We start from the raw sequence: 113,347 nt of genomic DNA on the forward strand, positions 1-113,347 counted from the left end.
GCTGGCGACGCCGTGCGGGAGGTGCCTTGCGGCATCATGCGCCGCGTCCGCAGCTCTTCGTGGAGATGCCGGGTTTCCGGCTCGGGCTGCAGCTTGAGTTCGCGCTGCAGCGTATCGCGGCAATGCTCAAATTGCCTGAGCGCGAGATTGATCCGGCCCTGCGCCGCATAGGCTCGCATCAGGACGCGGTGGATATCCTCCCTCAGCGGCTCCATGGTCAGCAGCCGTGTTGCCGCGCGCACGCATGAGGCAGGATCTTTCGTCGCGGAATAGTGCGCGACGAGTTTGTCCAGCGCCGCGACGGCCATAGCCCGCAGGCGCTCTCGTTCGATCCGCAGCCAGTCCTCGAATGGCTCCGCCTTCAGACCGAAGCCGTCGAGCAGGTCGCCGCGATAGACGAGGAGCGCCTGTTCGAGATCCTCAGGCGTCGAACTGGCGGCCAGCGCCTCGAACCGCGCAACGTCGAAATCAAGGCCATCGAGATGGAGGGCGACGCTGTCACCGTCCGTCATGAAGCGCCCGCCGGACGCGTGCATGGCCTTCCTGACGGAAGACACTGCCTGGCGAAGGCTCATCCGGGCCTGGGTCTCGCTGTTGACGCCCCAGAGCAGCGTTGCGAGCTTCTCGCGCGACTGCGAATGGCCGGACTGCAGCGCGAGGTAAGCCACCATGGCGCGCGCCTTGCGGCTGAAGACCGGGACCGCGGCCCCGACACCGGCAAAGTCGAAACCACCCAGCAGATGAAGGTGAGGCCCCGTCATTGGATTCCGCCCCCAGCCATTGCTTGGCGGCAATTCTTTCGTGTAGCTGCCTCTAATTCAACCGCGATCTACCCTGAGCGCTGTTTTTCACGATTCCATCACGCTGGCTTCACCGCGTTCGTCACGGCTGCGAACGACAGTTGATCGATACGATCAGTCAAGGAGCGATGCCATGCTGCCCCCGAACACAGTCGAATGGCCCATCTGGCATGACGACCCCCGGCGGAACTGGCATGGGCGTGACGAGCCCATGCCGCAGCGCCATGACATCGAACTTGCGCGCTATGTTGAAAGACAACGGGCCTGCCGGGAGCCCGCCGGGATCGATCTCACAGAAACGGCAAGCCGCCTGCGGGCGCTTGCAGCGCGGATCGGAAGCGTCCTTTTCCCGCGCCGCGAACGCAGCGCTTCGTCGGCTGCATCGCCACCAGGCGCGAGCATGGATCCAGACAGGACCGGCGCGACTGCTCGCTCAGGCTGATCAAGCTGCTGATGGACCGGCTGAGGTTCAGCGAGCCCCACCTTCCCCCATAAGGGAGAAGGCGACGCCTCAGTAGTTTGGGCCATCAAATGAAATGGCCAGTACCTGCTAGTTGGGATCGCCGGACCTCGAGCCCCCGTGCGACCCGCCGCCGGAGTTGTCGGAGCGACCATGATCGGCCTTCCGGGCTTGAGCAGAACCGGCCTTGCGGACCTGACCGGGAGGGCCGCTATGGATGTGGTTCTTGTCCCCCCAGCCATTGCCGGGACGTGATCCACCCGATTTGGCGATCGCCGCGGAGCTCAGGCTTGTGCCGAGCAGAAGCGTTACGGACGGCGGTGTCACTGCCGCGAAGCGCCCGGCCTTCTTGAGAAAATCGCGCCGCGCCTGAGCTTCTGAAACCAGACTCTCGGGCTCCGAACGTTTTGGGCTTTCCGTTGCCATGTTAAAACCCTCACTTTCAAGACATTTACTTTAGTGTTTCTGTCTAAGGGCACCAGTTCTCCAAAAGGCTTAGATTTCGCGACAATTAAAGGGGATGCAGGCGCTGAGGCCGGGTGCCGAAGCGTTGCCCATCCTGCCCCTCACAAGCAGGGCGCGTTCATGGCGCAATGGCCGATGTTTGCTTGGCGGCATGGGCCTTGGGCGGGAACGGATTTCTAAGTCTTTGATGCTATTCACGCCCCGGTCCATCCAGGGGCTCAAAACACAGTGACCCAGCGAACATTCATCATCTCGCTCATCCTGCTGGCCGCGGCTGTCGCTCTGTCGGCGACAGCGTTTCCAGGAGGAATGCTCGGTTTCCTGTTCGCAATCGGTGCTACCTTCTTTGTGGCAATACCAGGAGCTGCTATCGGTGACGCGCTCAAACAGGCCGGCGTCCCGGTAACGGGCATGCAGCTCATTTGGGCTCTGGCCGGCCTCTACGCACTGTTCGCCCTTGTTGCAGCCATGCAGGCTTGGCGACGGCTCCGGCGTGGCGAAATGAACGAGGCACGAACGGCGGGCCTGCGGCTGACGCTCCTGCTGGCGCTGCCATTGATGGCCTGGCTTTCGACAAATGCAATGGTGCGCGCCTGGCCATGAGGGCTTGCTCAGGCTTCCGCCGTTTGCCAGTCGTGCTCGGTCACTGCCTTGGCGAAGGCCGAGATGGCGGGTGAGGGCGCCCGGTCGGCCACCGAAACCAGCGAAACTTCGCGGATAATCTCGGGGTCGACGACGGGCCGGTGGCAGACGCCGGGATGATTGGCCGAGTACTCGGCGATGAAGCAGACACCCATGCCGGCGGCGATCATTGCCAGGATCCAGTCCTCGCGCTCCGAGCGGAAGGCGCTGCGGATGTCGAAGCCGATGTTGCGGCAGAGCTCGTCTATGTGATTGCCGTATTCGCAGTTGATGCGCTCGAGATAGGCCTCGCCTTGGACGTCGGTCAGATGGAGCGTGTTGCGCGTCTCAAAGGGATGGCCGGTCGAGAAGGCGAGGCCGAAGCGCTCGCGATAGACAGGCTCGGCCCTCAGCCGGTGGTCGAAAGGTTCGGGCCTGGCCAGCAGCGCCATGTCGAGCGTGCCCTCGGTCAACAGGTCGGTGAGGTGGTTGGCCGCGCCCTCGATCACCGTCACCTCGACGCCTGGATAGCGCTCGCGAAAGGCATTGAGGAAACTGATGAAACGCAACGGGCCGATGGTGCACATGACGCCCAGCGTCAACGAGGCGCTTTCAAGCGAGAGGAAGCTTCTGGCTGTCTTTTTCGCCGTCTCCGAGCGTTGCAATATCTCATCCAGATGGGTCCGCATCAGCAGGCCGAAATCGGTGAGCCGGACGCGGGTCTTCTCCCGATGGAAAAGATAGCCGCCGAGTTCGGCTTCGAGCTTCTGGATCGCTCGCGTCAGAGCCGGCTGGCCAACATGGACGAGTTCGGCCGCGCGATGAAAGTTAAGCGTCTGGCAGGCAGCCAGGAAATAGCGGATTTCGTGCATCTCCATGATGGGCTCCGCCGATGTCCCGTCTGCATCATCCCGATGATAATTCGGCATTATCGGCCGCCCTTGCGCACAAGTAAACTTCACCTTCCGGCCATGGCGGCATGGCCGCCGGCGGGGTCGATCCGCGGGGATCGGCATGACCGCAAATGATCGAAGAGATCGAACGCAACGGGAGATTCCGATGTCGGACGCTGATCAGGACAGACTCAACGCATTTCTTGGCAAGATGGTCGGCGATCTCGGTGCTATCGCAACCGGCGCGGGCGTGCTCCTGGGCGACAGGCTCGGCCTGTTCAAGGCCTTGCGCGAAGGCGGCAAGATGACGGCGGCCGAGCTTGCCAAGGCCACCGGCACCCAGGAACGCCTTGTCCGGGAATGGCTGTCCGGCCAGGCGGCGGCGGGCTATGTCGACTACGACGAGGCCACCGACCGTTTCCATCTCAATGCCGAGCAGGAGTTGGTCTTCGCCGACGAGGACAGCCCGGCCTTCATGGCCGGCGCATTCGAGGTTCTGTCGACGCTGTGGCTCGACGAGGAGAAGGTCAGGAAGGCGTTCCAGACCGGCAAGGGCGTCGCCTGGCATGAGCACAGCGCGTGCCTGTTTCGCGGCACCGAGCGCTTCTTCCGCCCTGGCTACAACGCCAATCTGATCGATGCCTGGCTGCCGGCCCTCGACGGCGTCGTCGAGAAGCTCGAACACGGCGCCGAAGTCGCGGATGTCGGCTGCGGCCATGGCGCGTCGACCGTGCTGATGGCGCGCGCCTTCCCGAAGTCGCGCTTCGTCGGCTTCGACTATCACGCGCCTTCGATCGAACGCGCCCGCAAGGCCGCCGAGGAAGCCGGGGTCAGCGCCAACACACGCTTCGAGGTCGCAGCCGCCAAGACCTATCCGGGCACCTACGATCTCGTCGCCTTCTTCGACTGCCTGCACGACATGGGCGATCCGGCGGGCGCGGCCACCCATGTCCACGGTTCGCTCAAGCCGGACGGTACCTGGATGATCGTCGAGCCTTTCGCGCATGATCATTTGGCCGCCAACCTCAATCCCGTCGGGCGCGTCTACTATGCCGCTTCCACCTTCGTGTGCACGCCGGCCTCGCAGTCGCAGGAGGTCGGGCTCGGGCTCGGCGCCCAGGCCGGCGAGGCGCGATTGCGCAAGGTCGTGACCGGCGGTGGATTCAAGCGCTTCCGCCGCGCCGCCGAGACGCCGTTCAACATGGTTCTGGAGGCACGTCCATAGATTGCTGGAAAAGTGCGTAGCGTTTTCCGTCCGGAACTGCGTAAAAACAAATATTTAGAGCGAGTCAGCCACCCTACCAGAAGCAGAACCGCTATAGAGTATTCTGCTGCCGAATGCTATTTTATGGTGTCCGCATAAATGCGGAAAAACAGATGGTTAGAGCAGCGTTCGGTTCCATGGGACCGGAGCGCATGACTTGAGCCGATGGGAGGAAATTATGACCGCCTACAACGTCGTCCGTTTTCGCACCAAGCCAGGCAAGGAAAAGGCTTTCATCGAAGCGCATGAGAAAACCGCGCTCAACGCCGCGGGCTTTCGCAAGGGCGCCCTGATCAAGACCGGCGAGGGCACGTTCTGCTTTGTTGGCGAGTGGGACGACATGGACAGCCTCGCCGCCGCGCGGTCATCGATGATCGGCCTTCTCGACACATTCCGCGATACGCTGGAAGACCTCGGCGGCAATCTCGGCGTGACGGACCCGGTCTCGGGGACGGTTGTCGCGGAAGTGCACTGAGGGAGCAACAGCCAATCCCCTTCGTGGGGGAGATTGGCTGTTTCACCCGCCTTGGAAAACCCTTCTCCGCTGGTTACCCTCCGCTGGCATGACAGCGGGGTCGAAAGAAATTCCAAAACCCACCTTCCTCGAGATCGCCCGCCGCGCCGGCGTCGGCACTGCAACCGTCGAGCGCGTGCTGAATGGCAGGGGCGGGGTCAGGCCTGCTACCGTCGAGAAAGTCGTCGCCGCCGCGCGCTCGCTCGACTATCCACGCCGGTTGCCCGAGGCGCATCGCGGCGTTATCCGCATCGAGGTCATCCTGGTGCGCCCGGACGCAACCTTCTTTGCGCGTCTGTCCCGCGCCTTCGAGCGCATTGCCGCGACGCTCGACCGCACGATCGCCGTCCACCGCACCTTTCTCGACGAGGCAGACCCGGCGGCCATCGCCAGGCGCATTCTCGATCCCGACATGCGCCGCGCCGGTCTTATCCTCGCGGTTCCCGACCATCCGCTGGTCGGTGCCGCCTTGCGGAAACTCGAAGGCGAGAAAATCCCGACGGTGCAGATCGTCACCCAGATCACCGGCACCAGCGGCGCCTATGTCGGCATCGACAATTATGCGGCGGGCCGCATGGCGGGCCTGTTGATGGCGCGCATGCAGCGGCGGTCGGGCAAGGTGGTGGCGATCTGCCACAGCCAGATCTACCGCGTCCACCAGGATCGCGTGCGCGGCTTCTTTGATTATCTGATCGAGGTCGGCGGCGGCGATTTCGAACCGGTCGCGGCACTGTTCGGGTATGACGACGGCGACCGCAACGCCGAACAGTTGCACGAAGCGCTGAAGCGCTGGCCGGACCTTGCCGGCCTCTACAATGCCGGCGGCGCCAATTCGGCGCTGAACGATGTGCTGCGCCGCCACACCAGAGGGCGCGAAGTGTTCTTCGTCGGCCATGAACTCACCGAGCGCAGCGCCACGGCACTGCGCCAGGGCACCATGGATGTCGTGCTCGACCAGGCGCCCGAGGCGCAGGCCAGGCGCGCCATCGACCTCGTGCTGGCGCGGCTCAACCTGCACGACCTGCCGGTCGAAAACCCGCCGATCCGTTTCGTCACCTTCACCGCCGAGAACCTTTGATCTGATTTGATCAAGGAACAAGCGGCGCCCAGCCGGGCCCGATGTTATCCCCTCTCGTCAACGGGAGGATAACCAAGTGACGAGACGGCTGACGGTCAGCGATCTGCAAAGCCAGAAGGGCAGCCGCAAATGGCTGCAGCTTCATGTCGACACGCCAGCAGAGGCTAGCGCTGCCGTCGCCTGCGACATCAACATTCTTTCCTGCGAGCCCGACCACAATCTCGAATTGATCCGCCAGGCGGCACCCTTCGCCTTCCTTTCCGTCGGCATGCCGCATGGCGCGGTCGCCTCGCCCGATGAGGCGGTGCGGCTGGGCTTTGCCATGCTGAAGCGCGGCGCCGACGCCGTCTATTGCTCGCATTCGCCGCGCTTCATCGAGGCCATGTCGGCCGAAGGCATTCCGGTCACCGGCCATGTCGGCCTGGTGCCGAACCGCGCCACCTGGACCAATTTCCGCGCCGTGGGCAGGACCGCCGAAGAGGCCTTCAAGGTGCTGCGGGCCGCCAAGGATCTGGAGAATGCGGGTGCGGCCTGCATCGAGGTCGAGGTGGTGCCTGTCAGGCTGGCCGATCACGTCACCCGCGCCACGCCGCTGATCACCATGGGCATGGGCTGCGGCTCGGTTTGCGACACGCAGTATCTGTTTTCCAGCGACGTGCTGGGCACACACACCGGCCACTATCCGCGCCATGCCATGCGCTACGCCGACTTCGTCACGCTGGAGGCGGAGCTGCAGGAAAAGCGCATCGCCGCCTTCCGCGCCTTCGGCCGCGACGTGGCGGCGGGCAGCTACCCCGAAGCGAAGCATCAGGTCGACATGGACGATGCCGCCTATGACCGTTTTTTGACCCTTTCCCAATCCCTGTGAGACTAGAAATGGACGACCTGAAATACGGCACGCGCAACAAGCGAGGCGACTGGGCTCCGAACGAGCCGGCCGGGACCGCGCCGCTGTTCACCTTCCCGCCGCGCCCGCTGGCGCTGCTGAAATGGCTGCCGCACTATTTCCTGCCCTACAATCTGCTGTTCGCGCTCTCGGCGGTGGCGTGGTGGCACTACGTGCTGCCTGACGTCGAGGTGATGAAGACGCTGTCCGTCGGCTGGATCGTAAAACTGTTCCTCGTCAACTGCGCCGCGCTGCTTCTGTTCTTCGGCGCCTTCGAGCTCCGACTCTACATCTTGAGAACCCAGGGCAATCGCTTCAAATATAACGGCAAATGGCCGTCGGAGCAGAAGAGCAAGGCGTTCTTCTTCGAGAACCAGAACTTCGACAATATGCTGCGCACCTTCGGCACCGGTATGCCGATCTGGACGGCGATCGAGGTTGGGATCCTCTACGCCTATGCCAATGGCTACGTGCCATGGCTGACCTTCGCCGAGCACCCCGTCTATCTGTTCTTCCTGGTGCTTATCGCCCCGGTCATCCACGAGACCCATTTCTTCCTGCTGCACCGGGCGATCCACTGGCCGCCGCTCTACAAATTGGTACATTCGGTGCACCACAATTCAGTCAACCCGTCACCCTGGTCGTCGCTGTCGATGCATCCGGTGGAACAGCTCGGCTATCTCGGCGTCGCCTTCTGGCACCTGATCATCCCGTCGAACCCGCTGCTGGCACTCTACCAGCTTCACTATGCCGGCTTCGGCGCCATTCCCGGCCATGTCGGCTTCGACAAGGTCGAGCTCGGCGAGGATACGGCGGTCGATAGCCACGCCTACATTCACTACCTCCACCACAAATATTTCGAGGTGAACTACGGCGACGGCCTCATCCCGTTCGACAAGTGGTTCGGCACTTTCCACGACGGCAGCAAGGACGGCGAGGCCCGCATGCAGGCCCGCTACGAGAAGAAGAAGGCGCGTGCCAACGCCGCAGTGAAATGACGCCCGAACAGACAGCCAGGTGAATGGTTTCGATCGTTCACTCCAGCCATCCCGAAAGGGCCGGATACCAAAAAGCGGGGTGAACCGGCACCCATCCAAAGGGAGGAAACCCGTGAAGAAACTTCTCATCTCGACGGCGCTCGCCGCCTTGATGTCGATGCCGGCAAGCGCCTTCGCCGCCAAGCTCGGCGTCAGCATCGTCAACTTCGACAACAACTTCCAGACGCTTCTGATGCACGGCATGCAGGACCGCGCCAAGGAAAAGGGCGCCGGCATCCAGGTCGAAGACGCCCAGAACGACGTCGCCAAGCAGCTCGACCAGGTCAAGAACTTCATCGCCAGCGGCGTCGACGCCATCATTGTCACGCTGGTCGACACCAACGCCTCCAAGACGATCAGCGAGGAAGCCGCCAAGGCCGGCATCCCGCTGGTCTTCGTCAACCTCGAACCCACGGATATGGCCAATCTGCCGGAGAAGCAGGTTTATGTCGGCTCCAACGAGGTCGAGTCGGGCACGCTGGAGGCCTTCGAGGTTTGCAAGATGCTGCGCGCCAGGGGCAAGTCCGCCGGCGCCAACGCCTACATCGTCATGGGCAGCCTGGTGCACCAGGCGGCACTGCAGCGCACCAAGGACGTCGAGCAGATCTTCGCCACCGACATGTGCAACTTCATCAAGATCGTCGACAAGCAGTCGTCCGAATGGTCGCGCGACAATGCGCAGAACCTGATGACCAACTGGCTGACCGCCGGCGGCGCGCCGGACGCCGTCATCGCCAACAATGACGAATCCGCCATCGGCGCCATCCTGGCGCTGAAGGCCAATGGCGTCGACATGAAGAACGTCGTCGTCGGCGGCATCGACGCCACCCAAGACGGCCTGCAGGCGATGAAGGCCGGCGATCTTTCAGTGACGGTGTTCCAGAACGCCAAGGGGCAAGGCGGCGGCGGTGTCGACGCGGCTCTTGCGCTGGCCAAGGGCGAGAAGGTCGACCGCGTGGTCTACGTGCCGTTCGAACTGGTGACGCCGGCCAACGCGGCTGAGTACCTCAACAAGAACTAAGCATGATCCCAAAAAGTGGGAACCGGTTTTCGGAAAGATCATGCGCAAGCAACAACAGTCCCAAGACTGAGGCCTCCGGGCGGCTGTCATGGCCGTCCCGGACGGTCCGATCGGAATTGACAGGGGAGAAAAATGTCCAGCTGGATCAGGGCCTGCGGCCTCGACGACATCGAACAGGAAGGCGCCCGCCGCTTCGACCATGAAGGCCGAACCTACGCCGTGTTTCGCTCTCCTGATGATGAAGTGTTCTGCACCGACGGCCTGTGCACGCACGAAGCCGTCCACATCGCCGACGGGCTGGTCACGGATTATGAGATCGAATGCCCGAAACACTCCGGCGCCTTCGACTACCGCACCGGCGAAGCCAAGCGCCTGCCGCCCTGCATCAACCTCAGGACCTACCCGGCCAAGGTCGAAGCGGGGGAGGTGATGGTGGCGGTGGGGTAAGGCTTGAAGCTGCCGATCGCCCCGTTGCGGTCCGTTGCGGGGGAGATGTCCGGCAGGGCAGAGGGGGGTGCCGTTCCTCCGTGGTTCGCCCGATCTCACCCCTGGATGCCTGGGCTCAGGGGAGGCGATCCTTCGCACCCTTCTCTGTCCTGCCGGGTATCTCCGACAACCGCCAGGGAGCGCCCGGAGTCCTCACCGGATTTGCCGGTTCGGCCTTCGATTTCTTCCGACCACCATCCGCGAACAAAGGGATCAAAGGCCTGAGGTCATTTCGCGGCCCGGCCGGGCTTGCCGGCCGGACATCACCCTCAGCCAGGGCGCCAGATGGAAGGCGCTCATCAGCAGATACATCGCCGCCATGCTGGTTAGCGGCGAAGAATTGTCGCCCATGCAGAGCATGGCCGCATCGCCACCTTGAATACAGGCGAGCAGCGCCATCAGGGCGAAGGTCGGAGCGGCGGCGAGGCACAGCCAGTCGGCGATGCCAAGGGGTGTCGCGCCAGGGGTAGCCGCATTCGCGTTCTCACCGGGGATCGCGCCGCCGGCGCCTGTATGGGTCTTGCTCATGGTTTCTTATCCCTTGATGGGGCCATTGGCGCGAGCCAAGGAGGAGAGCTCCGGCGCCGCTCGTGAACGGTGCCGGGCGCCCAAACCGACCGACTAGTCCTGCTTGTCCCGGAACGCCGCCTCGCCGGCAGCAGACACTTCGGCCCATTTCTTGTCGGGCGCGGCGTCGTAATTGTCGTGCCAGTTCCACCAGCTGTAGAGCGGGGTCTGCGGATAACCTTCGGGCGAGTCCTCCCAGATCTCCTGGCGGCCGAGCGGGGTCGCGTCGAGATAGCTCCAGACGGTGCCCATCGCCTCGTCGCCGCGGCTGTTGATGAAATAGGTGCGGAACACCCTATCGCCGTCGCGGATGAACACGTTGTGGCCATGCCATTCGTCGACGCCGAAGTCTTTGTCGAAGCTGTCGGTGATGGTGTACCAAGGCATCTCCCAGCCCATCCGCTTCTTCAGCCGCACGATGTCGGCTTGCGGCGCGCGCGAGGCGTAGGCAAGCGTGGTGTTGCGAGCGTTGAGATGGGCGAGATGGCCGACCTGATCGGCACCCAGCGAACAGCCGCGGCAGGCATGATCGGGCCAGCCATGGACACCGGGTTCAAAGAAAGCGCGGTAAACGATCAGCTGGCGGCGGCCTTCGAACAGGTCGAGCAGGCTCACTCTGCCATTGGGCCCTTCGAACACATACGCCTTGTCGACGTCCATCCACGGCATCCGCCGGCGCTCGGCGGCCAGCGCATCCTTGGCGCGAAGCGTGGCTTTCTCCTTCACCAGCAACTCCTCGCGCGCGGCCTCCCACGCCTGCTGCGAAACGACAGGTGGGGTCTTCATTGCGATTTGCTTGGTCATGATCTTCTCCTTTGCAGTCTGTCTTCGCCGTTGCGAAATGTTGTTGGTTGCTGATGCTGAGATAGAGTAGGGCCCCTGCACCGGAAGGTGGGAGTTACAATCGTGACGGGATTTGAATGGACTCGCTGATCACGGCGGCAGGGCTGGCGCTAGCGGCCGGTGATCCGCTCGGCGCGCTTGACCGCGTCGCCTTGCGCGAGGACGCACCGGCTCTGGCGCTGCGCGGTATCGCCATGGCGCAGCTCGGCGACCTCGACCGCGCCAAGGCGCTGCTGCGGCGAGCCGCGCGTGGCTTCAGCCCGAAAGAGGCGGTGGCGCGCGCCAGATGCGTCGTCGCCGAGGCCGAGATCGCGCTGGTCTCGCGTGACCTCGGCTGGTCGGCCAAGGCGCTCGACGTGGCGCGGGCAACGCTGGAGAAGCATGGCGACCGGCTGAACGCCGCCCATGCCGGGCATCTCAAGGTGCGGCGCCTGCTGCTGATCGGCCGCCTCGACGAGGCTGAGGGCGTGCTGGCCGGGCTCGATCCGGCGCCGCTTCCGCCGGCCTCAAGAGCCGCGCACGAACTGGCGGTCGCCGGCATCGCGATGCGGCGCCTCAGGACGAAAGCCGCGCGCACGGCACTGGAATGGGCACGCCACGCCGCCCACCGGGCCGGCATTGCGGGCCTTATGGCGGAGGTCGACAGCGCCTTCCTGGCGCTGGACACACCGGCAGCGCGGCTGATCGCCAACGGCGAAGAGCGCCCGCTGCTGCTCGAGGAGGTCGAGGCGCTGCAGGCGTCGCCGGCGATGGTCGTCGATACTTTTCGCTATGTCGTGCGCAGCGGCGAAACGGCGATCTCGCTGGCCACGCGGCCGGTGCTGTTTGCGCTGGCGCGTACGCTTGCCGAGGCGTGGCCCGGCGATGTGTCCAGAGAAGAACTCGTCGCGCGGGCCTTCGGCGGCAAGCATGCAGATGAATCGCATCGCGCGCGGTTGCGGGTCGAGATCGGGCGACTTCGCGCCGAACTCGGCACGCTGGCCGAGATCGGTGCGACCAAGCGAGGTTTTGCGCTGGCGCCGCGCCAGGTACGCGTGGCGGTGGTGCTGGCGCGGCCGATCGAGGAGCGGCACGCGGCGGTGCTGGCGTTGCTTGCCGATGGGGAGGCCTGGTCGAGTTCGGCGCTGGCGCTGGCGCTGGCAACCGGCCAGCGCAGCGTGCAACGGGCACTCGAGCAGTTGGCCGTGTCCGGCAAGGTGCAGTCGTTCGGACACGGGCGGGCGCGCCGCTGGATGACCCCGCCGGTGGCGGGATTCACGACCACCTTGTTACTCCCGGCGCCGTGGCTGAACGGCTAGAAGGCACAAGTTCGATCAACTTGGCGAGGTAGAGACATGAAACATTCGGCGGCCGAAATCCTGCGCGAATACGGACCCTTTCCGGGGGTGGATAGTGTTGCCGGGGTGAGCTTTGACGGGGAAAGGGTCTGGTTCGCCTCGGGCGACAAGCTGAACGCCTTCGACCCTGAGACTGGGAAGGCGCTGCGTTCGATCGATGTCGCCGCGCATGCCGGCACGGCCTATGACGGCCAACATCTGTTCCAGATCGCCAAGGATCGCATCCAGAAGATCGACCCCGACACCGGCAAGGTGCTGGCCACCATTCCCGCTCCCGGAGGCGGCAGCGACTCCGGCCTGACCTGGGCAGAGGGGACGCTCTGGGTGGGCCAGTACCGGGAGCGCAAGATCCACCAGATCGATCCGGAGACCGGCGCAATCCTGCGCACCATCGAATCCAACCGTTTCGTCACCGGGGTGACCTGGGTCGACGGCGAGCTGTGGCACGCCACCTGGGAAGGCGATGAGAGCGACCTGCGCCGCGTCGACCCGCAAACCGGCAAGGTTCTGGAGAAGCTGGACATGCCAGCCGGTATGGGCGTCTCGGGACTGGAATCCGATGGCGGCGACCGCCTCTTCTGCGGCAGCGGCCGCGACGGAGTGGTGCGGGCGGTGCGCCGGCCGAGGCGAGGGCCGAAGGGTCAAACGTGAAGCGGTTGCCCTGACAGTCGCCTAAAGCGCGTCGCGCCTGAACGGCCTCATGCGACGCGCTTTAGGTTGTTGTTTTTATGCATGTCGTTGTCCCAAAACCGCTGCACACTTTTGGGCGACATGCATTAGCGCTCCCGCTCATATGCCGGAGCCGTCGAGCAGCGTCACATCTTCGCCCTCCCAGGGCGCCGGCATCGAGGCTCGGCCGGCATTGGCCCTTGGCAGAGGCATCCAGCATTTCAATTCCGGATCGGCATATGCGACCACGCGTCCCGGCGAGGAGTCGGAGGCGCGCCAACCTTCGGCGCCGAACTGGTCGGCGCGCGACCAATAGGCCATGTCGACCTCCGCCGGTCCCTGTTCGGACGGACGCACCGTGACCAGGATGCGGCTGCCGTCCCGTGGCGCGCTCGACATGTGACGCCACTGATCGGGTTCGTCCATTGCATTTCCTCCCTGCATTCTGCGCCGGCTGGCTGGACCCGATAGTCGCTTCGTGCCCGGGAGCGGTCAACCCGAACTTTGCGCTACGAGCCAATCCAGGAAGAGCAGGGCGATCTGCCGGCTCCATCGCCCCATATGGAGGTCGTAGCTGTCTCCCGCCTGCCAGGCGTCGTGACGCGTTGCCTGAGCCATCGCAATCTCCTAGCGAGATCGTTTTCAGACCATGGACTGTAGGATACGCCCGCCCTGACAGGACCAGTGGGACGCGCGAACGGTCACTTTGCACAAGACAGCTATATCGTTCAAAGCTAATGTTCTGAGGCTGCAATCCGGACGACGATCGATGAGCGAAGAATTGCTGGCCAGCGCGACCTATCTCGGGCCGGTTCATCTGCGCGTCATCGATATCGCGGCGGCCTTGCCGGTCTGGGTCGACGCGGTCGGCCTCGCGGTGCTTGGCGATGATGGCGCAACAGTCGGACTCGGCGTCGATGGCAAGGCGCTGATCGTGCTTCATGCCGGGGCGGATGCCGTCCTGCCGCCGAAGTCGCGCGATCTCTTCCATGTCGCCATCCATGTGACGACGCGCAAGGAATTGGCACGCGTTGCTGCCCGGCTCAAGGCGTCGGGACTGAGACACAGCGCCCAGGACCACCTGATCTCCGAATCCCTCTATGTCTCCGACCCATCCGGCAACGGCATCGAGATCTGTTTCGACACGCCCGAGCGTTATGCGTCGAGACAGGAGACCGCGGACGGCCGCGTCACCCTGATCGCCAGAGACGGCAGCGCCCATTCCGGTCTCGAGCCGCTGAATGTCGCGGGCTTGCTGCGCGAGCTCGGCAATTCCGGCCATGTCGAACCCATGCTGGCGGCGGACGCCTTCATCGGCCATATTCATATGCGCGCCCGCTCGCCGGAAGCGCTGATGGCATTCTATCTCGGCGTGCTCGGCTTCAGGCCGCACATCCAGTCCCGCTCGTTCGGCCTGTTCGATTGCGGCACCGACCGGCGCCCGCACATGGTCGCCTTCAATATCTGGGCTCGCGACGAATTGCGCGAGCCGCCGCCCGGTGCCGCCGGTCTCGATCATTTCACCGTGGTGGTTCCATCGGCTGAGGATCTCGCTGCGGTCGCGCGGCAGCTCGGCAACGCGAACCTGCCTTCGACGCAAACGGATGGGGCACTGCACCTCGCTGATCCCGAGGGCAACCGCCTGCGGATCGTGGTGGCAGGAAACTGATCTGCACGATCAGGGGAGGGGTGGATTGGCGATCAAAGTAGTGGGAACCGGCTTCGGCCGCACCGGCACGGATTCGATGCGCGAGGCGCTGGCGATCCTGGGTTTCGGCCCCTGCCACCATATGTCCGCGGTCAACACCAACGAGGAGCAGAAGCGGCTATGGCGCGCCGTGGCCAAGGGTGCCGCGCCCGACTGGAACACGCTGTTCTCCGGCTATGTCTCCTGCATGGACTGGCCGTCGGCCTATTACTGGCGGGAGTTGATCGATTTCTACCCCGACGCCCGCGTCATCCTCACCTGGCGCTCGCCGGAAAGCTGGTGGGAGAGTTTCGAAAAGACGATCGTTGCCGGCATCGCCACCAGCCAGGAGCCGGATTCGCTGGGCGTCGCCCTGATCGCCAAGCAGGTCTTCGCCGGCCGGCCGCAGGATCGCACGGCCGCGATCGCCGCCTATGAGGCCAATGTCGAGGCTGTCATTGCCACAGTGCCGGCCGAGCGCCTGCTGGTCCACAGGCTGGGCGACGGCTGGGAGCCGCTCTGCGCCCATCTTGGCGTTGCCGTGCCGGACGAGCCCTATCCCAACCGCAACAACACGAAGGACTTCCGCTCGACATGGCTGTCGCTGAAATAGGGATCGCACTTTTCAAAGCGATGGCCGATTGCCGCGCTCAGACAAGCTCTAATGCCCGCTTCCCGCGACCTTTTGCCGACGAGATCTGACCGCCTCCATCAGTTCGCGCTCGCTGGTGTGAGCATTTCGAAAAATGGCCACAACCATCACCGCCAGGATTTCGGTTTCCGGGTCCAAAGGGTCGAGATGCTCATCCGCACAGATCTGATCGAATACGCGTTCGCAAATAGCCAGATCGTGAGGGCTGAGGCAGGTGCGATTGAAACGCCGACGCAGCATCCGTGCGAACCTTTCAGGCCCGCTACCCGTGCTTGCGGCGGGCCTTTTTTGCTGATGAATCGCTGAAGCGATGGAGTGCTCAAGTGACAATATCGCCTGCAGTGTACTGGAATAAGTTTACTTGTTTGCTGATGATTGCTCTGTTATCAGTCCCAAAATCAGCGCACACTCACGAGCTTTATACTGTCCGGCAATCATAAGCTGGTAATAGTCTTGGCGTTTGTGTTCCGGAACATGAAAGCCGCGTCGAAATTCCGCCGCCTCTTTCGGCGTTCGAGTGCAGCCGAGTTTACTGGCGGTGACTTTCAAACTCGCCAGTGAGCATCCGATCTTTGCCGCAATATCTTTCAACGGTTCGTTGTTACCGTATCCATCAAGAATTATCCTGCGACGAGCTTCGCTGTTGAGCTTTGCGGTCACTTCGGTGGTCTCCTCAACTAATATTTCACGATGCTCGAATCTATACGCATCAGGTTGAAGAGTGTCGTTAGCTTCGCATCCAGAAACTTATCTCGGAATGCATTTCTTGCCGTAATCCAGCGTGATCGCCGTTTCAGTCGACTCGAGCCCACCAGTCTTGCCAGATGCCTGAGTTACACCACATGATTGAGAGGGGCATGGGCATAGCCGATTCGGATATGGCACCACGCGATGGACGCTAAAAGGCGAGACAAGACCTCTGCGAAGCAGGCACCGGAGCGTGATCGACGTCGCTGGGCACGCGAAGCTCAACCTCACAACGAGGCTGCTCCGTTACTCGCGCCGGCGCTCGAACCTCTTTCCTTTTCAACGCTCGAACTGGCGCCAGAGGATCAATTCGCCGCTTGGCAAGCGCATATGGCGCCGCTTGTCGAGGTCAGGTTGCCGGATGACAGATCGCTGGACGATGGCTTTCCCGCCAACCACACGGCTTGGAACCTCGGTGGCATGCTGATCGTCCAGCAGCACGCTCCGGCACATAGTTACATCCGTTCTGCCGCCAAGCTTCGGTCCAGCTCGATCGATCACTGGTATATCGTCTTGCCACGTATTGGCCGGTCGTGGACGGAGGTCGATCGCCGTGTTGCGGAAGGCCAGCCGGGCAAATTGGAGATCAGGTCGCTTGGCTATCCGTTTCGCGGGAGGACAACGGACTCCGAAAGTCTCTTTCTCTATCTTCCGCGTGATTTGTTCTCTGATGCGGCGGCAACTCTCGACGCAAAGAACAATTCAATTCTGGCTGGCAACTTTGCCAACCTCTTGGTTGACTACGTCAACAGCATTGAAGCCAGGCTGCGCAGTCTCACGGCTGAAGATCTGCCTCGCATCGTACACGCAACACGCAGCATGATCATTGCCTGCCTCACGCCTCCGGCGGAACATGTTGCGGCCGCCGAACAATTGACGAGTGTCGCGCTGATGGAGCGAGCGCGTCGATACGTCCAGAACAATCTGGATGCGGCTCATTTGACGCCGGATACAATGTGCCGGGCGCTCGGCGTATCACGCTCTCGTCTCTACCAGTTGTTCGAACCGAGCGGAGGTGTTCTCCATTACATACAAAGTCGCCGCCTTCTGGCAGCCCATATTGCGCTTAGCGATCCGGCGGACAGCCGGCGCATCGTTGAAATTGCTGAAGCCTTCGGGTTTAGTTCTGCGGCGAATTTCAGCCGGGCATTCAGCAAGGAATTCGGTTACAGCCCCCGCGAAGGCCGGACCGCTGTGGTATTGCCGCGCCCCGCCAACTCTGTTTCGCTTGCTGGACACGAGAAGGCCCCTTCCTTTGAAGGTTGGCTCAAGGCGCTCGGAACCTGAATAGGGGATCGGCGATCCTGGGACGGGCGGGGCTCAAGACAGGCTCGCCGGGGCGGGGAAGGCCACGCCGACTCACAGACCACAATACTTCGTGTCGCGTCCACCGCGCCGTCAATCATATGGCTAATCCCCGCCAATTCCCGATTTATTAACGAATTGCGACTGTTCATCGTTATTGATAATTTTCCGCCAATTGCAGCGGAGCCTACATTGCAACTACGCCGCATGCGGCGCTTGTTAACACTGCGAGTTGAAAGTTTGCCAAGTTTGATAGTCATGCTATTTCTAGACTGGGGGACGCGGATTTGCACCGTTTACGGAGGTGGCTCTTGCATCCAGAGGCATCAGGCGTCGGCACGGAGAGTGAGGGGCCTTCCTCGAGCGATGTTCCACGTGCCGGCGAAGCGCTTCTCGCTGCCCTTTTGGCGAACACGACCGAACTTTTGTCGTTCTATGACCGCGACTTCAACCTGACGCACTACGCAACCAGGCTCAAAGGTGTTTACGGAGGCGCGGTGGCGCCGGGCGCCGCTGTTTGGGAGATCTATCCGAGCTTCCTCGATGCGAGGCATCGCGACGAATTTCTTCGTGTGCTCCACGGCGGCTCTCCGGCCAGCATCGATTTGCCGCGATCGTCGGGCCAAGCGCCACGGTCCGCTTTCGTCTTCGCTACTGCAAATGGTGTGGGAATCATCGAATCAAGGGAGCACGGCGGGCGGAGCGCGGCGGAGGAACAGGAGCATGTAATTCTGCTCCACCAGGCGACGCACGACGTGCTGACCGGCCTGCAGAATCGGCGGAGATTCGGCGAGCGGCTGCAGCAGGCACTGGAGGCCGTCGGCGGACCAAAACCGAAAGCCGCGCTGCTGCAAATCGACCTCGACGATTTCAAAGCGGTCAACGACACGCTCGGCCATGGAGCAGGCGATACCCTTCTTCAGCTCGCGGCAGGTCGAATCCGCGACGCGCTGCAGGACGGCGAATCCGCGTACCGGTATGCCGGCGATGAGTTCGCTGTCATCCAATTGGGAAAGGATCAGCCGGCGGAAGCCGAGCGCCTCGCCGGATCGCTGGTCGACGCGTTCAAGGAGCCTTTCGTCATCAACGGCATTGCCGTCTTCGTCGGCTCGAGTATCGGAATCGCTTTCGGGCCGGAGCACGGGACCGATGGCGAGCAGCTGATGAAGGCTGCCGACATTGCACTTTACGCAGCCAAGACGGATGGGCGCGGTTGCGCTCGAACGTTCAACCGTTCGATGCTGCTCTTGCTTGAGCAACGCGAGAATCTGAGGCGCAGCCTTCGAACCGCTCTGGAGCGGGGCGAGCTTTATCTGGAGTATCAGCCGCTCATTCGGCCTCCCTCGTCGGTGATCGGTTTCGAAGCGCTACTGCGGTGGCGGCATCCCGAGATCGGAATCATCCCGCCCAGCGTGTTCATACCGATCGCCGAAGCCGACGGTCTGATGGACGAGATTGGACGATGGGTGCTCGAGCAAGCCTGTCGCCAGGCATTGACGTGGCCCTCCTCGCTGACGGTCGCGGTGAACCTGTCGCCGGCTCAGTTCCTTAGCGGTTCGCTGACGGACACGGTCGCTCAGGTCATCGACGAAGTTGGAATCCGGGCAGACCGACTTGAACTCGAGATAACCGAGACGGTCCTTCTTGAGAAGACGATCGACAATATCGACACGTTAAATACCCTGAACGTCTTGGGGATACGAATATCGCTCGACGATTTTGGAACATACTATTCATCGTTGAGCTACCTTAAGAACTTTCCTTTCGACACGCTGAAGATAGATCGATACTTCATCGCGGACCTGGAGACCGATCTCAAAAGCCAGACCATCGTGCGATCGATCGTGAATCTGGCGCACGGCTTGGGAATAAGCGTTACCGCCGAGGGGGTCGAGACGTCGGCACAGGCACGGTGGCTGATCAAGGAGAATTGCGATTGCCTGCAAGGGAATTTCCTGGGACGCCCGCTCGGAGCCGAGGCAACCAGCGATTTCATCGGGCGGTCCCCGCTGAGGGTGGTACGAGCGATGGAGGAATCAAATCGGGCGGTCTAGCGCCTTGCACCCTTTGTTAACGGTGAAGTGGAGATTTGTAGAAACGATCGAGGCAGATAACGCGCATTCTTCGAGTCGATGCGAGACTGACTCATAACGGGCCGCGGTGAAATTATCCGCCTCGGAGGTCGTCGCCCCACCAGGGCACAGTACTGATGGAACAAGGGAGGATGCCGATGGAACCTGTTCATCATGACCTGGCTGGCGGGCCGGCTTTTGAGCCCATGATCCAGATTGACATGGAAATCAAAGCTTTTGTCTCCGTTTGGAGACACTGCGATTATGTCTCGACATACATGGCCCGGATGATCAGTCAAAACAGGTCGGACTCGGTCCGGCATTCAAATCTCTTTTCCTCTGCCTTCAACGAATTGCTGGAAGTCGTCTTTCGTACGCGCCATGCCGACGGCGAACTGGCATGCAGGGTATCCCGCCATGGCGCGACGGACAGGATCGAGCTGATACTTCCTTGTGTGCCGGAGGAGCGCCGGTTCTACGAGGAAGCCGTATCGCAAGTCGCTGGAATAGAGGCCAGGGAGCGATACCTCAATTCGGTGTCTGGCGATCTCGCGCCCAGCCGGGAGGTCGTACTCCTGGAACTGGCTGTCGACTACAACGCGACACTCAGGCTGGAGGAAGCCGACGGTGATGCAATCAAGCTTGTCGTGGATCTTCCGCTTGAGGGCCTGCGAAATTGAGCCCTTACAACCTTCTCCCGCGTTTCAAGGCGCAATACGACGCCAACAACCAGGAGTTCTCCATATCGGGGGTGGTCCGGCCTCAGGCCATCGACGAGCTTGGGCCCAGCATAGCATTGCTCCGCGATGCGATCGGCCGGGTGCGCGGCGTTCTCTACGTCAACGTCAGACGCCTGACGCAGATGAACAACGCTGCATTTCACGCCTTTTCAAGGATCATCATTGACGCTTGCCGCGCTCGGCCGGATCTCAAATTCGTCGTCATCACGTCAAGTGTCGTCGGATGGACGTCGCGAAAATTCGGTCGCTTGAGCGGAATCGAACCGAACATCACGGTCGAAGAGTATGACAGCGAATTCTATCCGGGGCAGGGCTTCCTTGAAGAAGGCGGGTTCGTTCCAATCCTGCGCACACAGACAAAGATGACCTGGCGCCACGAGCGCGCGATCTTGCCGCGACACGGCATGAAGCCCGGGATTGTCATGGCCGACATCTGTTGCGGGATCGGTGATTTCGCCGTGCTCGTGCAGAAGGAGTTCCAGCCGTCGCGGATCGTCGCCCTCGACCACTCCATATCAAGCCTGGATTATGCTCGACGCGTGATGCGGGAGTTCGATATCCGGGGCATCGAATATACCTATGGCGATGCGTCGGAGATGCTGCTCGACGAAGCGCAGTTCGACCTGGTGACCTGCCGCCACTCCCTTCAAATCTTCAATCGACCTGAACTCATCCTCAAGGAGCTCTACCGCATATGCAAGCCAGGCGGGCGGGTCTACATCACCAACGAGAAAAATTCGCATTGCCTCGGCGAGCCGCGCGCCGAAAGCATTCGTTGGACCTACAACGAGGTGGCGAAGCTATTCGGGCATTTCGAGATGGACGTCGAGCTTGGGCCCAAGAGCCGGCGATACCTGATCGAAGCCGGATTCGAAGACATCCGTGTGGAGACCTTCATGGTCACTAACCTGGACGGCGATCCGCAGGATTTTGCCGATGTCATTGCGGCCTGGGCAGATGTCTATGCGGGCGAGATGGCGAGCAAACGCGGCGACTGTCCGGAGTTCGTCGCACGGTTCCGGCAGGGCTTCCAGGACCACATTTTCGCTGCGCTCCATCCCAAGGGTTATGCGGGTTGGCCGATCTGGGTCGCATCGGGGCGACGGCCGCAATGAAAACCGACAGCGAGCCCACACCGCGCTTCGGCCTGCGCTCCTTTCGAGCGAAGTTCGTATTGGTCGTTGGCGGCGCCGTACTGTTCGACCTCCTGCTGAGCGGTGGTCTGGCGCTTTGGAACGTTCAAGAGCTGTCGCGCGATGCAACGTCGGAAGTCGGCGAGGGCCTGACAACCGCAAACCAGGAATACATTCGTTCCTATGCCGATTCGACAGCATTGAGCGTCGACCTGCTGCTCGATCGGGTTCATGGGGACGTCAAGGCGCTGGCCGGCGTGCTGCAGGCCCAGATCGACGATCCGGTGAGGCAGCAACAGGTCGGAGCGACCCTTTCGCATGACGCGCCCGGCTCCGTGAAGGTCGTCTACGACACGCAGGGCGATTGGGCGCAGAATCTGCCGGGCGCGCCTTCCGTGGTTAGCGTCTGGGGCTACCTGCTGGGCGCCGACCACAGTCCGTTGCCGGGCGTTCAGCAGGAGATAGAAGACAGTACCGTGATCGATCTCGTCGCGCCGACTCTCATGGCCAGCGGGTCGTCCAAACTGCAGATGTACTACATTGGTCCCAAAGAACGGCCGATCTTCAGGACGGTACCGTATACGGACCAGGCACAGACCTTCGACCGGCTCTATCCAGGCCACAACAAGGCGGAATTCTGGGAGTTTTTCTTTCCGGGAATCTATGGGTCATGGCAGCAATGGGCCAAGGATCCAGCCTCACGTCCGGTTCCTGACGACATTACCCAGACGGCGCCTTACACCGATGCAATCACGGGAAAGCTGATCGTCAGCTTTTTCCACCCGCTGTGGACGCGCGATCGCACCGGTATCGCCGGTACGGCCGGAGCAGACATCACTCTCGATCAACTCGCGGAAGTCGTCGAACGTGTGAAGATCGCTGAAACCGGGTTCGGCTTCCTTACGATGTCGACTGGCAACGTGGTGGCGATCAATCCGTCGGGCCAGGCGATCATCGGCCTGACTTCATCGAGCGATGCGGGCACGCAGGGCGTTACCGGCCTGGAGAGGTCTCTGCGGGGAAGTACACAGCCGGCTATCGCGTCGCTGCCTCTCGACCAGAACAATGACGGCGTCATTCAGCATATCATGCTCGACAACAAGGGCGAACGCGTCCCCTACATTGTCGTCCTCAAGAGATTGAAGCCGACCAATTTGTGGAGTTCGGGACCGATCAAGTCCGAAACGATGTCGGTCGGCATCGTCGTTCCCGAACGCGAGATCTATGCATCCCTGTTCGCCGCTCAGGAGAGTATTTCTCGCGCAACCAATCGTATCCTGCTGTTCCAGATCGCCGCGATCGTCGTTTCGCTCCTGATTGTCTTCGCGGCCGTGCTCGGAATTTCGAAGCGGATCACCGCGGGCCTCAGGGCGCTTGCCAGCGCCGCCCAGCGGCTCCAGTCCAAAGACTATTCAGTGCGCGTGAGCATTCCAACGCGCGACGAGGTTGGAGCGGCAGGGATCGCCTTCAACCGCATGGCCGAGGAGATCAGCTTTCACACGGAAAACCTCGAGCAACTCGTCGACGAACGAACCAGGGAGCTTGGCGACGCAAATCAGGAGATTTCCGCGCTCAACGAAAAGCTGCGGGACGAGAACGTCCGCCTCGGCGCCGAACTCGCGGTTGCCAGGCAGATCCAGATGATGGTCCTGCCGAAACCGTTCGAACTCGAAGCGATCCCGGGACTGGAGATCGCGGCCTATATGCGGCCGGCCGACGAGGTCGGCGGGGACTACTACGACGTCCTGCAGAACGGATCGCGGGTCAAGATCGGCATCGGCGACGTGACCGGTCATGGGCTCGAGAGCGGCGTGCTGATGCTGATGGTCCAATCCGTTGCACGCGCGCTGCAGGAGACCAACGAAGCGGATCCGCACCAGTTTCTGAATCGGCTGAACAAAGCGATCTACAAGAACATCGAGCGGACGAACACCAACAAGCATCTCTCGCTGGCCTTTCTTGACTTTGAGGATGAGCGGGTAACGCTATCCGGCCAGCATGAGGACGTTCTCGTCGTGCGCGCGGATGGGGAAGTCGAACGCATCGATACGCTTGATCTTGGTCTGCCGGTTGGTCTGGAGCATGACATCTCGCAGTTCATTGACACGCGTGACATCCCGTTCGGGAGCGGCGACGTGATCGTGCTGCACACCGACGGTGTGACCGAGGCGGAAGACCAGGACAGAAGACTGTTCGGGTTCGAGCGCCTTTCCCAGAGCGTGCAGAAACGTCACGGCAGGAGCGCCGAGGACATCAAGACCGGGATCATCGAGGATCTGATGGCCCATATCGGAATCCAGAAGATCCACGACGACATCACCCTCGTGATCATAAGGCACACTTAGGAAATGACAGCGCTGTTCGGAACCCCTGACGTTGCAATCGGGATGAAGGAGAGTGTCAGTCGCGTGCGGCTGTTCGACGGGCCTCTCGACTTGAGTTGGCGTCATTGCGCCACGACCTCGGACTTCCTTGCCGATCTTTTCGCGTTGCGCTTTCAGTCGTCCCGCAATGACTACATGGAAGTGCGGCACAGCATCGGATACCTGGTCAACGAGCTCATTGAAAATGCCGTCAAGTTTCGCGCACCGGGCGAAATCGTGATCGAGGCGTCGATGGATTCGGAGTGCTTCAAGCTCAAGGTGTCGAATGACGTCGATGGCGAAAACGCGTCCGAGTTCCAAAGTCTCCTGGCGGACATCACGGTTGGCGACCCCAAAGACCTGCTGATACAGCGAATTGAAGCGAATGCCGCGAACCCCGACATGACAGGCTCCGGACTCGGATTGCTGACGTTGATGAGCGACTATGGCGCACGGCTGGCCTGGATATTCAGCCCCGCCGACGAAAGCGATCGGATTTGCCTGGAGACATATGCCTCCATTCCGATCTCGCAAACGCACAACTAGATGAAGCGAAGCCAGGCTATGGAAATCAAGACCGACGACTACCGCGTGTGGATTGAAGGAAGCGATATATTTTTCGACGGTGCAATGCGGCTTGCCAGTTCCGAGGCTGGTGCGCCTATCACGGCCTTGGCGACCAGTGTTCTTGCCTCAAACCCCGCTTCCATTACGCTCAATTTGAAGGACCTTCACTTTCTCAACTCTTCCGGCATCAACCTGCTGGCGAAATTTACCATCGAGGTGCGCAAGCATCCCGATGTTCGACTCATCGTGCGTGGAACGCCAGACATACCCTGGCAATCGAAATCATTGCCGAATCTGAAGAAGCTGCATCCCGCCGTGGTGCTTTTGATGGACTGACCAGGTCGCCCGAAATTTGCATGGGACTGCGTGGGCTTGCCGGCAACCCGAGATAGCATAGGTCAACCGGGGACGATGCGGGGGCCTGTACCGACAGTGAGAACGGTGCAGGATCGCCGCCTGCAGCGAGATATGTACGCCCGGACAAGTATTTGGATGCGAAGCTAACGACAATCCGGCCTCGAGCGTAGATGTTCGTAGTGGCTTGGCGGGGGCTCGGCACAGGCGGCAGGCGTCCAAGTTGGGGGGATGTCGGGCCGCCTGTGCCGATCATGCCGCCGCCACGCGGTCAAAGGTGGTCGTCTTGAGTAAGCGTCCCAAAGTCAGCAGCGGCCGGCTGCAGTTCATTCCGCCGCAGATCCCGATTCCGGTCGAGCACCCGCCCGAAGATGAGGGATGGGTTCACGAGATCAAGTTCGACGGCTACCGGACACAGATCATCATCGATAAAGGCGGCGTGCGTCTCTACAGCAAGAACGGCCACGACTGGACCACAAAATACTGGCCCATCGCGCTGGCAGCCGAGCTGCCATGCCGGGCTGCCATTCTCGACGGCGAGGTCATTGTAGCCGGCGAGCAGGGCGCTCCCGATTGTCCCGCGCTGGAAGCCGCGATCTGGAACGAGCCGAGCCGGTTGGTGTTCGTCGCATTCGACATCCTCCACCTCGACGGTCGCAATCTTGCCTCCTTGCCCCTGCTGCAGCGCAAGCAGGCGCTGTGGCAGCTGGTTGAGCCCGGCCTCGGCAAGATCCAGTACAGCGCGCATTTCGAAGGCAGTGCGCTAGCGATCTTCCGCGCCGTCGATGAGATGGGGCTCGAGGGCATCATCTCCAAGCGCGCCGACAGCCGCTACAGGAGCGGATCGTCGAACACATGGCTGAAGGCCAAATATTCTGCGCCCATTGCCGTGCCAGACCAGCCCTGATCCCAACCGCAACAGCGCCAGGGACTTCCGCTCGACAATGTCGCTGAAATAGGAACCGAACGTTTAGGAACGATGGCGGAATTGCCATGCTCACACATGCACGGTGCCATGCGACAGCTCGCCTTCCTCACTGCTGACGAGGAAGGCCGCGGCGATCAGCGCGGCATAGCAGAACCCCACGATGCACGCGACGACGATGCCGGGCACGGGACCGAGCGATGCTACCCGCATCGCGTCGAGGAACGAGGCGCCGAAGCCTATCGGTGACCCTTCGCGCTGCAGGCTGGGCGTCGTGATCTTCAGCACCCAGGCCAGCATAAGGATCGTGTACATGAAGAGGTAGTTGCGGCGCAGCCGCCGCACCAGGGCCGCACGCTGCGAGATCAGGAATCGGGGCGAGCGCAAGCCTTCACCGACAATGGCCAGCCAGTTGGAGGCGTAGTCCGGCTGCGGCGAGAAGATTTGCGCGAAGTAATAGCGTTCGAACTGGCGCACCCGAGCCCGGTAGACGTCGAAGAAGCGGTAGCGCCGCGCCTCGATCCACAACAGCAGCGTGATCAAAAGCATGGCGAACAGCAGCACCCCGTGATGGGCGCTGGGCGTCGACAGCGACACCGACAGCATGGCGGCGACGACCGTGATCGCCCAGTTGCTGGTCCGGTCGAGCCGGTCGCGCCAGCCGGCCATGCGGCCGATCTCGGCGCGATGGAAATGCGACATCGTCGTTGCCAGTTCCGATGAGGTGAGCTTCATCGCGAACGCATCCGACGCCCGCGGCGCTGCTGCCGCCTCGGTGGATTTCACGGTCTGGGCCTGGGACATCCCCTGCCATGCGCCTCCCGAACGCAGTGACCGGCCGAAACAAACCGGCCACACCCCAAAAACACAACGCGCCGCCGGCTGAAACGTTCCAGCGCGGGTCAGAAAGTCTTGGCGTGGAAAAGATGGGGCGACCGACGAGCGGGGGGCGGGGGGTGGGTTTCGCCGGTCACCCAGGAGAGGGGGCCATGAATAAAGAAAGCGTAGGCCCTGACCCCACTATGCCATTGGCATGGCTGCGAGAATAGCCCTTCTCTGTCAGTCAGTTCCGCCTACGATTTTCAGGTGCGGTTTGTTGGCCGACTGTAACCTACTCTGCCGCCACTGCTGTGGTCAGAAGCGAGGCTTCGGGCAGGGGAGAGGCGGGTTCGCGCCGTCCTTCGAGGTCGTCCAGCAGCGCCATCCACAGCGAGATGCACAGCCCGAGCATCACGACGAGGAAGGGTGCTGCGGCGATGATCGACGCAGTCTGCAGGCCCTCCAGGCCTCCCATCACCAGCAACACGCAGGCCGACGCTCCCGCAAGGACGCCCCAGAGGACGACGACGATGCGCGCGGGCTCGAGCGTGCCGCGAGACGACAGCATGCCCATCACGATCGAGGCGGCATCCGCTCCCGAGATGAAGAAGATGGCGACCAGGAAGATCGCGACGAACGAGGTGAGCGCAGTTGCTGGATATTGTTCGAGCAAAGCAAACAGCGAGATGGCAGCACCCTGATTGTTGACCGCCTCGACAAGACCGCCAACTCCCATCAGTTCGGAGTGCAGCGCGGTGCCGCCCATGATGGTGAACCAGAGGAAGGTCACGCCGCTCGGAATGAGCAGAACGCCGGTGATAAACTCGCGGATCGTCCGCCCCTTGGAGATGCGCGCAATGAAGACGCCGACGAATGGGGCCCACGAAACCCACCACGCCCAGTAGAAGATCGTCCAGCTGCCCAGCCATTTGCCGTCGCTGAAGGCAGCGGTGCGGAACGACATGGTGACGAGATCGGCCAGGTAGTCGCCAAGCGCTTCGGTGAAGGTGTTGAGGATAAAGATGGTCGGACCGACGACGGCCAGGAACAGCAGCAATGCGGCGGCGACCACCATGTTCATGTTGCTCAGGAACTGAACTCCCTTGCCCACCCCGGACACCGCCGAAAGGATGAACAGCACCGACAGCACCGCGATGATCGTAAGGGCAATGGCTGTTCCTTCGCCGGTTCCCCAGAGGAAATTCAGCCCGCTGTTGATCTGCTGTGCGCCAAGGCCGAGCGATGTCGCCGTGCCGAATAGTGTGGCGATGACGGCGAGAATATCGATCGTCTTGCCGATCGGCCCGTTGACCGCGTTGCCGAGCAAGGGTGTGAATGCGCTCGAGATCAGGATTGGCAAGCCCTTGCGGTGGGTGAAGTAGGCGATCGCCAGACCGACAATGGCGTAGATCGCCCAAGGGTGCAGCGCCCAATGAAAATAGGAATATTTCATCGCGACCAGCGCAGCTTCCTTGGTTTGCGCGGCCGCCAGCCCGTGAGGCGGTGCGCCAAAATGGAAGACTGGCTCGGCAACGCCCCAGAACATCAGGCCGATGCCCATGCCGACGCTGAACATCATGCATACCCACGAAACCGTCCGGAATTCGGGAAGTTCGCCATCGGCCCCAAGCCTGATCTTGCCGAAACGGCTGACCGCCAGGAATCCGGCAAAGACCAGGAATAACGCGGTCGAGACAACAAAGCCCCATCCGAATCCATTGATGATCGCCGAAAGAATAGCTTGGGTGACTGAGGCGAGACTATCCGGTGCCACCGCTCCCCATGAGATGAACGCGGCCGTTATCCCTATGGCCGGCCAGAATACCGCCGGGTCTACGCCTCGTAGTCTGCTTGTAGTTGGCATGCTTGACCTCCCAGATCTATTTCGTGAAGACTTCCCCTTGGACGACAAAGACCGACCTCGCGAGGCCAAGGTCCCGCACGGCGCACTTGGAGCTTCTGCAATTGGCGTCGTTTTGGAAGTGTCGGATTTGGCGCTCTCCCACCACACCCGTGAGGGTAGAAAGGACAAGCAGGGAGGATAGGAGAAGCCGGCAGGTGAGTGGGGAGCCCGGTAGATCCCGGGTAGGGCTAAGCCTACCCGGGCAAGGCAAGCCTCGCCAATCAGAAGCGGGTGCATGCCGCGGAGCGGCTAAACGTCCTTTGCAAAGCCTGTGTCGAGCTAGCCGGATTTGGTCGCTTTGCTTGCGCGGTGCGACGTTCATGGACGCGCAAACTGCCTGGCTGACTGGCCATGAAAGCCACAAAACTGGCGACGTCTATGCCGTGGCGGGGTGTTTCCTGTCCAGTCGTTCCTGCTGCGGCGTATGTGCGTAGAGCTCGCGGTAGCATTTTGAAAAATGCGACGCCGAAACGAAGCCGCACGTGGCGGCCACTTCGACTATGGGCATGGAAGACTGGATCAGCAGGTTCCGCGCGCGCTCGAGGCGGATGTCCAAATAATAGCGGGCGGGGGAGCGACCCATCTCGACGTGGAACAGACGCTCGATCTGCCGTCGCGACAGTCCGACCTGGTCGGCAATATCACCAATCGATATCGGTTCGGACGGATTGGCGTCCATAAGTTCTATGATTGTCAGCACCTTGGAGTTCTGAATGCCGAGCCGTGCTCGCAGAGGAAGCCGCTGGCGATCGCTCGGGCTGCGTACTCGATCGGTCAGCACCTGCTCACATACGTGCCTGACCAGAGAATCGTCGAAATCATCGCCGATCAGCTTCAACATCATGTCGAGAGCAGCCGTGCCGCCAGCACATGTATAGATATTCTGGTCGACCTCAAAAAGGTCGGCAAAAACGTTGGCCTCCGGAAATGCCTCGGCGAAGCCCGGCAGGTTTTCCCAATGGATGGCGCAGCGTTTGCCCGAGAGCAATCCGGCAGCCGCCAGCACATGCGCACCGGTGCAGAGGCCGCCGATCGCAACGCCGCGATTATGTTCTTCGCGCAACCAGGCAAAGGCCGACTTGTTCGAATAGCGTTCGATGTTGATGCCGGTGCAGACGATGACCATCGATAGCCTGTCGGGGCCAGCCATCTTACGCCGCTCGTCCTCCAACGACGTGTTTACCGCACACAACACGCCGTTCGAAGCGGACACGGGCTGCCCGTCGATACTGGCCAGCCGCCATTTGTAGGCTTCGTAGCCGAGCATCCGGTTGGCGATGCGGATCGGCTCCAGCGCGGTCGCAAAGGCGACCATGGTGAAATCGGGCACCAGGAAGAAGACGAGCGAGCGCTTGATCGGATGTTCAGCTGTGTTCACTGTGGCTAGTGTCCGTATCGCGAACAGGATGTTGCGAATGCGCTATCGACGCCAGTATTTTCTTTGTCCGTCCTGAGGATACGAATGGATTGCGGTACGTGACGGTCGAATTGCGCACATTCATGTTCGAGAGCCGTCGCGATGCCACCATCACGCCATCCTCCGCTACTGCCCAGCCCCGGGTTCGCAAGATTGATATTCCAAGCCTGTCGTGCTGGCCTTGGCGGCGTGGCTGATCTGGCTGTTCTGGCTCTAGACCGAGCAGGCGCGGTCGTTGCGCGTCCTTCAGCCCTTGATGTCCGCGCTCGCTTTCGCGGCCGACACCAGCTGGATCGACGGCCGCTCGCCGGGGGTGCTGGTCTTGGCGACGACGACCCGGTCGCGTCCTTCGCCCTTGGCATCGTAGAGCGCGTGATCGGCGGCATTGGTGATCTCGGCCCAGCCCGCGCCATGCTCGGGGTAGGCGGCGACGCCGAACGAGACCGTCACGGTGCCCAGTGTGCGGCCGCGATGCGTCAGATGCAGCTGCCTGATGGCCTGGCGCAGCGCTTCCGCCCGCGCCGCACCTTCCTCGAGCGAGCATCCCGGCATGACGATGGCGAATTCCTCGCCGCCATAGCGTGACACGACATCGCTGTCCCTGGCGTGCTCGATCAATGTGGCGGCGACCTGCTTCAGCACGAGGTCGCCGGCTTCGTGGCCGAACGTGTCGTTGAACTGCTTGAAATGATCGACGTCGAGCATGAGGATCGTCAGCGGCTGGGCCGAGCGCTCCATCCGGCGCAGTTCGCGGCTGCTGGTTTCCTCGAGATAGCGCCGGTTGAACAGGCCGGTGTTCGGATCGCGGATCGATTGCTGCCTGAGCGTCTCGCGCAGGCGCAGATTGGCCAGCGCCAATGCCAGTGTGTCGACGACACCGCGCAGGATCTGCTGCCGTTCAGCCAGCCATTGCGGCTTGTCGGCCGCGTTCGGCTCGCATAGATGCAGGATGCCAAGCGTCTCGCCTTGCGCCGCCAGCGGCATGCAGACATAGCCCTTCTTGCCGTTCTCGGTGATATGGGCGCAGCGCGGCGTAAGCATGCCCGGACCGGCGACATGCTCCTGGCCGCGCCGCAGCGCCCAGCAATCCTCGGGCGCAAATTGCGTGACGCTCGACCGGACGTCGCCCCAATGCGCCATCTCCTCGACCAGGTTGCGCGAGGCGCTGGTCAAATGCACGGTTCCGCTCAAGCCGCCCAGGAACTCTGTCATGGCGGTGCCGACCACTGAGAAGGCTTCGGGGAAGGTCACGCAGGCCTGAAGAAGTTCGCCAAGCTTCACCAGGCGTGTCGTGGTTTCCGACTTCTCGTGCAGCTCACGGTTGAGGATTGCCAGCTGATCGGCACGCTCGTTGACGACCCCTTCGGCGCGGCGCAGCTCGCTGATGTCGTTGAGCGTCAGGACCAGACCGCCGTCGGATCGGCTGAGCGGACTGCAACTGGCGATGACCGGCAGATGCGAGCCGTCGGATTTGGTCAGGCGCACTTCACCCTGGTGCTGGCGCCCTGTGGCCAAAGCCATTTCGACGGGAGAAGCGCCGGTCGCGAACGCACCGCCTCTCTGGTCGCGCACCGTCAGCACCGCATCCCATTGCTGCCCGACGATCTTGTCGGCGCGCCGCCCGATCATCATTGCGGCCGCCGGATTGGCGCTGGCGATGCGGCCGTCGCCGTCCAGCACCGCAATGCCTTCAGCCGCCGTCTCGACGATATCCTCGACATGCGCCCGCGCCGATGCAAGCTGGTCCGCCATCGTGTTGAACCCGTCGGCCAGCTGGCCGAATTCGTCCTTGCGGGCATGGTTGATGCGCGTCATGGCATTGCCTTTCGCCAGCGCTTCCATGCCGCGCATCATATCGTTGAGGCCGGCACCGAAACGGCTGAGCAGCAGCCATGCAAACCCCACCGCGACCAGCACGGCCGCCGCCGCGCTGAGGCCAACCAGCCAGAGCAGGCCGTTGGTGCGTTGCTCCGCGGCATGCAGAACAGGATCATATTCCAGCAGCACGGCGCCGATGATCGTATCGGCGGGATATTCGATCGGCACGGCGAGTATGGCGTTCACTTCCTCCGGGTCGACAAATCTGCGCGCAACGCCGTCCTCCAGCGTCTGGCCGATTTCGTTGTTGGGGTCGTGCTCGAATTTGTCGCCGACATGGTGCTCTTCGTCGGCGGCATGGGCGACGACGACCTTGTTGCGGTCGAGGACCAGGAAATCCCGATGCATGCGGCGGTGCTGGTGCTGCATGAATTGCTTGAGCGCCTCAGGCCGCTCGAACAGCGAAGGCGTCCCGTCGGATGATTTGAAGACAATCGTGTCGGCCAGTTCCTGCGCGACATTGGTCGCTTCGGTCAGTCCCAGATATTTGGTCGCCGCGATCTGCGTGAAGATGGCGACGCCGCCAACCAGCCCGATCAAGGCCGCCGCGCTAACCATGCTGAGGATGATCTGGCTTCTAATGCGCATGGCACGAATCCGCCGGGAATGCCGGCATCCTATGCGCTGGATCGATCCTGTATTTCATTATGGTCTTTTATTACCAAATGCTTATTAACGTACTAACGGCGATCAGCCCCGAAGCCTGTCCCGTAGCGCTTTCATGAGCGATCAAAGACGGGTGATTGCCGACCCGCCGTCTGACAACAAAGGCCGCTCCCGTCCGAAGCGGCCTCGCTGTTCTGCCATGTCGTTTGCGGCCGTGTGGACGGCCTTTTGGGAGTGCCCGACCGTGTCGTCGGCCCGGGTTTCGTGGGGCTACCGCAGTCTTGCCAACCGTGGAAAATCCACCACCTCCGCCGCCGGCCGTGTATACTGGGCCGCGACGATCGCCTCGATCAACAGGTCGAGCGCCGCAAGTGTCTCCTGGCTCGTTTCGTCGTCGCCGCGCAGATAGTGGCAGGCCCGCTCCAGATGCAGGCGAGCGGCGGCAAAGTCGCTTTTCATTAGCTTCTCCTTATTGCCCGCCGTCTAACGAAGATGCGTGACTCGCTTTACCCGAAAGCAAACATCCACAGCCGCATTTGAATCGAATTGTCCTGACGTCGCCGGACGCACTGCACGGGGAGCAACCTGTGCAACCGATGTCGCCTGCAGCCGTTGTTTTCGACAGAATGAGGGGTGCATGATTCTTTCGTTCCTGCACAAATGGCGCTGGCCAGTCGGGGTCGCGGCGGCGGCCCTGTTCCTGGCCCCGGCTGCGGCCTGGCCGGCGGAAAGGACCGGCATGTCGAGCGAAGGCATTTTTGTCCTCGAAATCATCCTTCTGCTGGTCGTCGGGCGCGGCCTCGGCGAGTTGCTCGAACGCATCGGCCAGCCTGCCGTCATGGGCCAGCTCATCGGCGGTATCCTGCTCGGGCCTTCGCTGCTCGGCTGGCTTTGGCCCGAGGCAGAGCGTCTGGTTTTCTCCGGTGACGCTTCGCAAAAGAGCATGATCAACGCCATCGCCCAGCTCGGCGTGCTCATGCTGCTCCTGCTCACCGGCATGGAGACCGACCTCCGGTTGGTGCGCAGGGTCGGTCGCGCCTGCTTTTCCATCTCCGCCGCCGGCTTGGCGATCCCCTTCGTGCTTGGTTTCGCGGCCGCGCAGGCCATGCCGGCCTCGCTGCTCGCCGCGGGCAGCGAGCGCGTCGTCGCCGGCCTGTTCCTCGGCACCGCGCTGTCGATTTCTTCGGTCAAGATCGTCGCCATGGTGGTGCGCGAGATGAACTTCATGCGCCGCGACCTCGGCCAGATCATCGTCTCTTCGGCGATCATCGAGGACACGATCGGTTGGGTCATCATCGCCATCACCATCGGCATCGCGACCAAGGGGAGCATCGAGATCGGCAATCTCGTCTTCACGCTGGCCGGTGTCGCCGCCTTCATGCTGTTTTCCTTCACGCTCGGCCGCCGCATCGTCTTCGATGCCATCCGCTGGACCAACGACAGCTTCAGCAGCGAATTCGCCGTCGTCACTGTCATCCTCGTCATCATGGGCGCGATGGCTTTGATCACCGACCTGATCGGCGTCCACACCGTGCTCGGCGCCTTCGTCGCCGGCATCCTTGTCGGTGAATCGCCGATCCTGTCGCGCCACATCGAAGGCCAGTTGCGCGGTGTCATCACGGCGCTTTTCATGCCGGTCTTCTTCGGCGTCGCCGGCCTCTCGGCGGACCTCACCGTGCTGGTCGACCCGCAGCTGGCGCTGCTCACCGTCGCGCTTGTCGCGATTGCCAGCCTCGGCAAGTTCGGCGGCGCCTTCATCGGCGCGGAGTTGGCCGGCATGTCGTTTCGCGAGGCGGTCGCGGTGGGCTGCGGCATGAATGCGCGCGGCTCGACCGAGGTCATCGTCGCCTCGATCGGCCTGTCGGTCGGCGTGCTCTCGCACAACCTCTTCACCATGATCGTCACCATGGCCGTCATCACCACGCTGGCGATGCCGCCCACGCTGCGCTGGGCACTTGGCCGGCTGTCGATCGGCGAGGCCGAGAAGAAAAGGCTGGAGCGCGAGGAGATCGACCAGCGCGGCTTCGTCGCCAATCTGGAGCGGCTGCTGGTGGTGGCCGACGAGGGCGCCGTCGGCCGCTTCGCCGCCTACATGGCGGGCGTGATCGGTGCCGGCAAGCCGATGACGGTGCTGCATGCCGGCGGTGAAACCGACGTCGAGCCGGGAGCGGAATCGAAGCTGGAGGAGATCGAGAAGGGCGCCGAGGACAACCGCGCGGCTGCGAAGATAGCCGACGAGCAGCCCGCCGCGAGGGCTCCTGTCACCCGCCGGCACGGCAGGCACGTATCGGCCGAGACCGTGGCGAAGGAGGCGCGCAAGGGTTACGGCATGCTGATTGTCGGGCTCGGTCGCGCGCTTACCGCCAAGGGCGGCTTCACCCGCCGCCTCGACGAGATCGCCGGCGCTTTCGACGGTCCGCTCTGCCTGGTGCTGAAACCCGCTACCGCCGGCCGGCAGATGCCGAGGCTCGGCCCCTTGTCGGGCCGGATCCTGGTGCCGGTCAACGGCACGTCGGTCGCCCGCCGGGGCGCCGAGCTGGCGCTTGCCATTGCCAGCGTCACCGGCGCGCCGGTCAAGATGCTCTATGTTGCGCGGGTCGGCCGCGACGAGCCGCGCGACACCGTCTCGCATCGCCGCAGGGAGGCGGTGCTGAAGGACATTGTCGCGCTTGCCGACCGCTACGGCGTCGAAGTCGAGACCGCCATCCGCAGCAGGGCCGCCGCCGCCGATGCCATTGCCCGCCAGGCTGGCAGGGGGGTGGCGTTGATCGTCATGGGCGTGGCGCGGCGCCCGGGCGAGGAACTGATGTTCGGCGAGACGACGAGCGACGTGCTGCAGCGCTGCCGCTGCCCGGTGATGCTCATTTCCGACGACCGGCTGCCTCGCGACGACGCCCGTGTGGCATCGCGCTCCGGCACCGGTTGACAGGTCAGGGCGGCGAGAGGTGTGGCCCTGCCGCGCTCACTTGCCTTCGAAGAAATTGCTGATCGCGGCTTCCAGTCTTTCGATGAAGCGAGGGTTGTGGCAGCTTCCCGCCCAGATCATGGCGTTGAGCCGCATATCCCGGTTGAGGAAGTTCACCTTCCTGGTCTCCAGCAGATATTCGGCGATGTCGAAATGCCGTCCCTTGATGGCCTCGATCAGCGCATTGTTGCGCCCGGTCTTGTCCATCAAATTGACGTCGGCGCCATGCTCCACCAGCAGCTTCACGACATCCAGATGCCCGTTCTTGGCGGCTTCGATCAGCGCGGTGCGGCCGTAATAGTCAGCACGGGCATTGATGTCGATTGCGCGGTGTTTAACGAGGGCCGAGATGGAAGCGTAATGGCCCTTGGCCGCCGCCAGGCTCAATGGCGTGCTCTTCCATTTGTTTCTGGAGTTCACGTCGATTTCGGGGTGCTCGATCAACGCTTCGACCGTCGCCGTGTGGGCATTGAGGGCCGAAAGATGCAGCGCCGACCAGCCGCCTTCGTCCGCCTGATTGATATCCGCACCGGCCGCCAGCTCCGATTGCACGGCCTCCGCATCGCCTTTCTCGGCGGCGACCAGCAGGCTCGACCACCCCCTGGCGTCTTCGGCTTCCAAGCTTTTGGTCAATGCGGTGGCTCCCGATGCGCATGGCCAGAATACCACACATCGTGCCGGTTTTGGTGGTGTTCGGCAACGGGATCGGCGACAAATCCTGGAGCAACGGCCGCTCCAGCGAGCGGCCATTGCTTTGGCACGCCTATGCCGGCTGCAGTTCTGCCCTGCGCGGCAAAGGAGGGAAGGCGATGGCAATTCCCGCCGCACCCAGCCCGACAAGCGCCGAGCCGATGAACAGCCAAGAGTAGCTGGCATAGGCATCGAACACCATGCCGCCGGCGAGCGGTCCGAAGGCCATGCCGAGGCTGGAGAGCATGGTGGCTGCGCCGAGCACCGTGCCGATGATGCGTCCGCCGAAATATTCGCGCGCCAGCACCGCATAGAGCGGCATCACGCCGCCATAGGTGGCGCCGAAGATGACGGCCAGCACATAGAATTGTTCGAGCTGCCGGACGGCGAGATAGCCAGCGATCACCACGGCCTGGATCGCCAGTCCGGCGACCAGCACCGGCTTGACGCCGAGACGGTCGGCAAGCACGCCGTAGAGCAGCCGGCCGCCCAGGCCGGCAAGACCCTCGACGCTGTAGATGGTGACCGCCGCCATCGGGGCTACGCCGCAGAGCATCGCATAGCTCACCATGTGGAAGATCGGGCCGGAGTGTGCCGCGCAGCAGGCAAAGAAGGTGAGGCCGAGCACGATGAACTGCGGCGAGCGCAGCGCCTGGCCGACCGACATGCCGGGGTCGTCGGCGGCGGGACCGGCAGCGGCGCCGTCGGCGGCAGTAACGGGGACAGGCGGCTGGCGCACCAGGAAGGCGACCGGCAACAAGAGCACCCAGGCCATCACGCCGATGTCGAACATGGCGGTGCGCCAGTCATAGGCCGTGATCAGCCAGCGCGCGAAGGGCGAGATCGTCATCGGCGCCACACCCATGCCGGCCGAGACCAGCGACACCGCAAGGCTGCGGTTGGTGTCGAACCAGGTCGTGGTCAGCGCGATCATCGGCGCGAAGAAGGCGCTGGCCGCGAGCCCGACCAGCACGCCATAGGTTAGCTGGAACGCCAGCAGCGAGCCGGAGCGGCTGGCCAGCACCATCGCCAGCCCGAGCAGCAGCGTGCCGGCGAAGACGACGGGGCGGGCGCCAACGCGGTCGTAGATGGCGCCCCAGGCAAAGCCGCCGAGGCCCATCACCAAAAAATTCAGCGTCATCGCGCTCGATATGCCGGCGCGCGACCAATTGGTGTCGAGCGCCATCGGCTCCAGGAAGATCGCCAGCGAAAACATCACGCCGATGGCGACGCAGCTCATCAGCGCGCCAGCCGCGACGATGACCCAACGATAGGAAGGCTTCATGATTTGCTCCCGAAATCAGTTCGATGCGGCGCGACTTCCTTCGTGCGTTGTCGAGCCGCTTGCGTCCGAAGGACGTCGGCGCTGGCGCCGATCCTACAATCCGGTTGCATTTTTTATCCAGTTTGTGCCGCAGCGAAATGCGACAGGTCCTGCGAATTGACCGGACGCCATCCTAACCTAGATTGAAGTCATTGCTATCAGAGAGGAGTGAGGCAATGGAGCTTCATCGCGGCCGTCTCGTCGACCACATCCAGCTCGTCGTGCGTGATTTGAAGGCGAGTCGACGTTTCTATGGTGCGGTGTTCGAGGTGCTGGGCATCCCCATCGGCGGCGAGGCCGAGGATTACTTCTGGGCAGACGAATTGTTCGTCTCCAGCGCCGACAGCCGCGCCGCTCAGGGCGTACTGACCGGCCGCCACCATCTCGCCTTCCAGGCCAAGGACCACGCCATGGTCGATGCCTGGTACAAGGCCGGACTTGCGGCCGGGGGCCGCGACAATGGCAGGGCGGGCGAACGGCCCTACCACCCCGGCTACTACGCCGCCTTCCTGCTCGACCCGGACGGTAACAACATCGAGGCGGTGTTCCACGGTGAGGCGAAGCGCAGCGCCGCCTCGGTGGAGATCAATTTCTAGGCCGTGCCATCGGCGATCTTGGCACAAGGCGGTCATTGTCGCCGCGTCCGCGCGACATGTTTGCAGGACTACTCCTTTACCGCGCCGGTCATCGAGGAAACGTAGTGCTCGACGAAGAAGGAATAGAGCACCACGACCGGCAGCGAGCCGATCAGCGCTCCCGCCATAAGCGCCCCCCATTCGTAGACGTCCGAGCGGACCAGTTCGGTCAGCACCCCGACCGGCACGGTCTTGTTTTCCGACGACTGGATGAACGTCAGCGCATAGATGAACTCGTTCCAGGACAGGGTGAACGCGAATATGCCGGCGGAAATCAGGCCCGGCACCGAGAGCGGCAGCACGATCTTGGCGAGGATCTGCCACCGGCTCGCTCCGTCGATCAGCGCGCATTCTTCCAGCTCGAACGGGATGGAGCGGAAGTAGCCCATCAACAGCCACGTGCAGAACGGAACGAGGAAGGTCGGGTAGGTGAGGATGAGCGCAAACGGCGTGTCGTAGAGCCCAAGGTTGAACACCATCACCGACAGCGGAATGAACAGGATCGACGGCGGCACCAGATAGGCGAGGAACACCGCCAGGCCGACCTGCCGCGCCCCGGAGAAGCGCAGCCTTTCGATCGCGTAGGCTGCAAACACCGATGCCAGCAGCGACAGGAAGGTGGCGGCCGTCGAGATGATGATCGTGTTGAGCAGCCAGCCCGGATAGGACGTCTCGAAGAGCAGGTAGCGGATGTGCTCCAATGTCGGATGCACGACCCAGAAGGGGTTGAAATTCTGATAGTCGGTCATCTCCAGATTGGGCTTAACCGCGGTGATCGTCATCCAGTAGAACGGGAACAGGAGCACGATGACGAACACCAGCAACGGCAGATAGACCGTCACGACGCGGCGCGGCAGGCTCTGCAGGTAGCCCATGCCGCCTTCGTCGATTTCCGGGCGCCTGGTTCTCTTTGTCGCGGCCATGTCAGTCTCCACCGCCCTGCTGCCATTTGCGGCGTTGCAGACCGAAATAACTGAACAGGATCGCCGCCAGCAGGAACGGGATCATGGCGACCGCGATTGCCGCGCCTTCGCCAAGCTGGCCGCCGGAAATGCCGCGCTGGAAGGACAGCGTCGCCATCAGGTGGGTGGCGTTCACCGGCCCGCCGCGGGTCAGCACATAGATCAGCTGGAAATCGGTGAAGGTGAACAGCACCGAAAACGTCATGGTGATGGCGATGATCGGCGTCAGCAGCGGCAGCGTCACATAGCGGAACAATTGCCAGCGGCTGGCGCCGTCGAGCGTGGCGGCCTCGTAGAGGGACTGAGGTATGGTCTGCAGGCCGGCGAGCAGCGTGATGGCGACGAAAGGAATGCCACGCCAGACATTGGCTGCGATCACCGAGGCGCGCGCGTTTGTTGGATCGCCGAGGAAATTGATGCGGTGGTCGATCAGGCCCATCTGCTGCAGCGCCCATGAAAGGATGGAGAACTGCGAATCGTAGATCCACCAGAAGGCGATGGCCGACAGCACCGTCGGCACCACCCACGGCAGCAGGACAATCGCGCGGAAGAACGACTTGAACGGCAGGTTCTGGTTGAGGATGAGCGCCAGCCAGAGGCCGAGCACGAATTTCAACAGCGAGGCGCTGATCGTGTAGAGCAGCGTGTTGAAGACGGAGAGCCAGAAGACGCCGTCGCTCCACAGATACTCGTAGTTCTCGACGCCGATGAAGATGCCGGGGCGGCCGATACGGGCGTCGGTGAAGCCGAGCCAGACGCCGAGCCCGAGCGGATAGGTCAGGAAAACCAAAAGCAGCGCCGCCGCCGGCAGCATGAAGCCGAAGCCAAGCGTGTTGTGGCTTTCGGAGAGGCGCGAAAGGATCGACGGACGCGGCTGGACGGCGACGGACGGCACGGCCATGGGAACAGCTCCTCAGGAGGTGGTCGGCCCGGGCGGCCGCCAAGCGATTTCAGGCACCGGACCGGGCAGCGATCGTGCTGCCCGGTGCGGTTGTGCGCTCAAACGCGGTAGTAGCGGTTGGCGCGCTTTTCCGCCTCCTCCATCGCCTCCTGCGGCGTCGCCTGGCCGGTCACGGCCTTGGCGAACATGTCCACCAGCACATAGTCGGCCATGGTCGACGCCGAGGCATAGCCGAGCGGCCCGGCATAGCCGTTGGGGCGCAGCGTCGCCGAGGCCTTGGCGTAGGCGGCATTGTTCGGATCGGCCGTCCATACCGGATTGTTGTCGAAAGCCTTGAGCGTCTGGCAGCAATAGCCCGCCGACGAGGTGATCCAGTCCGTCATTTGCGGATCCTCGAACATGAACTGCAGGTAGGCCTTGGCTGCGTTGGGGTAGGGCGTGTAGTCGAAGATGACGGCGGTGGTCACCTGGAACAGTTCGACCGCCTTTCCGACCGGGCCGATCGGCAGGTTGGTGGTGCGGATGTCCTTGGCGATTTCAGCCAGTTTCGGATCATTGTCCTTGTTGATCTTGGCGGTGTTGTAGGCGGAAATGCCATTGGCGATGACGCCGAGTTCGCCGGCCAGGAAGGCACGGTTGTTGTTGACGTCGAGCCAGCTTTCGGTGCCGGGAATGAAGGTCTTGTAGAGCGCCTGCGCGTACTCGATCGCCTTCAGCGTCTCTGGGCTGTTGATGGTCACCTTGCCGCTCTCGTCGACCATCTGGCCGCCATGGCTCCACAGCAGCCAATGCGCGTAGTTGTTGCCGTCGCCGACGCCATGGCCATGGGTGAAGCCGGCTGGATGGCCCTTTGCCTGCAGCGCCTTGCAAAGCTCGAGGAAGCTCGCCGTGTCCTTCGGAAACTCCGAAAACCCGGCTTCCTTGACCCAGCTTTCCCGATAGACGATGGCGTTGCCGATGGTGGCCAGCGGCAGGCCGAGGAATTTGCCTTCCCGCGTCGCATACTGCTTCGGTCCGTCGTACCAGCCGCCGTATTTTGTGCCCAGGTATTCACCCAGTTCCGTCACGTCGTGCAGCTTGTCGGGATACTGGTGCGGGTCGTCGAACCAGACGAACATCAGGTCCGGGCCGGAGCCGACATTGGCAGCCACCGCCGCCTTGGGGCGAATATCCTCCCAGCTTTCCTTGTCGACGCGAACCTCGACGCCCGTCGCCTCGGTGAACCGCTTGGTGTTTTTCAGCCATTGGTCCTCGTCGCCCTGGACGAAGGGCGACCAGCGCAGCAGCCTGAGCTTGGCGCCGTCCTCGGGCTTGTACTTCAACCCCTCCTGGGCGAAGGCGGGCGAACCGACGAACCGGCTTCCCAAGGCGCCCGCCGCCACACCGGCGGTCGTGCGGATCACGTCACGTCTGGTGAATTTCATGGTCGTTTCCTCCTCTGATTTTCCTCGCTGTATAAGTCCTACCGCCCGGCGCGGGTGTCCAGTCGCTGGCCGGTTTCGCCGTGAAACAGGTGGATGAGGCCAGGCTCGGCGGTTAGCCGCACGGTCTCGCCCGGCGTGAAGGAATGGCGCTCCCGGAAATTCGCGACGATGTCCTCGCCGCCGGGGGTGCGGCCGATGAGCTGCACCTCCGACCCGGTCGGCTCGACGACCACGACAGTGACCGGAATGCCCTGGTCGGACAGCCTGAGATGCTCGGGCCGTATCCCCAGCACCACCGGCTCGCCACTGCCGGTGGAAGGCAGCCTTGCCAACGGCACCGAAATCCCGCCGGCGCCTCGAAAGGACGGCGTGCCGTCGATTGCGATTTCGCCCTTGAGCATGTTCATGGCGGGCGAGCCGATGAAACTGGCGACGAACAGATTGTTCGGCCGGTCGTAGAGTTCCAGCGGCGGCCCGATCTGCTCGACGATGCCGTCATGCATGACCACGATCTTGTCGGCCATGGTCATGGCCTCGATCTGGTCGTGGGTGACATAGACCGTCGTGGTCTTGAGGCGCTGGTGCAGTTCCTTGATCTCGGCGCGCATCTGCACTCTCAGCTTGGCGTCGAGATTCGAGAGCGGCTCGTCGAACAGGAAAACCGCCGGATCGCGCACGATCGCCCGGCCCATGGCGACACGCTGGCGCTGGCCGCCGGAGAGCTGGCGCGGATAGCGTGCCAGCAACGGCACCAGTCCCAGGATTTCAGCCGCGCGCTTAACGCCGGCGTCGCTCTCCGCTTTTGCGACACCCTTGAGCATCAGCGAGAACGCCATGTTCTCGGCGACCGTCATATGCGGATAAAGCGCGTAGTTCTGGAACACCATCGCAACGTCGCGTTCCTTGGGCGCGACGTTGTTGACGACACGCTCGCCGATCGAGATCTGGCCGCGCGATATCTTCTCCAGGCCGGCAATCATCCTGAGAAGGGTCGATTTTCCGCAACCCGACGGCCCGACCAGAGTGACGAACTCGCCATCGTCTATATCGACGCTGACGCCGTGCAGGATTTCGACAGTTCCGAATGATTTATAGACTTCGCCGATCGCGACAGACGCCATTCATTGCTCCTCCCAAACGGTTTCCCGACGCCCCTGAGGAAACCGTCCCAGTCCCGCCCGCGACAGCCTCCAGTCCCCTCTGGTCACGCGACAGACTCAGCGACGGTAGCGCTACCAAACCGGCCTGTAAACCCGCGCGGCGCCAAGTGCTTAACTTCGTCGTCCGTGTGGTGAATCCGTGTGCGGGCCGATGCTAGTCGCCGTTCACAAACCCCAGCACCAGCTGTTGCAAATTCCCACCCGGCCCAAACTCAACGCGGTCGAAGTCGCGGCTGGCCTGGCGCTGCGCCTGCGAAAGTTCGGAAAGCCTGGTCGTCAGTTCGGTCCTGATCTTCTTGCAGCCGGGATCGTTGGCGACGGTGAAGCCGACGCTCAGCGCCTCGATCTTTTGCACCATGTCGATGATCTGCCCGCCATGCACCTTTTCATGGGCCGCGAGGCCGGCGGCGAAGGCATCCCAGCGTTTCTGCAACTCCGTTGGCAGCGGCCCGGCGGGCTTGGGCAGCGTGTAGGTGATGATCAGCTTCGGCCGCGCCGTTTTGAGCACGCAGGCACCGCCTTCGGGCCGGTAGTCCCTGGTCCAGGTCAGCTTGAAATTGGTATGCGCGATGACGCGGACCTTTTTGCCGACGACGTCCTTGCCGATGAGCGGTCCGCGCTCGCCGATCGAGGCATAGAGTTCGGGCGCGGTCTGGCCGGAGATGGCGTAGCTGTCGATTTTCTCGACCGGTTTCCAGTCGGGGGGCTGTGCCGGCCCGGACGGAAGAACGGTCGCAAGCACCTGTGCCGGTATGGACGGCAGAATGGTCGCAAGCAAAAGCAAGAGGATGGCTGGTTTCATGCGCCCTCGCGGACTGGGAATGGAGCCCGAGTCAGCGGGCGATTGCCGGCCATCATGCCGGCATATCGATCGCTCTACAAACCTCTAGACGACTAGCTGGTTGCTAGTCGCTCGCCAGCTTTGCCAACGAGGGGCAGTGCGGACGGGCGCCGACCGGGACGATCTCATAGCCGGCGGCGATCAATTGGAGTTTCATCTCGTCGAAATGCCGCTTTGAGCCGCTGACGATCGATTCAGGCGTATAGTCCCAGCCATTGCGGGCTGCACTGGCCAGGAGGTCGGCATAGAGGCGCATGCTGGTGATTTTCACGTTCGATTCCAGCAATTGCCTGCATCCGCTTGCGAATGACGGCGACGCGGAAGAAAAACCCAGGATCGCGCATGCCAGCACTATGGAAACACGTCGCATGGAAACCTCCCTTGATTGCAGCCTGTTGCTGCAAGGGAGTTTGCGCCCTGTGCGCCCGCGGCGGGATCGGCCAGATGCGGTGTTTTGGGTCCTGCATTTGTAGTATTTTGCCGCGGCAGGCGTTGATAAGGTGCCTGTCCGCGGGCAGGGGATCGGCATGAACCACAACGCGACACCGGCCACGTCTTCACCGTCCTCGCCGGCGCTGTCCGAGCGCGAGCGTGCGGTGGCGGAGAAATTCGCGGCCGGCCTGACCTATCGCGAGATCGGCGAGGCGCTGTTCATCGCGCCGTCGACGGTGCGCACCCATCTCGCCGCGATCTATGAAAAGCTCGGCGTCCGCAACAAGGTGGCGCTTGCCGCGCATGTCAACCGCGCCGCGGGCGTGGACGTGCCGTCGCCCTTGCCTGGCGCCCCGCCGGTGCTCGCCATATTCCCGATCGAATGTCTTAACTCGGAGGATCGCTGGCGCCGCTTTGCCGATGGCCTGTCGTCTGACATCACCATCGACCTGGGGCGCTACGCGGATCTGCCGGTGATCGCCTTCCACACCATGAAATCGCTGGGCAGCAAGCCCGCCGATTTCGTGGCCGATGGCAAGGCGCTGGGCGCCACCTATATCGTGTCGGGCCAGCTGCGCGCCGACGACACTCGCATCCGGCTGACCATGGAGCTCGCCGATGCGAGGAACGGCGTCAGCCTGTGGAGCGAGCGCTACGATCGTCCGGTCGAGGACATCTTCGCGCTGCAGGACAGTCTGACCGAAACCGTCATCAATGTGCTCGCCGGCTGTTTTGGAACGATCGCCACGATCGGGCGCAACGCGGTTCGCCGCAAGCCGCCGGCCAGCCTGCGCGCCTTTGATCTTTATCTGCTGGGCGTCGAGCAGCACAACACCTTCAGCCGCGCCGGCAACGCGGAAGCGATCCGGTTGTTTTCACGCGCGCTGGAGCTCGACCCGACCCTGGTCAGGGCATGGACCGAACTCGCCTACGCCTATTCGATCGAAGCCGGCAACTGTTTTGGCCGCGATCCCAAGGGATCGATCGAGAAATGGCGCGCGGCGGTCGAAAATGCGATCCGGCTCGACCCGACTGACAGCAGCGCGTGCATCTGCTTTGGCGATCTCATGGGATGCCTCGGCGACTTCGACGCGGCCGAGCGCGCCTACCAACGAGCCTACCAGTACGGCTCCAACCATGCCGACACGCTGGCGCTGCTTTCCGGCAGCAAGGCGCTGGTCGCCGGCGATCCGGCCGAGGCGATCCCGCTCATCGAGCGCGCCATGCGCCTCAACCCGCTCGCCCCGCCCTGGTATTTCGGCATGCAGGGCCGGGTCCTGTTCTGCGCCGGCAGGCACCGGGAAGCCATCGCGGCACTGCGCAGAAGCTCGCCGGATTCCCCCAATGTGCTGATGTTCCTGGCGTTGGCGCACGCGGCGGCGGGTGAGGACGCCGAGGTGGCCGGATTCGTGGCCCGGCTGCGTGCCGAGTTTCCCGACTTCTCGGTCGAGGGCTTCATCTCGGGCTATCCCGTGACCAACCCGGATGCCGTCAAGGCCATCCGCGAAGCCGCGAGGCTGGCTGAGCTGGGCTAGGCCGGTGAAGCTGCCAATCTCCCCTCTTGCCGGGGAGATTGCGCGTTCGACCGCTTTGCGCATAGCCTCGGCCCAGCCTGGCGGGAGGAGAATCGCTTGGACACCAATGTCGTCATTGTCGGCGCCGGGCCGGCGGGTCTTGCCGTTGGCGCCTGCCTGAGGCGGGCGGGCGTGGATTTCATCATCCTCGAAAGAGCCCATGAGGTGGCGTCGGCCTGGCGCCGCCACTACCGGCCGCTGCATCTGCACACGGTGAAGTCGTTCTCCTCGCTGCCCTTCGTGCCGTTCCCGCGCGATCATCCGCGCTATGTGCCGCGCGAAAAAGTGGTCGCCTATCTCGACGCCTATGCCGAGCGCTTCGAGCTCCGGCCGCGCTTCGGCGAGACGGTGACGACGATCCGGCGCGAGAATGGCGGCTTTGTCGTCGAGACCGGATCGGACAGGCTGACATCGCGCCACGTCGTCATCGCCACCGGCAACAATGCCGAGCCGATCGTTCCGAGCCTTGCAGGCATCGAGGCTTTCAAAGGCAGGATCCTGCACAGCGCCGACTATACTGAAGCTGCACCCTTTGTCGGCCAAAAAGTGCTGATCGTCGGCATGGGCAACACCGGTGCCGAGATCGCGCTCGACCTTGCCGAATCTGGCGCCCATCCGACGCTGTCGGTGCGCAAGGGCGTCCATATCGTGCCGCGGCAATTGTTCGGCGTGCCGATCCAGATGGTCGGCATCGCCAGCCGGCCGATGCCGCAGGCGCTGAACGACTGGATGTTCCCGATCATCCTCGACTTCGCACTCGGCAAGCTCGAAAAGTACGGCATCGTCAGGCCGAGAGAGGGCATCCTCAAGCAGGTCGACGCCGGGCGCATCCCGGTCATCGATGTCGGCACGGTGGCGGCGATCAAGTCGGGCAAGATCAGCATAGCACCCGATATCGCCGGCTTCACCGAGCATGGCGCCTCCTTCACCGATGGGCGGCGGGAGGCGTTCGAGGCCGTCATCCTCGCCACCGGCTACCGGCCGGCCTACGACAAATTCCTCCCGGCGGAGCTGCGGCCGGCCAAAAGCGGCGTCAACCCACGCGCCTCCGAACTCGGCCTCTATCTGGTCGGCTTCCACAATCCGGTCACCGGCCTGCTCAGGGAAATCGGCCGCGAGGCGACCGCGGTTGTTGCCGACATCGAACGGCGCGGCTGAGGCGCCGGCAAGCCTGCCAGGTTGGTCCGGAACGACTGCGCTCATGAACGTCGGTGGCATTATCTACAACGCCGCCAGTTCCTGAAATGCCGAAAGCACGGGAAGTGAACAAGACCTGTACGTGAGTACAGGTTATATAATACCCGTGAAAAGTTCAAATGCGAACATTGCAAGCGGCTGCATCGCAACCATGGAGCGAGCTCCAGAAATCGTGAAGGGCGGATCACACCCTGCCGCGCTTGACTCGCCTTTCCCTTGGCGCAATAGATATAGACGCATGTTCAGTTCTACATGCGCATTCGTAAAGGAGGAGACGACATGCCAACGGGTAAATCTATCGGAATGCTCGCCGTATCGGTCGCCGTGTCGGCGTTGACGGCAAGTGCCGCGCTGTCCGAGGAGATCACGGTCGCAACGGTCAACAATGGCGACATGATCATCATGCAGAAGCTGTCGCCGGAATGGGAGAAAGCGACCGGCAACAAGGTCAATTGGGTGGTACTCGAGGAGAATGTGCTGCGCGAACGGGTCACCACCGACATCGCGACCAAGGCCGGCCAGTTCGACGTGCTGACAATCGGCGGCTATGAGACGCCGATCTGGGGCAAGAGCGGCTGGCTGATGCCACTCGACGATCTCGGCGACGACTACGACTATGCCGATCTGATCGCGCCGGTCCGCAGTGGCCTGACCGTCGACGGCAAGCTCTACGCCGTGCCTTTCTATGCCGAAAGCTCGTTCACGCTTTACCGCAAGGATCTGTTCGACGCCGCCGGCCTGAAGATGCCGGAGCAGCCGACCTACGACCAGATCACCGAGTTCGCCGACAAGCTCACCGACAAGTCGAAGGAACAGTATGGGCTGTGCCTGCGCGGCAAGCCGGGCTGGGGCGAAAACATGGCCTTCCTCGGCACGCTGGTGAACACGTTCGGCGGCCGCTGGTTCGACATGGACTGGAAGCCGCAGATCAATTCGCCCGAGTGGAAGAAGGCGATCGGCTGGTATGTCGACACGATGAAGAAGGACGGGCCTCCGGGAATAAGCTCCAACGGCTTCAACGAGAACCAGACGCTGTTCGCCTCCGGCCATTGCGCCATGTGGATCGACGCCACTTCCGCCGCGGGTCGCGTCTATGATCCCAAGCAAAGCCAGGTCGCCGACAAGGTCGCTTTCGCCAAGGCGCCGGTGGCGGTCACGCCCAATGGCTCGTCCTGGGGTTGGGCATGGAGCCTGGCCATCCCGGCGACGTCGACCAAGGCCGACGCGGCAAAATCCTTCGTCAAATGGGCGACCTCGAAAGCCTATGTCCAGCGCGTCGGCGAGACCGAAGGCTGGGTCGCCGCCCCTCCGGGAACGCGCAAGTCCACCTACGCCAGCCCGGACTACCAGAAGGCAGCGCCCTTCGCCGCGACGGTCCTTTCGGCGATCGAATCCGCCGATCCGACCAAGCAGACCAAGGATCCGGTGCCCTATACCGGCATCCAGTTCGTCGCCATCCCCGAATTCCAGGGCATCGGCACCGAGGTAGGCCAGGCGATCGCCGCCGCGGTGACCGGCCAGAAGTCGGTCGATGACGTGCTCGCTGGCGCCCAGACCGAGGTGGAGCGGACGATGACGGAGGCGGGCTACATCAAGTAGTCGGGCTCGAGCCTAAAAGCCAGGCGGCGGAGCGTGTGCCGCCTCCTGGCGATCCCGGCCTGTAAGACCTCCCGTTGCAGCAGGCCTGGAGGATGCACGGACCCGCCAAGGCAGGTCCGTGCGTTCCCCAAAGCAATTCCAGGAAATGCATAACGCTACTCGGATAGCGTTTTCGAAAACTCGTGAATTGGAATCTGAAATGAGACTGAAGAACAAGATTGCCCTCATCACCGGCGGCGCGCGCGGCATTGGCCTCGGCTTCGCGCAGGCCTATGCGCGAGAAGGCGCCAGGGTGGTGATTGCCGATATCGACATCGAGCGCGCGACGCGGGCGGCTGCCGCGATCGGCGTGTCGGCCAGCGCCGTCAAGCTCGACGTCACCGACCTTGCGGCGATCGACAGCGTCGTGACGGAAATCGACCGCGAGTTCGGCGGCATCGACATCCTCGTCAACAACGCCGCCATCTTCGACATGGCGCCGATCACCGACATCACCGAAGCAAGCTATGACCGCGTCTTCGACATCAATCTCAAGGCGCCGCTGTTCATGATGAAGGCGGTCGCCAATGTGATGATCGCGCGCGGCCGCGGCGGCAAGATCATCAACATGGCGAGCCAGGCAGGCCGCCGTGGCGAGGCGCTGGTGACGCTCTACTGTGCTTCCAAGGCGGCGATCATCTCGGCGACGCAGTCGGCGGCGCTGGCGCTGGTCAAGCACGGCATCAACGTCAATGCGATCGCGCCCGGCGTCGTCGACGGCGAGCACTGGGATGTCGTCGACGCGCATTTCGCCCGCTGGGAAGGTTTGAAGCCCGGTGAGAAGAAGGCCGCCGTCGCCAAGTCCGTTCCGATCGGCCGCTTCGCGCAGCCAGAAGATATTGCCGGGCTCGCCGTGTTCCTGGCCTCGTCCGACAGCGACTACATCCTGGCGCAGACCTACAATGTCGACGGCGGCAACTGGATGAGCTGAGGCCGCGTCCCCAAGGGGAGACCGAAATGAAGGCCATTCGATTTGCCGCCGCCGGCGTCGCCGGCATGGCAGAGATGGAGATGCCCGGGATAAAGCCCGGACACGCTCTGGTGCGGGTCCGCGCGGCCGGGCTTTGCCATACCGACATCGAGGTTTTGCACGGCCGCTACGGGGAGGGGGCGTTTCCGCTGGTCCCCGGCCACGAATATGCCGGGACGGTCGAGGCGGTCGCCGACGATGTCACCGTCGTCAGGCCCGGTGACCGGGTTGCCGTCGATCCCAACATTTCGTGCGGGCAATGCCCTGCCTGCCGGAAGGGCCTGACCAATCTGTGCGTCGGGCTGAAGGCCTATGGCGTGACCGAGAATGGCGGCTTCGCCGAGTTCAGCCTGGTTGCCGTCGACCATCTGCACGGGATTGGCGATCTCGCTTTCGACACGGCGGCGCTGGCCGAGCCGCTCGCTTGCGTCCTCAACGGCCTCGGCGCCGCCGGGCTCGACGCCGGCAGGCCCGGCAATGCGCTGGTCTTCGGCGCCGGCCCGATCGGTCTGCTGCTTGCGCTGTCGCTCAAAGCCAAGGGAGTGCGAAGCGTGGCGGTCGCCGACATCAGCGAGCCGCGGCTTGCCTTCGCCGAGGCGCTCGGGCTGCAGCCGTTCGTGTCCGGATCGCAGGACCTCGCCGCAAAAGCGCGCGGCTTCGATTTCGTCGCCGACGCCACCGGTGTCGCCAAGGTGGTCGAAGGCATGATCGGTTTCACCGCCGATGGCGGCACGGCACTCATCTTCGGCGTTTGCGCGCCCGATGCCCGGATATCGCTCGCTCCGTTCGAGATCTTCCGCCGGCAGATCAGGCTGGCGGGGTCGCATTCGCTGAACCGCAACATCCCGCAGGCGCTCGACATTCTGAGCCGCGACGACGGCACGATGGCGCGGCTGGTCAGCCATCGCTTGCCGATTGCCGAAGTGTTGCCGTTCTTCGCCAAGGGCAGCGGCGACCCGACGACGATGAAAGTACAGTTTTGCGCGGACGCCTGAATTCAAACAATGAAGCCGCGCGGGCATGACCGGATTGCCTGTTCGTGCACCCGGAAAAGACCGTTGCTGGTTCTTTCCGCAAAGACGTGAGTCGAGTAGGCAATTGCGACGACAGCTCAAACGGGGGAGCGCTGGATGGCAAAGACGATAAGGACGATGGAGGACTTTTCGGCCTTTGTCGGTCTGTCTCGCACCACGGTTTCCAAATATTTCAACGATCCCGACTCGGTGCGGAAGAACACGCGAAGCGCCATCGAGGCGGCGCTGAAAAAATCCGACTTCCGGCCGAGCATGTTCGCCGTCAATCTCAACCGCCGCCGCAGCAATATTCTGGGCGTCATCATCCCGAACTCGACGGATCCGTTCTATATGGCGCTGACGCGCCGCATCGAGTTGATCGCCAACGAGGCCGGTTTCCTGGCCTTCGTGCTCTCCTCCGATGGCCGCGCCGAAATGGAGGACCAGGCGATCCAGACGTTCAGGTCGATGAACATTGCCGGCGCCATCATTGCGCCGCTCGGCGTGCAGTCCCATCACCGCATCCTGGCCGAGCTCGGATCGAGCATCCCGCTGATCTATGTCGACTCGCCGCTGGATGAGACCTCCTCCTTCGTCGGCACCGACAACCGGCAGAGCTTCAGGCTCATCGTCGACTATCTCTGCCGGTCCGGCGAGCCGCCCTGCTACTTCGCCATGCCTTTGGTCAACAACAACGCCTCGGCCAGGCAGGTCGCCTATGTCGAGGCCATGCAGCAGTTCAAGATGACGCCGAGCATCGTGCCGGTCACCGATGTCCGGTCGTGGGATTTCGAGAAATTCGGCTATGACGAGGCGCTGCGCATCCTGAAGGGGCAGGGGTTTCCAACCAAGACGGTGCTTTGCGCCAACGACCGTGTCGCCTTCGGCGTGATCGCGGCCACCTATCAGCTCGGCCTCAAGGTCGGCCACGGCGCCGACTGCGACATCCGGATTGCCGGGCACGACGACCACCCGCTGTCGCGCTACGCCTGTCCGCCGATCACCACCGTGGCGCAGAACTACAACGAGATCGGCCGCCTGGCGATCGAACTTCTGCTGCAGCGCCTGGATGAAAAATCCCCGGCGGCGAAACAGGCAAGCGGCCGCATCCTGCTGAACGCCGAGCTGATGCTGCGCAGCTCGGCTTGAGGCTGTGCTGCGGTCGCATCGGACCCCCTCAAGGCCGCGCCGCGTCCGCCTCATCCAGCAGCCATTGCCGCACGGCCTGCGTCGGCTCGGGATGGCGCTGCTTCCTCGGCATCACGACGTGGAAATCATGGGTGCCGCGCATTTCCGCACTGACCGGCTGGATCAGCCGGCCGGCCGCGATGTCGGCCGCGACGAGGAAGCGGCTGGCCAGCGCGATGCCCTGGCCGGCGATTGCCGCGTCGATCGCAAGACCGGTCTGGTTGAAGCGCATGCGTTTGGCTTCCGTCGCCATCTTTAGGCCGAGCGCCCGTTCCATGAATTCCGGCCACAGATTGTGCGCATCGTGCATCAGGACATGATGCTGGATGTCGGCCGGCGCGATCCCGCCAACACCGGGCGGCAGCAGGGCAGGGCTGCACACGGCGATGATCTGTTGCGGGAACAGAAGGTCGACGATGAGGCCGGGGCCGAACGGCGGCTGGCCCTGCCGCACCGCGATGTCGACGCCGTCGGCCTGGAAACTCGACAGGCTTTCGCTGGCCAGGATGCGCAGGTCGACCAGCGGATTGTGCGCCACGAATTCCGGCAGCTTCGGGATCAGCCATTTGGTGGCGAAGCTCGGCGTGACGCTGATCGTCAGCCGCGCCGGTTCGGGGCGCAGCAGCGCCGTCGCCTCCGAGATCAGCTCGAAGGCGCGGCGGATGTTGGGCACATAGGCGCGGCCCTCGTCGGTCAGCGCCAGGCCACGCGGCAGCCGCTCGAACAGCTTTGCGCCAAGGCTGGCCTCCAGCCCGCGAATGTGCTGCGCCACCGCGCCCTGGGTCACGTTGAGCTCATGCGCGGCAAGGCGGAAGTTGAGATGCCGCGCCGAGGCCTCGAAGGCGCGAAGCGCGTTGAGCGGCGGCAGGCGGAGGAAGGCTTCGGGCATCGAGGAGTTTTTCTACAGTCTGATTTCAGGCTTTCTGGTTCGAGCCAGAGGCGAAAACCGGATATATCATGGCGGAGACGTTGAAGACATTGCGACGAGCCGCTCAGGAAGGGCAAAAAAATGAGTGTAGAAAAAGTAGCAGTAATCGTTGCCGGCGGCAGCGGGATGGGTGCGGCGGCGGCCAAGCGCCTGGCAGCGGACGGCTTCAAGGTCGCCATCCTGTCCTCGTCCGGCAAGGGCGAGGCGCTGGCCAAGGAGCTTGGCGGCCTCGGCGTCACCGGATCCAACCAGTCGAACGACGATTTGCAGCACCTTGCCGACCTGACGCTCGAACGCTTCGGCCGCATCGACGTGCTGGTCAACAGCGGCGGCCATGGGCCGCGTGCGCCGATCCTCGAAATATCGGACGAGCAGTGGCACACCGGTATGGACGTCTATCTGATGAACGTCATCCGGCCGGTGCGGATCGTCACGCCGCACATGGTCAAGCAGAAGGCCGGCGCCATCATCAATATCTCGACGGCATGGGTCGTCGAGCCGAGCCCGATGTTCCCGACCTCGGCCGTGTTCCGCGCCGGCCTTGCCGCCTACACCAAGATCTTCGCCAACACCTACGCCGCCGACAATGTGCGCATGAACAACGTGCTGCCGGGCTGGATCGACAGCCTGCCCGCCACCGAGGAGCGGCGCGACAGCGTGCCGATGCAGCGCTACGGCACCAGCGAAGAGGTCGCCGCGACCATCGCCTTCCTGGCCTCGGAAGGTGCGGGCTACATCACCGGCCAGAACATCCGCGTCGACGGCGGCATCATCCGCGCGATCTGACGGCCCGTGGGTGCAGGAATCGGGTGGCGTGTGTCGCGGGTTGCGAGGCGCCGGTTTCCGTTCGGCACCGGCAAATGTCGAACTGATGGTTGCCGGCACGAAGCCGAGACCCAGATACCATCCCGTGGCAGATCTATCCCGATGCCGGTTTCCGGCTGAGCGTCCCACGGCGTCACACCGGCACTTTGCATCGGGCACGGAGGACACCATGACACGCAACGACATCATTTCGGTTCTGGGGCCTGTGGACGAAGCCGTCATCGCCGACATCGCGCTGACCGGCGCCAGCCTCGAGGAATTGCGCGAGGCCTTCGCCTGGATCGGCGCCGACGAAGCGCTGGTCAATGAGGGCCATCCCTTGCCGGACGCGAGGGTGGCGCGGCTGATCGAGATTCTTGAAGTGCCGGAGGACGAAGATGGGCCAAGGGCGCCGGCGGCGCAGGGGTTTGGTGAGTAAGGCAGTAGGGCAGTAGGGCAGTAGGGATGCGCCACCTTACTTTGCCTACTGCCTACTGCCTACTCCCTACGGCCTTATTCCCTCTTTACGCCCTCGACAGCACCCTGCGCATGATCAGCGAAGCGTGGCCGCCCACGCCATGCGCGGCTGCGCGCTTCTCGACCACTTCGAAGCCGTGCTTGCGGTAGAAGGCGATGGCCCGGTCGTTGCCTTCGATCACCTCCAGCGCAATGCTCGCAATACCCGCATGGGCGGCAAGCACCGCATGCAGCATGTCGGTCGCCAGCCCTGAACCGAATTCGCTCTTGTCGACGTGCAGCCGGTCGAGCATGACGTCGCCCTTTTCGTCCATCGCCGCCATCGCGTAGCCGGCGATCGAGCCGTCGGGCCGTTCAGCCACGAAGGACATCTTGTTGTCGTCCCGGAGTTCCGCCGCCAGCCGCTCCGGCGAATGCTTGTCGTCCGACAGCCGTGCCGTGGTCTCGGCACCCATGATCGGCGCATAGGTGCGACGCCAGGAGTCTCCCAGCAGCCTTGATGCCGACGCCACGTCCTGTTCGATCATCGCCCTGATCCGGTTCATCGCCAACTCCTGTCCTGGGTGGCCTCGAAATTCACCGCCTCAAGCGCGACAAGCCCGGCGATGCTAGCCAGGGGCAGGGGATCTCGCAAGAACCGTGAGGGCCGCAGTCGCACAGCGCCGAATCTGCCAAGCTCCACGACAAAGGCACAGCGTGCAGCGCGCCGTGTGCGCCTCTTGAAATAATAACTTTACAAAAATTCGTAACTATGTGAAGTAAGGCAACTGAAAGGCCATCCATGACATCGCACCGCTTTGCCACCCGTCTGAATTCCTTTGCCTCGCGGCCCGAGGCAGAATGGCCCGGTCTTGCCGGCAAGCCGTCGCTGATGCAGATGGCGGCGCGCGCGGCCAAGGTCGACGGACTCACCGACCTCGACCTTAACTTTCCCGACCATGTCGGTGAAAAGCCAAAAGAAATTGCCCGGAAACTGGGCGATATCGGGCTTTCCATCAATGGCTTCGCCATGCGCTACTACTCCAATCCGGCTTTCAAGCTCGGCGCCTTCACCAATCCGGACCCGGCGGTGCGCCGCGAAGCCATCGACCTGACAAAGGCCGGCATCGACGCAGCGCGTGAAGCCGGCGCCAGTCTGATGACGCTTTGGCTCGGGCAGGATGGCTTCGATTATGCCTTCCAGGCCGACTATGCGGCGCTATGGCAACACGAAATCGATGGAATTCGTGAAGTTGCGGCGCATGATCCCGGTTGCCAGATCAGTCTGGAATACAAGCCGAACGAGCCGCGCTCTTACTCGCTGTTGCCGGACGCTGCGACGACCTTGCTGGCGATCCGCGATGTCGGCCTGCCCAATCTCGGCGTCACGCTCGACTTCGCCCATGTGCTCTATGCCGACGAACAGCCGGCCTTCGCCGCCGCGCTCATTGCCCGCCACAGCAAGTTGCTCGGCGTCCATCTCAACGACGGCTACGCCAAGCGTGACGACGGCCTGATGGTCGGCGCTGTGCACACGTTGCAGACGATCGAATTGCTGCGTCAGATCCATCGGGACGGCTACGCCGGCGCCATCTATTTCGACACATTCCCCGACATGACCGGGCTCGATCCGGTGCGTGAGTGCGAGGTCAACATCGCCACCGTCAAGCGCATGCTCGGCGTCGTCGAGCGCCTCGAGAAGGACAACCGCCTGTCCGCCGCCGTCGCAAGCCAGGATGCCGTCACCTCGCAGGCCATCGTCCAGGAAGCCATGCTTGGGCGCGACAGGCCCGGAGTCACCTGAAGCGCCCGGCGTCGCCATACGCCGTTTTCACCAAGGGAGGAATGACCATGAAACTTCTGCTTGCCGCCGCCACCGCTGCCCTGATGGCTTTGTCCATCGGCTCGGCCTTTGCCGCCGACCTTGCGCCGCTCAACTCCGATACCGAGAAGGACCGCATCGACTGGTCGCAGCTGGAAGCAAAGTTCGGCGCGTTCCCCAAATTGCCCGACGGCACCAAGGCCGGCGCCGTCTCCAAGACGCTGACCAACGAATACTGGCGCTCGCTGGGCGAGGGCTACAAGGCATTCGGCGACCGCGTCGGCGTGCCGGTCGTCTATCAGGCGGCGCAAAGCGAGGGCGACCAGCTCGGACAGCTAACCATCGCCGAGGGCTTGGTGACGCAGGGCTACAATGTGCTGCTCGTCTCGCCGCAGACCGACTCCAATCTGCAACCGATCATGGAACAGGCCAAGGCAGCCAATGTGCCGGTCGTCAACGTCAATGACGCCGTCATCCCGCAGGCCGAGCACTATGTCGGCAATGTCCAGCGCGACAATGGCGTGCGCGTCGCCAAATGGTTCATCAAGAACCGGCCGAATGGTGGCAAGGTCGCCATCGTCGAGGGCCAGGCCGGCGTCTATGCCGCTGTCCAGCGCACCGACGGCTTCAAGACCACCATCACCGAAGGAGGCAAGTTCGAGGTCGTCGCCAGCGTGCCCGGCAACTGGGACCGCCAGACCTCCTATGATGCGGCCACCAACATCCTGCAGCAGCACCCCGACCTGATCGGCTTCTACGCCAACAATGACGGCATGGCGCTGGGCATCGTCGAGGCGGTCAAGGCGGCCGGCCTGCAGGACAAGGTCGCCGTGTTCGGCACCGACGGCATCTCCGACGCCTATGCCTCGATCCGCGCCGGCGAATTGACCGGGACTGTCGACAGCTTCCCGGTGCTGACCGGCGAGGTGGCGCTGGAAACGGCGCTGCGTCTCGTCGCTGGGCAGAAGCTGCCGCGCGTCGTCGCCACGCCGCAGGCGCTGATCACCAAGGACAATGCCGACCGCTATTCCGGCCCCGATGCACGCAAGGCATTGCTCGAGGACGCGGCCGTCGGCCAGTAGCACAAAAGACAGGGCGAGGGCGGCGGGTGTCGGCAGAGCATTTTCGCTCGGCTGACACCTAGCCCGGAGAATGGAACCAATGTCACCGCGGCTGCAATTCGCAGGTATCTCCAAGCTGTTTCCTGCCGTGCGGGCCCTCGACGACGTGTCCTTCTCGGTTGGCGCCGGCGAGATCCATGGCCTGCTTGGCGAGAACGGCGCCGGCAAGTCGACGCTGCTGCGCATCCTGTCGGGGGTCTACCGGCCGACAGTGGGAAGCGTGCTGATCGACGGCCAGCCAGTGACGCTGACCAACCCGGTCGCGGCGCGCGCCGCCGGTGTCGCCATGATCCATCAGGAACTGCAGCAGGTGCCGCGCCTCAGCGTCGCCCAGAACATGTTTCTCGGCCATCCGCTGACCCGTGGCGGCATCTTTGTCGCCAGAGGCGAACAGGAACGCCGCGCCGCTGAAGCCCTTGCCGCCCTCGACCCATCTATCGATCCGGCAGCTCCGCTCGGCAGCCTGAAGGTGGCGCAGCGGCAGATTGTCGAGATCGCCCGCGCGCTGCTCGATCGCGCCAGGATCGTCGCCATGGACGAGCCGACATCGAGCCTGACGCCGAGCGAATTCGAGCGCCTGGCCGAGGTCATCGTCGGCCTTGCCCGCGACGGCGTTGCGGTCGTCTATGTCTCGCACAAACTGGACGAGGTGTTCGGCATCTGCAAGCGCGCCACCATCATGCGCGATGGTGCCGTGGTCGATTCCGTTGATCTCGCGCAAGTGTCGGAAAAATCCGTCGTCGCCATGATGGTCGGCCGCGAGCTTGCCCAGGAACAGCACCGTTCTCATGCGACCGGCGATGTCAGGCTCAGCGTGCGCGGGCTCGCCTCGGCGACCAAGGTGCACGGCGTGTCCTTGAACCTCAATCGCGGCGAGGTGCTGGGCATTGCCGGCCTGGTCGGCTCGGGCCGCACCGAGTTGCTGCGGCTCTTGGCCGGCGTCGACCGTGCGTCGTCCGGTACCATCGAGATCGACGGCAAGGCGGTCAGGTTTTCCAGCCCGCGCGACGCCATCGCCGCCGGCATCGGCTTGGTTCCGGAGGAGCGCAAGCGCGAAGGCATCGTGCCGTTGCGCTCCATCACCAGCAACATGGCGTTGGCCTCGATGGGCGTGTTCGCGCCGCGCGGCGTCATCGACCATCGCCGCCTGAAACGGGTGGCGGCCGAGAAGATGAAGCGGGTCAATCTCAGGCCGTTCCTGCTCGACCGGCCGATCCGCCTGTTCAGTGGCGGCAACCAGCAGAAGGCGATCATCGGCCGCTGGCTTGCGGCAGGGACCCGCATCCTTCTGTTCGACGAGCCGACGCGCGGCATCGATGTCGGCGCCAAGGCGGAGATCTACCACCTGATCGAGGAGCTCGCCGCCGAGGGCCATTCGGTTGTGATCGTGTCTTCCGAACTGCCCGAGGTGATCCGGCTTGCCGACCGCGTGCTGGTCATGCGCGACGGCACGATCGCTGCCGAGCTCGACCGGGCAAGTCTCAGCGAACAGGCGATCGCGGCGCATGCCATACCACGAACGCAAATGCAGGCCGGCAAAACCGGACCGCAGGCAAGGCAGTAGATGACGGACATATCGGAAAATACAGCAACGCGGCCCAAGGCGGATTTCCTGCACCGGTTTTCCATGCGAGATGCCGGCACGCTGATCGGCCTGATCGTCATCCTCGCCGTCTTCGGCGCGCTGGTGCCGGGCTTCTTCGCCGAGCGCAATTTGATCAACATCCTGCAGCAGTCGAGCATCAACGCTTGCCTGGCGCTGGGCATGACGCTGGTCATCATCTCCGGCGGCATCGACCTGTCCGTCGGGCCGACAGCTGCACTTTCGGCGGTCATCTCGGCCTCGATGCTGGTCGCGGGCGTGCCGTTTCCGCTCGCCATCGCCTCGGGCTTCGCCATCGGCCTTGCCTGCGGCCTGCTCAACGGCGTGCTCGTCGCCCATGTCGGCCTGCAACCCTTCATCGTCACGCTGGGAACGCTCAGCACCTACCGGGCGCTGGCGTTGATCTACACCGGCGGCAATCCGGTACTTGGCCTGCCTGCCGGCTTCCGCTCCATCTTCAACGGCTCGCTGTTCGGCCTGCCGCTGGCGGTCGTCATCGTCGCCGTCGTCGCGCTGGTCGCCTGGATCATCCTCAAGAAGACGCCTTTCGGCGAGTATCTGCTCGCCGTCGGCGGCAATGAGGAGGCCGCCTACATCGCCGGCGTACCGATCGCCCGCACCAAGATCGCCGCCTACATGATATCGGGACTTCTGGCGGCCCTTGCCGCGCAGATCCTGATCGGCCGGCTGGGGGCGGCCGAACCCATTCTCGGCAATCTCTGGGAGCTTGATGCGATTGCCGCCGCGGCGATAGGCGGCGCATCGCTGATGGGCGGCAAGGGCAGCGTCGTCGGCACCATTCTGGGCGCCGTCATCCTCGGCGCCATGCGCAACGGCCTGACGCTGATGAACGTCCAGTCCTTCTATCAGCTGCTTGCAACTGGCCTTATAATCCTCGCCGCGATGCTTATCGATCGCGTGACGAGGGGACGTGGATGACCTTGAGCAGCCTGGATCTGAAAGCCGTAGGACCGCGCATCCGCATGATGATGCCGCATCTCACCCCGCTGGAGGCGAAGGTGGTGGAGACCGTCTTCGGCCGGCGCGGCTTCGACGACACCATTCCGCTGAAGCAGATCGCCGAGGAGGCCGGCGTGTCGGAGGCGATGGTGGTCAAGATCGCCAAGAAGCTCGGCTTTTCCGGCTATCGCGACTTCCGCACCGCCGTCTACGAGTACAGCCGCCTGCCGACCGCCGAGATGCATCAGGAACTGTCGGCCGACGACAGCTCGGCCGAGATCGTGCAAAAAGTGTTCCGCACCTCGATCCAGGCGCTGGAGGAGACGCTGGCCATCCTCGACATGGAGGATTTCGACCGCGCCGCCGATCTGCTCTACAGGGCGAAGAACCGCGACTTCTACGGTGTCGGCGGTTCGGCTCAGATCGCCCGCGATGTGTCGCACAAGTTCCTGCGCATCGGAATCCGCGCCTCGATCTACGACGATTCCCACATGATGCTGATGTCGGCCTCGCTGCTCGGCGCCGACGACGTCGCCGTCGGCTTCTCGCATTCCGGCAACACGTCAGCCGTCATCGACGCCATCCAGCTTGCCAGGAAGAGCGGCGCCCGCACTTTAGCCATCACCAACTACGACAACTCGCCGCTGGCCCAGATTGCCGACATCGTGCTGTGCTCGACGGCGCAGGGCTCGCCGCTGATGGGCGAGAACGCGGCCGCGCGCATTGCCCAACTCAACATCCTCGACGCGCTGTTCGTCGCGGTCGCGCAGCGCGACTACCAGGCGGCGGAGCGCAATCTCGGCCGCACCATGTCGGCGGTGACATCGAAACGAAAAGACCGGGGCACATGACGCCGTCGACAACGCCGCTCGTCACCGTGTTCGGCAGCCTGCATTACGACATCATGGTCGACGCTCCCGACCGCCCGCGCAAGGGCGAGACGGTGACCGGCCATGCCTGGCACCCCAAATGTGGTGGCAAGGGCGGCAACCAGGCAGTGTCCGCGGCGCGGGCCGGCGTGCGCGCGGCGATGATCGGCGCCGTCGGCGACGACGATTTCGGCAAGGCGCTGCTCACCAATCTCGACCGCAACGGTGTCAACCGACGCTTCGTGCGGATCGAACCCGGCGCCGGCTCCGGCATGAGTGTCGCGATCTTTGACGCGAGCGGCGACTATGGCGCGGTGATCGTCTCGGGCAGCAATCTCACTCTGGGCGAACAGGACATCGCCGCCGCCCGCACAATGATCGCCGAAACCTCGGTGCTGTTATTGCAGAACGAGGTGCCGGAAGCCGCCAACATCGCCGCCGCCCGCGCCGTGAAATCATCCGGCGGCCGTATCGTGCTCAACGCCGCCCCGGTCCGCGAACTGTCGGGCGAATTGATCGCGCTGGTCGACATCGTCATCGTCAACGCCATCGAGGCGGAATTCCTGGCCGGTGTGCCGGTCGTCGACACGCTCGACGGCGCCGCCGAAGCGGCGCGCCGCCTGGTAGATGCCTACCCGGCCGCGATCGTCACCGCCGGCGGGGATGGGGTCGCCTATTGCGACCGAACGGGTCAGGTCCTCGCGCTGCCGGCCATTCCGGTGAAGGTCGTCAGCACTCACGGCGCCGGCGACGAATTCGTTGGAGCCTTTGCGGCGGCACTTGCGCGTGGTGAGCCGGTCGAGGCGGCGCTTGCGGCCGCCAACGACGCCGCAGCTAGGCTGGTGGCGACGCCGGAAGCGGAGCGGGTGAGATGGTACGTGAAATCAGGGATCTGATTGAATTCTTCAGGCCACATGTTCGCGACGCTGAGACACTCGATCGGCTGCGCAAGATGGTCGACGACCGCGGTTCCTGGTCGAAGGCGCATCACCTATTCGAGCACATCCGGCATAAGACGCTGCGTGCTGAGAGGGCCAAGGACAATCAAGCCATTGCGCAGTACATGTTCGAGGAGGCATGCGCAAAAGCTCTCTTCAATCTCACACGCGGTGCAGCACCGTTCGATGCTGACTCGCCATACTGGGTGGTGCCGAATGCTCTGGTTTGCGCACGCAGCCTTGGGCTCGATCAGATGGAGGTGGTGAACATCGTCACCACCGGCTGACGGCCCGAAGCGTCATTGGCCGCGGATCCTACCGATCGACCATCGACATGGTCTTTTCATTGTAGCGTGGCCCCGAAACCTTGTCCGGGGTCAGTGCCATGTCGAGCCCCAGCAGTTCGGTGGCGTCGAGCTTGATCGCGGCCGCAGCGACGTTCTCCTCCAGATAGGTCCTGCGCTTTGTTCCGGGAATCGGCACGATGTCGATGCCGAACTCGGGCCCCTTGTGCAGCAGCCAGGCGAGCGCGATCTGGCCGGGCTTGACCCCCTTGGTGCCAGCGATGTCGCGCACGGTTGAGGCCGCCGCGACATTGGCGTCGTAATTGGCGCCCTGGTAGCGCGGGTCGCCGCGCCGGAAATCGCCTTCCGGATAGTCTTCGGCGCGCTTGACGTCGCCGGCGAGGAAGCCGCGACCGAGCGGCGCGAACGGCACCAGGCCGATGCCGAGCTCCTTGAGCAGCGGCATGATCTCGGGCTCCAGGTTGCGCTCCCATAGCGAATACTCGCTCTGCACCGCCGACACCGGATGCACGGCGTGCGCGCGGCTTATGTTGGCCGCACCGGCTTCCGACAGGCCGAAGAAGCGCACCTTGCCCTCGGCGACCAGCTGGCCGACCGCGCCGGCCACATCCTCCATCGGCACATCGGGATCGACGCGGTGCTGGTAGAGCAGGTCGATATGGTCGGTGGCGAGCCGGCCGAGCGAGCCTTCCACCGCCTCGCGTATATGTTCGGGCCGGCTGTCGCGGTCGGTGCCGACCTGCTTGCCGTTCTCGATGCGGAAGCCGAATTTGGTGGCGATCGTCACATCGGCGCGCCGGCCCTTCAGCGCCCGGCCGAGCAATTCCTCATTGATGTAGGGGCCGTACACTTCCGCCGTATCGAGGAAGGTGCAGCCGAGCTCGATGGCACGGTGCAGCGTCGCGATCGACTCCGCCGCGTCGGCCGGCCCGTAGGACTGGCTCATGCCCATGCAGCCGAGTCCGATCGCCGATACCTGCAGCCCCTGGCTGCCGAGTTTGTGTGTGCCGAGGGTCATCTGCCTATCTCCGAAGAACAGTATCTCGGTGAAAACTATAGGGGCCGCCCGCCTGGCGTCCAGCCGGATGAGGGCGCGGCGAGGGTGGAGATCGCGCGTCGCAGCCTCGCAAATTGACTCAATCGACGCTCTCCGCCATCCTAATGGAGACCGCCCATGACGGTCGCATGCGAAGAGTGAGCCGATGGCCAGTCCCGTCACTGCCCAGAAATCCAAGCGCGCCGCGGTGCGCCAGGCGCTTGATCGCCACAAGGTCTATGTCACCGCGCAGAGCTTCTCCGGCGGCACCTATCAGGCGCGCGTGCTGGTCGACGGCGAAGCCTATTGGGTCGACGAGTTCCGGCTGAGCCAGCTGCAGCGGGGCTTGTCACCTGCCGAGCTCGAACTGACGCCGGCCACCGACGATTGAGCCGTCGGCGATTGAGCAGCCGTTGCATCCCGCCTAGCATGCCCGGATGACCACCCCGCCGAAACTGAGGGCCTATCGCGCCAAGCGCGAATTCACCAAAACGCCGGAGCCGGCGGGCGGGCTGCTTGCCGATGAGGGTAACCGCTTCGTCGTCCACAAGCATCACGCCACCGCCGACCACTATGACCTGCGCCTGCAGGTCGGCGATGTCCTGAAGAGCTGGGCGGTGCCGCGCGGTCCTTCGCTCAATCCGGCCGACAAGCGCCTGGCGATCGAGACCGAGGACCATCCGCTCGAGTATATCGACTTCGAGGGCGTCATCCCCGAAGGCGAATATGGCGGCGGGCCGATGATCGTCTGGGACACGGGCACCTGGGCGCCGATGGACGATGTCGAGAAGAGTTTTCGCACCGGCGCTTTCAAGTTCCGCCTCGCCGGCGACAAGCTGAATGGCGGCTGGATGCTGACCAGGCTGAAGCCAAAGCCTGGCGAGGATGAAGGCAAGAAAAACTGGCTGCTGTTCAAGGAGCGCGACCTTGCCGCCGACACCAGGCTCGACATCCTCAGCGAGCGGCCGGAAAGCGTCAAATCCGGCCGCCGCATCGAGGAACTGGTGGCGGCGCCAAAACCTGCGGCAAAACCTGCCAAGCCGCTTGTCCTCAAACCCGGCGCGCTGCCCGGCGCCGTGCAGGGGCCCGCGCCATCGCGCGTTGAGCCGCAATTGGCCACGCAGGTCGCAAAACCGCCGGGCAGCGACGACCCCGCCGAGCGCACCGGCGAAGCCTGGCTGCACGAGATCAAGTTCGATGGCTACCGCACCGCGGCGCATCTGGCGGACAGAGAGGTCAGGCTGATCACCCGTGGCGGCATCGATTGGACGAAGCGCTACGGCGACCTGCCGCACGCTTTCGCCAAACTGCCGTGTCGCGATGCCATTATCGACGGCGAGATTGTCGTGCTCGACGCCAAAGGCATCAGCCGCTTCGCCCTGCTGCAGGATGCGCTGGCCGAAGGCGCCGGCAACAAGCTGCATTTCTATGCCTTCGACCTGCTTTATCTGGACGGCTGGGATCTGAGGAAAGCACCGCTCATCAGGCGCAAGGCGCTGCTTGCGCAACTGCTCGCCGGCCTCGGCGCCAACTCCGCCATCCAGTTCTCCGACCATGTCGAAGGCGACGGGCAGGGGCTTTACGACCAGGTGACGGAGCTGGGATTGGAAGGCGTCGTCTCCAAGCGCGCCACCGCCACCTATCAGAGCGGCCGCACCAAGAGTTGGACCAAGGTCAAGGCGCTACAAAAGGACGATTTCATCATTGCCGGCTACACCACCTCCGACGCGGCCGAAGGTCTGGCCGCACTCGGCATGGCCGAATTCGAGGACGGCGAGCTGCACTATCGCGGCAAGGTCGGCACCGGCTTCGATGCCGAGACGGCACGAGAATTGCTCGCCCGGCTGGAGCCGCTCGCCGCAGGCGCCACGCCGCCGGAGGGCGTGCCGCGCGAGATCATGCGCGAGATGAACTGGGTGCGGCCGCTGCTGTCGGCCCGCATCCACTACGCCAACCGCACCGCCGACAATGCGTTGCGCCACGGTGTTTTCCGTGGCCTCAGGGATGTCGGCCTGTCTACGCCGGTCTCGGCCAAACGCAAGCGGCTGATTTCGGAGGCCGACCTCGCCACCATCTGGGTCACCAATCCCGAGCGGCGGCTGTTCGGCAAGACCGGGCCGACCAAGCTCGACATCGCTGTCTACTACGCGCTGGTCGGCGACTTCATGCTGCCGCACATCATCGGCCGCCCGGTCTCATTGGTGCGCTGCCCGACCGGCCTGCCAAAGGACTGTTTCTTCCAGCGCCACGCCTTCACAGGCATGCCGCCTTCAGTCGCAGTCTTCGAGTCGATCAATTCCGAGGGCGAGACCAAAACCTACCTGTCCGTGGAGGATGCAAAAGGCTATCTGGCGCTGGCTCAGTTCGGCGTCGTCGAATTCCACACCTGGGGCACGCACCGCACGAAGCTCGACAAGCCCGACCAGATCGTCTTCGACCTCGACCCGGGCGAGGGAATTGCCTGGCGCGAGGTGGTGGAGGCCGCTGTGCACATCAAGGGCGGATTGGAGGGGCTGGGGCTGGTGCCCTTCGCCAAGACGTCCGGCGGCAGCGGCATCCACATCACCGTGCCGGTGACCCAGAAGCAGAACTGGAAGAAACTGCACCAGGCAACCAGCGCCATCTCCAGCCATCTGGCGGCCACCGCGCCCGACACCTTCACCACCACCATGGGCAAGGAAAACCGCAAGCGGCGCATTTTCATCGACTACCACCGCAACGCCCGAGGCCACACCTCGGCCGCCCCATACTCGCTGCGCGCCCGCACCAATCTGCCGGCCTCGACACCGGTGAGCTGGGCGGATCTGGAAGCGATCGATGCGCCGCAGGATCTGAACTACGCGTCGCTGCCGGGCCTGCTGGCGACTTCAGGGGATCCCTGGGCCGAGATCGATGAGGCGGCAAGGGATTTGCCGGTGATGGCGGGGAAGTAGCCTACGCGTGAGTGCGGAGCGTTCTCGTCATTCGTCTAGATTCCAACTCCATCGACGGTCCGGACAATTTGAACTATTCTTCGCCTCAGGCCCCATCCGCCGGCAGCCCGACCCGCGCTAAAACATTTCGCTAGGGATTTGCCGGTATCTTGAGGCTCGATGTAGGATTTCCGCAGCCTCCTTCGTCCTTCGGACGAAGCGCTGCAAAAGTTGTCAGTGCATGGCCGCGTAGGAGTGTTTCATGGCGCCCAGGGCAAGTTGGAAAGGTTACCTCAAGCTCAGCCTCGTCAGCTGTCCGGTGCGGCTATACCCCGCCACCAGCGCGAGCGAACGCATCAGCTTCAACCAGCTGCATAAGAAGACGCACAACCGCATCAACATGAAGCCGGTCGACCCCGAGCTCGGCCTGGTCGAGCGCTCGGACCTGGTCAAGGGCTACGAATACGAGGACAAACAGTACATCATCATCGATGATACCGACCTCGACGCGGTCAGGATCGAATCCAACCACACGATGAACATCGAGGCCTTCGTCGACGAGGACGAGGTGGATGTCATCTACCAGGACGCGCCCTACTATCTGGCGCCGGACGGCGCCATGGCGGAAGAGACCTTCGCCGTGCTGCGCGAAGCCATGCGCAAGTCCGGCAAGCTGGCCATCGCCCGCCTTGTCCTGTCCAGCCGCGAGCGCGTTGTGACGATCGGCGCGCGCGAGAACGGCATGTTCGTCTGCACCTTGAGGAACCCGAACGAAGTGCGCGGAACGGCTGAATATTTCGGCAACATCCCGGCCGGCAAGCCGGATGCCGAAATGCTGCAGCTCGCCGAGGCGCTGATCAAGCAGAAGGAAACAACCTTCGATCCGAAGAACTACGAGGATCGCTACGAGATCGCGCTGATGGCGATGATCCGCGAGAAGCTGAAAGGCCACAAGCCGATCATCGCGGCGGCCCCCGAGCGCGGCAACGTCATCAACCTCATGGATGCGCTGAAGGCCAGCCTGTCGCAGCAGGCGAAGCCGCCGGCCAAATCGAAGAGCAAGGCCGATGACGAGGCGAAACCCGCCGCCAAGGCCAAGGCAGGCGCTGCCAAGGAAAACCCGTTGAAGGCCAACCTTCTGAAGGCCGTCGGCAAGAGCAAAGGGTGACGGCGCCTACTGGTATAGTTCCACCCGGCGCCGTCTTCGGCGTCGTCGGCGCGCTGGCGGCGTTTCCGCTCAGGCTCGCCGCGCGCGAGGTCGAGCGCCAGCAGGGCCAGTTGCGGCGCGGCGTCACCCGGCGCACGACCCATGTCGTGTTCGGCCGCGCGCTGCTCGCCAAGGCCGCGATCACCAAGAATGGTGACGCCGAGATCGAGCGCCGCGTTAACGCCGAGCGTGCCGCCGGCCGCGCGCTCACCAGCGAGAACGGTTTTTTGCGCCTGCTCGGCCTGATGAAGGCGCCGGAGGCGTCCGCGCTTTCTAGGCAGTCGCTCCTCGACCAGTCGCGGCTAAGCGCTACCGATCTCGACCTCCTCTCGCTCTTCGATGCCTTCGAACACGATGGGGAGCCCTATTCCTTCCGAGACCTCATCCTCGCCCGCAAATATGCCGGGCTGATATCGGGCGGCGCGTCCTGGGGCGCGATCGCGCGTTCGGTGCACCGCTCCGGCCCGGTCGCCTCGCTTACCGCCAAGTCGCTCAATGTCGGCTCGCAGCACGGACGCCCGGACGCGATCTATCTCGAGGACGGCCAAAGCGAGCTCGACGGCCAACTGCTGTTCGATCTCGGGTCGCCTGATGATGACACACTTGAGGAGCTGTTCGCCGAGGCCGAAGCGGCGGAAGATGAGGGCCGGCACGACGATGCGACGGCCCTCTACCAGCGTTGCCTCGCCATCGACCCGAGCGACGCCATCGCCGCCTTCAACCGCGCCAACTGCCTGCGCGGCGCCGGCCGCACAGCCGAGGCCGCGCACGACTATGCCCGCGCGATCAAGCTCGATCCCGGGTTCGTCGAAGCCTGGTTCAACCTCGCCGGCCTGATGAGCGACGAGGGCAGGGTGGCCTCAGCCAGACGGCATCTCGTCAAGGCCATAGCGCTCGACAAGACCTATGCCGATCCGGTGTTCAACCTGGCCCGGCTGGAATTCGACGCCGGCAATCTCGCCGAGGCCCGCCGGCTCTGGGCGCGCTATCTGGAGCTCGATGCCAGTTCCGAATGGGCGCGCATGGCCGCCAAGGGGATACAGTTTGTCGATCTGCAGCTGGCGCGGACGGCGGGGTGACGATGGTTGGCGAAGGCCGAGATGACGGCCAATCTCCCCCCTTGTGGGGGAGATGTCCGGCAGGACAGAGGGGGGCGCTGTCCCGCCGACCGATCGGCCCGTTTCAGAGCGTATTGTTCCGGGGAGATTTGACCGAAGGCCTGCGTTCCTTCGCGCCCCCCTCTGCCCTGCCGGGCATCTCCCCCACGAGGGGGGAGATCGGCGCCGTCACCGTCGCGCGAAGGGCCACCCAATGACCACCTTCCTCTTCGACGGCTTCGACACCGCCCCGGTCACCATCCTGCTCGCCCATGGCGCCGGTGCGTCGATGGATTCGCCCTCGATGACCGCCACCGCTAAGGCGCTCGCCACTGCCGGCTTCCAGGTTGCGCGCTTCGAATTCCACTACATGGCCGCCCGTCGCTACGGCCACCGAAAGCCGCCGCCGCGCGCCGAGACGGTGAACCCCGAATACGTCAAGGCGATCGCCGACCTTCGGGCCAGGGGCGTGACCGGTCCGCTCATCATCGGCGGCAAGTCGATGGGCGGGCGCGTCGCGTCGATGGTCGCGGACGAGATGTTTGAAAAAGGTGAGATCGCCGGGCTGGTCTGTCTCGGTTATCCCTTCCACCCACCGGGCAAGCCCGAACAACTGAGGACAAAGCATCTCACGGGTCTCAAGACGCCGACGCTGATTTTCCAGGGCTCGCGCGACGAATTCGGCACAAAGGACGAGGTGGCGACCTACGGTCTCTCCGACGCAATCGAGGTGATCTGGCTTGAGGACGGCGACCACGATCTGAAGCCACGCAAGGCGATCTCGGGGTTTTCGACGGGCGACCATCTGAAGACGGTGGCGGAGACGATAAAGGCCAAGCTGGCGTCTTCGTCATCCTAGGGCGAAGCAAGGAGCGAAGCGACGCGCGCAGACCCTAGGATCCATGCCGTGACGCTAAGGCGCTGCAACGGCTCAGAATTCTGCCCCGCCGTGTTCCACGGCGAGCGGAACGGCATGGATCCTCGGGTCAAGCCCGAGGATGACGAAGGGAAGAGCGTCCCCGGCAAATGAAACTGGCCTCCTTCAACATCAACAACATCAACAGCCGGCTGGATAACCTGCTGGCCTGGCTCGCCGCGGCAAGGCCCGACATCGTCTGCCTGCAGGAGCTGAAGGCGCGCGACACGCAGTTTCCGCGTTCGGCGCTTGCCGCGGCCGGCTATGGCGCGGTGTGGAAGGGCGAGCCGACCTGGAACGGCGTCGCCATTCTCGCGCGCGGTTCCGAACCGGTGCTGACCCGCGATGTCCTGCCGGGCGACGATGCAGACAAGCAGAGCCGCTACATCGAGGCGGCGGTCAGCGGCATCGTCATCGCCTGCCTCTATGCGCCAAACGGTAACCCGCAGCCCGGCCCGAAATTCCAGTACAAGCTGGCCTGGCACGACAGGCTGGAGGCGCATGCCGAGCAGCTCTTCGACACCGGCCTGCCGGTGGCGCTGGTTGGCGACTACAACATCGTGCCCGAGCCGCGCGACATCTACCCGACCCGGTCCTATGACGACAACGCGCTGGTGCAGCCGGAGAGCCGGGCGTCGTTCCAGCGGCTGCTCGACCAGGGCTGGCTCGACGCGCTGCGCAAGAAGCATCCGAAGGAGACGCTCTACACATTCTGGGATTATCGCCGCAACCGCTGGCCCCGCGACGCCGGCCTGCGGCTGGATCACATACTTTTATCGAAGAAGCTCGCCAACAAGCTCACAGCCGCCGGCATCGACCGCGCCGTGCGCGGGCAGGAAGGTGCCAGCGACCACGCCCCGGTGTGGGTGGAGGTGCGGTGAGGGAGACGCTCCCTTCTCCCACAACAGGGGAGAAGGGGAGGCGCTATCTGTCCAGCGGCCACATCCCAAGTTAGGTTGCGGGCAAAGCACCACCGGGGATTGCAACGATGCCTTGCCTATTCGCCAAATCCGACACGTCCCCGCCGAGAGGTGCCGGGCTTGCTTGACATCGGCCTGACCGCAATCCTCGTCACCTCTTGCGTTATCCTCACCGCCGCCGCGCTGCTTGTCTTGCTGCTGCGGCAGGCGCGTGAGCGCAAGATCGCCCGGCGCCGGGCCAATCCCGCCGGCGACTATGCGGTGCGCACGCGCTGGGCCCCCAGCACCACCAGCACGCTCAACTTCTCGTCCTTCGTCTATATGGACGTCGACGGCGACGGCAAGTACGGCCTTGCCGACCGGCCGATGGCCGGCATCATGGTGCGGCTGTTCGACGAGCGGGGCGTCTTCGTCAAGGCGGCGCGCAGCAACAATGGCGGCTTCGCCAACTTCACCATGTCGACGAAGCGGCGCCGGACCGCGCTCCGCGTGCCCGGCCTCTACCGGTTTTCGGTCTCCGTGCCGCCGGGCTGGCGCGCCAGTGGTGCCAACGAGAACCAGTCGATACGCTTGCACGCTGCGCCCGAATCCCTGGTCGGCCTCGCCGGCGATAGCCTGCCGACGCCGGTCGGCCTTGTACCCGGCCGCTACCTGGCGGGCAGGATGCCGGCGGCAGCGCAAGCGACGCTTTCGGTGATGGGTAAGGGCGAGGTTCTCGAAAGCCGAACACTGGCTCCTGGCTCGTCGTTTCGCGTCGATCTCGCAGGTGCGGCCGATGCGGTGGAGATCTCCGGCGGCGGCTTCGACCGGCGGCTGGCGCTGTCGGCCTATCCGACCGATCTCGGTCTGCTGTCGCCCGGCTCCGTCGCGCCGGACGCACCCCTGCGAACGATCGGCTTCGACGACGTCACCAGGCGCAGCCTGCGCAAGGTCCCCTGCGGCCATGCCGGGCTCGACTGGCGCAATCTCAACGCCATGTCGCGCGACAACACCAGGAACAGCGAGGGTTACGTCAACGGCAACGTTTCCGGCGATCACATCGCCTACACCAGCAGCGGCCATCCGGCCGAATTCGGCCGCGATCGCCCCTTCGGCTTTCACTCGGTGATGCTGACCGCCGCCTGGCTGGCCTGCGAGGGCGAGATTGCGCTGGTCGAAAGCTGGCTAGGGGAGGAATTGCTGCGCAGCGACGAGATCACGCTGTCTGCGCTGACGCCGCGCCACTATGCCCCGATGCTCGAAGCGGTGACGCGGGTCCGCCTGTCGACCAGGCACCATTGGCAGCTTGTCGTGGATGACCTGGTTCTGGTCCTCTGAGACCAAACCTGGTTCTGCTCCTCTGAGATCAATCAGGTTGGGTTCGAGAGCGCGCCGTTGGCCGTGATCGCCGAAAGCCTGTCCTTCTTGATAAGCGTCGGCTTCTCATAGAGCTTTTTCATGCCTGACCTCTCCAAAAATCCTGTGCCGGCAACATCGACTTGCCGTCGATCGCGGAAGGGCGCCTGGCCCGCCGAGATTATTGCGGCTCGATGACAGGGCCGGAAGCGCCGTTGACGGCGGTGATCGCGGAAAGCCTGCCCTTCTTGACAAGCGCTGGCTTCTCATAGGTCTTTTTCATGCCCAACTCCTCCAAGCGTTTATACAGTCAGGTTGCCATCTTCGCTCAATCAAGTGTGCCGAAATCAGCCTGCGGGCCCGATGGGGCCGGAAGCGCCGTTGGCGGCCGTAATCGCGGAAAGCCTGCCCTTTTTGACAAGCACCGGCTTCTCGTAGGTCTTTTTCATGCCTGGACTCTCTCCAAAAAAATCTCAAGCCGACAATCTAGGCTTGTCGCCTTCTGTCCACGCGCCAGTGCCGCGCCGCAATGCCCCGAAACTCAGACCGTTATGCTGTTCGCTGCGGCGAAACACCATTGGCGGCTTGTGCCGAATGACGACGTTGGCCGAAATCAGCCTGGTTCGATGACGGGGCCAGAGGCGCCGTTGCCTGCGGTGATCGCAGAAAGCCTGCTCTTTTTGACAAGCACCGGCTTCTCATAGGTCTTTTTCATGATCGAACTCTCCAGAATATCCCACGCGGATAATGTCAGACTCGTGTTTCCTGTCAACCATGCAGCCCGCTGTTGTCCTCTATTCTTGAAGAAGTCGGCATTTCTGCTCTCGTAGCCCGTGCGGAGTGGCGCGAAAGACACAGGCGGCAGCGGGTTACGCATTCGGATATTCGCGCGTCGGCAGCATAGATCTGTGGATTCGAAGATCTTTCCCGAAAGCTTCCCCGATCTTGCAATTTCCGGCACTTGGACCGGTTCAGCTTTTGATCGAATTGATTGAATCGCCGACCCGCTCTAACTATTTGTTTTTACGCAATTCCGGACGGAAACCGCTACGCGCCTTTCCTGGAATTGCCCTAGCCTTCGCGACGAGCTCGGCTAGGATGTTGATGTCGCTTTCTTCCCGCGGGGGGAGACTGGCGCCGCTGCGGGGGGAACCGATGAACAGGTCTGTCGACAGGCTGCTGGCGTTTCTTGTGCTGGCCGTTGCCCTGGCCTGCCTGGCGCATGCGTACCTGCTGCCGGGCACTTTCGCGTTGAGCCGCTTGGCGCATCCGCTGGCGGATGCGGCGTCCCTGCGGCTCGCGGCATTCCTGGCGGCAGCGCTGGTCTGCGCGCTCGGTGCGCTGCTGTTCTGGCAAGGCCTGTTGCCGGGCCGGCCAGGCCACCTCCGCGGCGCGCCGCTGTTCGGCCGCACTGCGGAAGTGCAGGTTTCGGGCAGGCCGCGCCTGCGCCTGGTTTTCCTTGCCCTGCCGATGCTCGCCGTGCTGGCACTGCTGGCCGACCAGTTCGGTCCATGGCGGACGGGCGGGGAGGTGCCCGCCGAGCCGAAGGGTCAGGATGTAGCCGATGCTCCGCCGCCGGCGCCGGCGGCCCCATCGCCCGTCACGCCGGCTCCGGCGCCAGTCGCTCCAGCACCAGTCACTCCGCCACCAGAGCAGGTCGTCAAGACACCGCCTCCAGCCGAGCCGGCGCCGGTGACGCCGCCAGCTCTTGCGCCGGCCCCGGAAGAACCGCCAAAGACGGCACTGGCACCTGCACCGCCGCAGGCTGTCCCGCCGCCACAGACCGTGGCGCCGCCGCCACCATCCGCGCCGCCGCAACCCACCCAGCCCGACGGCCATCGCGACGCCGTGGTCTGGCTCGCGGTGTCGGCCGACGGGCACGAGATCATGAGCGCCAGCACCGACCGCATGATCAAGCTCTGGGACATCGACGGCAAGCGGCTGGTCCGCGATCTCGGCGTCCACAAGGACATGGCACGCACGGCGTTGTTCATGCCCGACGGCAAGCGGGCACTGACAGCCGGCGACGACGGCGAGATCGTGCTGCGCCAACTTTCGGATGGCGCGGTGCTGCACGTCTTTTCCTCAGGGACGAATGGTGGCGTCAGAAACCTGGCGATCAGCCCGGACGGCAGACTGGCCGTCAGCGGCCACGACACCGGCAGCGTCATCGTCTGGGGTATCGACAAGGGCAGCGTGCTGCATGTGCTGCCGGGCCACGACTGGTCCGTCAGCGCCGTCGCCGTCTCGCCTGACGGCACGCGCGCCATCTCGGGCAGCATCGACGGCGAGTTGAAGCTCTGGGACATCGTTGCAGGCAAGCAATTGCGCAGTTGGCACGGCCACGAGCAGGGCACCTATGGCGCCGTCTTCACCGCCGACGGCCGCCATGCGGTGACCGGCAGCGGCGACCACACGATCAAGCTCTGGGATTTCGACACCTTCAAGGAAGTGCGCCGCTTCGAGGGCCATTCCGGCACCGTCTACGAAATCGCGCTGTCCTCCGACGGCAAGCGGCTGGCCTCGGTCTCGCTCGACGGCACGGCACGGCTGTGGAACATGGACACCGGCGACCAGATTGCCGAGTTCGACCCAGGCACCGGGCCGCTTTATTCGGTCGCCTTCGCCGCCGACGGCACACTGCTCACCGGCGGCTACGACCGCACGATCCGGGACTGGCCAGGGGCCGGCGGCGACGGTGAGATCCTTTTCGCCGGCGCGCCGGAGTGAGCGGCTTGTGAACGATACGGCAGAGTTCAGATATTTTGTTTTGCAACAGATTGACCCGACAACCGGCTCGCCGGTTGTCGAAGCTCGAGTTCACATCCCCGATCTGGAGAAGATTCGCACGGTTCTCGAATGCGACAATGACACACCGTTGTCGGGTTCATGGAAATTGGACGCGGGAGATCTCCAAAGGCTGGGCGCGATATGCAATCCGCCTTGCGAGCCCGACCCGAGGTTCAATCGCATCGTGCCCTGGCATGCAATCCGTGAGGTCCCGTATCTCATTCATACGAATTTCGAGCTGCCGCTGATGCTGGATGGTCGCAAGCCGCTGGCGGTATTTTATGACGCCTATCCGGCGCAATGGCTGTCCGAAACCCTTGGCCGCTTCGATCCTTTTGTTCGATCCGGCCGGCTCGCCCATCGCCTCATCGATACGCCGTTCACCGAGGCCGAGCGGGCTCGCTTCCCTGGTTTCCAGGGATGGAGACGCGCGTTCTTTTCCCTTCCCGGAGAAGAGTGGCGCATAGACGCATTTCTGCTCTTGTCGAAAGTCTCCGCCCAAACAGGTTGGAGCGAGGCTCTCGAAAGAATGGAGGGCTTGCTTCTCGGCTACGAAGATTGGCAGAACGACTGGTGGATCGAACGCAAGGGGCAGTTGCGGAAAGCCCTTTGATGCTTCGTGTGCAGCTATCCTCGGGTGCGTTTCCAAATGACCAACCTTCACCTCGTCGAAGCCTCGATCGCCGGCCTGCGCCGTGCGCTGGAAGAGGGCACCGTCACCAGCGTCGAGCTGGTCGGCGCCTATCTGAGACGCATTGCGCACTACGATCGCCACGGCATCGCGCTCAATGCCGTGCCTGTCCTCAACCCTGCAATGTTCGAGGAGGCCGCCGCGTCCGACCGCCGCCGCCGCGAGGGCATCACGCTAGGCCCCCTGGACGGCATCCCCTACACCGCCAAGGACAGCTACAAGGTCAGCGGCCTGACGGTGGCCGCTGGTTCACCGGCCTTCGAGCATCTCGTCGCCAGTGAGGATGCCTTCACAATCGCGCGCCTGCGCGCCGGCGGCGCTGTGCTGATCGGGCTGACCAACATGCCGCCGATGGCCAATGGCGGCATGCAGCGCGGCGTCTATGGCCGCGCCGAAAGCCCCTACAATGGCGACTACCTGACGGCGGCCTTCGCCTCCGGCTCATCCAACGGTTCCGGCACGGCGACCGCGGCGAGCTTCGCCGCTTTCGGGCTCGGCGAGGAGACATGGTCGTCCGGCCGGGCGCCGGCCTCCAACAACGCGCTGGTCGCCTACACGCCGTCGCGCGGCGTCATTTCGGTGCGCGGCAACTGGCCCTTGGTGCCGACCATGGACGTGGTGGTGCCGCACACCCGCTCGGTGCCTGACATGGTGGAACTGCTCGACGTGATCGTCGCCGACGACGCGGAGACGCGCGGTGATTTCTGGCGCGCGCAGCCCTGGGTGGCGCTGCCGAAGACCGGTGATATGCGGCCGCGAAGTTACACCGCGCTCGGACTGGAAGGCGCGCTGAGCGGCAAGCGGCTCGGCGTGCCACGCATGTATATTGGCCGCGACACGAAAGCCGCCAAGCCAATCGAAACCCGCGCTTCGGTGCTCGACCTGTGGCAGCAGGCGGCTGCGGATCTGAAACGGCTCGGCGCCGAAGTGGTGGACGTCGATTTTCCTGTCGTCTCCAACTACGAGCGCGACCGCCCGGATGCGAAAACCATGGTCGAGCGCGGGCTGGTGCCGCAAGAGTTCGCCGAGCGCGAGATCTGGGATCTCTGCATCTTTGCCTGGGACGACTTTTTGCGCGCCAATGCTGATCCGGCCATTCCCGATCTTGCCTCGGTCGACGGCCCGAAGATCTTCCCGCAGCCGCCGGGCACGCTGCCAGATAGCTATGGCGAGGACGGTTTCGATCTGGCGGAGTATGTCGGGCGGGCGAAGCTGGGCGTCACGCCCTTCGGCGACATCCCGACGCTGGAAGCGGGCGTGAAGGGGCTGGAGGCGACGCGGCGGATCGACTTCGAGGATTGGCTCGACCAGCAAGGTCTCGATGCCGTGGTGCTGCCGGCCGTCGCCGATGTCGGGCCGGCCGATGCCGATATCGACGAGGCCTCGGCAGCCCTTGCCTGGCGCAACGGCACCTGGGTCGCCAACGGCAATCTGGTCTGGCGACATCTGGGCATCCCGACCGTCACCGTGCCGATGGGCACGATGGCCGATATCGGCATGCCGGTCGGCTTAACCTTCGCCGGCAGGGCTTACAGCGATGTGGAGTTGCTTCGCATGGCCGGCGACTTCGAGCGCTCAGCCGCCCGCCGCACAAGCCCGCCGCGCACGCCGGAATTGCCGGACGACGTGTTTGCCACAGTGATGGATGCCGGCCGGGCAGGCGGGGTCGCCGCCGCCGGCCGATCCGCACCGCTCGCCATTTCGCTCGCCGCCGAGACGGTCGATGCCGGCGGTAATGACGAAATCGTCATCGCGCTGGACATCGATGTCGGCGCAGCCGGCGATGCCGTTGAACTGGAAGCCGCGAACGTCAAGGTGCACATCAATGGCGAGCCGGTGACGATGCAGCGAGACGGAGCACGCTACAGCGGGCGTGCCCTGGTCCCGGTGGCGACCCATCAAGGCTTCCACAGCGTCTGGCGCAGCGCCTATGGTTCGATCGCCACAGCAATCGTGCGTCTGGCTGACGGCCGTACCGCCGGCGCCTATGCGGTGACCGGCGGGATCGGGTGAGGCGCGGAAGCTGCGATCTCCCCCACAAGGGGGGAGATTGGCTGCTTCAGCGTCGCCCCTATCCTTGACCCTCCCACCACCCACGCTATCTTCGCGCCCATGTCAGAACCCAGCCTCGCGCCCCTCATCGTCATCGACCTCCAGACCGGCATGTTCGACGGCCGCTGCGAGCCGCCGATCCATGATGCCGAGGGCATGGTTGCCCGCGCCCGTGCGCTGATCGACTGGGCGAGGCGGAGCGGGCGCAAGGTGGCCTTTGTCAGGCATGATGGGCCGGCGGGCGATCCGCTGGCGCCGGGCGAGCCGGGCTGGCCGGTGTGGCCGGCGCTCGGCCAGGCCGGGGACGAACCGACCTTTGCCAAGAGCGTGCGCAATGCTTTCAGCAATTCAGCCCTTGGCCAATGGGTGGCCGGGCAAGGCGCCGGCGAGGTCGTGCTAGCCGGCGCGCAGACCGATTTTTGCATTGCCGCGACGGTGGAGGGTGCCTTTGCCGAAGGGCTCGGCGTCACCGTGGTTTCCGACGCCCACTCGACACTGGACACGCCTGGCGAGACCGCCGTCGAGATCATTGCTCGCCACAACGCGGCCTTCACGGAGGCCGGCGTCACGCTGGTGACGACGAAGGCGCTGACCGGAAGCTGAGGCCAAACCGAGGAGGCCACCTTGCCACACCTGACCTTGCCGGCCGAAGGCGGATGCCGTTGCGGGCGCGTGCGGCTGAAAATCTCCGCGCCGCCCTTGCTCACCATGGCCTGCCATTGCACCGGCTGCCAGTCGATGTCGGCCAGCGCCTATTCGCTGAGCGCCGCCATTCCGAGCGACGGGTTCGAAGTCACCGAGGGCGAACCGGTGATCGGCGGCCTGCATGGCGCCTCGCGGCATTTCTTCTGTCCGCACTGCATGAGCTGGATGTTCACGCGGCCGGAAGGGCTCGACTGGTTCGTCAATTTGCGCCCGACCATGCTCGACGACCCAGGCTGGTTCACGCCCTTCGTCGAGACCTGGACCAGCGAGAAGCTGCCCTGGGCGACGACGCCGGCCGTGCACGGCTATGCGGCATTGCCGGCGATGGAGGAATATGAGGCGCTGACGGCCGAGTTCGCTCAAGATTTTGTGACGGGCGGCTCCGCCGGCTGATCGCTTTTTGGTCGCGCCGGTGCCGACGGAGCAGGGGTGGTTGCCACCACATATTGCGTGATGGGGCGCGGGCTTGCCGTGGTCGACGCGGCTGCGGGGGCGCATGTTGGGGTGTGCTCGAAGCGCGCGTCGACCAGGGCGGCTCGTACCGCCGCAAAATCAGCATCGCACATCGCCGGTTCGCCGAAACTTCCGCGAAAGCGGAATATGCGGGCGCTAAAGAACGGATTCGGCGCAAACACTTTCTCTCCTTTCCCGCATTGACCTCCTTCGAACGAGCGGCGACGACTGGCGCTTCAACCGATGGACGGCGCCCTTGACCGAGCAGACGATTTTCCTGAACGCAAGACTGGCCGATGGCGCGCTGGTCGATCTCACCGTCACCGACGGGCGCTTCAGCGCCATCACCCCGGCAGCCGGGCGGACGCAAGCAACCACCACCGCCACCATCGACCTCGGTGGGCAGCTCGTCGTGCCCGGTTTCGTCGAGGGCCACATCCATCTCGACACCTCCTTTTACGGCGACGCCTGGCGTCCGCACATCCCGTGCACCGACGGTTTCGACGTGCGCGAGCGCGTCGCCTTCCAGGCACAAAACCTCGCCGCCGCCGCGCCGATGGCGGAACGCGCGAAAAGCCAGCTCGAGCTCTGCATCGGCAACGGCAGCCTTGCCATGCGCAGCCATGTCATGGTCGATGGCTCGGTCGGCCTGAAGCACCTCGAAACAATCCTTGCCGTGCGCGAGGCCTATCGCGACCTGATCGACATCCAGCTCGTCGCCTTCCCGCAAAGCGGTATTTTGTCTTCGCCCGGCACGCCGGAACTGCTCGACGAGGCGCTCAGGCTGGGCTGCGACCTGATCGGCGGGCTCGACCCAGCCAGCTTCGATCGCGACGTATGGGGCCATCTCGACGTGGTGTTCGGCCTCGCGCATAAGCACGGCGTCGGCGTCGATATCCATCTGCACGATGGCGGCAGCCTCGGTCTGTTTCAGATCGAGGAGATTGCACATCGGACAAAGGCACTCGGCATGGCCGGCCACGTCGCGGTCAGCCATGCCTATGCGCTGGGCGACATTCCCGCCGATGCGCTCAACAAGGCCGGCGCGATGCTCGCTACCGCAGGTGTTTCGATCATGACCAACGCCCCGGGCAACCACGCCTTTCCGCCGGTCGCGGCCCTACGGCAGGCCGGCGTCACCGTGTTCGGCGGCTCCGACAACATCCGCGATTCCTGGTGGCCCTATGGCGACGGCGACATGCTCTCGCGCGCCAATCTGATCGGCTACCGCTCCGGCTTCTACGAGGACCGGGAACTGGCGGCAGCCTTCGACGTGGTGACCTATGCCGGCGCCAAAGCGCTGCGGCTTGAAGGCTACGGCATCGCGGTCGGCGCCGCCGCCGACTTCGTCGCCATGCGGGCGGAGCATGTGCCTGAGGCGGTCGTCGCCGTGCCGAGAGAGCGCACCGTGCACCGGCGGGGCAGGCTGGTCGCGCAGGATGGGAAGATGGCGGGCTGACACCGGGTGCGTCAGCGAAAATCGTGCGATCGTCAGCCCCTGGCGACGGCAGGCCACCGCCGCCGCACCTGCCCCAACCCTAGCGGCCTGCCGTCTTCGGCAGGTACGCTGCCGGAGCGCAAGAAGTTGCAAGGAAGTTGGCTGGTGCCGCCTTGGGCGGATAGACAAAGGGCCTGACACCGGGGGTAGTGTGGCGCCAGGCCCTTGCCGTCGGGTTCGACAGCGACAATGCGCCTGTGCCGGCTGGTGTCGCAAGGCGGACCATGGTCTGCACCAAAGGTCGCTGTGATCGCGGACTTGAGGCTATCGCTCCGGGCTTCTGCGCGGCTGGGAACAGGGCTGCGAGCTTCGGCGTGGTGACTTGTGCCGACGCGAAAGCGGCGGTTGGCCTGTTGCTACTTTGCAACTGCGATCGATCACAATTTCGAGAGCTGAAACTTTAGGTTGAAGCGGCTGATTTGCCGAGCGATATCAACCTTCGTCGATTCACGCGGAGGGCTTCATGAAACTGGTATTGCTCTGTTCGGTTGCATTTCTGGCAGCCACTTCTCCAATTCTGGCAGCGGACCTTGTCCAGCCCGTCGCCGCCATGCCCTTTTCGTGGACCGGCTTCTACGTTGGCGCTCAAGCGGGCGGCGGGTGGAATGACAGCCATTGGTCGGGTACCACCTTCATTCCCTTCAATACAAATGGGTCCGGCGGTGTTTTCGGCGGCCAGATAGGCTACAACTACCAGATCAACCAATTCGTCATCGGCATTGAAGGCAACCTTGCAGGCTCGACTGTGAAGGGCGACAACCAATGTTCAGATGTTACCGGCACGGTCTGCGAAACCAAGCAGGACTATCTGGCCTCGGTGCGCGGGCGTCTCGGTTATGCTGTCGATCGGTTCCTGGTCTATGGCGATGGCGGTGTTGCCTTTACCAACTACAAATTTGCGGAAGTTGACAGCTTTCAGCAATCGTTTGGAGGCGGGTCTCGGGTTGGCTGGACCGCCGGCCTGGGCGTCGAATACGCCTTCACCGACCATTGGACCGCGGGCGTCGAATGGAACTACTATGATTTTGGGACCAAGTCTGGCGAAAGCGACGTGAATACGGGCTTCTTCGTAGACAATCGCGACACAGAAAATGTCGTCGTCGGAAAGATCAACTACAAATTCTGAGCGCAGGGGCAGCAAGCCCTGACCTACGGCCATGCCGATGTGGCTCCAACGCTGAAGCACGGCGCTGTCGCCGTGCGGCAACTCAATGCCGTCAATGTGAACCACGATGCCCATGAACGGCCCGGTTCGGCCCGCAGGAGTGATGTGCGAGGACATCATTCCACACGGCGCCCTGGGGCAAGCCTCGCCCCCGAAATCATGACGCGCCGGCTCAGGGAGCTTGCCGCATGGCTTTGGCCGCAAAGGATGTTCCGCTTCGTTGCCGCTGCGGCCGCGTCAGCGGCGTCGCCAAAAAATTTGAACCGCATACCGGCTTCCGCTTCACGTGCTACTGCCGGGACTGCCAGGCCTTCGCGCGCTTCCTCGATCGGCCGGACATGCTCGACGTCGCCGGCGGCACGGACATCTTCCAGATGCCGGCTGGCCGCGTGACGCTTGCTACGGGCAAGGATGCCGTGCGCTGCCTGCAATTCTCCGACAAGGTGCTGCGCTGGTACACCTCTTGTTGCCGGACCCCGATCGGCAACTCGGCCGGCCCGCGCTTCCCGGTGGTCGCCATCACTCATTCCTTCATGTGCCACGATGCCGAGCCCCGCGACACGGTGCTCGGCGCGCCGCTTTGCCGGATCCATGAACTCTCCGCCGTCAGCCCGCTGCCACCCAACGCGCCGCCGCCACCAACGTTCAGCCTCTTTGCGCGGCGCGTCTCAAAACTTCTCTTCTGGTGGCTGCGCGGTCTCGGCCGGCCGAACCCGCTCTTCGACCAGCGCACGAACGCCCCGCTCTCCGTGCCGCGCGTCATCACGCCGGCCGAGCGCGATGCACTGGCCGGTGTGCCGATGCCCGCTCGCCTGGAGTCTTGATCCGCCACTTGCTGACAAATGATCTGGCTGGCGGCACCTTGGCATAGTGACTATATCCCTCGAAGCCGTTCGGGCTGGCGCGCAATGGCATTGCGATGAACGCCAGTGCAACTTCGTCACTATTCGCGCGAGCATATCCCGAGGCGAATATCTCCGAATGACGCCGCCAGCTAATTGTCGATTGGCGGGGATCAGTCGATCCACTTTTCAAAGTGCTTTGCAATCTTTTTGTCAATCTTATAGCCGATATCAGCGTACTCATCATAATATTTCTCTGTATTTGTCGAGTGCTTCCAAACAATATGCTTATCAACTAGGTAGCGGTGCAATGGATGCAATTCGTCGCCCTTGTGAACATCCCCCTTTCTTGATTCTTTGTTTGGAATAGATGGTTCTTTGTTTACAACAATTCGATATGCACCAATTTTTGCCTGAATTTGTTGCAGGATGCCTCTGTATCCAGAAGGATCAAGAGCAATGTCAGCGTATTGAGACAGCATTTCGCTCATTGTAAGCAAGCATATATTTGATATGAAATTCTCTTCGTAGCCACCTCCAATATCAGAATGAACGCCTGGAACCCAGATTTCTCTTACAAGAGCGGAGGAGTTTCCCTCGGATCCTCTGTGAAAGCGTTGGAGGACAAACTCCTTTCGCATTTCGTGCAAACTCATCAGGTGAACAACTGACTCAACCCCTGACGCCACGACCGAGTCGCGAAAATAAATGTTGCGATAAAGCTCGTCGTCCATCGGGCCAACAACAGTATCGAACACGCCAAGAAACTTAATAGGCTTGCCGAGATTTTCATGGAATAGTGGTTCTCTGTCGCCGGGTTGCAAACGCCGCTTCAGATCTGTTATCCTGGAATGGTAATCACCGTCGCTCTCGGATTGTGAAATCGTGGTGAATTCGTTCCAAAGAGTATCAAGACAATCTAGCTTGTCTGACCGCAGGATGCCGAAATCTGAGACGAATCTTGATAGTATTCTTGCTGCAGCGGCTCCGCGAGAGAAGCCGATAAGAATGACATCATCCCCTTGCCGGTAGTTTGCACTAATGTTTACATAACCACGTATAACTAATTGCTCTAAATTGTCTCCAAAAACATTTTCTCTAACTTTTTCGACGATTTTAAATAGACTTGATCGCTCAACGAGCCTGGATACTGTAAATCTCGTGCCAATGCCCGGAAGATAAAAAGTAATCTGAACCTTATTTCGATATGATCGTCCAGACTTTATCTTTTTGCTTTCAGCTATTATTTGATTGAGGGCATACACATTCGAAAAAGAATCTGAGGTTGCATCATTGCCTGTTCCGTCCATCAGCAATATCAATGATTTCGGCATTTAAGTGCATCCCCTCCATTTCTAGACGCTGTATATACTGACCTATTTAGATCCTTCTGAAAAGACGATCTTTCCACCCACGGAATGCCCACCGGAGGGTGCTGTAGTGGTCGCTGAGGCCTCCTTCTTCTTGTCGCCAGCACGATTTTGGCTCCGGCCCGCCGTTCGATGGATCAAGTCCGCTGCCGCACTTTCGGTTCAGTTGGGGAGATCAGCCAACAAGGCTAAGTGGCGGATATCGCAGGCAGCATGCTCGGCGGTGGCGCACATCCCTCCAAATTAATTTGCATGCAAATGTTTCGGATTGGCACGGTTTCGTGAAGCACTTCACCGTTCCCGCGCAATCGATCGGATACAGAGGCATCGCAAAACCGGCGCGGCGTGGCAGGGCATCACTGCTCTTTCCGTCGCTACGATATGGAGGATGTCGATGTTCAAAACCCTTGGCCGAATTGCGGCTGCTCTCAAGCGAGCCGGCAAGCGCGAAGAGACGAAGCGCGCATTGGACAATCTGCCGCCGGAAACCCAGAAGGATATCGGCTGGTCGAAGTCCCCTTCTGACGAAATCCGGCTGCCGTTTTAACGGGCAGAGCCGGACGCCTTGCTCTGTCGAACGCATCCGGCCAGCGGCATCCGGTCGCCTCTCGCCCAACCACCACCGCAGCGCCGCGATCACGGATCAGCGCTACCTGCTTCGTCCGATGTCCATACGGGCTTGAAAGACACCGTCTTCAGGCCCGCGTTTCGGACCCGATCGACAAACACGTCGTTGACGAACACGGAAGACGCGCGCATCGGCAGCTTGAAGATCTCGGCATTGCCGATCCGGTCCGCATGGAACGCGTAGCGTTCGATTGCGAGGATGTCGCCGTCCTCGAAAGTGACGATCTGCGACCGCTCCTTGTTCAGCGCGTCGATCACATTGGTGACGTTGAAGAGCCAGACCTCTTCGCCGCGAAGCGGCAGCAACTGGCCATAGGGCTGCAATGATGCCGCCAGCGCATCGACGGCGGGCTTGCGCAGCAGCGGTGCGTGTTCGCCAAGCCAGGGGAAGTCCGAATAGAGGTAGACGCGGTCGTCGTCGGCGATGCGCTGCATGACAGGCGGATCCCATGTGTCGAGAACCCTTCCATCCAGGCCGAAGAAGACCTCGAAGTAATTGTCATCAACCGGCAGGACCCACTCCTGATCCTCCAGGACGGCGAACTCGTAGAGGCTGATCGGCATCGGTCGGTATCCTTGCGTCAGGGGTAACGCTCTCCGCCCTTTTTCTGTTGATCGCGGCCAAAAAACAACGCTAATTGATGCCTGCGAGGGGCCATGCTGACAGTTGATGAAGTGGGAGCGATCCCGTTGTTTTCGGGTCTGCCGGCGGCCGAGCTGGGGCGCCTGGCGCGGATGGCGGCCGACCTTCATCTCAGCCCCGGAGAGTTCGCGGTCCACGAGGGCGGAGAGGCAGCGCTCTTTGCGGTTTTCGCCGGCAAGATCGAAGTGGTGAAAACCTTCGACGGCGTCGAGCGGACGCTCGGCTGGCGGCTGCCGGGAACGATCTTCGGCGAGGTGCCGATCGCGCTTGGCTCGGGTTTTCCGGGCGGCTATCGCGCCGCCGAACCCTCCCGCGTCATGCGCATCGAGGTCCAGCAATACTATTCCATCGCGGCGGTCTCGAAGGACGTCGCCCAGAAGGTCAGCGCACTGGCCCGCGAGCGCATGGGCGGGCTGCAGAGCGTCACCGCCGAGCCGCAGAAGCCGCGCGTCACCCTGGTCGGCCATCGCTGGGACGCGGCCTGCGGCGACCTGCGCCGGTTTCTCGCCCGCAACCAGATCTCGTTCAGCTGGCTGCTGCCCGACACGCCGGATGCCGAGGCTTTCTGGTCCACCCAGCGCAGGCCGGCTCAGGATGGTCCCGTCGCCCTCCTGGCGGACGGCGAGATTGTCGAAAGACCCGCCGTGCGCGATCTGGCCATTCGTCTGGGGCTGCAGACGCGCCCGCGTGCCGACGAATACGATGTCGCGATCGTCGGCGGCGGGCCGGCCGGTCTTGCCGCCGCGGTCTATGGCGCCTCCGAGGGCCTGCGCACCATCGTCGTCGAGCGCGAGGCGCCCGGTGGGCAGGCCGGCACGTCATCGCGCATCGAGAACTATCTCGGCTTTCCGAGCGGCATTTCCGGCGACGAGCTCGCCAGCCGCGCGCTGCAGCAGGCAAAGCGGCTCGGCGCCGAAATCCTGGTCACCCGCTCGGTTGCCGGCATCGATCCGGCCACGCACGAGGTGGAGCTCGACGGCACCGATGTCGTGCGCGCCCGCAGCCTCATCCTGGCCACCGGCGTCGCCTGGCGCCGTCTTGCCATCGACGGGTTCGACCGGCTGATCGGCAAGGGCGTCTATTATGGCGCCGCGCGCAGCGAGGCGAGCAGCACGCATGGCCAGGATGTCTACCTGATCGGCGCCGGCAATTCGGCCGGCCAGGCGGCGATGCATTTTTCCGGCCATGCGCGCAGCGTGACTCTGCTGGTGCGCGGCCCGTCGCTTGCCGACAGCATGTCCCACTATCTGATCGAGCAGCTCAGGGCGAAATCGAACGTAAAGGTCCAGCTTCGCTCCGAAGTCCAGGTCGTGCACGGCGAGACGCACCTGACGGCGATCGACATTCTCGACAAGACAAGCAACGCGGTGAGCCGGCACGAATGCGGCGGGCTGTTCGTGTTCATCGGCGCCAACGCCGAGACCGAGTGGCTGCCGGCCGAGGTCGCACGCGATGCGCGCGGCTATGTGCTGACCGGCGACGACGTGAAGAAGGCAGGGCACTGGTCGCATGGCCGCGACCCCTATCTGCTCGAGACGAGCGCGCCCGGAATCTTCGCCTGCGGCGATGTGCGGCTGAGCCCGGTCAAGCGCGTCGCCTCGGCCGTCGGCGAGGGCAGCATGGCCATCGCCTTCGTCCACCAGTATCTGGCCAATGAGGGCAAGGCCCAGCGCGGTTGATCGTCCTGCTTGACAGGCCGGCCCCATTGCCTCAGCCTCAACCTTTGGGACAGGCAGGGGAACGCGCGATGAAGAAACAATACTCGAAGCCCATACTGGTCAGAAAAGGCCGGCTCTCGGCCCAGACCGCTCAGCAGGTCGGTTCGCAGGCAGCGGATTAACACCGGCGCAACCGCCTAAGATCGTCATCTGATACGCAAGGACGGAACTGGCGCCGGGCGAGCGTGGCTGGCGCGTTGACTGCGTTTCATTTCGGACCCGGCAGCACGAGCACCGGTCGATGGAGCCGTGCTGCCTTCAGGCCGGTCAGCCGGCAGGCTTGTAAGAGCCGGCCGCCTTTTTGGCGGCGGCGAGCACCCCCTTCATGTCGAGTTCTTCGAGGATGACGAGGTCGCTCACCGAGCCGCTTGCCCGCACGGCAAGGGCCATGCCCATCCCGGCGGACTGGTCCGGCACCTCGCCATTGACGACGACATCGTAAGCGCCGCGCGTAAACATCAAATTGGCCATCTTGCCACCAACGCTTTCAAACAGCGCCTTGATGGCGGCTTCCCGGTCTGATCCCTGCATCAGGCCCTTGGCGGCGTGGGGTTCATAATTTGCCAATATGGTAACCTTCATGGCTGTCTCCTCCAAATATCGTTGTCTCAGGCTGCTCAGACGTTTGAGCAGCACGGAGGTGCTTGTCTTTTCACTGACATTTTGACGTGGCCTGTGGACCGCCTGGGCAGCCATGGCCAAACTCAGTTCATGACCGGAGCTGAGCTTCGGTCCGCCGCAATATGCGCCTATTCTAATATGACGACAATCCTGGCTAGCGCACTACCCCAGCCACCACCAGAGCGCCGCGATGACCGCCACCACGCCGGCAATCGACAGTCCCAGCATGATGTAGGCGCCCTTGATGATATCGCCGATGACCTTCTTGAGGCTGGCGCGGTCGTTGAGGTTGGGGAAAGGCTCGTTCGGGTGCGCCACGCCGAGGAAGTCGCAGAGCGGCGCCCAGCCGTCGGTCACCTTGAACACCAGCAGCTTTTCCGGTGGCACCGCCGCCTTCACCTCCTCGGTGTAGGCGTTGTAGCGCGCCACCGCCTTGGCGCGGTCGTCCATCACGCCGGCCAAGGTGCGGCCCCATACCAGCTTGCTCGACATGTCGCCGAATTTTCGGCCGAACGGCGTCAGCCACTCCAGCACCTTGAACTGCCAGACATTCTCGGTGAAGTAGATCGTGTCGATGGTGCTTTCGTACCAGGCTTCGGCGCCGCGCGGATGCAGCGTCAGCAGCACCTTGGCGTCGGGATAGGCGGCCAGCAATTCCTTCCACACGCAGCAGCCGGGATTGTCGACCGTGGCCGTGTACTTGGCGAACACCTGGTTCCAGTCATGCTGGCTGCCGGGCGGGCTGTTCGCCACCTTGCGCCAGAAGTCGAGATGGCCCTTGTTGGCCTTGTTGAGGATGACTTCCTGCATGTGATAGCTCGGAAAGCCGAGCCTGTTCAGCGCGGCAAAGGTCGACCACGTGCCGGTGCGGCCGAATCCGGCACCGATGAGCTTGAGCGTCATTCCCCATCCCCATGTTCTGGACCGCTGTTCTTTTTATGCGGGCCCATCCGAAACGAGGTTGCATCGACCCCGGCAAGCGCGCAACAAATTTCCATGCGCAAGCGCTAGAACGTGAATTTTTGCTTTGGGCCACGCGCAAGGACCTTCTGGCTATTCCAGCGGGCAGGGGAGCCTGATAATAGGTCAGCCAGATTGACCTAATTGCCCGAGCTGATCCTGATCGTGCTCGAAGAAGAAAATCCACGGGGAGGTGGGCTGTGACATTGATGGACCTCTTGGCATCGCGCTCGTCGCGCATGAAGGCCTCGGAAATCCGCGAGCTGCTGAAACTGCTCGACCAGCCCGACATCATCTCCTTCGCCGGCGGCATCCCCGACCCGGCGCTGTTCCCGACCGAAGCCATATCCGATGCCTATGCCTCGGTGCTCGGCGGCGCCGAGGCGGGGGCGGCACTGCAGTATCAGGTCAGCGAAGGCTATCTGCCGCTGAGAAAATGGCTGGCCGGCCAGATGGGCAAGCTCGGCGTCGCCTGCGACGAGCACAACATCTTCATCACCTCGGGCTCGCAGCAGGCGCTGGATTATCTCGGCAAGCTTTTCCTTTCGCCCGGCGACACCGCTTTGGTCACCTGGCCGACCTATCTCGGCGCGCTGCAGGCCTTCAACGCCTATGAGCCGCGCTACGACCGGCTGACGCCGGATGGCGGCAACATGACGCCAGCAGCCTATCACGCGGCCGCTGCTGACGCCGGCGGCAAGGTGAAGTTTGCCTATCTTGTGCCGGATTTCGCCAACCCGACCGGCGAGACGCTGGGCCTGAGGCAGCGCGAGGCGGTGCTCGATCTCGCCGGCGAGCTCGACATCGCCGTCATCGAGGATGCCGCCTATCGCGCGCTGCGCTATGACGGCGAGGGCGTGGCGCCGATCCTGGCGATCGACTGCGCGCGTTCCGGCGGCATCGAAAACGCCCGCACGCTCTATTGCGGCTCGTTCTCGAAAATCCTGTCGCCGGGCATGCGTGTCGGTTGGGTCTGCGCGCCGCGCCACGTCGTGGAGCGCCTGGTGCTGATGAAGCAAGCCTCCGACCTGCACAGCCCCTCGATCAACCAGGTGGCCATGCACCGCGCCGCCGAAGCCGTCTTCGACCGCCAGGTGGAGAAGCTCATCGGCGCCTACCGGGAACGCCGCGACGGCCTGCTTGGCGCGCTCGAGGCCAATATGCCCGAAGGCGTGACCTGGAGCCGGCCGGATGGCGGCATGTTCGTCTGGGTGACGCTGCCGGAAGGCACCGACGCCACCGCGCTGCTCGCCCGTTCGGTCAAGGAGGCGCGCGTCGCCTTCGTGCCGGGCAACGCCTTCTTCGCCGACGCTTCGGGGCGCAACACGCTGCGGCTGAGCTTCACGCTTGCCGACAAGCGCGCGGTGGAAGAGGGCATACCCCGGCTGGCGGCGCTGCTGAAGGGGTAGGGGCAGCTCCGCTGTCTCGATACCATTGAACCTCTTGAGCCCTCCGCCGGGAGGTGACAGTTTGGCGCCCCATGGCCGCCGCCCTGACATCGCCCCGCATCATGCTTCTGCTTGGCAGCGCGCCCGACGTGGTGCGTTGCGTGCATTGGCCCAAACAGGCCGTCAGCAAGATCGTCGCCATCAACAATGCCTGGCGGGTGCGTCCTGACTGGGATCTCCTCGTCCATGCCGGCGATTTTCCGTCGGACCGACTGCCCCCTGGCGCATGGCTGCGGCAGGCGCAGATCTTCAGCGCCTCGCATTATGTGCCGGCGCAGAACGCCTTTGGCGGCTTCGTCTATGCCGGCGGCACCATGGCGATGACGGCGGCCTACTGGACCATCCACAGCCAGAAGCCGGACGTGCTCGCCTTCCTCGGCTGCGACATGATCTACGACCAGCCGGAAAAGACGCATTTCTACGGCGTCGGCCGTGCCGACCCGCTGCGCAACGATCCGACGCTGCAGAGCCTCGAGGCCAAATCCTCCCGCCTGCTCATCCACGCGCTGAGGCGCGGCACGCTCTGCGTCAACCTGTCGGACCTGCCGCACAGCCGGCTGCTCCTGCCGAGGCTTTCCTTCGAGGAGATCAGGCATTTGTCGCCCCAGCGGCTCGCCGACATGAAGGCGGGCGTGCTCGCGGGCATCCAGTCCCAAGCGGTGGAAGAGGCCGAGCGCATCGAAGGCGAGCTCGGCTATTTCTACGAAGACGGCAAGTACTGGAACCACCTCGACGAGATCGACGAGACGCGCCTGGCGGATATAGACAGGCTGTGGATGTCGGCCGTCGGGGACCTCACGGCCCGGCCCGCCGAGGAATGCAGCGCTGCGGAGTAGTCCTTAATCTTGACGTTGGAGATTGGCCAAGGCGGAGCGACATCCGATCTCCCCCACGAGGGGGGAGATCGGCAGCGTCAGCCCGCTCAGCCTATTCCGCCGCCAGCTTGTCCTGCGTCTTGGTATCGAAATCGCTGGCGTCGTGGCGCTCGTGCAGCTGCATGGCCGGGTCGCCGAAGGCGCGGTTGACCATGCGCCCGCGCTTTACCGCCGGCCGGGCGTCGATGGCGTCGGCCCAGCGCTGCACGTGCTTGTATTCCTGCACGGCCAGGAACTCGCCGGAATCATTGTACATGCGGCCCTTGGCGAGCCCGCCATACCAGGGCCACACCGCCATGTCGGCGATCGTGTAGTCTGCGCCGCCGAGATATTCGCTTTCCGCCAGCCGGCGGTCGAGCACGTCCATCTGCCGCTTGGTCTCCATGGCGAAGCGGTCGATGGCGTATTCGATCTTTTCCGGCGCATAGGCGTAGAAATGACCGAAGCCGCCGCCGAGATAGGGCGCGGAACCCATCTGCCAGAACAGCCAGGACAGCGCCTCGGTGCGCGCCGCCCGCTCGGTCGGCAGGAATTCGCCGAACTTTTCGGCGAGATAGACCAGGATCGAGCCGGATTCGAACACCCGGATCGGCTTCGGCTCGCTGTAGTCCATCAGCGCCGGGATCTTGGAGTTGGGATTGACCCCGACAAAGCCGCTGCCGAACTGGTCGCCATCGTTGATGCGGATCAGCCAGGCGTCGTATTCGGCGCCCTTGTGGCCACGCGCCAGAAGCTCCTCCAGCATGATCGTCACCTTGACGCCGTTCGGCGTCCCCAGCGAATAAAGCTGCAGCGGATGCTTGCCGATCGGCAATTCCTTGTCATGCGTCGGGCCGGCGATCGGCCGGTTGATGCTGGCGAAGGTGCCGCCATTCGCCTTGTTCCAGGTCCATACTTTCGGCGGTGTGTATTGGTTCATCGGGGGAGGCCTTGTGGTTTTCGACGGGGGGAAGGGTCAGCTTGCACGAGTTTGGATGGGGCGGGTCTGGTCTATACCCCGATATAGATAGCGAAGGCTGCGGAAAGTTCAACTTGTGTTGAACTACTATCGATCCGACGCCGACTCCCTTTCCCCTCGCGGGAAGGAGGGCGCCAACCCTTGCACCTCACTCAATCCGCCATACCTATGGAAAAGACCGACCTAGCCAGGATGAACGGATGAACATCGATACCATTTCGCGCTCCGTCGTGGCCGTCCGCGCCACGATCCCCGACGACGCCTTCACCGCCGACGCGCTGGGCACCCGCCGCGAAGGCAGCGGCGTCGTCATCCGTGACGACGGGCTGGTGCTGACCATCGGTTATCTGATCACCGAGGCCGAGGAAGTCTGGCTGACCGACCAGGATGGCCGCGTCGTCCCCGCCCATGCACTCGCCTACGACCAGGAATCCGGCTTCGGCCTGGTGCAGGCGCTGTCGCCGCTCGGCCTGCCGGCGGTGGCGCTCGGCGACGCCAACAGGGCCAAGGCCGGCGACGCCGTCGTGCTCGCCGACGGCATCGGCCAGCAGGTCAATGCGCATATCGTCACCAAGCAGGAATTCGCCGGTTATTGGGAATATCTGCTGGACGAGGCGATCTTCATCGCGCCGGCCCATCCGTCCTGGGGCGGGGCGGCACTGTTCGACGAGGATGGCAGGCTGCTTGGCGTCGGATCGCTGCGCCTGCAGATGAGCCGCGCCGGCGAGGTCGCCGACATCAACATGATCGTGCCGATCGACCTCCTGCCGCCGATCCTCGACGACCTCTTGACGCGCGGCCAGGTGGCCAAGCCGCCGCGCCCGTGGCTCGGCGCCTTCTCGGCCGAGAGCAACGGCGTCGTCATGGTGATGAGCGTCGCCGAAGGCGGCCCCGCCGCCAAGGCCGGCCTGCGCCAGGGCGACATTATCTCGGACGTGCGCGACGGCGAAGTGGATGGTCTCGCCGACTTCTACCGCAAGCTCTGGGAAAGCCCGGCCGGCGCCGAGATCCCGCTCAGGGTGGTGCGCGACGGTCGTGAAACCTGGCTGCGGGTGAAGTCGGCGGATCGCAACAGCTTTCTGAAGAAGCCGCATTTGCAGTGAAAACGCCAATCTCCCCCTTGTGGGGGTTGAGGAGTGGTCCGCGAAGCGGACGGAAGGCCAATTGCTTGGCTTTCTGAACGACGAACGCCCGGCAGGGCAGAGGTGGGCGCGAAGGATCGCGGCATTCTGTTTATTTTCTACCCAAGAATCACGAACGAAGGCGGCTGCAACTCACCGGCAAGCTGGCGGGACAGCACCCCCCTCTGGCCTGCCGGCCATCTCCCCCACGAGGGGGGAGATCGGCGGTTTCGGCGCCGCGCAAGGAGAAACCGCGATGCCCCCCGTCAAGGTCGATCCCGCCAAGGTGCACGAATTCCCGGATCCGGAGAGCTTCTACGCCTGGCTCGGCAAGCATCACGCCACCGAGACGGAAGTCTGGATCAAGGTCCACAAGGTGGGTTCCGGCCTGCCGTCGATCACACCCAAGCAGGCCATCGACGTCGTGCTGTGCTTTGGCTGGATCGACGCCGTACGCAAGAGCCTCGACGACATGAGTTATCTGCAGCGCTACACGCCGCGCGGCAAAAGGAGCATCTGGAGCCAAATCAATGTCGACAATGTCGCCCGCCTGATAGCGGAGGGCCGCATGACCGAACATGGGCTGAAAGAGGTCGAGGCGGCCAGGGCCGACGGTCGCTGGGACCGCGCCTATGGCAGCGGCAAGGAGATGAAAATCCCCGACGACCTGCAGGCCGCCATAGATGCCGAGCCCAAGGCGAAAGAAATGCTGGCCAGGCTCAGCGCCCAGAACCGCTTCGCGCTCGCCTTCCGCACCCACAACATGAAGACCGAAGCCGGCCGCAGGAAGAAGATCGAGACCTTCGTCGAGATGCTGAAGCGCGGCGAGACGATCCATCCGCAGGGCAAGAAATAATCGCGGGCGGCCTCGATCGAGACCGCCCGCAATTGGAATGAGGCGCTACCGGCCGAGATCGAGTGCCGCCGTCAGGTCGCCCATCGGCGGCTGATCATTGTTGCGCAGCGCCTTGTCGCGGGCGACGATGCCGGGAAGCACCGGCAAGTCGTAGCGCGCGGTGATGAAGCGCAGGATCGACGTCGTGTCATATTGCGTGTGGTCGACGGTTCCCATCTTCGCATAGGGCGAGATGATCATCGCCGGAATGCGGTTGCCCGGCCCCCAGCGGTCGGCCTTGGGCGGCGCGACATGGTCCCAGAAGCCGCCATTCTCGTCATAGGTGACGACGACCAGCATATGGCCCCATTGCGGGCTCTTCTCGAGGTGGGAGACAAGATCGGCGAGATGCTGGTCGCCGCTGGCGACATCGGCATAGCCGCCATGCTCGTTGAGATTGCCCTGCGGCTTGTAGAAGGTCACGGCAGGCAGCTTGCCGTCGTCGATGTCCTTGATGAACGCCACGCCGTCCATGCCGCCATCCTTCAGATGCTCGAAGCGCGCGGCCGTGCCCGGCGCATAGGCGGCGAAATAATTGTAGGGCTGGTGGTGGAACTGGAAGTTCGGCACCGGCGTGGCGTTCTTGCCGTCGAGGGCGGCCTGCCAGGCGCCGGAATACCAGGCCCAGGAGACGCCCTTCAGCGACAGGAGATCGCCGATGGTGATTTCGTGCTGCGGCGGCAGCGTGGTCGGCTGGGCCGGGTCGGCCAGGGCCTTGTCGCCGCCTTCGGCCGGCTTGTTGGCGCTCGGCTGATAGGGGGGCTGCATGGTATTGACGGCGTAGAAGTCGGGCGTGATGGCGCCGTCATTGACGAATTTCGGTGCGCCGCCGAGCGCCGAGGGCGGCGAGTTGTCGGCAACCTTCAGCGTCTTGCCGTCGGCGTCGACGACCGCGATCTGACCCTTGACCGGGCTGGTGTCGGCATGGGGATAGACCGGCGCGCAGGCGCAGGCGAGCATGATATGGTTGAGGAAGGAGCCGCCGAAGGCGCCCTGGAAGAAATTGTCGGCCAGCACGTATTTCTTCGCCACCGCCCACATAGGCAGCTCCGAGCCGTCATAGTGGCCCATGACGAGACCACCCGAATCCGCCCAGGCGACGAACTTGTCGTTGCGGCCAGCGTCGATCTGCATCTGCTCCTGGTAGAAGCGGTGCCAGAGATCGCGGGTGATGACATTGGTCTTCTCGTTGAAGCCTTTGGCATCATCGATGGCGAAACTGGCATTGGCCAGATGCGCCGACTGCGCCTCGGTCACCGGCGGTGTCACGCCTTTGGCGGTCAGGCCGCTCCAGGCGGGCGGCAGTTCCGAGAGCGGCTTGCCGTCGCGGTCGAGCTGGCGCGCCTGGTCCGCCGTCAGGTTCGACAGGCCGTTGGCGCCGGGAAAGCCGCCATAGAGATTATCGAAGCTGCGGTTCTCGGCATAGATGACGACGACGGTGTCGATCTTGTCGAGGCCGGCGGGTGCGGCGCGGGCCGCCGTGGCAAGTGAAGCCAGGGCTGAGCCGGCCAGAAAAAGCGAATTGAGGAGCTTGAGCCTCGTCATGGGGAGTACCTCGTGGCTGGGTTGGCTGGAGGAGCAATGCCTGGCGCGGGGGCGACGAACCAGCAGGGATGGAGCTAACTTCTCTGCCTTGTCACCTTTGTGACATTTTCCATCCTGGCGAACACGGTTTCGTGAGGCAGGGAACCGGTCATCAATCCGTTGCAGTGGCTACCTATTTCCCGAGCAGAACCGGACTGAACCCTATGATTGCGGCACGACGCAAACGCCTGACGATCGCAATCGCCGTGGCATCGATGCTGGGGCTCGCCATGCCTGCGAAAACGGCCCTTGCCGGGCCGGATGGCGTCCATCCCGGTCCGATGTCACGCGCCGAGGCCTATGCCAGGGCGGCCGCGCTGACCGGGCTTGGCCGCAAAATGTTCTTCGATCGCTCGCTATCGGCCTCCGGCCTGCAGGCCTGCTCGTCCTGCCACGATCCGCACCATGCCTTCGGCCCGGCATCGGCGGCGGCGGTCGAAGTGGGCGGGCCGGGCATGGACCGGCCCGGGGTGCGCGCCGTGCCGTCGCTTCGCTATCTGCAGGCGGTGCCGGCCTTCACCGAGCATTTCTACGATTCCGACGACGAGGGCGATGAAAGCGTCGACAACGGGCCGACCGGCGGCCTGACCTGGGACGGCCGTGCGGACCACGGCAGCGACCAGGCGCGGATCCCGCTGCTGTCGCCCTTCGAGATGGCCAACAAGGATGCCGGCGATGTCGTGGCCAGACTGCGTAGGGCGCCCTATGCCGGCGAGCTCAAGATGGTCTTCGGCGACAAGGTGTTCGACGATCCGGACAGCGCCTTCGACGCCGCCGTCGAGGCGCTCGGCACCTTCGAGCAGAGTGCTGCCGATTTCTATCCCTATTCCAGCCGCTACGATCGCTTCCTCGCCGGCAAGGCGACACTCTCGGCGCAGGAACTGCGTGGCCGCGCGCTGTTCGAGGACGAAGCCAAGGGCAATTGCGCCAGCTGTCACCTGAGCGAACCCGCCAATGACGGCGAGCCGCCGCAATTCACCGATTTCGGCTTCCTCGGCATCGGCGTGCCGCGCAATCCAGCCATTCAAGCCAATGCCGATGCGGCCTATTTCGATCTCGGCCTGTGCGGTCCGCTGAGGACCGATCTCAAGGGCAGGGCGCAGTATTGCGGCCTGTTCCGCACGCCGACGCTGCGCAACGTGGCGCTGAAGCAGAGTTTTTTCCACAACGGCTACTTCCATTCGCTGCGCGACGCCGTCGCCTTCTACGCCACGCGCGACACCGATCCCGGCCGCTGGTACCCCAAGAATGCCGACGGCACGGTCCGCCAGAATGACGACCTGCCCAAAACCTATTGGGCCAACCTCAACAAGGATCCGCCCTTCGGCAAGAAGCCCGGCGGCAGGCCGGCGCTGACCGATCCCGAGATCGACGACATCGTCGCCTTCCTGCAGACGCTGACCGACGCCGACCAGCAGGCCGGCGCGCCGCCGGTGCAGTGAGCGGCCGGGACTGTCACCGGCGTCGGCGCTTGAGGGCCGGCAGGCCAGCAAGCAGCTTCACGCAGTCGTGACCGGCCGGTTGTGGTGACGCGCGGCATGCTACGAAAATAGCATTCTCGCACCTTCGGGGTGGATGCTAGGGTCGCGACCCGTGCACCCAAGGCACGCAGCGGCATGATCCCGCAAGACGGAGGAACAGCAAGCGGGACGCATGCCAGTCATTTCATGAAAATCGGGCGGGACAGTTGAACCATCGTGAGGCCGGCGCGTTTGGCGTGCTTGGCCACAAGGGAGGAACATACCAGTGAAAGCATCCTATCTCGTCTCGGTCGCGTTGCTTGCGGCGACCGCCATGCCTGCGGCAGCGGGAGAAATCTCCGACGGCAAGGTCAAAATCGGCATCCTTAACGACCAGTCGGGCGTCTATGCCGATTTCGGTGGCAAATGGTCGGTCGAGGCCGCCAAGATGGCGGTCGAGGATTTTGGCGGCAAGGTCCAGGGCGCGCCGATCGAAATCATCAGCGCCGATCACCAGAACAAGCCCGACATCGCCTCCAACATAGCGCGCCAGTGGTACGACACCGAGCAAGTCGATGCCATCATGGAACTGACCACGTCCTCGGTGGCGCTCGCCGTCCAGGGGCTTTCCAAGGAAAAGAAGAAGATCGACATCGTGACCGGCGCCGCTTCGACCGATCTTACCGGCAAGCAGTGCTCGCCCTATGGTTTCCACTGGGCCTACGACACCCATTCGCAAGCCGTCGGCACCGGCGGAGCGCTGGTGCAGCAAGGCGGCGACAGCTGGTATTTCATCACCGTCGACTACGCCTTCGGCTATTCTCTCGAGGAGCAGACCGCCAAGCTGGTTAAAGCCAGCGGCGGCAAAGTGCAGGGCGAGGTGCGTTATCCGCTGGGCTCCACCGACTATTCGTCCTTCCTGCTGCAGGCGCAGTCCTCCGGCGCCAAGGTCATCGGGCTCGCCAATGCAGGCCTCGACACCTCCAACTCGATCAAGCAGGCGGCCGAGTTCGGCATCGTCGCAGGCGGCCAGCGGCTGGCGGCGCTGCTGTTCACGCTGGCCGAAGTGCACGGGCTCGGCCTGCAGGCGGCGCAGGGCGTCGTGCTCACCGAGGGCTATTACTGGGACCGTGATGACAAGAGCCGCGATTTCGCCGACCGCTTCTTCAAGCGCACCAACCGGATGCCCAACATGATCCAGGCCGGCACCTACTCGGCGGTGACGCAGTACCTCAAGGCCATCGACAAGGCCGGCACCGACGAGACCGAGGCCGTGGCCAAGCTATTGCATGAAATGCCGGTCGACGACGTCTTCACCGCCAACGGCAAGGTGCAGGCCGACGGCTCCATGGTGCACGACATGTATCTCTATCAGGTCAAGAAGCCCGAAGAGAGCAAGAAGGACTGGGACTACTACACCTATCTTGCGACCATTCCGGGCGACAAGGCCTTCATGAAGGCCGAGGAAAGCGGCTGCCCGCTCGTCACCAAGTGACGAGCGCAACCGCCGCGACCGTCCGGCCGGACGGTGATCAGGACGTGCCCCGGGTGGTGCTTTCCGCCCGCGGCCTTCGGCGCGACTTCGCCGGCTTCGTCGCGGTCAACAATGTCGATCTCGACGTTCATCACGGCAAGATCCACGCGCTTATCGGGCCGAACGGCGCCGGCAAGACCACGATCTTCAATCTGTTGACCAAATTCCTGCAGCCGACCAGCGGCAGGATCGAGCTGCTCGGCACCGACATCAGCCGGACCTCGCCGGCAAAGGTTGCGCGCATGGGCCTGGTCCGGTCGTTCCAGATATCGGCGATCTTTCCGCATCTGAGCGTCCTCGACAATGTGCGCGTCGCGCTGCAGCGGCCGAGCGGGCTGGGCTTCCAGTTCTGGCGCTCGCTGTCGGTACTCGACGAATTGACGCCACGGGCACGCGAACTTCTCGGCATCGTCGGCCTCGACGACGCTGCGAACCGGCTCGCCGGCGATCTGTCCTATGGCAGGAAGCGCGTGCTCGAAATCGCCACCACGCTGGCGCTCGATCCGAAAGTGCTGCTGCTCGACGAGCCGATGGCCGGCATGGGGCACGAGGATGTCGGCACGATCTCGCAAATCATCCGTTCGCTGGCTCGCGACCGGGCCGTGCTGATGGTCGAGCACAATCTGACCGTCGTCGCCGATCTTTGCGACTGGATCACCGTCATGCAGCGCGGGCAGGTGCTCGCCGCCGGCGACTACGCGACCGTAAGCCAGGACGAGCGCGTCAGGATCGCCTATATGGGGACGGAGCATGAGTGAGCCGCTGCTTGCCGTGCGCGATCTCCACGCCTGGTACGGCGAAGGCCATGCGCTGCATGGCGTGAACCTCGATGTCTTTCGCGGCGAGACCGTGACTTTGCTTGGCCGCAACGGCGTCGGCAAGACCACCACGCTGCGTGCCATCATGGGGCTGGTCCGCAAGCGCACCGGCAACGTCACGTTCAACGGCACGGACCTGATCGGCCTGCCGCTGCACCGCGTCGCCCGTCAGGGCATCGGCTTCGTTCCCGAGGAGCGCGGCATCTTCGCCACGCTGACGGTCGACGAGAACCTGATCCTGCCGCCGGTGGTGGCCAAGGGCGGCATGAGCGTCGAGGAAATCTTCGATCTCTTCCCCAATCTCAGGGAACGCCGCAACAGCCCGGGCACAAAACTCTCCGGCGGCGAACAGCAGATGCTGGCGATTGCCCGCATCCTCAGGACCGGCGTGCAGATGCTGCTGCTCGACGAACCGACCGAAGGCCTGGCGCCGGTCATCGTCCAGCGCATCGGCGAATTGCTGGCGACCTTGAAGAAGCGCGGCATGACGATCCTGCTCGTCGAGCAGAATTTCCGCTTCGCCGCCCGCATCGCCGACCGCTTCTACCTGATGGAGCACGGCAAGGTGCTGGAAGGGTTCCCGGTCGGCGAACTCGGCGCGCACACTGAACTGCTGCACGAAGTGCTGGGAGTATGATGGCGCCATGACGATGATCTTCGGCATCCCCATCCAGGCCTTGCTCGGGCAGTTGCTGGTCGGGCTGATCAACGGCTCCTTCTACGCCATGCTCAGCCTCGGGCTGGCCGTCATCTTCGGCCTGCTGCGCATCATCAATTTCGCCCATGGCGCGCTCTATATGCTTGGCGCCTTCATCGGCTACTTGCTGCTCGTCCATGTCGGCATCGGCTACTGGCCGGCGCTCGTCCTGGTGCCTTTAGCCGTCGGCCTGTTCGGCATGGTGGTCGAGCGCGCGGCGCTGTCGCGGCTCTATAGGATCGATCCGCTCTACGGCCTGCTCTTCACCTTCGGCATGGCGCTGGTCATCGAAGGCGTCTTCCGCTTCTATTACGGCGTCTCGGGAAATCCCTATGCCGTGCCGGCGCTGCTTGCCGGCGGCACCAATCTCGGCTTCATGTTCCTGCCCAATTATCGCGGCTGGGTGGTGCTGGCCTCGCTTGTCGTCTGCATCGGCACCTGGCTTTTGATCGAGAAGACCAGGCTTGGCTCCTATCTGCGCGCCGCGACCGAGAATCCCGAGCTGGTCCAGGCCTTCGGCGTCAACGTGCCGCTGCTCCTGACGCTCACCTACGGGCTGGGCGCCGCCCTTGCGGGGCTTGCCGGCATCCTGGCCGCACCCGTCTACCAGGTCAGCCCGCTGATGGGGTCGGATCTCATCATCGTCGTCTTCGCCGTCGTCGTGATCGGCGGCATGGGCTCGATCCTGGGGGCCATCGTCACCGGCTACATGCTCGGCCTTGCCGAGGGCTTGACCAAGGTTTTCTATCCCGAGGCGTCGAACCTCGTCGTCTTCGTCATCATGGCGATCGTGCTTCTGCTGCGGCCGGCCGGCTTGTTCGGAAGGGATGCCTGATATGAGCGAACTGACCCTTCAGGAAAGAGGCACCGCTGCCTCCGTGCGGCTGGAATGGGGCCTGGTGGCGCTTGGCATAGCGGCGCTGATTGCCGCGCCGTTCTTCATCTACCCGATCTTCGTCATGAAGATGTTGTGCTTCGCGCTGTTTGCCTGCGCCTTCAATCTGCTGCTCGGCTACACGGGCCTGCTGTCCTTCGGCCACGCCACCTTCTTCGGCGGTGCCGCCTATTTCTGCGCCTATGCCGTCAAGGCATGGGGCTGGCCGCCCGAGGCAGGCATCCTGCTCGGCATGGGCGGCGCAGCACTGCTCGGGCTGGTGATGGGCTTCCTCGCCATCCGCCGGCAAGGCATCTATTTCGCCATGATCACGCTGGCGCTGGCGCAGATGTTCTATTTCTTCTGCGTCCAGGCACCGTTCACCGAAGGCGAGGACGGCATCCAGGGCGTGCCGCGCGGCATTCTGTTCGGCATCCTCGACCTGAACGTCACGATGAACATGTACTATGTCGTGCTCGCCATCTTCCTGATCGGCGTGTTCGCCATCTGGCGCATCGTCAATTCGCCCTTCGGCATGATCCTGCGCTCGATCCGCGAGAACGAGAACCGTGCCATCTCGCTCGGCTATTCGGTCGGCCGCTACAAGCTCGCCGCCTTCGTCATGTCGGCGGCACTTGCCGGGCTTGCCGGTGCTACCAAGGCAATCGTCTTCCAGTTCGCCACGCTCACCGACGTGACCTGGCAGATGTCGGGCGAGGTGATCCTGATGAACCTGCTCGGCGGCATCGGCACCATGGTCGGCCCGGTCGTCGGCGCCGGCCTCGTCGTCGGCCTGGAAAACACCTTGGCCACCTCGGGCTTCCCGGTGACCATCGCCACCGGTCTGATCTTCATGGTCTGCGTGCTCATCTTCCGCCGCGGCATCGTCGGCGAAATCTACGCGCGCTGGCTGGGGCCGGCGGCAGACGGCGGCGACAAGGGCTGATCACCCCACCGGCACCTCCAGGCCGACCTTCACCCGGTCCATGGCGACGAAGGTGCGGAAGCGTTTGACGTTGTTGTTCTCGAAGAACAGCCGCCGTGTCAGCGCCTCGTACTCGGCCATCGTCGCCACGGTGACGACGAGGATGAAGTCGGCATCTCCCGTCACATAGTAGCATTGCTGCACCTCGGGCAGGGCGATGAAGCCGCGCTTGGCGGCGTCGATCAGCTCGGCCCGTTCGCTCTCCACCTCCACCTCGACGAACAGCGTGATCGGATGGCCGACCTTGGCCGGGTCGACCAGCGCGACATTGGCGCGGATGATGCCGGTCTCCTCCATGCGCTTGATGCGCCTTTGCACGGCCGGCGCCGACAAATTGACGGCTTCGCCGATGGCCCGCTGCGGCGTTGTGTTGTCCTTCTGCAGGATGGCGAGGATGGCGCGGTCGAAGCTGTCGAGGCTTTGCGGAGCGGGCATGGCGACATCCAGACGAAACAAACTTGCAATCAGATGGTCGAAACAGAGCGCAATTCTCATCCGCCTTGCAATAGATTTCAGCGTTCAAGGGGAAAAGACCATGATCCTGCTCAACCGCCGTCCTGAACATCGCCAGCCGCTGGTGGCGGCCGACGCCTCTGCGCTCGGCCTTGCCGGGGTCGACGAGGCCGAGCGCTTTCTCAGCCATCGCCAGAACCATGCCGAGACGCCGCTGCATGCCCTGCCGGCGCTGGCGGCCGAACTTGGCGTCGGCTCGCTGCACTTGAAGGATGAAGGTTTGCGGCTCGGGCTCGGCAGCTTCAAGGCGCTGGGTGGCTCCTATGCCGTCATCCGGCTGGTGCTGGAGGAGGCTTCAAAACGGCTCGGCCGGACCGTCGATGTCACGGAACTGGATGAGTCCGACGTGCGAGCCATTGCCGCCGGCATGACCTTCGTCTGCGCCACCGACGGCAATCACGGCCGCTCGGTGGCGCAGGGCGCCGGCCTGGTGGGAGCGCGTTCGGTGGTCTTCGTCCACTCCGGCGTCAGCGACGAGCGCGTCGCCGCCATCGCCCGCTTCGGCGCCGAGATAGTGCGGGTCGACGGTGGCTATGACCATTCGGTGCGGCAAGCCGCCGAGGTCGCCGCCGCGCGCGGCTGGACCGTCGTCTCGGATACGTCCTGGCCGGGCTATGAGCGCATTCCCGGCCTGGTCATGCAGGGCTACACGGTGATCGTGCGCGAGGCGCTGCGGCACCTGCCCAAGCCACCCACCCATGTCTTCTTGCAGGCCGGCGTCGGCGGCTTCGCGGCGGCGATCGCCGGTCATCTGGCGATTGTGCTCGGCGAGGACAGGCCGATGGTGACGGTGGTCGAGCCCGCGCGTGCCGCCTGCATCTTCGCGACGGCTGAAGCCGGGCGTCCGGTGAAAATCCCGCATGAGGAGCCGACCGTGATGGCGATGCTCGAGTGCTACGAGGCCTCGCCGGTTGCCTGGCGGATCCTGTCCAGGGTCGGCGATGCCTTCATGACCGTCGAGGAAGAGGATGCAGTGGCGGTGATGAACCGGCTGGCGCGACCGGCGGGCGATGATCCGGCCATCGTCTCCGGCGAGAGCGGCGGCGCCGGGCTCGTCGGTCTGGTCCGCGCCGCGGCGTCGCCGGATACACGGGCAGCACTCGGCCTCGATGCATATTCCCGCGTGCTGGTCATCAACACCGAGGGCGCCACCGATCCCGGCCGCTATGCCGAGCTGGTCGGCATGGCGCCGGAAGATGTCCTGCTGCAGACTGCGTGAAGGCGGATGACCATGGCCGAACTCGATCAGGAAAACCTTCACCGCGACATGACGGCGTGGCGGCATGAATTGCACGCCCATCCCGAATTCGGCTTCGAGGAGAAGCGCACCTCGGCCTTCGTTGCGCAGAAGCTGCGCGAGTTCGGGCTGGAGGTTGCAGAGGGCGTCGGCGGCACCGGCGTCGTCGGCACGCTGACCAGGGGCAGCGGCAACCGGGCGATCGCGCTGCGCGCCGACATGGACGCCTTGCGCATCGCCGAGCAGGGCACGATGACCTACCGTTCGCAGACGCTTGGCACCATGCACGCCTGCGGCCATGACGGCCACACGTCGATGCTGCTCGGCGCTGCCAAGCTGCTGGCCGGCGAAGGCGGCTTCGACGGTACGGTGCGCTTCATCTTCCAGCCGGCCGAGGAATGGGGCAGGGGCGCGCTCGCCATGCTGAACGACGGCCTGCTCGAGCGCTTCCCCTTCGAGGAGATTTTTGGCCTGCACAACATGCCGGGCCTGCCGGTCGGCCATTTCGAGACCCGCGCCGGGCCGATCATGTCGGCGGAGGACAATTTCGAGATCATGCTGAAAGGCGTCGGCGGCCATGCCGCCCGCCCGCACGCGGGCAACGAGACCTTGGTCGCGGCCTGTGCGCTGGTCATCGCTTTGCAGACCATCGTCTCGCGGCGCTTAAGCCCCGCCGATATCGGCGTCGTCTCGGTCACCGAGCTGATCACCGACGGCACCCGCAACGCGTTGCCGGGCCTCGCCCGCATCCTCGGCGATGCCAGGAGTTTCCGGCCCGAGGTCAGCGCCGAGATCGAAAAGCAGATGCGCAGGATCGCCGAGGGGACCGCACAGGCGCACAATGTCTCGGCCGAAATCACCTATACGCGCGAATTCGTGCCGCTGGTCAACGATGCCACGCTGGTCGAGGAGGCCTTCGCCGCCGCCAGGAGCGTGCTGGCCGACAACGCCGTCGGCGTCGCGGCCGAGCCGACGACCGGCTCGGAAGATTTCGCCCGCTTCCTCGAGCATGTGCCGGGCTGCTTTGTATTTCTGGGCAACGGAGATAGCGCCCCGTTGCACAATCCGTCCTACGACTTCAATGATGAAGGCCTGTTACACGGCGCCCGATTTCATGCCGCCATCGCGCGGCGGCGGCTGCCGGGGTGATCGCCCCTCGAGGGGCTCTGACCTTGCCGCAGTCTTGCCATTGATTCAATTTTAACATATTGGTTTTATGGAATTTTCCACTCTATGGATAGAATTTGATCGCTATGGTGGAAAATTTGCACAACATATTGAAAAATAACAATTTTCCACTATCATATTATGAGATGGGCCAAAGAGTGGAAAAATGCCCCTTAAGGACCTGGTAGGCGAGCAAAGGCGGCAATTCATAGACACGCAGCAGGTTTATGAGGCCTGGCTGGGTGCCGAGGATGAGCATCAGCGACGCTTCGTGGGCAGCATGCGCTGGGTCGAGCGCAACGGCGCCGACTACCTCCTGCGGAAGATAAGGCAGGCCGAAACCTCGCTTGGCCCAAGAAGCGAACAGACGGAAAAGGCATTCGCCGCCTTCTCCGAGGGCAGGGCGCGGAACAAGGATCTGCTGGCCGGGCTGTCGGATCGTTTGGACAGCCTGGCCAAGGTCAATGTGGCCATGGGATTGGGACGGATGCCGGCTATCGCGGCGAGGATACTGAGGCGTTGCGCCGAGACGAATCTGCTGGGAAGGCAGCTGTTCGTCGTCGGCACGAATGCCCTGTTCGCTTACGAGGCATTGGCAGGCGTCCAGATATCGAGCGACCTCGTTGCAACCGGTGATATCGACCTGCTCCTGGATTCACGCCGTCGTATAAGCTTCGTCACCGAGGAAAAAATAACGCAATCCGGGTTGATCGGTGTCCTACGGAAAGTGGATAAATCCTTCAAACCGCTTCAGCCCAGGGCCTTCAGGGCAACAAACCGGGATGGCTATCTGGTCGACCTCATTCGGCCGCAGGCAAGGAATGTTCTCAAGGACAAGGCGCCGACATCGATCACCTCGATTGCCGAGGATCTCGAGGGCGCGCCGATGGATGGGCTGCAATGGCTCATCAACGCGCCGAAGACGGACGCTATAGCGATCGACGAACGCGGCTATCCTGTAAAGATACCGACGATCGACCCTCGCATCTTTGCACTTCATAAGGCCTGGCTGGCCCGGCGGCCCGACCGATCCGCGGTGAAAGCGACCCGCGATCGGGAGCAGTCGATCACCGCCGCCCTCATTGCCAAGCAGTATTTGAGCCTTCCGCTGGACAGCGAGTACCTCGGGGGGTTCCCGGCGCCACTTCGGGAGGCGGCCGTTTCGACGCTCCCGCTAGACAATCCGCCCGGGCTTTCCGAAGACTCGCCAACCGAGCCCAACTGGTAGCGGCAGCGTCGCGCTGCCCTGCTTGCGAGCGCCGCCCTCTAAGCCCCATCACCCGTCTTCTCGATCTCCTCCAGATAGAAGACCTTGCTCGGCTGCAGATGGTCGACGCAGAGCTGGGCCAGCACCCAATTGTCCTTGCGTTTCATCGCCTCGATCATGAACCAGTGGTGCTGGCGCGAGACTTCGAGCTTGTCGCGGTCGGCCAGCGAATTCGCCCGCACCGGCAGGCTGAGCCGCATGTAGTGGTCGATCGATGACACCAGGTAGTCGTTGCCGCAGGCCGAGAACATGGTCAGGTGGAACCGGTCATTGGCCTCATGGATGCCGCGCAGATAGTGGGCGTCGACATGGGCGCTGTAGACACGGTGGATCTCCATCAGCTCGGCGATCAAGGCATCGCTCGCCGGCAGCGGGATCATCAGCGCCGCCTGGCGCTGCAACAGCTCGCGGACCTCGTATATCTGCCGCACCTCGTCCGGCGACAGCCGCCTGACCATCGCGCCCTTGTTGCGTTCGCGGGTGACGACGCCCAGTTTTTCCAGCTGGTAGAGCGCCTGGCGGATGGTGTGGCGCGAGACCGGGAAGCGGGCGAGCAGCACATCCTCGACCAGCCGCGTGCCGGGCGCCAGCTTGCCGAAGATGATGTCTTCCTCCAGCGCCTTAACGACGTCGGCTTCCTTGCCGCCATAGTCTGCCACGTTGAGCATTGTGTCGTCCTCGCGCCGTCTTGTGAGCCACTCTAGCCGCAGACCGAGCCTTCCCGCAACTTGCAGCAAAGGCTTCACATAATCGATAATATGATGCGCATAGGCAAGAAGCTTTGCCTGATTGTGGGTATCCGGTAGAAATCGAAAGCAAGGATTATTGACAATCTCAACCGCTTGCCTATGGTGCGACGTCAGCGGTGGCCCTCGCTCCGGCGACGCGGTCCCGATGTCAGCGCAAATTGAGTCCACAGGTGTCGATTGGTCTATCGCGGCCTCAGAAAGGGAGTGACCAGCTACGGCGACGCCGCCTTTTCGCTGTTCTTGCGCAAGGCCTTCATCAAGGCCGCCGGTTACTCCGACGATGCGCTGGACCGGCCGATCGTCGGCATCGTCAACACCACCAGCGACTACAATCCCTGCCATGGCAACGCCCCGCAGCTGATCGAGGCGGTCAAGCGCGGCGTCATGCTGTCGGGCGCGCTGCCGATGGTGTTCCCGACCATCTCGATCCACGAATCCTTCGCCCACCCGACCTCGATGGTGTTGCGCAATCTGATGGCGATGGACACCGAGGAGATGATCCGCGCCCAGCCGATGGATGCTGTCGTCGTCGTCGGTGGTTGCGACAAGACCTTGCCGGCGCAGATCATGGGTGCGATCAGCGCCGACCTGCCGACGGTCGTGGTTCCGGTCGGGCCGATGGTGGTCGGCCATCACAAGGGCGAGACGCTCGGCGCCTGCACCGATTGCCGCCGGCTGTGGTCGGGCCATCGCGCCGGCGAGATCGACGCTGCCGAGATCGAGCTGGTCAACGGCCGGCTGGCGCCTTCCGTCGGCACCTGCATGGTGATGGGCACCGCCAGCACCATGGCCATCATCGCCGAGACCATCGGCCTCACTGTCCCCTATGCGGCCTCGATTCCGGCGCCGCTGGCCGAGCGGGTCCGTTCGGCGGAGGCGTCGGGCCGGGTCGCCGCCGCGCTTGCCGTCAGCGGCAGGCCGTTTCCGAGCGAGCTCGTCACCCCGGCGGCATTGCGCAACGCCATGGTCGTCATGCAGGCGATCGGCGGCTCGACCAACGGCATCATCCATCTGGCGGCGATTGCGGGCCGGGCAGGGCACGCGATCGATCTCGCCGAATTCGACAGGATCGGCCGCGAGGTGCCGGTGCTGGTCGACCTGAAGCCGTCGGGCGAGCACTACATGGAGCATTTCCACGAGGCGGGCGGCGTCCCGCGCCTGCTCGCCGAACTCACCGGCTTCCTCGATCTCACGGTGCCCGTCATCGGCGGCGGCACGCTGGCCGACCGCGTGATGAAGCGCGAGCACATGCATGACCAGCATGTCATCCGGCCGCTCGGCCAGCCGCTGAAAGCGCAAGGCGCCATGGCCGTGCTGTCGGGCAATCTCTGCCCGCGCGGCGCCGTCATCAAGCATTCGGCGGCCTCGCCGGCGCTGATGCAGCATACCGGCCGTGCCGTGGTCTTCGAATCGGTCGCCGACCTTGCCGAGCGCATCGACGACCCCGATCTCGACGTCGCCGCCGACGATGTGCTGGTGCTGCGCAATGCCGGGCCGAAGGGCGCGCCCGGCATGCCGGAGGCCGGCTACATCCCGATCCCGAAGAAGCTCGCCGCCGAAGGCGTCAAGGACATGGTCCGCCTCTCGGATGCGCGCATGAGCGGCACCGCCTTCGGCACCGTCATCCTGCATGTATCGCCGGAAGCCGCCGCGGGTGGTCCGCTCGCTTTGGTGCGCAACGGCGACCGGATCAGACTGGATGTCGCCGGGCGGCGCATCGACGTTCTCATCGACGACGCGGAACTGGCCAGGCGCGCCGCCGCAGCAAGGCCCGCCGTCGAGCGGCCCGAACGCGGCTATGCCCAGCTCTACCACGACCACGTCCTGCAGGCCGACCAGGGTTGCGACTTCGACTTCCTGACCGCCACGCCGGCGGCGGCAGACGATATCGAGGAGGCAGCGCAATGAATGCGCATCCTCTGCCAGGGACGGAACCACGGCTCTGCCTGCCACCCGATGCGCCGGTCCGGCGCGTCGCCAACCGCCTGCCGCCGGGAACCTGCGACACGCACGCCCATGTCTTCGGGCCGGTCGCGCGCTTCCCGCTCGACCCTGGCCGCGGCTACACGCCTTCGCCGGTCACCATTATCGACTACCGCCGGGTCATGGACGCCTATGGCATCGAGCGCGCCGTGCTGGTGCACCCGAGCGTCTACGGCTTCGACAACAGCGTGCTGTTCGAAGCGCTGGAAACCATGCCCAAGAGGCTGCGCGGCGTGGCGGTGATCTCGCCCAAGGCGCCCGAAACCCTGTTCGCCTGGGCGCACCGGCTCGGCGTGCGCGGCCTGCGCATCAATCCGCGCAATCCGGCCGGCCTGACGATGAAGGATTTCTCTGCTGTCGCTGAGCGCATCAAGCCGTTTGGCTGGCACATCCAGCTGCAGGTCGACATCGAGGATTTTTCCGATCTGGGCAGCGTCGTCGTCGCTGCGGACGTGCCGGTCATCATCGACCATTTCGGCTTTCCCGACCTGGCGCGCGGTCCCGACGGCCGCGCCTTTGGCGAACTGGTCGCACTGGCGGCCGCCGGCAAATGCATCGTCAAGATGTCGGCGCCCTATCGAGTCGCCCCGGATCGCTACACCGCGCTCAAGCCTTTCGTCGAACGCCTCGTCGACCGCGCACCGGCCTCGCTGATCTGGGCGCTCGACTGGCCGCACACCGAATGCTTCGAGGCGGTGCCCGACGATGGCGCCATTCTCGACCTCGTCTGGGATTGGCTGCCCTGGGAGGAATTGCGCCGGCAGGTGCTCGTCGACACGCCGCGCCGCCTGTTCTTTGCCGACGGCGAGCCAGATTCAACCAAAGCTTCCGGATCCAAAGCATGAAGACCCTGAAAGGCGTCATCGCCGCCACGCCCACGCCACTCAATGCCGACCTGTCGATCGACACCGACCGGCTGATCGGTCATTGCCGCTGGCTGCTCGGAGATGGCGGCTGCGACGGCATCAACCTTCTCGGCACCACCGGCGAGGCGACCTCGTTCTCGGTCGAGCAGCGCATCGCCGCGATGCGCGCGGTGGCGCAATCAGGCGTTCCGCTGCAGCGCATGATGGTCGGCACCGGCGCCTCGGCGCTGGCCGACGCGGTGGCGCTGACCAGGGCCGCGCGGGAGCTCGGTTTCGCGGGTGCGCTGCTTCTGCCGCCCTTCTACTACAAGGGCATCGATGCCGAGAGCCTGGCCAACCATGTCGGCGAGGTGATCGCCAAGGCCGGCCCGTTCGGCCTGAAGATCTACCTCTACCATATCCCGCAGAACACCGGCGTGCCCTTCGTCGCCGAAGCCATCGCGCGGCTGCGCGAGCGCTATGCCGACATCGTCGTCGGCCTCAAGGATTCTTCCGGCGACATCGCCTTTTCGCGCTCTTTGGCTGTGCAGTTTCCCGGCTTCGACGTCTTTCCAAGTTCCGAAGGCAGCCTGACCGAATGGAAGAGCTCGCGCTTTGCCGGCTGCATCTCGGCCACCACCAACGTCACCGGCGCGCTGTCGCAGATCGCCTGGTCGGATCCCGACAGCGAGAAGGGCCGCCAGGCGGCGGCTTCGGCGATGGCCATTCGCGGCGTGCTCGGCGGCTTCCCGCTGATGGCGAGCGTCAAGGCGGCATTGGCCGCGATGACCGGCGATGGCGGCTGGGAGCGGCTGATGCCGCCGCTGCGCCGCCTGTCGCCTGCCGAGCGGGCAGAACTGTTTTCGCGGCTGGGCAAGACCGATTTCGCCGCACAGCACGCGCCGGCCACGGCCGGCTGAGACACGGAGTCTACGGAGAAGAAGAGGGAGGTCCGTCGGAGGAGTTCGAAAATCCAGCGCGCCGGCCGGACCTCGGGCGCGCATCGCAGGAACAACATCAACGGAGGAGAACGGAAATGAAAAGACGTACATTCATCGCACTCGCCGCGGCAGCGGCGGCAGCAACGACCATCAGCGTTTCGCCCGTCTTCGCGCAATCGAAGGAGATCGTCTACCTGGCACCGGCGCTCGACGTGCCGTTCTGGCGCACCGTGGCCAAGGGCGTCGAGGCCGGCGCCAAGGAGGGCGGCTACAGCTTCCAGGCGCTGGAGGCGCAGAACAACGCCCAGAAGCAGCTCACCAACGCGCAGGACGCGATCACCCGCGGCGTCGCCGGCATCGTCATCTCGCCGACCGATTCCTCGACCGCGCCGAGCGTCCTGAAGCTCGCCGCCGCCGCCAAGATCCCGGTCGTCATCTGCGATATCGGCACCACCGAAGGCGAATATGTCTCTTTCATCGCCTCCGACAATACGGCCGGCGCCAAGGGTGTCGGCGAGGCGGTCGCCGCTGCGGCGAAAGCCAAGGGCATGAAGGAAGCGCCCTACGGCATGATCACCATCTCGCTCGCCCGCATCAACGGCCAGAAGCGCACCGACGGCTTCCGCTCGGCGATGGAGGCAGGCGGCTACGGCAAGGAGATCGCGCTGCAGCAGATGCAGGCCTACACGGCCGACGAATCCTTCAAGTTCGCGCAGGACATGCTGACCGGCAATCCGAACCTGAAGGCGATGTTCATCGAGGCCGATACGCCGGCCATGGGTGCGCTGCGCGCCATCAAGGCCAGCAATCGCTCCGGCGATATCATCGTCGGCGCCTTTGACGGCATTCCCGAATTCGTCGATCTTCTGAAGAGCGGCGAACTGACGGCGGCCGGCATGCAGCAGCCCTGGCTGATGGGCGAGACGGCGGCCAAGTCGCTGGCCGAGCACCTGGCCGGCAAGACGCCGCCGAAGGAGGTCCTGGTGCCGGTGATGATCGCCACCAGCACCAACATCGAAGAGCTGCTTCCTGAAGCCAAGAAGAACGTCTTCGGCGAGTAGCGTCGGCAAGTTCCAATCGCCGCGCCGGATGGTCCGGCGCGGCTTTCCAGCGAAGGCAAGATGCAGGCGGCAGCAGCGAAAGAAACCCTGTTCACGGCAAGCGGCGTCGAGAAATCGTTCGGCCGCACCCGTGCGCTCGCCGATGCCTCGATCACGCTGCGGCGCGGCGAGATCCACGCTCTGCTCGGCGCCAACGGCGCCGGCAAGTCGACGCTGTCGCGCGTCATCTGTGGCCAGATCCGCCCGGATGCCGGCGACATCGCCTACAGGGGCAAGCCGTTTGCGATCCGCCGCGCCCGCGACGCCATCGATGCCGGCATTTCGCTGGTCATGCAGGAAACCAGTCTCGCCCCCGATCTGTCGGTGGTCGAGAACATCTTTCTCCCCGAGCTTGGCCGGCCTGGCCTGCCGCGCTTCGGCGAGATGCGCCGGAAAGCCGAGGACATACTCTCCCGCCTCGGCCAGCGCGCGCAGTTGCCGCTCGACGGCGACGTGCGCGCGCTTTCCGCCGCGCAGCGCCAGCTGGTCGAGATCGCCAAGGCGCTGGCGCTTGAATCCGACCTCATCATCTTCGACGAACCGACGGCATCGCTAAGCCCCGGCGAGGTCGAGCGTCTGTTCGACATCATGGTCAAGCTGCGCGACGAGGGCAGGGCGCTGGCCTTCGTCTCGCATCGGCTGGAGGAAGTGTTCGCCGTCACCGACAAGGTGACGGTGCTGCGGGAGGGCCGCACCGTCGCCGCCGATGTCGCCACCGCCAAGCTGACCCAGACCGAACTGATCCGCCACATGGTCGGCAGGGAGCTCAGCCAGATCTACCTGGAGCGGGCGCCGAGCGAACAGACGCAAAAGCCCGTCGTGCTCGAAGTCGAGAATTTGAAAAGCGCACCGTTGGTCCGCGACGTTTCCTTCAGCCTGCATCGCGGCGAGATCGTCGGCCTCGGCGGCCTGGTCGGCGCCGGACGTTCGGAGACACTGGAAGCGATCTTTGGCCTGAGGCGCCGCGACGGCGGCGCGGTGCGCCTCAACGGCAAGCCGTTTGCGCCGCGCAAGCCCGCGCAATCGATCCGCGCCGGCATCGGCTTCGTGCCGGAGGACCGCCGCCGCCAGAGCATCGTGCCGGATCTGAGCGTCAGGGAGAACCTTCTCCTCGCCCATCTCGGCGCCCATCGCGGCTTTGGTCTCGCCTATCGCCGGCGCGACGAGAAGGTGAGCGAATTGCTCGCCATGCTCGGCCTGCCGGCGGACCGGCTGCTCGACGCCAGCATGCTGAACTTTTCCGGCGGCATGCAGCAGAAGATCATCATCGCCCGCTGGCTGATGCTCGACCCCGACGTGATCCTGCTCGACGAGCCGACCAAGGGCGTCGACATCGGCACGCGCTCCTCGATCTACGCCATGCTGCGCGCCATCGCCGACCGTGGCGTCGCGGTGCTCATCGTCTCGTCCGACTTCGACGAGTTGCTCGGCATCTGCGAGCGCGTCGTCGTCATCAGCGACGGCATGTCGATCGCCGACATGCCGAGCGCGGTGCTCGACGAGGAGAAGCTGACGCTGCTGGCAGCACCCCGCACCTCGATGGAGCGCAATGTCCGCTTCCTGCGCGATCTCGCCGCCACCTATCGCGGCGCCGCCTTCTGGGGGCTGATCGAGGACGAGAAGCTGTTTTGCCTGAAGGTCGCAGTCGCCGATCAACGTGCCGCGCCCGGCTTCGGCGACGGCGCTGCGGTGGATTTTGCAGAAACGCGGATTCCGGCGGCACTCGGTGCCGCGAAGTCGCAATTCGTCAGCGAGGCTGACGGCAGCCTGAACACCTTGATCGTCGATGTCGCGGGCTCACGCGGCCATGCCATGGGCGCGGCCGGCCTTGTCCTGCCGCATGACACTGAGCCGCCCGACGCCGGCCAACTGGCTGCCGTCATCCAGGCCCACTACGCCGCCCATGACTGATGCCGCTGATGACTGACAAGGAACGCCCCGCAATGGCCGCGAATGAAACGATCGGCACCGCCTATGCGTCGCCACCGCCACGCCAGGCGCTCAAATGGCTGACCGCTCGGCTGGAAGTCAGGATGCTGCTGCTCGCCATCCTGATCGCGGTGACGCTATCGTTCGCCTCGCCCTATTTCCTCACCACCATCAATGTGCTGAACCTGCTCGACCAGTCGGTGGTCGTCGGCATCGTCGCCATCGGCATGACCTTCGTCATCCTCACCGGCGGCATCGATCTGTCCGTCGGTGCGGTGGCGGGGCTCACCGGCATCATCTTCGGCCTCGTCGTGCCAGAACTCGGCCTGCCTGTCGGCGCGCTGGTGGCGATCGTCGCCGGCGGCTTGATCGGTCTCGTCTCCGGCGTGCTGATCAGCTATTTCGGCCTCGCCGCCTTCGTCGTCACGCTCGGCATGATGTCGATCGGCCGCAGCCTCTGCTACATTTTCTCCGGCGGCATCTCGATCTCGAACATCCCGGAATCGCTGAGCGACTTCGTCTACACCAAGGTCGCCTTCATCCCGATGAACGTCTTCGTCCTGCTCGTGCTCTACCTGCTGGCCTATCTCTATCTCGGCTACACCAAGGGCGGCCGCACCATCTATGCGATCGGCTCCAATGCCGAAGCCGCCAGAACCGCCGGCCTCAATGTCGTCGGCTACGCCATCCTGCCCTATGTCGTCTCCGGCGCGCTGTCGGCGGTCTCGGCGCTGCTCCTCGCCGGCAAGATCCTGTCGGTCGATCCGCTGGCCGGCAATCTGCTCGAGCTCGATGCCATTGCCGCCGTCGTCATCGGCGGTGCCAGCCTGTTCGGCGGCCGCGGCTCGATCATCGGCACGCTGATCGGCGTCTTCATCATGGTGATGATCCGCAACGGCCTCAATCTGATGGGCGTCTCGCCCTTCTGGCAGGGCTCGGCGATCGGCGCCATCATCATCGCCGCCGTGCTGGTGGAAAGGCTGGTGAGCCGCCGGGGCGCCCGATGACGTCAGTGTCGTCCAGCGCCGCCTGCATCCGCCAGGAGCCGGCATGACCCTGCGCATTGGCATGATCGGCGCCGGCTGGGTGACGCGCCACCACCTCGATGCCTGGCTGCGCCTTGCCGACAGGGCCATCGTGGTTGCGATCGCCGACCCGTCGGCCGAGGCGCGCAACACCCGCGCGGCCGAGTACGGCATTGCCGGCATCCACGCCGACGCCGCCGACATGCTGGCGGCCGAAAAGCTCGACGCTGTCGATATCGCTTCGCCGCGCGAATCCCATGCCGGCCATGTCCGGCTGGCGGCGCAGGCCGGGCTGGCCATCCTCTGCCAGAAGCCGTTGGCGCCGAGCTTTGCCGAAGCGGAAGCGCTGGTCGCCGAGGTCGGCGGCCGCGTCCCGTTCATGGTGCATGAGAACTGGCGCTTCCGGCCGCATTACCGGCAGATCAGGCACTGGCTGGACGCGGCCGGTATCGGCCGTCCGCTGCAGGCACAGATGAGCGTGCTGAGCAGCGGCCTGGTGCCGGACGCCGATGGCCAGCTTCCGGCGCTGCGGCGCCAGCCGATGCTGGCTGCGCTCGGCGAGATGCTGGTCAAGGAAATCCTGATCCACCACATCGACACGCTGCGCTTTCTGTTCGGCGAGCTTAGCCAGCGCTCCGCCGCCGTCGGCCGGCTGAGCGATGCGGTGATCGGCGACGATCACGCGCTGCTGTCGATGGTCGCCAGCGATGGAACACCGGTCACCCTGCAAGGCAATCTCCATGCACGCGGCTATCCCGGCGAGGTCTTCGACCGGCTGGAGGTCTTTTGCGAACGCGGCCGTATCCTGCTCGAGCGCGACCGCCTGACGCTCGACGGCGAAAGACCTGAATCGGCGACGGTCGATCTGGCGGCGAACTACGCCGCCTCCTATCGCGACACGATCGCCTGCTTTATCGACGGTCTGGCGGCGGGCCGCATCCTCGAAAACAGCCCC

At 63.8% G+C, this 113,347-nt stretch carries 109 protein-coding genes (2 of these 109 cut by a window edge); 74 read left to right on the forward strand and 35 right to left on the reverse strand.

Going from position 1 to position 113,347, the window contains the following annotated elements:
* Nucleotides 1-761: the beginning of an alpha/beta fold hydrolase gene (locus tag A6B35_RS14790; RefSeq protein WP_006206525.1), read on the reverse strand. The gene continues 1,339 nt to the left of window position 1, outside the view; 761 of the gene's 2,100 nt are visible here — the first part of the coding sequence; it begins with the start codon at nt 759-761; its stop codon lies off the left edge, out of view.
* A 1,273-nt stretch (nt 762-2,034) separates the two neighbouring features.
* On the opposite strand from A6B35_RS14790, the gene A6B35_RS14795 reads away from it, so the two are divergent.
* On the forward strand, nt 2,035-2,328 hold the full coding sequence (locus A6B35_RS14795; protein WP_139032275.1) for a hypothetical protein: 294 nt from the start codon (nt 2,035-2,037) through the stop codon (nt 2,326-2,328).
* 8 nt (nt 2,329-2,336) lie between these two features.
* On the opposite strand, the gene A6B35_RS14800 is transcribed toward A6B35_RS14795, so the two are convergent.
* Entirely contained in the window at nt 2,337-3,224 is an 888-nt protein-coding gene (locus tag A6B35_RS14800) for a LysR family transcriptional regulator (RefSeq protein ID WP_006206522.1), read from the reverse strand.
* Between the two features lie 181 nt (nt 3,225-3,405).
* Between A6B35_RS14800 and A6B35_RS14805 the strand changes: the two genes are divergently transcribed.
* The 7 genes from A6B35_RS14805 (at nt 3,406) to A6B35_RS14835 (ending at nt 9,486) form a co-directional block, all read left to right on the forward strand.
* Entirely contained in the window at nt 3,406-4,464 is a 1,059-nt protein-coding gene (locus A6B35_RS14805) for a class I SAM-dependent methyltransferase (RefSeq protein ID WP_006206521.1), read from the forward strand.
* Nucleotides 4,465-4,681: 217 nt separating this feature from the next.
* The gene (locus tag A6B35_RS14810; RefSeq protein WP_006206520.1) at nt 4,682-4,978 is read left to right on the forward strand and encodes an antibiotic biosynthesis monooxygenase; all 297 of its coding nucleotides are present in this window, start codon (nt 4,682-4,684) and stop codon (nt 4,976-4,978) included.
* A 109-nt stretch (nt 4,979-5,087) separates the two neighbouring features.
* Nucleotides 5,088-6,095, forward strand: coding sequence for a LacI family DNA-binding transcriptional regulator (locus A6B35_RS14815; protein ID WP_040584239.1), 1,008 nt, complete (start codon nt 5,088-5,090; stop codon nt 6,093-6,095).
* Between the two features lie 76 nt (nt 6,096-6,171).
* Nucleotides 6,172-6,963, forward strand: a complete 792-nt coding sequence (locus A6B35_RS14820; RefSeq protein ID WP_006206517.1) for a 3-methyl-2-oxobutanoate hydroxymethyltransferase — start codon at nt 6,172-6,174, stop codon at nt 6,961-6,963.
* A gap of 8 nt (nt 6,964-6,971) precedes the next feature.
* Complete coding sequence (locus A6B35_RS14825; protein ID WP_006206516.1) at nt 6,972-7,979, forward strand: sterol desaturase family protein; 1,008 nt, start codon at nt 6,972-6,974, stop codon at nt 7,977-7,979.
* A gap of 112 nt (nt 7,980-8,091) precedes the next feature.
* The gene (locus A6B35_RS14830; RefSeq protein ID WP_006206515.1) at nt 8,092-9,039 is read left to right on the forward strand and encodes a substrate-binding domain-containing protein; all 948 of its coding nucleotides are present in this window, start codon (nt 8,092-8,094) and stop codon (nt 9,037-9,039) included.
* Nucleotides 9,040-9,171: 132 nt separating this feature from the next.
* Nucleotides 9,172-9,486: a MocE family 2Fe-2S type ferredoxin gene (locus A6B35_RS14835; RefSeq protein ID WP_006206514.1), complete on the forward strand. Its 315-nt coding sequence runs from the start codon at nt 9,172-9,174 to the stop codon at nt 9,484-9,486.
* A 252-nt stretch (nt 9,487-9,738) separates the two neighbouring features.
* Here the strand turns inward: A6B35_RS14835 and A6B35_RS14840 are convergent, their stop codons facing one another.
* Both A6B35_RS14840 and A6B35_RS14845 read right to left on the reverse strand, forming a co-directional pair.
* Entirely contained in the window at nt 9,739-10,053 is a 315-nt protein-coding gene (locus A6B35_RS14840; RefSeq protein ID WP_006206513.1) for a hypothetical protein, read from the reverse strand.
* A gap of 93 nt (nt 10,054-10,146) precedes the next feature.
* Nucleotides 10,147-10,896 carry a DUF899 domain-containing protein gene (locus tag A6B35_RS14845; protein WP_006206512.1) on the reverse strand — a complete coding sequence of 250 codons (750 nt, stop codon included), beginning with the start codon at nt 10,894-10,896 and terminating at the stop codon, nt 10,147-10,149.
* A gap of 116 nt (nt 10,897-11,012) precedes the next feature.
* On the opposite strand from A6B35_RS14845, the gene A6B35_RS14850 reads away from it, so the two are divergent.
* Both A6B35_RS14850 and A6B35_RS14855 read left to right on the forward strand, forming a co-directional pair.
* Nucleotides 11,013-12,233, forward strand: coding sequence for a hypothetical protein (locus A6B35_RS14850; RefSeq protein WP_006206511.1), 1,221 nt, complete (start codon nt 11,013-11,015; stop codon nt 12,231-12,233).
* Nucleotides 12,234-12,269: 36 nt separating this feature from the next.
* Nucleotides 12,270-12,923, forward strand: coding sequence for a Vgb family protein (locus A6B35_RS14855; protein ID WP_006206510.1), 654 nt, complete (start codon nt 12,270-12,272; stop codon nt 12,921-12,923).
* A gap of 138 nt (nt 12,924-13,061) precedes the next feature.
* Here A6B35_RS14855 and A6B35_RS14860 read toward each other — a convergent pair whose 3' ends face one another.
* On the reverse strand, nt 13,062-13,367 hold the full coding sequence (locus A6B35_RS14860) for a hypothetical protein (protein ID WP_006206509.1): 306 nt from the start codon (nt 13,365-13,367) through the stop codon (nt 13,062-13,064).
* 343 nt (nt 13,368-13,710) lie between these two features.
* Between A6B35_RS14860 and A6B35_RS14865 the strand changes: the two genes are divergently transcribed.
* The gene (locus A6B35_RS14865) at nt 13,711-14,610 is read left to right on the forward strand and encodes a VOC family protein (protein WP_006206507.1); all 900 of its coding nucleotides are present in this window, start codon (nt 13,711-13,713) and stop codon (nt 14,608-14,610) included.
* A 25-nt stretch (nt 14,611-14,635) separates the two neighbouring features.
* Nucleotides 14,636-15,241, forward strand: coding sequence for a sulfotransferase family protein (locus A6B35_RS14870; RefSeq protein ID WP_006206506.1), 606 nt, complete (start codon nt 14,636-14,638; stop codon nt 15,239-15,241).
* 48 nt (nt 15,242-15,289) lie between these two features.
* On the opposite strand, the gene A6B35_RS35560 is transcribed toward A6B35_RS14870, so the two are convergent.
* Nucleotides 15,290-15,610 carry a hypothetical protein gene (locus A6B35_RS35560; RefSeq protein WP_139032274.1) on the reverse strand — a complete coding sequence of 107 codons (321 nt, stop codon included), beginning with the start codon at nt 15,608-15,610 and terminating at the stop codon, nt 15,290-15,292.
* Nucleotides 15,611-15,637: 27 nt separating this feature from the next.
* Nucleotides 15,638-15,940, reverse strand: a complete 303-nt coding sequence (locus A6B35_RS35565; protein WP_139032273.1) for a hypothetical protein — start codon at nt 15,938-15,940, stop codon at nt 15,638-15,640.
* A 231-nt stretch (nt 15,941-16,171) separates the two neighbouring features.
* Between A6B35_RS35565 and A6B35_RS14880 the strand changes: the two genes are divergently transcribed.
* The 8 genes from A6B35_RS14880 (at nt 16,172) to A6B35_RS14915 (ending at nt 25,468) form a co-directional block, all read left to right on the forward strand.
* Nucleotides 16,172-17,314 carry a helix-turn-helix domain-containing protein gene (locus tag A6B35_RS14880; RefSeq protein ID WP_040584234.1) on the forward strand — a complete coding sequence of 381 codons (1,143 nt, stop codon included), beginning with the start codon at nt 16,172-16,174 and terminating at the stop codon, nt 17,312-17,314.
* 422 nt (nt 17,315-17,736) lie between these two features.
* Nucleotides 17,737-19,386, forward strand: a complete 1,650-nt coding sequence (locus tag A6B35_RS14885) for a putative bifunctional diguanylate cyclase/phosphodiesterase (RefSeq protein WP_006206503.1) — start codon at nt 17,737-17,739, stop codon at nt 19,384-19,386.
* Nucleotides 19,387-19,562: 176 nt separating this feature from the next.
* On the forward strand, nt 19,563-20,084 hold the full coding sequence (locus tag A6B35_RS14890; protein WP_006206502.1) for a hypothetical protein: 522 nt from the start codon (nt 19,563-19,565) through the stop codon (nt 20,082-20,084).
* The gene (locus tag A6B35_RS14895) at nt 20,081-21,259 is read left to right on the forward strand and encodes a class I SAM-dependent methyltransferase (RefSeq protein WP_006206501.1); all 1,179 of its coding nucleotides are present in this window, start codon (nt 20,081-20,083) and stop codon (nt 21,257-21,259) included. Before A6B35_RS14890 ends, A6B35_RS14895 begins: the two co-directional genes overlap by 4 nt.
* Nucleotides 21,256-23,622 (forward strand): SpoIIE family protein phosphatase, encoded by a 2,367-nt coding sequence (locus tag A6B35_RS14900; RefSeq protein ID WP_006206500.1) that lies wholly within the window; start codon nt 21,256-21,258, stop codon nt 23,620-23,622. Before A6B35_RS14895 ends, A6B35_RS14900 begins: the two co-directional genes overlap by 4 nt.
* 3 nt (nt 23,623-23,625) lie before the next feature.
* A complete protein-coding gene (locus A6B35_RS14905) occupies nt 23,626-24,186 on the forward strand; it encodes a slr1658 superfamily regulator (RefSeq protein ID WP_040584232.1) in 561 nt (186 codons plus the stop codon).
* Nucleotides 24,187-24,204: 18 nt separating this feature from the next.
* Nucleotides 24,205-24,543 carry a slr1659 superfamily regulator gene (locus tag A6B35_RS14910; RefSeq protein ID WP_006206498.1) on the forward strand — a complete coding sequence of 113 codons (339 nt, stop codon included), beginning with the start codon at nt 24,205-24,207 and terminating at the stop codon, nt 24,541-24,543.
* Nucleotides 24,544-24,838: 295 nt separating this feature from the next.
* A complete protein-coding gene (locus tag A6B35_RS14915; protein ID WP_425312839.1) occupies nt 24,839-25,468 on the forward strand; it encodes an ATP-dependent DNA ligase in 630 nt (209 codons plus the stop codon).
* Nucleotides 25,469-25,558: 90 nt separating this feature from the next.
* On the opposite strand, the gene A6B35_RS14920 is transcribed toward A6B35_RS14915, so the two are convergent.
* From A6B35_RS14920 to A6B35_RS14940, 5 genes are all read right to left on the reverse strand, one after another.
* On the reverse strand, nt 25,559-26,290 hold the full coding sequence (locus A6B35_RS14920) for a DUF2270 domain-containing protein (RefSeq protein WP_006206496.1): 732 nt from the start codon (nt 26,288-26,290) through the stop codon (nt 25,559-25,561).
* A gap of 307 nt (nt 26,291-26,597) precedes the next feature.
* Nucleotides 26,598-28,169 carry a BCCT family transporter gene (locus A6B35_RS14925; RefSeq protein WP_040584230.1) on the reverse strand — a complete coding sequence of 524 codons (1,572 nt, stop codon included), beginning with the start codon at nt 28,167-28,169 and terminating at the stop codon, nt 26,598-26,600.
* A gap of 415 nt (nt 28,170-28,584) precedes the next feature.
* Nucleotides 28,585-29,586, reverse strand: coding sequence for a GlxA family transcriptional regulator (locus A6B35_RS14930; RefSeq protein ID WP_006206494.1), 1,002 nt, complete (start codon nt 29,584-29,586; stop codon nt 28,585-28,587).
* A 285-nt stretch (nt 29,587-29,871) separates the two neighbouring features.
* Nucleotides 29,872-32,091, reverse strand: coding sequence for a sensor domain-containing diguanylate cyclase (locus tag A6B35_RS14935; RefSeq protein WP_006206493.1), 2,220 nt, complete (start codon nt 32,089-32,091; stop codon nt 29,872-29,874).
* 288 nt (nt 32,092-32,379) lie between these two features.
* The gene (locus tag A6B35_RS14940) at nt 32,380-32,568 is read right to left on the reverse strand and encodes a hypothetical protein (protein ID WP_006206492.1); all 189 of its coding nucleotides are present in this window, start codon (nt 32,566-32,568) and stop codon (nt 32,380-32,382) included.
* A 178-nt stretch (nt 32,569-32,746) separates the two neighbouring features.
* Here A6B35_RS14940 and A6B35_RS14945 point away from each other — a divergent pair, with 178 nt between their 5' ends.
* Nucleotides 32,747-35,035, forward strand: a complete 2,289-nt coding sequence (locus tag A6B35_RS14945) for a cation:proton antiporter domain-containing protein (protein WP_006206491.1) — start codon at nt 32,747-32,749, stop codon at nt 35,033-35,035.
* Nucleotides 35,036-35,071: 36 nt separating this feature from the next.
* On the opposite strand, the gene A6B35_RS14950 is transcribed toward A6B35_RS14945, so the two are convergent.
* On the reverse strand, nt 35,072-35,707 hold the full coding sequence (locus A6B35_RS14950) for an ankyrin repeat domain-containing protein (RefSeq protein ID WP_006206490.1): 636 nt from the start codon (nt 35,705-35,707) through the stop codon (nt 35,072-35,074).
* A gap of 130 nt (nt 35,708-35,837) precedes the next feature.
* Nucleotides 35,838-37,049, reverse strand: a complete 1,212-nt coding sequence (locus tag A6B35_RS14955; protein ID WP_006206489.1) for an MFS transporter — start codon at nt 37,047-37,049, stop codon at nt 35,838-35,840.
* A 215-nt stretch (nt 37,050-37,264) separates the two neighbouring features.
* Here A6B35_RS14955 and A6B35_RS14960 point away from each other — a divergent pair, with 215 nt between their 5' ends.
* The gene (locus A6B35_RS14960) at nt 37,265-37,684 is read left to right on the forward strand and encodes a VOC family protein (protein ID WP_006206488.1); all 420 of its coding nucleotides are present in this window, start codon (nt 37,265-37,267) and stop codon (nt 37,682-37,684) included.
* A gap of 68 nt (nt 37,685-37,752) precedes the next feature.
* Here A6B35_RS14960 and A6B35_RS14965 read toward each other — a convergent pair whose 3' ends face one another.
* The 6 genes from A6B35_RS14965 to A6B35_RS14990 form a co-directional block, all read right to left on the reverse strand.
* Nucleotides 37,753-38,646 carry a carbohydrate ABC transporter permease gene (locus tag A6B35_RS14965; RefSeq protein ID WP_006206487.1) on the reverse strand — a complete coding sequence of 298 codons (894 nt, stop codon included), beginning with the start codon at nt 38,644-38,646 and terminating at the stop codon, nt 37,753-37,755.
* A gap of 1 nt (nt 38,647) precedes the next feature.
* Nucleotides 38,648-39,499 (reverse strand): carbohydrate ABC transporter permease, encoded by an 852-nt coding sequence (locus tag A6B35_RS14970; RefSeq protein WP_425277685.1) that lies wholly within the window; start codon nt 39,497-39,499, stop codon nt 38,648-38,650.
* Nucleotides 39,500-39,684: 185 nt separating this feature from the next.
* Entirely contained in the window at nt 39,685-41,010 is a 1,326-nt protein-coding gene (locus A6B35_RS14975; protein WP_006206485.1) for an ABC transporter substrate-binding protein, read from the reverse strand.
* 38 nt (nt 41,011-41,048) lie between these two features.
* Nucleotides 41,049-42,131, reverse strand: coding sequence for an ABC transporter ATP-binding protein (locus A6B35_RS14980; protein WP_006206484.1), 1,083 nt, complete (start codon nt 42,129-42,131; stop codon nt 41,049-41,051).
* Between the two features lie 193 nt (nt 42,132-42,324).
* Nucleotides 42,325-42,972: a DUF922 domain-containing Zn-dependent protease gene (locus A6B35_RS14985; protein WP_006206483.1), complete on the reverse strand. Its 648-nt coding sequence runs from the start codon at nt 42,970-42,972 to the stop codon at nt 42,325-42,327.
* Between the two features lie 103 nt (nt 42,973-43,075).
* On the reverse strand, nt 43,076-43,282 hold the full coding sequence (locus tag A6B35_RS14990) for a hypothetical protein (RefSeq protein ID WP_139032272.1): 207 nt from the start codon (nt 43,280-43,282) through the stop codon (nt 43,076-43,078).
* Between the two features lie 256 nt (nt 43,283-43,538).
* On the opposite strand from A6B35_RS14990, the gene A6B35_RS14995 reads away from it, so the two are divergent.
* The 6 genes from A6B35_RS14995 (at nt 43,539) to A6B35_RS15020 (ending at nt 50,984) form a co-directional block, all read left to right on the forward strand.
* Nucleotides 43,539-44,978 (forward strand): LuxR C-terminal-related transcriptional regulator, encoded by a 1,440-nt coding sequence (locus A6B35_RS14995; protein WP_006206481.1) that lies wholly within the window; start codon nt 43,539-43,541, stop codon nt 44,976-44,978.
* A gap of 96 nt (nt 44,979-45,074) precedes the next feature.
* Entirely contained in the window at nt 45,075-46,175 is a 1,101-nt protein-coding gene (locus A6B35_RS15000; RefSeq protein ID WP_006206480.1) for a flavin-containing monooxygenase, read from the forward strand.
* 318 nt (nt 46,176-46,493) lie between these two features.
* Nucleotides 46,494-47,813 carry an ABC transporter substrate-binding protein gene (locus A6B35_RS15005; protein ID WP_040584226.1) on the forward strand — a complete coding sequence of 440 codons (1,320 nt, stop codon included), beginning with the start codon at nt 46,494-46,496 and terminating at the stop codon, nt 47,811-47,813.
* A gap of 199 nt (nt 47,814-48,012) precedes the next feature.
* A complete protein-coding gene (locus tag A6B35_RS15010; RefSeq protein WP_006206478.1) occupies nt 48,013-48,783 on the forward strand; it encodes an L-iditol 2-dehydrogenase in 771 nt (256 codons plus the stop codon).
* A gap of 26 nt (nt 48,784-48,809) precedes the next feature.
* Entirely contained in the window at nt 48,810-49,817 is a 1,008-nt protein-coding gene (locus tag A6B35_RS15015; RefSeq protein ID WP_006206477.1) for an alcohol dehydrogenase catalytic domain-containing protein, read from the forward strand.
* 156 nt (nt 49,818-49,973) lie between these two features.
* Nucleotides 49,974-50,984 (forward strand): LacI family DNA-binding transcriptional regulator, encoded by a 1,011-nt coding sequence (locus A6B35_RS15020; RefSeq protein ID WP_006206476.1) that lies wholly within the window; start codon nt 49,974-49,976, stop codon nt 50,982-50,984.
* 28 nt (nt 50,985-51,012) lie between these two features.
* Here A6B35_RS15020 and gcvA read toward each other — a convergent pair whose 3' ends face one another.
* Nucleotides 51,013-51,912, reverse strand: coding sequence for a transcriptional regulator GcvA (gene gcvA, locus A6B35_RS15025; protein WP_006206475.1), 900 nt, complete (start codon nt 51,910-51,912; stop codon nt 51,013-51,015).
* Between the two features lie 120 nt (nt 51,913-52,032).
* On the opposite strand from gcvA, the gene A6B35_RS15030 reads away from it, so the two are divergent.
* Together A6B35_RS15030 and A6B35_RS15035 are read left to right on the forward strand one after the other, a co-directional pair.
* Entirely contained in the window at nt 52,033-52,737 is a 705-nt protein-coding gene (locus A6B35_RS15030) for an SDR family oxidoreductase (RefSeq protein WP_006206474.1), read from the forward strand.
* A 208-nt stretch (nt 52,738-52,945) separates the two neighbouring features.
* Nucleotides 52,946-53,194, forward strand: a complete 249-nt coding sequence (locus A6B35_RS15035; RefSeq protein ID WP_006206473.1) for a hypothetical protein — start codon at nt 52,946-52,948, stop codon at nt 53,192-53,194.
* 85 nt (nt 53,195-53,279) lie between these two features.
* On the opposite strand, the gene A6B35_RS15040 is transcribed toward A6B35_RS15035, so the two are convergent.
* Complete coding sequence (locus tag A6B35_RS15040) at nt 53,280-53,777, reverse strand: GNAT family N-acetyltransferase (RefSeq protein WP_006206472.1); 498 nt, start codon at nt 53,775-53,777, stop codon at nt 53,280-53,282.
* 236 nt (nt 53,778-54,013) lie between these two features.
* Between A6B35_RS15040 and A6B35_RS15045 the strand changes: the two genes are divergently transcribed.
* From A6B35_RS15045 to A6B35_RS15075, 7 genes are all read left to right on the forward strand, one after another.
* Nucleotides 54,014-55,015, forward strand: a complete 1,002-nt coding sequence (locus A6B35_RS15045) for a sugar phosphate isomerase/epimerase family protein (protein ID WP_006206471.1) — start codon at nt 54,014-54,016, stop codon at nt 55,013-55,015.
* Nucleotides 55,016-55,062: 47 nt separating this feature from the next.
* Entirely contained in the window at nt 55,063-56,115 is a 1,053-nt protein-coding gene (locus tag A6B35_RS15050; protein WP_006206470.1) for a sugar ABC transporter substrate-binding protein, read from the forward strand.
* 79 nt (nt 56,116-56,194) lie between these two features.
* Nucleotides 56,195-57,718, forward strand: a complete 1,524-nt coding sequence (locus A6B35_RS15055) for a sugar ABC transporter ATP-binding protein (RefSeq protein WP_006206469.1) — start codon at nt 56,195-56,197, stop codon at nt 57,716-57,718.
* Nucleotides 57,719-58,696 carry an ABC transporter permease gene (locus A6B35_RS15060; protein ID WP_006206468.1) on the forward strand — a complete coding sequence of 326 codons (978 nt, stop codon included), beginning with the start codon at nt 57,719-57,721 and terminating at the stop codon, nt 58,694-58,696.
* The gene (locus tag A6B35_RS15065; RefSeq protein ID WP_006206467.1) at nt 58,693-59,568 is read left to right on the forward strand and encodes a MurR/RpiR family transcriptional regulator; all 876 of its coding nucleotides are present in this window, start codon (nt 58,693-58,695) and stop codon (nt 59,566-59,568) included. Before A6B35_RS15060 ends, A6B35_RS15065 begins: the two co-directional genes overlap by 4 nt.
* Nucleotides 59,565-60,482, forward strand: a complete 918-nt coding sequence (locus tag A6B35_RS15070) for a ribokinase (protein WP_006206466.1) — start codon at nt 59,565-59,567, stop codon at nt 60,480-60,482. The genes A6B35_RS15065 and A6B35_RS15070 overlap by 4 nt, the downstream gene beginning before the upstream one ends.
* On the forward strand, nt 60,458-60,811 hold the full coding sequence (locus A6B35_RS15075; protein WP_006206465.1) for a hypothetical protein: 354 nt from the start codon (nt 60,458-60,460) through the stop codon (nt 60,809-60,811). The genes A6B35_RS15070 and A6B35_RS15075 overlap by 25 nt, the downstream gene beginning before the upstream one ends.
* Nucleotides 60,812-60,839: 28 nt before the next feature.
* On the opposite strand, the gene A6B35_RS15080 is transcribed toward A6B35_RS15075, so the two are convergent.
* Nucleotides 60,840-61,847 carry an aldo/keto reductase gene (locus tag A6B35_RS15080; RefSeq protein WP_006206464.1) on the reverse strand — a complete coding sequence of 336 codons (1,008 nt, stop codon included), beginning with the start codon at nt 61,845-61,847 and terminating at the stop codon, nt 60,840-60,842.
* A gap of 184 nt (nt 61,848-62,031) precedes the next feature.
* On the opposite strand from A6B35_RS15080, the gene A6B35_RS15085 reads away from it, so the two are divergent.
* From A6B35_RS15085 to A6B35_RS15115, 7 genes are all read left to right on the forward strand, one after another.
* Nucleotides 62,032-62,256: a hypothetical protein gene (locus A6B35_RS15085; RefSeq protein WP_006206463.1), complete on the forward strand. Its 225-nt coding sequence runs from the start codon at nt 62,032-62,034 to the stop codon at nt 62,254-62,256.
* A 46-nt stretch (nt 62,257-62,302) separates the two neighbouring features.
* On the forward strand, nt 62,303-64,798 hold the full coding sequence (ligD, locus tag A6B35_RS15090; protein ID WP_006206462.1) for a DNA ligase D: 2,496 nt from the start codon (nt 62,303-62,305) through the stop codon (nt 64,796-64,798).
* Nucleotides 64,799-65,039: 241 nt separating this feature from the next.
* On the forward strand, nt 65,040-65,945 hold the full coding sequence (gene ku / locus A6B35_RS15095) for a non-homologous end joining protein Ku (protein ID WP_006206461.1): 906 nt from the start codon (nt 65,040-65,042) through the stop codon (nt 65,943-65,945).
* Nucleotides 65,946-65,959: 14 nt separating this feature from the next.
* Nucleotides 65,960-67,063 carry a tetratricopeptide repeat protein gene (locus A6B35_RS15100; RefSeq protein ID WP_425277684.1) on the forward strand — a complete coding sequence of 368 codons (1,104 nt, stop codon included), beginning with the start codon at nt 65,960-65,962 and terminating at the stop codon, nt 67,061-67,063.
* Between the two features lie 232 nt (nt 67,064-67,295).
* A complete protein-coding gene (locus A6B35_RS15105; RefSeq protein WP_006205627.1) occupies nt 67,296-67,940 on the forward strand; it encodes an alpha/beta hydrolase family protein in 645 nt (214 codons plus the stop codon).
* A 167-nt stretch (nt 67,941-68,107) separates the two neighbouring features.
* Nucleotides 68,108-68,878: an exodeoxyribonuclease III gene (locus A6B35_RS15110; RefSeq protein ID WP_006205628.1), complete on the forward strand. Its 771-nt coding sequence runs from the start codon at nt 68,108-68,110 to the stop codon at nt 68,876-68,878.
* A 150-nt stretch (nt 68,879-69,028) separates the two neighbouring features.
* Entirely contained in the window at nt 69,029-70,234 is a 1,206-nt protein-coding gene (locus tag A6B35_RS15115) for a hypothetical protein (protein ID WP_244426072.1), read from the forward strand.
* 32 nt (nt 70,235-70,266) lie between these two features.
* Here the strand turns inward: A6B35_RS15115 and A6B35_RS34475 are convergent, their stop codons facing one another.
* From A6B35_RS34475 to A6B35_RS34490, 4 genes are all read right to left on the reverse strand, one after another.
* Nucleotides 70,267-70,356, reverse strand: a complete 90-nt coding sequence (locus tag A6B35_RS34475) for a hypothetical protein (RefSeq protein ID WP_081482272.1) — start codon at nt 70,354-70,356, stop codon at nt 70,267-70,269.
* Between the two features lie 77 nt (nt 70,357-70,433).
* Nucleotides 70,434-70,535: a lasso RiPP family leader peptide-containing protein gene (locus A6B35_RS34480; RefSeq protein ID WP_006205630.1), complete on the reverse strand. Its 102-nt coding sequence runs from the start codon at nt 70,533-70,535 to the stop codon at nt 70,434-70,436.
* Between the two features lie 64 nt (nt 70,536-70,599).
* Nucleotides 70,600-70,701, reverse strand: coding sequence for a lasso RiPP family leader peptide-containing protein (locus A6B35_RS34485; RefSeq protein WP_006205631.1), 102 nt, complete (start codon nt 70,699-70,701; stop codon nt 70,600-70,602).
* Between the two features lie 164 nt (nt 70,702-70,865).
* Nucleotides 70,866-70,967, reverse strand: coding sequence for a hypothetical protein (locus tag A6B35_RS34490; protein ID WP_006205632.1), 102 nt, complete (start codon nt 70,965-70,967; stop codon nt 70,866-70,868).
* Nucleotides 70,968-71,407: 440 nt separating this feature from the next.
* Between A6B35_RS34490 and A6B35_RS15120 the strand changes: the two genes are divergently transcribed.
* The 8 genes from A6B35_RS15120 to A6B35_RS15155 all read left to right on the forward strand — a co-directional run bounded on the left by A6B35_RS15120 (nt 71,408) and on the right by A6B35_RS15155 (nt 80,430).
* Nucleotides 71,408-72,982 carry a WD40 repeat domain-containing protein gene (locus A6B35_RS15120; protein ID WP_006205633.1) on the forward strand — a complete coding sequence of 525 codons (1,575 nt, stop codon included), beginning with the start codon at nt 71,408-71,410 and terminating at the stop codon, nt 72,980-72,982.
* A gap of 7 nt (nt 72,983-72,989) precedes the next feature.
* On the forward strand, nt 72,990-73,655 hold the full coding sequence (locus A6B35_RS15125; protein WP_006205634.1) for a hypothetical protein: 666 nt from the start codon (nt 72,990-72,992) through the stop codon (nt 73,653-73,655).
* 36 nt (nt 73,656-73,691) lie between these two features.
* On the forward strand, nt 73,692-75,746 hold the full coding sequence (locus A6B35_RS15130) for an amidase (RefSeq protein WP_006205635.1): 2,055 nt from the start codon (nt 73,692-73,694) through the stop codon (nt 75,744-75,746).
* A gap of 99 nt (nt 75,747-75,845) precedes the next feature.
* Entirely contained in the window at nt 75,846-76,388 is a 543-nt protein-coding gene (locus A6B35_RS15135) for a cysteine hydrolase family protein (RefSeq protein WP_006205636.1), read from the forward strand.
* A 21-nt stretch (nt 76,389-76,409) separates the two neighbouring features.
* On the forward strand, nt 76,410-76,883 hold the full coding sequence (locus A6B35_RS15140) for a GFA family protein (protein WP_006205637.1): 474 nt from the start codon (nt 76,410-76,412) through the stop codon (nt 76,881-76,883).
* A gap of 316 nt (nt 76,884-77,199) precedes the next feature.
* Nucleotides 77,200-78,402, forward strand: a complete 1,203-nt coding sequence (locus A6B35_RS15145; protein ID WP_006205638.1) for an amidohydrolase family protein — start codon at nt 77,200-77,202, stop codon at nt 78,400-78,402.
* Between the two features lie 502 nt (nt 78,403-78,904).
* On the forward strand, nt 78,905-79,567 hold the full coding sequence (locus tag A6B35_RS15150) for an outer membrane protein (protein ID WP_006205639.1): 663 nt from the start codon (nt 78,905-78,907) through the stop codon (nt 79,565-79,567).
* 227 nt (nt 79,568-79,794) lie between these two features.
* On the forward strand, nt 79,795-80,430 hold the full coding sequence (locus A6B35_RS15155; protein ID WP_006205640.1) for a DUF6151 family protein: 636 nt from the start codon (nt 79,795-79,797) through the stop codon (nt 80,428-80,430).
* 191 nt (nt 80,431-80,621) lie between these two features.
* On the opposite strand, the gene A6B35_RS34495 is transcribed toward A6B35_RS15155, so the two are convergent.
* Nucleotides 80,622-81,782, reverse strand: a complete 1,161-nt coding sequence (locus A6B35_RS34495) for a T6SS phospholipase effector Tle1-like catalytic domain-containing protein (RefSeq protein WP_081482273.1) — start codon at nt 81,780-81,782, stop codon at nt 80,622-80,624.
* Between the two features lie 430 nt (nt 81,783-82,212).
* On the opposite strand from A6B35_RS34495, the gene A6B35_RS36220 reads away from it, so the two are divergent.
* A complete protein-coding gene (locus A6B35_RS36220; RefSeq protein WP_006205643.1) occupies nt 82,213-82,365 on the forward strand; it encodes a DUF1127 domain-containing protein in 153 nt (50 codons plus the stop codon).
* 89 nt (nt 82,366-82,454) lie between these two features.
* On the opposite strand, the gene A6B35_RS15165 is transcribed toward A6B35_RS36220, so the two are convergent.
* Nucleotides 82,455-83,009, reverse strand: a complete 555-nt coding sequence (locus A6B35_RS15165) for an imm11 family protein (RefSeq protein WP_006205644.1) — start codon at nt 83,007-83,009, stop codon at nt 82,455-82,457.
* Nucleotides 83,010-83,102: 93 nt separating this feature from the next.
* On the opposite strand from A6B35_RS15165, the gene A6B35_RS15170 reads away from it, so the two are divergent.
* The gene (locus A6B35_RS15170) at nt 83,103-84,767 is read left to right on the forward strand and encodes an FAD-dependent oxidoreductase (RefSeq protein ID WP_040583852.1); all 1,665 of its coding nucleotides are present in this window, start codon (nt 83,103-83,105) and stop codon (nt 84,765-84,767) included.
* A gap of 306 nt (nt 84,768-85,073) precedes the next feature.
* On the opposite strand, the gene A6B35_RS15175 is transcribed toward A6B35_RS15170, so the two are convergent.
* Both A6B35_RS15175 and A6B35_RS15180 read right to left on the reverse strand, forming a co-directional pair.
* A complete protein-coding gene (locus A6B35_RS15175; RefSeq protein ID WP_244426074.1) occupies nt 85,074-85,502 on the reverse strand; it encodes a GYD domain-containing protein in 429 nt (142 codons plus the stop codon).
* Nucleotides 85,503-85,589: 87 nt separating this feature from the next.
* Nucleotides 85,590-86,330 carry a sulfotransferase family protein gene (locus A6B35_RS15180; protein ID WP_006205648.1) on the reverse strand — a complete coding sequence of 247 codons (741 nt, stop codon included), beginning with the start codon at nt 86,328-86,330 and terminating at the stop codon, nt 85,590-85,592.
* A gap of 266 nt (nt 86,331-86,596) precedes the next feature.
* Between A6B35_RS15180 and A6B35_RS15185 the strand changes: the two genes are divergently transcribed.
* Nucleotides 86,597-87,796 (forward strand): aminotransferase-like domain-containing protein, encoded by a 1,200-nt coding sequence (locus A6B35_RS15185; RefSeq protein WP_006205649.1) that lies wholly within the window; start codon nt 86,597-86,599, stop codon nt 87,794-87,796.
* A 71-nt stretch (nt 87,797-87,867) separates the two neighbouring features.
* Entirely contained in the window at nt 87,868-88,671 is an 804-nt protein-coding gene (locus A6B35_RS15190) for a hypothetical protein (protein WP_006205650.1), read from the forward strand.
* Nucleotides 88,672-88,762: 91 nt separating this feature from the next.
* On the opposite strand, the gene yghU is transcribed toward A6B35_RS15190, so the two are convergent.
* Entirely contained in the window at nt 88,763-89,629 is an 867-nt protein-coding gene (yghU, locus tag A6B35_RS15195; protein WP_006205651.1) for a glutathione-dependent disulfide-bond oxidoreductase, read from the reverse strand.
* A gap of 239 nt (nt 89,630-89,868) precedes the next feature.
* Between yghU and A6B35_RS15200 the strand changes: the two genes are divergently transcribed.
* Both A6B35_RS15200 and A6B35_RS15205 read left to right on the forward strand, forming a co-directional pair.
* On the forward strand, nt 89,869-90,771 hold the full coding sequence (locus A6B35_RS15200; protein WP_006205652.1) for a S1C family serine protease: 903 nt from the start codon (nt 89,869-89,871) through the stop codon (nt 90,769-90,771).
* A 274-nt stretch (nt 90,772-91,045) separates the two neighbouring features.
* Nucleotides 91,046-91,645 (forward strand): YdeI/OmpD-associated family protein, encoded by a 600-nt coding sequence (locus A6B35_RS15205; RefSeq protein ID WP_006205654.1) that lies wholly within the window; start codon nt 91,046-91,048, stop codon nt 91,643-91,645.
* A 45-nt stretch (nt 91,646-91,690) separates the two neighbouring features.
* On the opposite strand, the gene A6B35_RS15210 is transcribed toward A6B35_RS15205, so the two are convergent.
* Nucleotides 91,691-93,229: an acid phosphatase gene (locus A6B35_RS15210; RefSeq protein ID WP_006205655.1), complete on the reverse strand. Its 1,539-nt coding sequence runs from the start codon at nt 93,227-93,229 to the stop codon at nt 91,691-91,693.
* 269 nt (nt 93,230-93,498) lie between these two features.
* Between A6B35_RS15210 and A6B35_RS15215 the strand changes: the two genes are divergently transcribed.
* From A6B35_RS15215 to A6B35_RS15240, 6 genes are all read left to right on the forward strand, one after another.
* Nucleotides 93,499-94,710: a cytochrome-c peroxidase gene (locus A6B35_RS15215; protein WP_341872639.1), complete on the forward strand. Its 1,212-nt coding sequence runs from the start codon at nt 93,499-93,501 to the stop codon at nt 94,708-94,710.
* A gap of 304 nt (nt 94,711-95,014) precedes the next feature.
* Nucleotides 95,015-96,223: an ABC transporter substrate-binding protein gene (locus A6B35_RS15220; protein WP_006205657.1), complete on the forward strand. Its 1,209-nt coding sequence runs from the start codon at nt 95,015-95,017 to the stop codon at nt 96,221-96,223.
* Nucleotides 96,220-97,020, forward strand: coding sequence for an ABC transporter ATP-binding protein (locus tag A6B35_RS15225; RefSeq protein WP_006205658.1), 801 nt, complete (start codon nt 96,220-96,222; stop codon nt 97,018-97,020). Before A6B35_RS15220 ends, A6B35_RS15225 begins: the two co-directional genes overlap by 4 nt.
* On the forward strand, nt 97,013-97,717 hold the full coding sequence (locus tag A6B35_RS15230; protein ID WP_006205659.1) for an ABC transporter ATP-binding protein: 705 nt from the start codon (nt 97,013-97,015) through the stop codon (nt 97,715-97,717). Before A6B35_RS15225 ends, A6B35_RS15230 begins: the two co-directional genes overlap by 8 nt.
* A 7-nt stretch (nt 97,718-97,724) precedes the next feature.
* Complete coding sequence (locus A6B35_RS15235) at nt 97,725-98,612, forward strand: branched-chain amino acid ABC transporter permease (RefSeq protein WP_006205660.1); 888 nt, start codon at nt 97,725-97,727, stop codon at nt 98,610-98,612.
* A gap of 1 nt (nt 98,613) precedes the next feature.
* Nucleotides 98,614-99,597 carry a branched-chain amino acid ABC transporter permease gene (locus A6B35_RS15240; RefSeq protein WP_006205661.1) on the forward strand — a complete coding sequence of 328 codons (984 nt, stop codon included), beginning with the start codon at nt 98,614-98,616 and terminating at the stop codon, nt 99,595-99,597.
* Here the strand turns inward: A6B35_RS15240 and A6B35_RS15245 are convergent, their stop codons facing one another.
* Nucleotides 99,598-100,071, reverse strand: a complete 474-nt coding sequence (locus A6B35_RS15245) for an Lrp/AsnC family transcriptional regulator (RefSeq protein ID WP_040583862.1) — start codon at nt 100,069-100,071, stop codon at nt 99,598-99,600. It lies immediately after the preceding gene.
* 100 nt (nt 100,072-100,171) lie between these two features.
* Here A6B35_RS15245 and A6B35_RS15250 point away from each other — a divergent pair, with 100 nt between their 5' ends.
* The 3 genes from A6B35_RS15250 (at nt 100,172) to A6B35_RS15260 (ending at nt 103,781) form a co-directional block, all read left to right on the forward strand.
* Nucleotides 100,172-101,368 carry a diaminopropionate ammonia-lyase gene (locus A6B35_RS15250; protein ID WP_006205663.1) on the forward strand — a complete coding sequence of 399 codons (1,197 nt, stop codon included), beginning with the start codon at nt 100,172-100,174 and terminating at the stop codon, nt 101,366-101,368.
* Nucleotides 101,369-101,380: 12 nt separating this feature from the next.
* A complete protein-coding gene (locus tag A6B35_RS15255) occupies nt 101,381-102,535 on the forward strand; it encodes a M20 aminoacylase family protein (RefSeq protein WP_040583863.1) in 1,155 nt (384 codons plus the stop codon).
* A 184-nt stretch (nt 102,536-102,719) separates the two neighbouring features.
* Nucleotides 102,720-103,781, forward strand: a complete 1,062-nt coding sequence (locus tag A6B35_RS15260) for a GSU2403 family nucleotidyltransferase fold protein (RefSeq protein WP_006205666.1) — start codon at nt 102,720-102,722, stop codon at nt 103,779-103,781.
* A 38-nt stretch (nt 103,782-103,819) separates the two neighbouring features.
* Here the strand turns inward: A6B35_RS15260 and A6B35_RS15265 are convergent, their stop codons facing one another.
* The gene (locus A6B35_RS15265) at nt 103,820-104,488 is read right to left on the reverse strand and encodes a GntR family transcriptional regulator (RefSeq protein ID WP_006205667.1); all 669 of its coding nucleotides are present in this window, start codon (nt 104,486-104,488) and stop codon (nt 103,820-103,822) included.
* Between the two features lie 285 nt (nt 104,489-104,773).
* On the opposite strand from A6B35_RS15265, the gene A6B35_RS15270 reads away from it, so the two are divergent.
* The 7 genes from A6B35_RS15270 to A6B35_RS15300 form a co-directional block, all read left to right on the forward strand.
* Nucleotides 104,774-106,477 carry an IlvD/Edd family dehydratase gene (locus A6B35_RS15270; protein WP_006205668.1) on the forward strand — a complete coding sequence of 568 codons (1,704 nt, stop codon included), beginning with the start codon at nt 104,774-104,776 and terminating at the stop codon, nt 106,475-106,477.
* Nucleotides 106,474-107,397: an amidohydrolase family protein gene (locus A6B35_RS15275; RefSeq protein WP_006205669.1), complete on the forward strand. Its 924-nt coding sequence runs from the start codon at nt 106,474-106,476 to the stop codon at nt 107,395-107,397. The genes A6B35_RS15270 and A6B35_RS15275 overlap by 4 nt, the downstream gene beginning before the upstream one ends.
* Nucleotides 107,394-108,317 carry a dihydrodipicolinate synthase family protein gene (locus tag A6B35_RS15280; protein ID WP_006205670.1) on the forward strand — a complete coding sequence of 308 codons (924 nt, stop codon included), beginning with the start codon at nt 107,394-107,396 and terminating at the stop codon, nt 108,315-108,317. The genes A6B35_RS15275 and A6B35_RS15280 overlap by 4 nt, the downstream gene beginning before the upstream one ends.
* 116 nt (nt 108,318-108,433) lie before the next feature.
* Complete coding sequence (locus A6B35_RS15285) at nt 108,434-109,399, forward strand: substrate-binding domain-containing protein (RefSeq protein ID WP_006205671.1); 966 nt, start codon at nt 108,434-108,436, stop codon at nt 109,397-109,399.
* 60 nt (nt 109,400-109,459) lie between these two features.
* On the forward strand, nt 109,460-111,349 hold the full coding sequence (locus tag A6B35_RS15290; RefSeq protein ID WP_006205672.1) for a sugar ABC transporter ATP-binding protein: 1,890 nt from the start codon (nt 109,460-109,462) through the stop codon (nt 111,347-111,349).
* A gap of 32 nt (nt 111,350-111,381) precedes the next feature.
* Nucleotides 111,382-112,374 carry an ABC transporter permease gene (locus tag A6B35_RS15295; protein WP_006205673.1) on the forward strand — a complete coding sequence of 331 codons (993 nt, stop codon included), beginning with the start codon at nt 111,382-111,384 and terminating at the stop codon, nt 112,372-112,374.
* Nucleotides 112,375-112,417: 43 nt separating this feature from the next.
* Nucleotides 112,418-113,347, forward strand: partial view of a Gfo/Idh/MocA family protein gene (locus A6B35_RS15300; RefSeq protein ID WP_006205674.1) — the 5' portion only. Its footprint extends 63 nt past the window's final position; only the first 930 of its 993 coding nucleotides appear in the window; it begins with the start codon at nt 112,418-112,420; its stop codon lies beyond the right edge, outside the window.

The organism is Mesorhizobium amorphae CCNWGS0123 (assembly GCF_001686985.1).
In the GTDB taxonomy this organism is placed as follows: Bacteria; Pseudomonadota; Alphaproteobacteria; order Rhizobiales; family Rhizobiaceae; genus Mesorhizobium; species Mesorhizobium amorphae.

Coding starts and splice junctions, on each gene's coding strand:
- A6B35_RS14795 (WP_139032275.1), top strand. CDS start 2,035: ATGCTCGGTTTCCTGTTCGCAATCGGTGCTACCTTCTTTGTGGCAATA.
- A6B35_RS14800 (WP_006206522.1), bottom strand. CDS start 3,224: ATGGAGATGCACGAAATCCGCTATTTCCTGGCTGCCTGCCAGACGCTT.
- A6B35_RS14805 (WP_006206521.1), top strand. CDS start 3,406: ATGTCGGACGCTGATCAGGACAGACTCAACGCATTTCTTGGCAAGATG.
- A6B35_RS14810 (WP_006206520.1), top strand. CDS start 4,682: ATGACCGCCTACAACGTCGTCCGTTTTCGCACCAAGCCAGGCAAGGAA.
- A6B35_RS14825 (WP_006206516.1), top strand. CDS start 6,972: ATGGACGACCTGAAATACGGCACGCGCAACAAGCGAGGCGACTGGGCT.
- A6B35_RS14835 (WP_006206514.1), top strand. CDS start 9,172: ATGTCCAGCTGGATCAGGGCCTGCGGCCTCGACGACATCGAACAGGAA.
- A6B35_RS14840 (WP_006206513.1), bottom strand. CDS start 10,053: ATGAGCAAGACCCATACAGGCGCCGGCGGCGCGATCCCCGGTGAGAAC.
- A6B35_RS14845 (WP_006206512.1), bottom strand. CDS start 10,896: ATGACCAAGCAAATCGCAATGAAGACCCCACCTGTCGTTTCGCAGCAG.
- A6B35_RS14850 (WP_006206511.1), top strand. CDS start 11,013: ATGGACTCGCTGATCACGGCGGCAGGGCTGGCGCTAGCGGCCGGTGAT.
- A6B35_RS14855 (WP_006206510.1), top strand. CDS start 12,270: ATGAAACATTCGGCGGCCGAAATCCTGCGCGAATACGGACCCTTTCCG.
- A6B35_RS14860 (WP_006206509.1), bottom strand. CDS start 13,367: ATGGACGAACCCGATCAGTGGCGTCACATGTCGAGCGCGCCACGGGAC.
- A6B35_RS14865 (WP_006206507.1), top strand. CDS start 13,711: ATGAGCGAAGAATTGCTGGCCAGCGCGACCTATCTCGGGCCGGTTCAT.
- A6B35_RS14880 (WP_040584234.1), top strand. CDS start 16,172: ATGGACGCTAAAAGGCGAGACAAGACCTCTGCGAAGCAGGCACCGGAG.
- A6B35_RS14890 (WP_006206502.1), top strand. CDS start 19,563: ATGGAACCTGTTCATCATGACCTGGCTGGCGGGCCGGCTTTTGAGCCC.
- A6B35_RS14900 (WP_006206500.1), top strand. CDS start 21,256: ATGAAAACCGACAGCGAGCCCACACCGCGCTTCGGCCTGCGCTCCTTT.
- A6B35_RS14905 (WP_040584232.1), top strand. CDS start 23,626: ATGACAGCGCTGTTCGGAACCCCTGACGTTGCAATCGGGATGAAGGAG.
- A6B35_RS14910 (WP_006206498.1), top strand. CDS start 24,205: ATGGAAATCAAGACCGACGACTACCGCGTGTGGATTGAAGGAAGCGAT.
- A6B35_RS14920 (WP_006206496.1), bottom strand. CDS start 26,290: ATGTCCCAGGCCCAGACCGTGAAATCCACCGAGGCGGCAGCAGCGCCG.
- A6B35_RS14925 (WP_040584230.1), bottom strand. CDS start 28,169: ATGCCAACTACAAGCAGACTACGAGGCGTAGACCCGGCGGTATTCTGG.
- A6B35_RS14935 (WP_006206493.1), bottom strand. CDS start 32,091: ATGCGCATTAGAAGCCAGATCATCCTCAGCATGGTTAGCGCGGCGGCC.
- A6B35_RS14940 (WP_006206492.1), bottom strand. CDS start 32,568: ATGAAAAGCGACTTTGCCGCCGCTCGCCTGCATCTGGAGCGGGCCTGC.
- A6B35_RS14945 (WP_006206491.1), top strand. CDS start 32,747: ATGATTCTTTCGTTCCTGCACAAATGGCGCTGGCCAGTCGGGGTCGCG.
- A6B35_RS14955 (WP_006206489.1), bottom strand. CDS start 37,049: ATGAAGCCTTCCTATCGTTGGGTCATCGTCGCGGCTGGCGCGCTGATG.
- A6B35_RS14960 (WP_006206488.1), top strand. CDS start 37,265: ATGGAGCTTCATCGCGGCCGTCTCGTCGACCACATCCAGCTCGTCGTG.
- A6B35_RS14965 (WP_006206487.1), bottom strand. CDS start 38,646: ATGGCCGCGACAAAGAGAACCAGGCGCCCGGAAATCGACGAAGGCGGC.
- A6B35_RS14970 (WP_425277685.1), bottom strand. CDS start 39,499: ATGCTGCCGGCGGCGGCGCTGCTTTTGGTTTTCCTGACCTATCCGCTC.
- A6B35_RS14975 (WP_006206485.1), bottom strand. CDS start 41,010: ATGAAATTCACCAGACGTGACGTGATCCGCACGACCGCCGGTGTGGCG.
- A6B35_RS14980 (WP_006206484.1), bottom strand. CDS start 42,131: ATGGCGTCTGTCGCGATCGGCGAAGTCTATAAATCATTCGGAACTGTC.
- A6B35_RS14985 (WP_006206483.1), bottom strand. CDS start 42,972: ATGAAACCAGCCATCCTCTTGCTTTTGCTTGCGACCATTCTGCCGTCC.
- A6B35_RS14995 (WP_006206481.1), top strand. CDS start 43,539: ATGAACCACAACGCGACACCGGCCACGTCTTCACCGTCCTCGCCGGCG.
- A6B35_RS15005 (WP_040584226.1), top strand. CDS start 46,494: ATGCCAACGGGTAAATCTATCGGAATGCTCGCCGTATCGGTCGCCGTG.
- A6B35_RS15010 (WP_006206478.1), top strand. CDS start 48,013: ATGAGACTGAAGAACAAGATTGCCCTCATCACCGGCGGCGCGCGCGGC.
- A6B35_RS15015 (WP_006206477.1), top strand. CDS start 48,810: ATGAAGGCCATTCGATTTGCCGCCGCCGGCGTCGCCGGCATGGCAGAG.
- A6B35_RS15020 (WP_006206476.1), top strand. CDS start 49,974: ATGGAGGACTTTTCGGCCTTTGTCGGTCTGTCTCGCACCACGGTTTCC.
- gcvA (WP_006206475.1), bottom strand. CDS start 51,912: ATGCCCGAAGCCTTCCTCCGCCTGCCGCCGCTCAACGCGCTTCGCGCC.
- A6B35_RS15030 (WP_006206474.1), top strand. CDS start 52,033: ATGAGTGTAGAAAAAGTAGCAGTAATCGTTGCCGGCGGCAGCGGGATG.
- A6B35_RS15035 (WP_006206473.1), top strand. CDS start 52,946: ATGACACGCAACGACATCATTTCGGTTCTGGGGCCTGTGGACGAAGCC.
- A6B35_RS15040 (WP_006206472.1), bottom strand. CDS start 53,777: ATGAACCGGATCAGGGCGATGATCGAACAGGACGTGGCGTCGGCATCA.
- A6B35_RS15045 (WP_006206471.1), top strand. CDS start 54,014: ATGACATCGCACCGCTTTGCCACCCGTCTGAATTCCTTTGCCTCGCGG.
- A6B35_RS15050 (WP_006206470.1), top strand. CDS start 55,063: ATGAAACTTCTGCTTGCCGCCGCCACCGCTGCCCTGATGGCTTTGTCC.
- A6B35_RS15055 (WP_006206469.1), top strand. CDS start 56,195: ATGTCACCGCGGCTGCAATTCGCAGGTATCTCCAAGCTGTTTCCTGCC.
- A6B35_RS15060 (WP_006206468.1), top strand. CDS start 57,719: ATGACGGACATATCGGAAAATACAGCAACGCGGCCCAAGGCGGATTTC.
- A6B35_RS15065 (WP_006206467.1), top strand. CDS start 58,693: ATGACCTTGAGCAGCCTGGATCTGAAAGCCGTAGGACCGCGCATCCGC.
- A6B35_RS15070 (WP_006206466.1), top strand. CDS start 59,565: ATGACGCCGTCGACAACGCCGCTCGTCACCGTGTTCGGCAGCCTGCAT.
- A6B35_RS15075 (WP_006206465.1), top strand. CDS start 60,458: ATGGTACGTGAAATCAGGGATCTGATTGAATTCTTCAGGCCACATGTT.
- A6B35_RS15080 (WP_006206464.1), bottom strand. CDS start 61,847: ATGACCCTCGGCACACACAAACTCGGCAGCCAGGGGCTGCAGGTATCG.
- A6B35_RS15085 (WP_006206463.1), top strand. CDS start 62,032: ATGGCCAGTCCCGTCACTGCCCAGAAATCCAAGCGCGCCGCGGTGCGC.
- ligD (WP_006206462.1), top strand. CDS start 62,303: ATGACCACCCCGCCGAAACTGAGGGCCTATCGCGCCAAGCGCGAATTC.
- ku (WP_006206461.1), top strand. CDS start 65,040: ATGGCGCCCAGGGCAAGTTGGAAAGGTTACCTCAAGCTCAGCCTCGTC.
- A6B35_RS15105 (WP_006205627.1), top strand. CDS start 67,296: ATGACCACCTTCCTCTTCGACGGCTTCGACACCGCCCCGGTCACCATC.
- A6B35_RS15110 (WP_006205628.1), top strand. CDS start 68,108: ATGAAACTGGCCTCCTTCAACATCAACAACATCAACAGCCGGCTGGAT.
- A6B35_RS34475 (WP_081482272.1), bottom strand. CDS start 70,356: ATGAAAAAGCTCTATGAGAAGCCGACGCTTATCAAGAAGGACAGGCTT.
- A6B35_RS34480 (WP_006205630.1), bottom strand. CDS start 70,535: ATGAAAAAGACCTATGAGAAGCCAGCGCTTGTCAAGAAGGGCAGGCTT.
- A6B35_RS34485 (WP_006205631.1), bottom strand. CDS start 70,701: ATGAAAAAGACCTACGAGAAGCCGGTGCTTGTCAAAAAGGGCAGGCTT.
- A6B35_RS34490 (WP_006205632.1), bottom strand. CDS start 70,967: ATGAAAAAGACCTATGAGAAGCCGGTGCTTGTCAAAAAGAGCAGGCTT.
- A6B35_RS15120 (WP_006205633.1), top strand. CDS start 71,408: ATGAACAGGTCTGTCGACAGGCTGCTGGCGTTTCTTGTGCTGGCCGTT.
- A6B35_RS15130 (WP_006205635.1), top strand. CDS start 73,692: ATGACCAACCTTCACCTCGTCGAAGCCTCGATCGCCGGCCTGCGCCGT.
- A6B35_RS15135 (WP_006205636.1), top strand. CDS start 75,846: ATGTCAGAACCCAGCCTCGCGCCCCTCATCGTCATCGACCTCCAGACC.
- A6B35_RS15150 (WP_006205639.1), top strand. CDS start 78,905: ATGAAACTGGTATTGCTCTGTTCGGTTGCATTTCTGGCAGCCACTTCT.
- A6B35_RS15155 (WP_006205640.1), top strand. CDS start 79,795: ATGGCTTTGGCCGCAAAGGATGTTCCGCTTCGTTGCCGCTGCGGCCGC.
- A6B35_RS34495 (WP_081482273.1), bottom strand. CDS start 81,782: ATGCCGAAATCATTGATATTGCTGATGGACGGAACAGGCAATGATGCA.
- A6B35_RS36220 (WP_006205643.1), top strand. CDS start 82,213: ATGTTCAAAACCCTTGGCCGAATTGCGGCTGCTCTCAAGCGAGCCGGC.
- A6B35_RS15165 (WP_006205644.1), bottom strand. CDS start 83,009: ATGCCGATCAGCCTCTACGAGTTCGCCGTCCTGGAGGATCAGGAGTGG.
- A6B35_RS15170 (WP_040583852.1), top strand. CDS start 83,103: ATGCTGACAGTTGATGAAGTGGGAGCGATCCCGTTGTTTTCGGGTCTG.
- A6B35_RS15175 (WP_244426074.1), bottom strand. CDS start 85,502: ATGGCTGCCCAGGCGGTCCACAGGCCACGTCAAAATGTCAGTGAAAAG.
- A6B35_RS15180 (WP_006205648.1), bottom strand. CDS start 86,330: ATGACGCTCAAGCTCATCGGTGCCGGATTCGGCCGCACCGGCACGTGG.
- A6B35_RS15185 (WP_006205649.1), top strand. CDS start 86,597: ATGGACCTCTTGGCATCGCGCTCGTCGCGCATGAAGGCCTCGGAAATC.
- A6B35_RS15190 (WP_006205650.1), top strand. CDS start 87,868: ATGGCCGCCGCCCTGACATCGCCCCGCATCATGCTTCTGCTTGGCAGC.
- yghU (WP_006205651.1), bottom strand. CDS start 89,629: ATGAACCAATACACACCGCCGAAAGTATGGACCTGGAACAAGGCGAAT.
- A6B35_RS15200 (WP_006205652.1), top strand. CDS start 89,869: ATGAACATCGATACCATTTCGCGCTCCGTCGTGGCCGTCCGCGCCACG.
- A6B35_RS15205 (WP_006205654.1), top strand. CDS start 91,046: ATGCCCCCCGTCAAGGTCGATCCCGCCAAGGTGCACGAATTCCCGGAT.
- A6B35_RS15210 (WP_006205655.1), bottom strand. CDS start 93,229: ATGACGAGGCTCAAGCTCCTCAATTCGCTTTTTCTGGCCGGCTCAGCC.
- A6B35_RS15215 (WP_341872639.1), top strand. CDS start 93,499: ATGCCTGCGAAAACGGCCCTTGCCGGGCCGGATGGCGTCCATCCCGGT.
- A6B35_RS15230 (WP_006205659.1), top strand. CDS start 97,013: ATGAGTGAGCCGCTGCTTGCCGTGCGCGATCTCCACGCCTGGTACGGC.
- A6B35_RS15235 (WP_006205660.1), top strand. CDS start 97,725: ATGACGATGATCTTCGGCATCCCCATCCAGGCCTTGCTCGGGCAGTTG.
- A6B35_RS15240 (WP_006205661.1), top strand. CDS start 98,614: ATGAGCGAACTGACCCTTCAGGAAAGAGGCACCGCTGCCTCCGTGCGG.
- A6B35_RS15245 (WP_040583862.1), bottom strand. CDS start 100,071: ATGCCCGCTCCGCAAAGCCTCGACAGCTTCGACCGCGCCATCCTCGCC.
- A6B35_RS15250 (WP_006205663.1), top strand. CDS start 100,172: ATGATCCTGCTCAACCGCCGTCCTGAACATCGCCAGCCGCTGGTGGCG.
- A6B35_RS15255 (WP_040583863.1), top strand. CDS start 101,381: ATGGCCGAACTCGATCAGGAAAACCTTCACCGCGACATGACGGCGTGG.
- A6B35_RS15260 (WP_006205666.1), top strand. CDS start 102,720: ATGCCCCTTAAGGACCTGGTAGGCGAGCAAAGGCGGCAATTCATAGAC.
- A6B35_RS15265 (WP_006205667.1), bottom strand. CDS start 104,488: ATGCTCAACGTGGCAGACTATGGCGGCAAGGAAGCCGACGTCGTTAAG.
- A6B35_RS15275 (WP_006205669.1), top strand. CDS start 106,474: ATGAATGCGCATCCTCTGCCAGGGACGGAACCACGGCTCTGCCTGCCA.
- A6B35_RS15280 (WP_006205670.1), top strand. CDS start 107,394: ATGAAGACCCTGAAAGGCGTCATCGCCGCCACGCCCACGCCACTCAAT.
- A6B35_RS15285 (WP_006205671.1), top strand. CDS start 108,434: ATGAAAAGACGTACATTCATCGCACTCGCCGCGGCAGCGGCGGCAGCA.
- A6B35_RS15290 (WP_006205672.1), top strand. CDS start 109,460: ATGCAGGCGGCAGCAGCGAAAGAAACCCTGTTCACGGCAAGCGGCGTC.
- A6B35_RS15295 (WP_006205673.1), top strand. CDS start 111,382: ATGGCCGCGAATGAAACGATCGGCACCGCCTATGCGTCGCCACCGCCA.